Below are 105,236 nucleotides of genomic sequence, written 5' to 3' on the forward strand. Positions count from 1 at the left end.
AATTCACCTGTTTCTTGGGCTGCGATTTAAAGAGCGGGAGTATACCCGATTAGTTGCTGCGCACGCCCCCTGGAGCCTTATGCCACGCTGCTTTTGGTGTTCCGAAGATCCGCTGTACATGGCTTATCACGATCAGGAGTGGGGCACGCCGCTACGCGATGCGCAGGGATTGTTCGAGTTGCTTTTGCTCGAAGGGTTCCAGGCCGGCCTCTCATGGATCACCGTGTTGCGCAAACGTGAGCGTTATCGCGAGGTGTTGTTCGGCTTCGACGTACAGCGCGTGGCGCAAATGAGCGACGCCGAAATCGATGAATTGATGCTCGATCCCGGGATCATCCGCAATCGTCTCAAACTCAACGCGGCCCGGCGCAACGCCCAGGCCTGGCTGGCGCTGGAGGATCCGGTGAAATTTCTCTGGTCCTTCGTCGGCGATAAACCGCTGATCAATCATTTCAAGGATCGCAGCGAAGTGCCGGCGGTCACGCCGGTCGCCGTGGAGATGAGCAAAGGTTTGAAAAAAGCCGGTTTCACCTTCGTCGGTCCGACCATTTGTTATGCGCTGATGCAGGCCTCGGGCATGGTCATGGACCACACCCGGGATTGCGATCGCTACGCGACGCTGGCGAACGGCGGTTAGAATGGCCGCCTCGCACACAGCACAAGATCAGGAGTGACCTGTGGATAAGTTTAAAGGCGCCTTGCTGGTAGGCGCTCTGCGGCTGTTTGCCTTGCTTCCGTGGCGAGCAGTGCAAGCGGTGGGCTCGGCGATTGGCTGGGTCATGTGGAAAACCCCCAACCGTTCCCGCGACGTGGTGCGGATCAACCTCGCCAAGTGCTTCCCGGAGATGGATGCCGCCGAACGCGAGCGTCTGGTCGGCCAGAGCCTGAAAGATATTGGCAAGTCCCTGACCGAAAGCGCCTGCGCCTGGATCTGGCCGGCCCAGCGTTCCATCGACCTGGTGCGCGAAGTCGAAGGCCTCGACGTGTTGAAGGATGCGTTGGCGTCCGGCAAAGGCGTGGTCGGCATCACCAGCCACCTCGGCAACTGGGAAGTGTTGAACCACTTCTATTGCAGCCAGTGCAAACCGATCATTTTCTATCGTCCGCCGAAATTGAAGGCGGTGGATGATTTGCTGCGCAAACAACGGGTGCAATTGGGCAACCGCGTGGCGGCGTCCACCAAGGAAGGCATCCTCAGCGTGATCAAGGAAGTGCGCAAAGGTGGTGCAGTAGGCATTCCCGCCGACCCGGAACCGGCCGAATCCGCCGGGATCTTCGTGCCTTTCTTCGCCACCCAGGCGCTGACCAGCAAATTCGTACCGAACATGTTGGCGGGCGGCAAAGCGGTCGGCGTGTTCCTGCATGCCCTGCGGTTGCCGGACGGTTCGGGGTACAAAGTGATCCTCGAAGCCGCGCCGGAAGCTATGTACAGCACGGATACCGAGACATCCTGCGCGGCGATGAGCAAAGTCGTGGAACGCTATGTCGGGGCTTATCCGAGCCAGTACATGTGGAGCATGAAGCGCTTCAAGAAGCGTCCACCGGGTGAAGAACGCTGGTACTGAAGTAATTGGCACGCTCTGTGGATAACCTGCCTGTGTAGGAGCGAGGCTTGCCCGCGAAGCTTTTAGCGTTATTGAGGACGCCTTCGCGGGCAAGCCTCGCTCCTACAAGGTCAAGTTATCCACAACACGTTCATTCAAGGGCGCAGAAGATGTCCGAACTCCGCAAATCATTTCGCATCAAGATCAGCCACGAAAGCTTCGGCGAGTGTCTGGGGCAAACCCGTAACCTGTCGACGACGGGTGTCTACGTGAAACACCCGAGCCTGTCGACGTTGCCCAAGGGCGCGGTGGTCTACGGTCAGGTGCAAGACTTACCCACAGGCGCGCCGCAAGTGCGCATGGAAGTGGTGCTGGTGGATGCCGAAGGGATTGGCCTGCGCTATCTCTGATCAGTGGGCCTGACGCTCAAGCTTCTTCAGAAACACCGTCATTTCCTTCTCCGCCTGCTTGTCGCCATGGGCGCGAGCGGCTTCCAGGCCTTGTTCCCAAGCCTGACGTGCGGCAGCAACGTCCGCCTGCGCCAGATGCGCCTTGCCCAACAGCTTCCAGGCTGCCGAATACTTTGGATCGAACTCAACGCAGCGCTGGAAATGCTCGGCGGCCTTGGCGTTTTCCCCAAGATCCAGATAGCCCTTGCCCAGGCCGAAGCGCAGCAGTGAGTTATCCACACCCTTGGCGAGCATTTTTTCCAGGGATTCGATCATGGGTGGCACCTTTGGGTTATGTGGATAGTTTGAGATCGCCTTCGCGGGCAAGCCTCGCTCCTACAGGATCGCGTCGTTCACGTATTTTGCAAACGACCCAACCCTGTAGGAGCGAGGCTTGCCCGCGAAGAGGCCTTCGAATCAGAAGAAACTCAACCCCACATGAAACAGCTTCTCCACATCCCGAATATGCTTCTTATCCACAAGGAACAGAATCACATGATCCCCCGCCGCGATCACCGTGTCGTCGTGGGCGATGATCACTTGCTCATCACGAATGATCGCGCCAATCGTGGTGCCCGGCGGCAAACCAATGTTCTCGATCGCCTTGCCAATCACCTTGCTCGACTTCGCATCGCCATGCGCAATCGCTTCGATGGCTTCCGCCGCGCCGCGCCGCAGTGAGTGCACGCTGACGATATCGCCACGGCGCACGTGGGCCAGCAAGGTGCCGATGGTCGCCAGTTGCGGGCTGATGGCGATGTCGATGTCGCCGCCCTGGATCAAATCCACATAAGCCGGGTTGTTGATGATCGTCATCACCTTCTTCGCGCCCAGCCGTTTGGCCAGCAACGACGACATGATGTTGGCTTCGTCGTCGTTGGTCAGGGCCAGGAAGATATCCGCGTCGGCGATGTTCTCTTCCAGCAGCAAGTCGCGGTCCGACGCGCTGCCCTGCAACACCACGGTGCTGTCGAGGGTGTCCGAGAGATAACGGCAACGCGCCGGGTTCATCTCGATGATCTTCACCTGATAACGGCTTTCGATGGCCTCGGCCAGACGTTCACCGATCTGTCCGCCACCGGCAATGACGATGCGTTTGTAGGTTTCATCGAGGCGGCGCATTTCGCTCATCACCGCGCGAATATTCGCCTTGGCGGCGATGAAAAACACCTCGTCGTCGGCCTCGATCACCGTATCGCCCTGGGGCAGGATCGGGCGGTCACGGCGAAAAATCGCCGCTACGCGGGTTTCGACATTCGGCATGTGTTCGCGCAACTGCCGCAGTTGCTGACCCACCAACGGCCCGCCGTAGTAAGCCTTCACCGCCACCAGTTGGGCTTTGCCTTCGGCGAAGTCGATCACCTGCAACGCGCCGGGGTGTTCGATCAGGCGCTTGATGTAGTTGGTGACCACTTGTTCCGGGCTGATCAGCACGTCCACAGGGATCGCGTCGTTATTGAACAGCCCGCCACGGGTCAGGTACGCGGCTTCGCGGACCCGGGCGATTTTGGTCGGGGTGTGGAACAAGGTGTGGGCGACCTGGCAGGCGACCATGTTGGTTTCATCGCTGTTGGTCACCGCGACCAGCATATCGGCATCGTCGGCGCCGGCCTGGCGCAGCACGGTCGGGAACGACGCGCGGCCCTGTACGGTGCGGATGTCCAGCCGATCACCGAGGTCGCGCAGGCGTTCGCCATCGGTGTCGACCACGGTGATGTCGTTGGCTTCGCTGGCCAAGTGTTCCGCCAGCGAACCGCCCACCTGCCCCGCGCCGAGGATGATGATTTTCATCCAGTCACTCCCTTGAAATCCGGTTAACCGCGCGCGGCGGCAATCTTGATCAGTTTGGCGTAGTAGAACCCGTCGTGACCGCCCTGCTGGGCCAGCAGTTGGCGACCATGCGGCTGTTTGATCCCGGCCGTGGTGGCGAGGTCCAGCTCACGCGCGCCCGGCGTGCGGGCGAGGAAGGCTTCGATGACTTCGGTGTTCTCGGTCGGCAATGTCGAGCAAGTGGCGTAAAGCAGGATCCCGCCGACCTCCAGGGTTATCCACATGGCGTCGAGCAACTCGCCCTGCAGCACCGCGAGCGCGGCGATGTCGTCGGGTTGGCGCGTCAACTTGATGTCCGGGTGACGACGGATCACGCCAGTGGCCGAGCACGGAGCGTCCAGCAGAATGCGCTGGAACGGTTTGCCGTCCCACCAGGTCGCGGTGTCGCGGCCGTCGGCGGCGATCAGTTCGGCACTTAGGCCCAGGCGCGCGAGGTTTTCCCGCACCCGCACCAGACGCTTGGCTTCGAGGTCCACCGCCACCACGCCGGCCAATCCAGGCTCGACTTCAAGGATGTGGCAAGTCTTGCCGCCCGGTGCACAGCAGGCGTCCAACACGCGTTGGCCCGGCGCCAGATCCAGCAAGTCGGCGGCCAATTGCGCGGCTTCGTCCTGCACGCTGATCCAGCCTTCGGCAAAACCCGGCAGGCTGCGCACATCGGCGGCGGCGTCGAGGATGATGCCGTCGCGGCTGTAAACGCAGGGGCTGGCGGCGATGCCGGCTTCACTCAGCAAGCCGATATATGCGTCGCGGGTCTGATGGCGACGGTTGACCCGCAGAATCATCGGCGGATGCGCGTTGTTCGCCGCGCAAATGGCTTCCCACTGTTCAGGCCAGAACGCCTTCAGGGATTTTTGCAGCCAGCGCGGGTGGGCAGTGCGCACCACCGGGTCGTGCTCCAGCTCCGCCAGCAGCGCTTCGCTTTCCCGTTGGGCGCGGCGGAGCACGGCGTTGAGCAAGGCTTTGGCCCAAGGCTTCTTCAGCTTGTCGGCGCAACCAACGGTTTCGCCAATGGCGGCGTGGGCCGGCACGCGGGTGTAGAGCAGTTGATAGAGGCCGACCAGCAACAAGGCCTCGACATCTGCGTCGGCGGCTTTGAACGGCTTCTGCAACAACTTCGCCGCCAGCGCCGACAAACGTGGCTGCCAGCGCGCGGTGCCGAACGCCAGGTCCTGGGTGAAGCCGCGATCGCGGTCTTCAACCTTGTCCATTTGCGTGGGCAATGAACTGTTGAGCGAGGCTTTTCCGTTCAGGACAGCGGCAAGTGCCTTGGCGGCGGCCAGACGCGGGTTCATTGAGCGTCCGCCGCTTGACCGAGCACGCTGCCGACGGCGAATTTCTCACGACGGCTGTTGAACAAGTCGCTGAAGTTCAGCGCCTTGCCGCCGGGCAATTGCAGACGGGTCAGGCACAGGGCCTGTTCACCGCAGGCGACGATCAAGCCGTCCTTGCTGGCGCTGAGGATTTCTCCTGGTGCGCCCTGCCCTTCGGCGAGGTTCGCGGCCAATACTTTCAGCGCTTCGCCGTTCAGGGTGCTGTGGGTGATCGGCCATGGGTTGAAGGCGCGGACCAAGCGTTCCAGCTCTACCGCCGGACTACTCCAGTCGATGCGTGCTTCGTCTTTGTTCAATTTGTGTGCGTAGGTGGCGAGGCTGTCGTCCTGCACTTCGCCTTCCAGCGTGCCGGCAGCGAGGCCGGCAATCGCTTCAACCACGGCCGGTGGACCCATTTCCGCCAAACGGTCGTGGAGGCTGCCGCCGGTGTCTTCGCCGGTAATCGGCGTGGTGACTTTCAACAGCATCGGCCCGGTATCGAGGCCCAGTTCCATGCGCATTACGGTCACGCCGCTTTCGCTGTCGCCCGCTTCGACGGCACGCTGGATCGGCGCCGCACCGCGCCAGCGCGGCAGCAACGAGGCGTGGCTGTTGATGCAACCCAGGCGCGGAATATCCAGCACCACTTGCGGCAGGATCAGGCCGTAGGCGACCACCACCAGCAAGTCGGGTTTCAATGCGGCCAGTTCAGCCTGGGCGTCTTCGTTGCGCAGGGTCGGCGGTTGCATGACCGGGATGTTGTTTTCCAGAGCCAACTGCTTGACCGGGCTCGGCATCAGTTTTTGCCCGCGGCCCGCCGGACGGTCCGGTTGGGTGTAGACCGCGACGATCTCGTAAGGGCTGGCGAGCAGGGCCTTGAGGTGTTCGGCGGCGAATTCCGGGGTGCCGGCAAAAACGATGCGCAGTGGCTCAGTCATGGAAACTCTCTATTACAAAGCAGTCGCAAAAGAAAAAGGCTTGCCGCAGCAAGCCTTTGAAAGGAGGGCATCAAGCGTTCTGGCGATGGAGCTTTTCCAGTTTCTTCTTGATTCGGTCGCGTTTGAGATTGGACAGGTAATCGACGAACAACTTGCCGTTGAGGTGGTCGCATTCATGCTGGATGCACACGGCGAGCAGGCCTTCGGCGATCAGTTCATAAGGTTGGCCGTCGCGGTCCAGGGCCTTGATCTTGACCTTTTGCGGGCGATCGACGTTTTCGTAGAAGCCCGGCACCGAGAGGCAGCCTTCCTGGTATTGCTCCATCTCGTCGGTCAGGGTTTCGAACTCGGGGTTGATGAACACCCGCGGTTCGCTGCGGTCTTCGGAGAGGTCCATCACGACGATACGTTTGTGCACGTTGACCTGGGTCGCGGCGAGGCCGATGCCTGGCGCTTCATACATTGTTTCAAACATATCATCGACCAACTGACGCACTTCGTCGTCCACTACGGCCACAGGTTTGGCGATAGTGCGCAGGCGCGAGTCGGGGAATTCGAGGATGTCTAAAATGGCCATAAGCTTAATTGCTGCACATGTGAGGTAAAGTCGGGTCGATGGCCTGGCGGGTCCGAAGATGCAGGCTACCGTTGTAAAACGTAGCTCCTTTCTTCGAGAAGAGCGAGGAGCGAGCCACGGGGGCTCTGGCGTTTTACGCGAACGCACATAATAAAGGGATTCACCGCATGAGGAAATCACTACTCGCCTTGCTCCTTCTGGCCTCGGCCGGTTTGGCGCACGGGCAAGTGCAACTCAAGGAAGGTTTTCCGCAGCAATACACAGTGGTAAGGGGCGACACACTTTGGGACATCTCCGGCAAATTCCTGCGTGAGCCGTGGAAATGGCCCGAGCTGTGGCAGGTCAATCCGCAAATCCAGAACCCCAATCTCATCTATCCCGGCGACACGTTGACGCTGGTCTATGTCGACGGCCAGCCGCGCCTGACCCTCAATCGCGGCGAATCCCGGGGCACCATCAAGCTCTCGCCACGGATACGCAGCAGCCCGGTGGCCGATGCGATCCCGAGCATCCCGCTGCAATCGATCAACAGCTTTCTGTTGAGCAACCGCATCGTCGACAAGGTCGAGGACTTCGACAAGGCGCCCTACATCGTCGCCGGCGATGCCGAGCGGGTGCTCAGTGGCACCGGCGACCGGATTTTCGCGCGTGGGCATTTCGACCCGAACCAGCCGGTGTACGGCATCTTCCGTCAGGGCAAGGTCTACACCGATCCGCAGAGCAAGGAGTTCCTGGGGATCAACGCCGACGACATTGGTGGCGGCGAGATTGTCGCGACCGAAGGCGATGTCGCCACTCTGGCACTGCAACGCACCACCCAGGAAGTACGCCTCGGCGACCGGTTGTTCAGCGGCGAAGAGCGAGCGATCAATTCGACTTTCATGCCCAGCGCGCCGAAAACCGACATCAATGGCCTGATCATCGATGTGCCACGCGGGGTCACGCAGATTGGCGCGATGGACGTGGTCACGCTGAACAAGGGACAACGCGACGGATTAGCCGAAGGCAACGTGCTGGTGGTGATGAAAACCGGCGAAACCGTGCGTGATAGGGTCACCGGCCAGCCACTGAAAATCCCCGATGAACGCGCGGGTCTGCTGATGGTTTTCCGCACTTACGACAAACTTAGTTACGGGCTGGTTCTCAACGCATCGCGCTCACTGGCGGTCTTGGATAAGGTGCGAAATCCTTAGCCTGCTCCACAAGTTACCAACAGAGTTATCCACAGCTTATTCCCGTTTGAACGGGGCTCATAACGATCAAGGATGATCCATGTCGCTCTCTGCTTTTACCCCGGTTTCCCCTGCGGAACTGGAGGCGCGTTTACGTCTGCACCGCTTGCCCGAACTGGGACCGATGCGATTCAAGAAACTGCTCGAAGCGTTTGGCTCGGCGTCAAAAGCCATCAGCGCGCCGGCCAGTGCCTGGCGTTCGTTGGGTTTGCCGGCAGCCAGTGCCGAGGCTCGACGCTCCAGTGAAATCCGCGACGGCGCGAGCCACGCATTAGCCTGGCTAGAGCGTCCGGGTCAGCATTTGCTGATGTGGGACCAGCCGGAGTACCCGGCGTTGCTGGCGGAAATCAGCGACGCACCGCCACTGTTATTTGTCGCCGGCGATCCAGGCATCCTGGAAAAACCGCAATTGGCGATGGTCGGCAGTCGCCGGGCATCGAGGCCGGGCATGGACACCGCGGCTGCCTTTTCCCGCAGTTTGGCGGGCGCCGGATTCGTCATTACCAGTGGTCTGGCCCTGGGCATTGATGCCGCCGCGCATCAAGCGGCTTTGGACGTGGGCGGCCAAACGGTCGGTGTGCTTGGCACGGGTCTTGAAAAGTTTTATCCACAGCGCAACCGGCGGCTGGCGGACGCCATGATTGCCTCGGGCAGCGCGGTGCTTTCGGAGTTCCCGCTGGACGCCGGCCCGACCGCCAGCAACTTCCCCCGGCGCAACCGGATCATCAGCGGTTTATCCCTCGGCGTGCTGGTGGTCGAGGCCAGTGTCGCCAGTGGTTCGTTGATTACCGCCAGGCTCGCAGCGGAGCAAGGTCGCGAGGTTTATGCGATTCCTGGTTCGATTCATCATCCCGGCGCCAAGGGCTGTCATCAACTGATCCGCGACGGTGCGATGCTGGTGGAAACCATCGAGCACATCCTCGAAGCCTTGCGCGGCTGGCAGCAGTTGCCGTTGTCCATGAACGCGCCGCCAGCGACTCACCCCTTGCTGATGTTGCTGCACGCGGCGCCTCACACCAGTGAAGCGCTGGCAAACAGCAGTGGCTGGGCCTTGCCCAAAGTACTGGCGGCATTGACTGAACTGGAAGTGGACGGCCGGGCGGTGTGCGAAAGCGGACGCTGGTTTGCGCGGGTGAGCTAGGTTTTATAAGGAAGATCGGTAAACTGCGCAGAGCCTTATTCCGGAGAGTTTTTCATGGTCAACAGCTGGCGGGTGCAACAAGCCGCACAAGCAATTCGCGCAGGAGCGGTAATTGCCTACCCAACCGAAGCCGTCTGGGGCCTGGGTTGTGACCCGTGGGACGAAGAGGCAGTGGATCGGCTGCTGATGCTCAAGGGCCGCTCAGTGAGTAAGGGTCTGATTCTGGTGGCGGACAATATTCGCCAGTTCGACTTCCTCTTCGAAGACTTCCCTGAACTGTGGATGGATCGCATGGCCAGCACTTGGCCGGGTCCGAACACATGGTTGGTGCCGCACCAGAATCTGTTGCCGCAATGGATTACCGGCGTGCATGAAACCGTGGCGCTGCGGGTCAGCGATCATCCGTTGGTGCGGGACTTGTGTGCGTTGGTCGGGCCATTGGTGTCCACCTCCGCCAACCCACAGGGCCGGCCGGCGGCGCGGACGCGGCTGCGCATCGAGCAGTATTTCCGTGGGCAGCTTGATCTGGTGCTCGGCGGCAATCTGGGCGGGCGCAAGAACCCGAGTGTGATTCGGGATGTGGCGACCGGGCATGTGGTGCGCCAGGGCTGACACCGCGTCATCGTTCTTCGCGGGCAAACCTCGCTCTGTAGGAGCGAGGCTTGCCCGCGAAGGCGTCCTCAAGGCAACAAAACAATCGAACCGGTAGTCCGCCGCGCCGACAATTCAGTCTGCGCTTTGGCCGCGTCAGCCAATGCAAACGTCTGGCTGATGTCCACCGTCAACTTGCCACTGATGATCATCTCGAACAGCTCATTCGCCATGCGCTGCAAGTTTTCGGCATTGTTGGCGTAGGTGCCCAGGGTCGGACGGGTCACGTACAGCGAACCTTTCGCCGCCAGAATCCCCAGGTTCACCCCGTCCACCGCGCCCGACGCATTGCCGAAACTCACCACCAGGCCTCGAGGCGACACGCTATCGAGCGATGTCAGCCAGGTGTCCTTGCCTACGCCGTCGTACACCACCGGGACTTTTTTCCCGTCAGTCAATTCCAGCACCCGTTGCGCGACGTTTTCGTGGCTGTAATCAATTGTCGCCCAGGCGCCATTGGCCTTGGCCAGTGCGGCTTTCTCCGCTGAACTGACGGTGCCGATCAGCTTCACGCCCAACGCCTTGGCCCACTGGCACGCCAGGGAACCGACACCGCCGGCCGCCGCGTGGAACAGGATGGTTTCGCCACCCTTGAGTTCATACGTCTGACGCAACAAGTACTGCACGGTAAGGCCCTTGAGCATCACACCGGCAGCTTGTTCGAAACTGATGGCGTCCGGCAGCAGCACCAGATTGGCTTCCGGCAATACGTGAACCTGGCTGTAGGCGCCCAATGGGCCACTGCCGTAGGCCACGCGATCGCCGACCTTGAAGCGGGTAACGTCGCTGCCCACCGCGTCCACCACGCCCGCGCCTTCAGAGCCCAGGCCCGATGGCAAGGCCGGCGGCGGATAGAGGCCGCTGCGGAAATAGGTGTCGATGAAGTTCAGGCCGATGGCCTTGTTGGTGACGCGCACTTGATGCGGGCCGGGTTCGGCGGGTTGGTAATCGACATACTCGAGCACTTCGGGGCCGCCATGGGCGCGGATCTGAATACGCTTTGCCATCTGCCTTCTCCTAACGTCGTTTTACGAAGCTCCCTATCGAACTCCTAAGCTTGATCTTCGTCAACTGCGGCGGGCGTTGCTGCAATGTTATGCTACGCGCCCATTTGCGCCGGCCCCCGCTCCGATGGAGCGCCGCGTAGTTTTGCCCGATTCAAGGTGATGACATGACGACCCGCACCGAGGCCGTAAAAGCCTACCTGCTCGACCTGCAAGACCGCATTTGCGCCGCCCTGGAAACCGAGGACGGCGGCACGCGCTTCGTCGAAGACGCCTGGACTCGCCCTGCTGGCGGTGGCGGTCGCACCCGGGTAATCGAAAACGGCACAGTGATCGAAAAGGGCGGCGTCAACTTTTCCCACGTGTTTGGCAGCGGTCTCCCACCGTCCGCCAGCGCTCATCGGCCGGAACTGGCCGGGCGCGGCTTCGAAGCACTGGGCGTGTCGCTGGTGATTCACCCGCACAATCCGCATGTGCCGACGTCCCACGCCAACGTGCGCTTTTTCATCGCTGAAAAAGAAGGTGAAGAACCGGTCTGGTGGTTCGGCGGCGGCTTCGACCTGACCCCTTACTACGGCAATGAAGAAGATTGTGTGCACTGGCACCGCGTCGCTGAACAGGCTTGTGCGCCTTTCGGCGAGGACGTCTACCCGCGTTACAAGGCCTGGTGCGACAGCTATTTCCATATCAAGCATCGTCACGAGCCTCGGGGCATCGGCGGTCTGTTTTTCGATGACTTGAACGAGTGGGACTTCGACACCAGCTTCGCTTTCATGCGCGCCATTGGCGATGCGTTCATCAACGCCTACCTGCCGATTGTGCAACGCCGCAAGAACGACGCGTTCACCGCCAAACAGCGTGAATTCCAGGAATTCCGCCGTGGCCGTTACGTCGAGTTCAACCTGGTCTACGACCGTGGCACCTTGTTCGGCCTGCAATCGGGCGGTCGTACCGAATCGATCCTGATGTCCCTGCCGCCGCAAGTGCGCTGGGGTTATGACTGGAAAGCCGAGCCGGGCAGCGAAGAAGCGCGCCTGACCGAATACTTCCTGCAAGATCGAGACTGGTTGGCCAAGGGCTGAGAGGAATCCTGATGGATCGTTATGTCGTATTCGGTAACCCGATTGGCCACAGCAAGTCGCCACTGATTCATCGCCTGTTTGCCGAGCAGACCGGTGAACAATTGGACTACAGCACTTCGCTGGCGCCGCTCGATGACTTTTCCGAATTTGCCCGGGCATTTTTCGTTGAAGGGTGTGGGGCAAATGTCACGGTACCGTTCAAGGAAGAGGCCTATCGCCTGGCCGACAGCCTGACGCCGCGCGCGCAGCGGGCCGGTGCGGTCAACACCTTGAGCAAACTGGCCGACGGCACGTTGTTGGGCGACAACACTGACGGCGCCGGGCTGGTGCGCGACCTGACGGTCAACGCCGGTTTCGGCCTTAAGGACAAACGCATCCTGCTGCTGGGAGCCGGCGGCGCGGTGCGTGGAGCCTTGGAACCGTTGCTGGCGGAACAACCGGCGTCGCTGATCATCGCCAACCGCACGGTGGAAAAAGCCGAGTTGCTCGCGCAACTGTTTGCCGATCTGGGGCCAGTGTCCGCCAGTGGGTTCGACTGGTTGCAGGAGCCGGTGGACCTGATCATCAACGCGACCTCCGCCAGCCTGTCAGGCGATGTACCGCCGATTGCCGGAAGTTTGATCGAACCGGGCAGGACGCTGTGCTACGACATGATGTACGGCAAGGAACCGACTTCGTTCTGTCGCTGGGCCAGCGAACACGGCGCGGCGGTGGTGATGGACGGGTTGGGGATGCTGGCGGAGCAGGCGGCGGAAGCGTTTTTCCTGTGGCGCGGAGTGCGCCCGGATACGGCGCCGGTGCTGGCTGAACTGCGCCGCCAACTCGCCGCATAACCCCGCCCTTGTAGGAGCGAGGCTTGCCCGCGAAGCCTTTGGCGTACCTGAGGACGCCTTCGCGGGCAAGCCTCGCTCCTACAGAGGGTGGGGTTTCAATCTTCGAACCGGATCGGGCATTTCTCCGCACCTTCCAGCTTGCGCAACTCCTCCACCACTGGCGGCCGCGCGCCGCGCAAGGTCAGGCTGCGATCCTGACGCAGTAGCCGCCGCGCCTCCTGGTGCAGCATTTCCACGCCCGAATAGTCGATGAAGTTGATCTGCTGCGCCTCGATCACCACCCGCACGCCATGCATCCGTTGCAGGCGCACTTGCAGGTAGTGGCTGGCGCCAAAGAAGATCGAACCGCCGACCCGCAGAACGTCTTCATCTCCATCGCGCCAGTGCTGCACTCGCGGCTGCGAGGTGCGCTTGAGGTAGAAGAACAGCGAGGCCAAGACCCCGGCATAGATCGCCGTCTGCAATTCCAGCAGCAATGTGGCGACACAGGTCAGGGCCATGACCGCGAATTCGGCGCGGCTGACTCGCAGCAAGGCGCGAATGCCGCGATGGTCCACCAACCCCCAGGCGATCAACAGAATGCTGCCGGCCATGGCCGGGATGGGGATGTGCGCGATCAACCTGGCGCCGAAGATCGCGAACAGCGCTACCCACAACGCTGAAAACACCCCGGCCAGCGGCGAGCAGGCGCCCGCTTCGTAGCTCAGGCCCGAGCGGGTAAAGGAACCGGCCGACAGCGACCCGGAAAAGAACGCACCGACCATGTTTGATAAGCCTTGGGCGCGGACTTCCTGGTTCGCATCGAGCAACTGCTGTGAACGGGCCGACAAGGAACGGGCAATCGACAGGCTGGTAACGAGCCCAAGCATGCCGACCGCGACCGCACTAGGCAGCAAACGCAGGATCAACTCCAGATCCAGCGGCACCGCGCTGAAGGGTGGCAACCGTCCAAAAAACGCACTGACCAATTTCACATGGCCAAACATCGAGGGCCAAAGCCACACCAGCAACCCGCTCAGGACCAACGTGATCAACAGCGTCGGCCAGCGCGGCAGCAGCAGTTTCAGCACAATACCGACCACCACTGTGGCCAGGCCCAGTACCAGCGACGGTTTATCCACAGCTCCGAGGTGAGTGAGCAAGGTCATCAGGCTGTTGAGTGCCGTTGCCTGGTTGGGCAGGTCCAGGCCTAGCAGGTTCGGCATCTGCCCAATGGCGATCACCACCGCGGCACCGAGGGTGAAGCCCAGCACCACCGAGTGCGAGACGAAATTCACCAGCGCGCCGAACCGCAGCATTCCCAACAACCACTGGAAAATCCCGGCCAGCAGCGTAAGCAGCAGGATCAATGTGATGTAGTCCTGAGTCGCCGGCACGGCCAGAGGACTGACGCTGGCGTACAGGACAATGGAAATCGCCGCCGTAGGACCGCAGATCAAATGCCACGACGAACCCCAGAGGCAGGCGATCAGCACCGGGATGATTGCGGCGTACAAACCGTATTCTGGTGGGAGACCGGCAATCAATGCGTAGGCAATGGACTGCGGCAGCGCGAGAATTGCGCCGCTGAGGCCGACGATCAAATCGCGGCCGACACTGGCGCGGGTCTGGCGCGGCAGCCAGGTCAAAAAAGGAAAGAGTGAATGGCGGCTGGGGAAGGCCATGGGTCCTCTCGGGTGGGAATTTGCGCAAAGGGTAACAGCACCAGCCCTTGTAGGAGCGAGGCTTGCCCGCGAAGGCGTCCTCAAATGCGCCAAAAGCTTCGCGGGCGAGCCTCGCTCCTACAGGGTCAGGTTGATCATTCCCACGAGGAGCGTGGGAACGATCAGCAGTGGGGGGTTAAAGCTTGGCCTTCACCGCCCCCAACGCATCCTTGCCATCCACGGTCTTCACGCCATCCAGCCATTTATCCAGTACTGCCGGATTGGCCTTGATCCACGCCTTCACCGCCTCGGCATTGCTGACTTTCTTGTTCACCACCTCAGCCATGATGCTGTTCTCCATTTCCTGGGTGAAACTCAGGTTGGTGAGCAACTTGCCGACGTTCGGGCAGGCCTGTGCATAACCTTTACGGGTCAGTGTATAAACGCTGCCGGTGTCGCCGAAGTACTTCTCGCCGCCCTTCAGGTAATGCATTTTCAGCTGCACGTTCATCGGGTGCGGGGTCCAGCCGAGGAAGGTCACGAACTTCTGTTTCTTCACTGCGCGGGACACTTCAGCCAGCATCGCCTGCTCGCTGGACTCAACCAGTTTCCACTGACCCAGTTCGAAGTCGTTCTTCTTGATGATGTCCTGCAGCGAGATATTCGCCGGGGCGCCAGAACCGATGCCGTAGATCTTCTTCTCGAACTTGTCGGCGTACTTATTCAGGTCGGCAAAGCTATGCACACCCGCATCCCACACATAATCCGGGACCGCCAAGGTGAACTCGGTGCCGTCGAGGTTTTTCGCCAGTTGCGTGACATCGCCAGTGGCGACGAATTTATCGTAGAAACCCTGCTGCGCCGGCATCCAGTTACCCAAAAACACATCGACCTGGCCGTCTTTCAAACCGCCAAAGGTAATCGGCACCGCGAGGGTGTCGACTTTGGCTTTGTAGCCCATGCCGTCCAGCAGAAACCCGGTGATGGCGTTAGTCGCGGCGATGTCGCTCCATCCCGGATCGGCCATTTTCACCGTCTCGCAGCTTTGATCGGCGGCGTAAACCGATGCACTGCCAAGGGCCAGGAGCCCGACCGTCAGTACTGTGGATAACCTTTGCATGGACTTCCCCTTCACATTATTGGTTTTGGCAGGGTTGTGGATAACGTGCTTTGCGCTCCAGATCATCAAGGTCGATGTGGTTGCGCATGTACTGCTGACTGGCGTCTACCAGCGGCTGGTGATCCCAGCTCTTCAGCTTGCCGATCGTCAGGGCGTCGGCAACAAAACGCCGGCGTCGTTGGCTTTCGAGGACCTGTTGGTGGATCGCCGGAATATTCCATTTAGCCCGGGCTTCGGCCAGAAAGTCGTCGAACAGCTGCCGATGTTGCGGCGACTGGCTGAGTTCTTCCTGTTCACGCGGATCGTTGTGTACGTCGAAGAGTAGACACGGGTCGTCTTCGCTGTAGATGAATTTGTAGGCGCCGCGCCGAATCATCATCAACGGGCTGATGGTGCCTTCGGCCATGTATTCGCCGAACACCTCGTCGTGACCGCCCTGCCCTTGCAGGTGCGAAACCAGTGAGCGGCCGTCCAGCGGCAAGCCAGGCTCCAACGAGCCGCCGGCCAGTTCGACGAAGGTCGGCAGCAGATCCGCCGTGGACACCGCCGCGCTGACCCGTCCCGCCCCGAACTGCCCCGGTGCACTGATCAGCAGGGGAACGCGGGCGGCCATTTCGAACCAGTGCATTTTGTACCAGAGGCCACGCTCGCCGAGCATGTCGCCATGGTCGCCGGAGAACACAATAATCGTGTCATCGATCAGCCCGGTTTCCTCGAGTGTTTGCAGGAGTTTGCCGACGTTGCTGTCGATATAGCTGCATGCACCGAAATAGGCGCGGCGAGCATCGCGAATCTTATCCACAGGCAACGGCTTGTCCCACAGGTCGTAGACCTTGAGCAAACGCTGGGAGTGCGGGTCGAGTTCAGTCTGGGCCGGCGTTGTAGGCAACGGGATCTCGGCATCGTCGTACATATCCCAAAACGCCTTGGGAATGGTGTACGGGTCGTGTGGGTGAGTCATCGACACGGTCAGGCAAAACGGCTGATCGCCATCCTCACGGATGTGATCGAACAGATACTGCTGCGCCTTGAACACCACCTCTTCATCGAAATCCAGCTGATTGGTGCGCACGCAGGGCCCGGCTTGCAGCACCGATGACATGTTGTGGTACCAGGTCGGACGCACGTCCGGCTCATCCCAGTTCACCGACCAGCCGTAATCGGCCGGATAGATGTCGCTGGTCAGGCGTTCTTCATAGCCGTGGAGCTGGTCCGGGCCGCAGAAATGCATCTTGCCCGACAGCGCGGTGCGGTAGCCAAGGCGACGCAGGTAGTGGGCATAGGTCGGTACATCGGCGGGGAAATCGGCCGCGTTGTCGTAGGCGCCGATCTTGCTTGGCAACTGACCGCTGACCAGGGTAAACCGCGACGGCGCGCACAACGGGCTATTGCAATACGCGGCGTCGAACACCACGCCTTCGGCGGCGAGACGACTGAGATTCGGGAGTTTGATGGGCGAAGGACCGTAGAACGGCAACATTGGCGCGGCCATCTGATCGGCCATGATGAAAAGAATATTCTTGCGCTTCATGTGATCGCGGCATTCCATAGTGAATATTTATGCGAGAGTGCTGCGACCGAGCATGTAGGCCATGCTCTTTGTGGTAAAGCCCACGCAAGGCAATGACTAGGATAAGCACAGCTTATGTATGACGCCCTCGGTGATTTGTCCCTCGATCTGCTGCGTGCCTTTGAATCGGCGGCGCGTCAGCACAGCTTCACTGCCGCTGCAGTAGAGCTGGGGACTACGCAGCCAGCCATCAGCCAGCAGATCAAACGGTTGGAGGAACAACTCGGTACGCGGTTGTTTGATCGGATCTATCGCGGCATCGAACTGACCGAGACGGGAATGATACTTTTCGAGCAGGTTCAGCTCGGTTTGCAGAATATAGACGCAGGATTGACCGCGATCAGCGCACAGCAATCCCATGAAGTGCTGCAAGTCGCCACCGATTTTGCCTTCGCCGCTTATTGGTTGATGCCGCGCCTGCACCGCTTTCACGAAGCCAATCCGCAGGTCGACGTCAGCCTGGTTACCAGTGAACGCAATCACAACATGCTGCGCACGGATATCGATGTGGCGATCCTGTTTGGCGATGGGCGTTTTAAACAAGGCGAAAGCCACTGGCTGTTCAGCGAAGAAGTATTCCCGGTGTGCAGTCCACTGTTATTGAAGGATCGCGCCCTGCCCTTGCCGGTTCAGGCCCTGCTCGATTTGCCGCTGCTGCATTTGCGCGGTGAAAACAGCAGCAACTGGTTCGACTGGAGTGGCGTGTTTCGCGAATTGGGGATCACTTCGGCACCCGCGCCGGGGCAACTGCGGTTCGACAATTACACCTTGTTGATTCAGGCCGCGATTGGCGGACAAGGCGTGGCCATCGGTTGGCGGCACCTTGTAGATGACTTGCTGGCCCAGGGTTTGTTGTGTCGGCCGATTGCCGACACGGTGATTTCCCGGTTGGGTTATTACGTGGTCCTGCCCCAGCGCAAACGCCGGGGCGTGTTGATTCAACAGTTTGTGGACTGGTTGATGGAGGAGCAGGCCAGCAGTGCGCAATCGTTGACCGGTTTGCCCTTCCCTTCTATTGCGGTGTAGCCGCGACAAAATTCACATGCTCACCGAGATGCAGATTCAAACGCAGCTCATCGGCGATACCCACGGCGACCCGGTTCAACCGCTCAAGCGGCTCGGCCAATCCCGTCTCCAGGCTGCTGCTGACCTGACTGAAATGCTCGATGGTCAACCCGGCAACCCCACGTGGGGCGTCCACCAGCGTCCATTGCAGTCCGCTGCTTTGCAAGGCGTCGAGAATTTCTTCGGCGGCGTGGTGCTGAAGGTCATCCTCCACCTCCGGCTCGTCCAGCTCCTCAAAATGCCCCACCACAAACAAGCGGCTAATTCGCGCGGCTTGCATGCCGTCGATCAATGCATCCACCGCCAACACTTGCTCGACCGGGCCGGGCACGATGGTTTTTTCCACGTGTTCACTGTTGAGCGGCAGCCCTGGTGCGTCTAGTAAACAGATGACCGCCGAAGCACCGGCCACGCTTTGCTTGACCCGTTCGGCGTCGAACAGGTCGCCGTTCTTGGTGCGCAGGCCCGGTCGTGGGGCGAGCGCCGTCAGGTCATCGAGAATCGCGATCACTTCATGCTGGCGCCGCAGCATTTCAGCCATCAGCGCACTGCCCAGGCTACTCATGGCACCATAGAGCACCACCTTCACCACCGGGGTTTCGGCATTTTTCATGGCTGAGTTCCTTATTTCCTACGTATATGGCGTGTGACCTGTAGGGAACGGTGAGGGTTCGACCGGGATTTCGAGAGGTTCAAATGCAACAGATCACTGGCTACCACGCCCACGTCTATTTCGACGCCAGCACCATCGACCAGGCACGGGCCTTGTGTGAGCAGGCGGCCAAGGTATTCCCGCTGAAGATGGGCCGCGTGCACGAGCGCCCGGTCGGTCCGCACCCGGACTGGAGCTGCCAACTGGTATTCGGGCCGGAACTCATTGGCGAGGTGCTGCCGTGGCTGGTGCTCAATCGCAACGGCCTGGTGGTGTTCTTGCACCCGGACACCGGCGATGACCTGCTCGACCACACCGAGCACGCGGTGTGGATGGGCGCGATCCGACCGCTGAACCTGTCTATTTTCTGATCAGATGTTTTCCTCGGCTTCACCGGGCAAATGTTCGTCCAGGTGCAGCCAGGGCAAGCGGCTGTCGGTCCAGATGTGCCGGTCGGCCGGGGCGTCTTCAGGGTGATCGAGCGTGGCGATGGTCAGGTCGATGCTCTCGGGGCTGAGCTGGGTTATCAGTGCAACCTGCGCCCCACAGGTCGGGCAGAAATATCGCGCGCAGTGTTCAGAAGAGTCGTACCGCGCCGGTATCCCGCCCAGCCATTCGAAATGTGAGGCGGGCACGGTGATCCAGGTGGTCACGATCCCGCCACTGACCCGTCGGCAAATCGAGCAATGGCAGTGGGCGATGTCGTGCAACGGCCCGCTGAATTGATAGCGCAGATGGCCGCAATGACAGCCGCCTGTATGGATATCGCGCATGTGTTCACTCCTCATCAGTGTTGACCGCTTCGCGAGCAGGCTCGCTCCCACATTGGAGTGCGTACCCCTGTGGGAGCGAGCCTGCTCGCGAATGCTTCAACCCGGTTTACCTTCCAGCCCTCGTCCGACGACCGGTCGCGCACCCGGTCAATGCTTTCAGCAACGAAAGCTTGATGAAAGCTTTGCCCATTAGGATCGCCCCCACTACCGGCAACAGACCGGTTGGCCAATGCCTGTGTTTTATCGCTGGCACGGTCCACTTAACAACAACAATGGTGATTCTGATGTCCTCTGCTACCCGCCGCTTTGCCGCAACTCCGCCCGTACGCCTCGTGCTTCCCGTTCTGCGCTGACCCCAACCGGTTCGCCCATTCCCTAGCCGCGCTACGCCTGGAGTATTCCCATGCTGACTTTCCTTGGCTTCGCCATGGTCATCACGTTCATGTTCCTGATCATGACCAAGCGCCTGTCCGCGCTGATCGCTTTAATCATTATTCCAATCATCTTTGCCCTGTTCGGCGGTTTTGCACCGAAGATCGGCCCAATGATGCTCGAAGGCATCACCAAGCTTGCGCCGACCGGCGTGATGCTGATGTTTGCCATTCTGTACTTCGCCCTGATGATCGACTCCGGCCTGTTCGACCCGGCCGTGCGCAAAATCCTCAAACTGGTCAAGGGCGACCCGTTGAAAGTTTCGGTCGGCACCGCCGTTCTGGCGCTCGTTGTCTCCCTTGATGGTGACGGCGCGACCACTTATATGATCTGCGTGGCCGCCATGCTGCCGCTCTACAGCCGCATCGGCATGAGCCCGCGAATCATGGCTGGCCTGATCATCCTCGCCGGCGGCGTGATGAACATGACCCCGTGGGGCGGCCCGACGGCCCGTGCCGCGAGTGCGCTGCACGTCGACCCGTCCGACATTTTCGTGCCGATGATTCCGGCGATGCTGGCCGGCGTGGTGGCAATCCTGGCGATTGCCTACTTCTACGGTAAGCGCGAGCGTGCTCGCCTGGGTGAATTGCACCTGGCCGGCGACGAAGTCGACCACAGCGAAATCAGCGTTTCACAGTTCCCGGATGCCCGTCGTCCGAAGCTGATCTGGTTCAACGGCGCGTTGACCATTGCCCTGATGTGCACCCTGATCGCCGGCCTGTTGCCGCTGCCTGTGTTGTTCATGGTGGCGTTCAGTATCGCGATGATCGTCAACTATCCTTGCCTGCAACAGCAGAAGGATCGTGTGGCGGCCCACGCCGGTAGCGTGCTGGCAGTGGTCGGTTTGATCTTCGCGGCAGGTATCTTCACCGGTATCCTGTCGGGCACCGGCATGGTCGATGCGATGTCGAAAAGCCTGCTGGCGGTGATCCCGGATTTCCTCGGCCCGTACCTGGCCGTGATTACGGCGTTGGTGAGCATGCCGTTCACCTTCTTCATGTCGAACGATGCATTTTATTACGGCGTGTTACCGGTACTTGCCGAAGCCGCCAGTCACTACGGTATAACCGCCGTAGAGATGGCACGTGCCTCGATCGTCGGTCAGCCCGTCCACTTGCTGAGCCCGCTGGTTCCATCGACCTACCTGTTGGTGGCCCTGGCCGGTATCGAATTTGGTGATCACCAGCGCTTTACCCTCAAGTGGGCTGTGCTGGTGTGCATATGCATACTGGTTGCAGCGTTGCTGATGGGGATCTTCCCGGTATTCAGCACGCTGTAAGCCCAAGACTCACCATGGCGGGTCCAGGCTTTGCAGTTTGAAGCCCGGGCCCTTTGTGGTTTAACACTCGCTCAAAGGAAAAAAAATGGAATGGCTGACCAACCCTGAAATCTGGGTTGCCTTCTTCACCCTGACTGCCCTGGAGATCGTCCTGGGCATCGATAACATCATCATGATCTCGATCCTGGTCAGCCGTATGCCCAAGCATATGCAGGCGCGCACCCGGATTTTCGGCCTGGCGCTGGCCATGGTCACGCGGATCCTGTTGCTGCTGTCGATCACTTGGGTCATGCGCCTGACTGCCGACCTGTTCGAAGTGTTCGGCCAGGGGATTTCCGGGCGTGACCTGATTCTGTTCTTCGGTGGTCTGTTCCTGCTGTGGAAGAGCTCGCAAGAGATGTACCACGCGCTGGAAGGCGAAGACGAAACCGGCGAAGAGCCGGGTGGCAAGGGCGGCAACTTCCTCTACACGATCATCCAGATTGCGATCATCGACATCGTGTTCTCGCTGGACTCGGTGATCACCGCCGTCGGCATGGTGTCCCACGTACCGGTCATGGTCGCGGCGATCATCGTCGCCGTGCTGGTGATGATGTGGGCGTCGGGCACCATCAGCGAATTCATCGACAAGCACCCGTCGCTGAAGATACTGGCTCTGTCGTTCCTGTTGATCGTCGGTACGGTGCTGATTGCCGAATCCTTCGATGTGCACGTGCCAAAAGGCTACGTCTACTTCGCCATGGCGTTCTCGCTGGCGGTGGAAGCGATCAACATCAAGATGCGCACCGCGATCGCGAAAAAGAAAAAACAGCAGGACCCGGTGAAACTGCGCAAGGACATTCCTGGCCAGTAACCCCTGTGGGAGCGAGCCTCTGTGGCGAGGGGGCTTGCCCCCGTTGGGGCGCGCAGCGGCCCTAAAACCGGCGATGCGGCTTATCAAGAAAACCGCATTCACCGGTCTTACGACTGCTTCGCAGCCGAACGGGGGCAAGCCCCCTCGCCACAGTTACCCAGTGAATCCAAATATTGCACCTAGGGGCCTTCGGGCCCCTTTGTCATCTCTGCATCAAGCTGTTTTTATGACAGTTTTGTTTCAATCACTTCTTTAGCTATGCGATGCTGGCGCCCAGACCGTTAGCCAACTACAGCTTAAGTACAGAACGTAGAACGTCGCGCGGTACCGTCAACTTGTCCCTTTGGGACGCTACCACCACAGGGGGCCCAGCATGCTGACCCTGCTCAATTTGCTATCTGCCGTGACCTTGCTGATCTGGGGCACGCACATCGTCCGAACCGGCATCCTGCGGGTCTACGGTTCCAACCTGCGCCATGTGATTGGCCAGAACATGTCCAAGCGTGGCTTGGCGTTCATCGCCGGCATCGTCGTGACCGCCATGGTCCAGAGCAGCAACGCCACGGCCATGCTCGTTACTTCATTCGTCGGTCAGGGCCTGATGGCGCTGACCCCGGCGCTGGCAACCATGCTCGGCGCCGACGTCGGTACGGCGCTGATGGCGCGGGTGCTGACGTTTGACCTGTCGTGGCTGTCGCCGCTGTTGATCTTCCTCGGGGTGATTTTCTTCCTGTCGCGCAAACAGACGCGGGTCGGGCAGATGGGCCGGGTGGCGATCGGCCTGGGGCTGATCATCCTGGCGCTGCAACTGATTGTCGAAGCCGCCGCGCCGATCACCCACGCCCAAGGGGTGAAGGTGATCTTCGCCTCCCTGACCGGCGACATCCTGCTCGATGCGCTGATTGGCGCGCTGTTCGCGATGATTTCCTACTCCAGCCTGGCGGCCGTGCTGCTGACCGCGACCCTGGCCGGCGCCGGTGTGATCAGCCTGCCGGTGGCCATCGGCCTGGTGATCGGCGCCAACATCGGCAGCGGCGTGCTGGCGTTCATGAGCACCAGCATGCAAAACGCGGCCGGCCGCCAAGTGGCGCTGGGCAGCCTGTTGTACAAGTTGATCGGCTTGCTGCTGATCATCCCGGTGCTCGACCCGCTGGTGCACTGGATCGACAGCCTGGACTTCAGCTCGCAGGAAATGGTCATCGGCTTCCACCTGCTCTACAACACCGCGCGCTGCCTGATCCTGCTGCCCAGCGTCGGACCGATGGCCAAGCTTTGCGCGTGGCTGTTGCCGGAACGCCCGGAACTCAACGGCATGGCCAAACCCCGCCATCTGGACCCGACCGCGCTGGTCACCCCCAGCCTGGCGCTGGCCAACGCCGCCCGAGAAACCCTGCGCATCGGCGACCTGATCGACAACATGCTCGAAGCCATGCTCGACGTGCTGCGCGGCAAACAGACCGCCGTGACCCAGGAAATGCGCCGACTGACCGATGATGTCGAGGCGCTGTACAGCGCGATCAAGCTCTACCTGGCGCAGATGCCCCGCGAAGACCTCAGCGATCAGGACAGTCGCCGTTGGGCGGAAATCATCGAACTGGCGATCAACCTCAAACTCGCCAGCGACCTGATCGAACGCATGCTGCGCAAGGTCCAGCAGCAGAAGACCTCGCAACGCCGGTCGTTTTCCGATGTAGGCCTGGAGGAACTGGCGGGGCTGCACAGTCAGTTGATTTCCAACCTGCGCCTGGGGTTGTCGGTGTTCCTCAGCAGCGACCCGGAAAGCGCACGCCAGTTGCTGCGTGAGAAACGTCGCTTTCGCGCACAGGAACGCCGCTTGGCCCATGCTCATGTCAGCCGATTGCAACGTAAGATCGTGCAAAGTATCGAAACCAGTTCGCTGCACCTGGAGCTGATTGCCGACATGAAACGCCTGAATTCGCTTTTTTGCAGCAGCGCCTACGCAGTCCTGGAAACCGCCGACACCGGGGCACTGGCGGCTGACGATTTGGCGGACATCACACATTCGCCTTGAACGTCTGGGGTTGTGGTCAGTCAGTAACAGTGGTTCAGCCATTCAGGCCTCTTCGCGAGCAAGCCCGCTCCCACAGTGGAATGCGTACTCCTGTGGGAGCGGGCTTGCTCGCGAAGAGGCCCTGACTGACGACACGGATCTCCAATCAGCCGTATGGAAGCTCGTTATGCGTTGTCTGTTATTCGCCTGTCTGTTGCTCGGTTCATTTCCTTCGTTTGCCCTGGATCGTTTCCAGGTCGAAGGCTATGCGCTGCCCAACGGTCTGCAATTGATGCTCAAGCCCGGTACTGATCGCGGGCACGTGGCGATTCGCCTGGTGGTCGGCGTCGGTTTTGATGACTTCAAATGCGCTGACAAAGAGCTGCCGCACCTGCTCGAACACTTGCTGTTCAGCGGCATCGACGCCAGCGGCGAAGGTGGCCTGGAGGAGCGCATGCAGGCGCTGGGCGGTGAATGGAACGCCTACACCAGCAACGCCGACACCACGTTCGTCATCGAAGCCCCGGCGAAAAACCAGCGCAAGGTCCTCGACCTGCTGCTGGCGCTGCTGACCCAGACCCGCATCGACGACAACGCGATCAACGCCGCCAAACAAGTGGTTGAGCGCGAAGACGGCGGTCATTACTCACACTTGCAGCGCTGGATGGATCGTCAGGACCTGGGCCACACCGCCAGCAATCAACTCGCCGTGGAACTGGGCCTCAAATGCCCCGAGCGTGCGGAAGTCGGTCACCTGACGAGCGAGCAACTGGAGACGGTGCGCAAGGCCTGGTACGCGCCTAACAACATGACGCTGATCGTGGTCGGCGACCTCGACAAGCTGCTGCCGGCGTATCTGGAACGGGCTTATGGCGCGCTTGAAGCGGTCGATCCCACCGATCATTTGCCGCTGCCGGAAATCAACGCCAGCGCCGCCCATGAACGCAGCCTGATTCACGGGTTTGTCGGTGGCGGTGCGAAGTTGCACTGGCTGGTCCCGGAGCCGGTGCTGGAAGACATACCGGACCAGACTTTCGACCTGCTCAAGGATTATCTGGATTGGGCGCTGTATCGGCAGATGCGCCTGGCCCATGGTTTGTCCTATGGCCCTTGGGCTGAGCGCGAGTTATTCGGTAGCGTCGGTTTCATGAGCCTGAATGCCGACCTTGAGCGCGAAAACGTCGCCGAAGCCGAGCAAGTGCTGGAGGACATGAAAGCCGAGTTGCTCAAGAATGGCCTTGATGTCGAGACCTTTGACCGCCTCAAGCAAGCGGCTATCGCCCGTCAGTCGTGGGCCGTTCAAGGTAACAGCGCCTTGGCCGATTATTATTGGGGTGCCTTGGGCGATTACGAGGACGGCCGCTTCACCGACCCGGCCAAGGAACTGCAAGGCGTAACCCTGGAAGAAGCGAACAAGGCCATGCGCGAGTTGCTGCTGCAGCCGGGGTATTTGCGGATCGAGAAGCCGTTGATCAGTGATGACCAGTTGTTGTGGGCGATTGCCGGGGTATTTGGGTTGATGGTGCTTGGGGTGTTGGGCTGGCGTGTTTATCGCAAACGCTAGCAATCCCTGTGGCGAGGGGGCTTGCCCCCGTTGGGTCGCGAAGCGGCCCCAAAATCACGACTGCTGCGCAGCCGAACGGGGGCAAGCCCCCTCGCCACAGGTCATCATTCGCTCTGGCCTTGTGGTTGCCCAAATGTGATCGCCACAGAAGGCCCTCGGCGCTACCCTGTCGAGGATTTTTCCTACGACTAGTGTGAACCGCCGAATGCCTAACCTGCCCCTCATCGTCCAGCGCGTTCTCGAATTGATGAAGCGCTATCCCGGGGTCATTGCGCTCGGTGGTTTTGTCTCGGGTGTCGGCAGCTTCATGCTGGTGGATCGCCAACAGGGCCTGGCGACGTGGATCACTACCATCATGCTGATCAGTTGGGTCTGGCTGATGCTGGAAAACAGCCTGACGCAGCTGTTCACTCGGGTGTTCAAACGCGAAATACCCCAGCCGTTACTGCGTTACGCGACGCAGATGATTCACCAGGAAAGCCTGTTTTTCGTCCTGCCGTTTTTCTTCATCACCACCACCTGGAACAGCGGCCAACTGTTTTTCACCGGGTTGTTGAGCATCGCGGCGCTGATTTCCATCACCGACCCGCTCTACTACAAATGGCTGGCGCCACGGCGCTGGGCGTTCCTGGCGTTGCACACCCTGACCCTGTTCGCCGCCCTGCTCACCGCCCTGCCGGTCATCCTGCACCTGACCACGTCCCAGAGCTTCAAACTGGCCCTGGGCATCTCGGTGTTGTTGTCGTTCCCGAGCCTGGCGTCGATCTTCCCGATTCGCACCGTGCGCAACGCCTTGGCGATTCTCAGTATCACGCTGGGCATTGGCGCCCTCGGCTGGGTGCTGCGTTCGTGGGTGCCGCCGGCCACGCTGTGGATGACCGACGTGGCCATCAGCACTGAAATGCAGGACCGCACTCCCGGCGATAGTCTGGATGAAGTCAGCGCCGAACAGATTCGCGGCGGCGGGCTCTACGCCTACACCGCGATCAACGCGCCGCGCGGTCTGGATGAGCGGATTTATCACGTCTGGCAGTTCAACGGCCAGGAAGTCGACCGCATCCCGCTGGATATTCATGGCGGGCGCAAGGAAGGCTACCGGGCCTGGACTCACAAGCAGAACTTCCCCGGCAACCCGGCGGGTAAATGGCAGGTCCGCGTGTTGACCGAGGATGGCCAGGTGATCGGCGTGCTGCGCTTCGTGGTCAAGGACAGCACACCGACCAAAGAAAAGTAATGCGGTTCGTGCTATTACGTAGTCCTGCGTAACAGCCGAACAAGCACGGAGCTTATGACCAGCAGCACATTGGCCGGTAATGCCCAGTTAGACACCTCGCACACCCCTGCTCAATTGCGGGTCACGGGTGACTGGACGCTTGCCCATTACGCTGACCTCAAGCGCCTGGGCGACAAGCTTCGCGGCCAGTACGACGACAGCACCCACATCGACCTCAACGGCCTCGGTGCGCTCGACACCGCTGGCGCTTCGTTGCTCGTGGAGTTGCTCGGTTCCGAACGCCTCGGCCGCTCCGCCGAACACCCTGAATGCACCCTCTCCAACGCCGATCGCGCGTTGCTGCAAACCGTCTACTGCTCGCTGAGCGACTTCTGCGTCCCGCTTAAGGAGCCGGAAATCGGCACCGGCATTCAACTCCTGACCCGCATCGGTCGTGCCGTTGACACAGTCTGGCAAGACACTCTGCAACTGTTGGGCTTCGTCGGCCTAATCCTCGAAACCATCGCCCGTGGGCTGTTCCGGCCCAAGCGCTGGCGCATCACGCCGATGGTCGCGCACATCGAACAGACCGGCCTCGACGCCGCGCCCATCGTTGCCTTGCTGACCTTTCTGGTGGGCGCGGTGGTGGCGTTTCTCGGGGCGACGGTGCTGGCGAGCTTCGGTGCGAGTATTTTCACCGTCGACCTGGTGGCGTTCTCGTTCCTGCGCGAATTCGGCGTGTTGCTCACCGCGATCCTGATGGCCGGGCGCACCGCGAGTGCATTCACCGCGCAGATCGGTTCGATGAAGGCCAACGAAGAAATCGACGCGATCCGCACCTTGGGCCTCGATCCGATGGAGTTGCTGGTGGTGCCGCGAGTCCTGGCGCTGTTGGTGGCGCTGCCGATGCTGACCTTTCTGGCGATGATCTCCGGGATTGTCGGCGGCGGCGTGGTGTGCGCGGTGTCGCTGGGGATTTCGCCGGCGATGTTTCTCTCGCTGCTGCAAACCGACATTGGCGTTCAGCACTTTCTGGTGGGGATCGTCAAAGCGCCGATCTTCGCGTTTCTGATCGCTGCGATTGGCTGTCTCGAAGGCTTCAAAGTCAGCGGCAGCGCCGAATCCGTCGGCGCCCACACCACGTCCAGCGTGGTCCAGTCGATTTTCGTGGTGATCGTGCTGGATGCCGTGGCCGCGCTGTTTTTCATGGAGATAGGCTGGTGAGTCGTCTACCCCGAGCGCCTTCCGAGGCGGTGATCGAAGTCCGTGGCCTGTGCAACCGTTTTGGTAGCCAGAGCGTGCACGAGAACCTCGACCTGGATTTGTACAAGGGCGAAATCCTCGCGGTGGTCGGCGGCTCCGGCAGCGGCAAATCGGTGTTGCTGCGCAGCATCGTCGGTTTGCGCCAGCCCAGTGAAGGCGTGGTGAAAGTCTTCGGCAAGAACTTGCCGACGCTTTCCGAGCATGAGCGCTCGATGGTCGAACGACGCTTCGGCGTACTGTTCCAGAAAGGCGCGTTGTTCTCGTCGCTGACCGTGACCGAGAACGTCGCCCTGCCCCTGATCGAACACGCCGGCCTCAGCCGCGCCGACGCCGAGCACCTGGCGGCGGTGAAACTGGCGTTGGCCGGGCTGCCGTTGTCGGCGGCGGACAAATACCCCGCGTCCCTGTCCGGCGGCATGATCAAGCGTGCGGCGTTGGCCCGGGCGTTGGCACTGGACCCGGACATCCTGTTCCTCGACGAACCCACCGCCGGCCTCGACCCGATTGGCGCCGCGGCTTTCGATCAACTGATCCTGACCCTGCGCGATGCCCTGGGCCTGAGCGTTTTCCTGGTGACCCACGACCTCGACACGCTCTACACCATCACCGACCGGGTGGCGGTGCTGGCGCAGAAAAAAGTGTTGGTCGCAGACGCCATCGACAAGGTGTCGGAAACCGACGATCCGTGGATTCACGAATACTTCCATGGCCCTCGCGGCCGCGCGGCGCTGACGGCCGCTCAACAGTTAAACGAGGTCTGACATGGAAACCCGAGCCCATCATGTATTGATCGGCCTGTTCACCGTGATTGTGGTGGCGGGCGCCCTGCTCTTCGGCTTGTGGCTGGCCAAGTCCAGCGTGGATACCGAGTTCAAGGATTACGAGATCGTCTTCAACGAGGCGGTCAGTGGTTTGTCCAAGGGCAGCGCCGTGCAGTACAGCGGGATCAAGGTCGGTGACGTCGTCAGCCTGCGCCTGGACCCGAAAGACCCGCGCCGGGTACTGGCGCGGATTCGCCTCGGCGGCGATACGCCGATCAAGGAAGACACTGAAGCCAAACTGGCGCTGACCGGGATCACCGGCACTTCGATCATCCAGCTCAGTGGCGGTACGCCGCAAAGTCCCAAGCTGCGTGGCAAGGACGGCGAGTTGCCGACCATCATCGCCGCGCCCTCGCCTATCGCCCGACTACTCAACGACAGTAACGACCTGATGGCCGGCGTGAGCACGCTGATGCACAACGCCAATCAGATGTTTTCGGCGGACAACGTCGAGCGCATCAGCAAAACACTCGAACACTTGGAGCAAACCACCGGCACCATCGCCGAACAACGCGGTGACATCCGCCAGGCCATGCAGCAACTGGCCTCGATCGGCAAACAGGCCAGCGCGACCCTTGAGCAAACCACCGCGCTGATGCGCAACGCCAACGGTTTGCTCAACGATCAGGGCAAGCAGATGTTCGGCAGCGCCGGGCAGGCGATGAAGTCGCTGGAACAGACCACCGCGACCATCGACAAACTGCTGACCACCAATCAGGACTCCCTCAACAGCGGCATGCAGGGCCTCAATGGCCTGGCGCCGGCGGTGCGTGAACTGCGCGACACCCTGAGCTCGCTGCGGGCGATTTCCCAGCGACTGGAAGCCAACCCCAGCGGTTACCTGCTGGGCAGCGACAAGAACAAGGAATTCACACCATGAAGCTGACTCACCTCGCCCTCCTCGCCGGTTTTGCGCTGGTCAGCGCCTGCTCGATTTTGCCCAAGGCCGAGCCATCCGATGTCTATCGCTTGCCCTCGACCCAGAGCAGCGCAGCGGCCAGCCGTGGCGCGCCACAGCATTGGTCGCTGCGCCTGGCCAAGCCCCAGGCCAGCGAAGCGTTGAACAGCCCGAAAATCGCTGTGATTCCGCAGGGAGATCTGATCAGCAGCTACAAGGCGTCGCGCTGGAGTGATCCGGCCCCGGTGTTGCTGCGTAATCGTCTGCTGGATGGTTTTCAGCGTGATGGTCGGGTGTCGTTGTTGAGCACCGATGACAGCAACTTCCAGGCGGATCTGGAGCTGGGCGGCAACCTGCAAGCGTTCCAGACCGAGTATCAGGGCTCGAACGCGAGCGTCGTGGTTCGCCTGGATGCGTTGTTGGTGCGCGGTTATGACCAGCGAATCCTCGCCAGCCACCGCTTTGAAGTGCGCCAGCCGTTGAGCGATGTGAAAGTGCCGTCGGTGGTCGCCGGGTTTGGCCAGGCCAGCGATCAATTGACCGCGCAGGTGGTGGCCTGGACGGTGGAACAAGGGCAGAAAGTCGCCCCGCCTGTCAGGAATGCCGCCGATCCCTTGTAGCAGCTGGCGCAGCCTGCGTTCGGCTGCGAAGCAGTCGTCAATTCATTGCCCGGATCTATCAGGTAGCTGCAGTGCCTGGTTTAGCGACTGCTTCGCAGCCGAACGCAGGCTGCGCCAGCTGCTACAGGGATCTTTATTAACCGAAGAACCAGTAGCAAACCCCGATCGCACCTAGTACCCCGGCCAGTTCCGCCAGCAACGCACACCCCACCGCATGCCGCGCTCGCTGGATACCCACTGCGCCGAAGTACACCGCCAATACATAGAACGTGGTTTCGGTACTGCCCTGAATCGTCGCCGCCACCAGCGCCGGGAAGCTGTCGACCCCGGAAGTCTTCATGGTTTCGATCAGCATCGCCCGGGCGGCGCTGCCGGAGAACGGCTTGACCATCGCGGTCGGCAGCGCATCGACGAAGCGCGTGTCCCAACCGGCCCACTCCACCAAGTGCCGAATCCCGTCCAGGCCGAAGTCCAGCGCGCCGGACGCCCGCAGTACGCCCACCGCACAGAGCATCGCCACCAGGTATGGCAGCAGATTCTTCGCCACGTCGAAGCCTTCTTTGGCACCTTCGACGAACGCTTCGTAAACCTTCACTTTGCGCATCGCGCCAATGATCAGGAACACCATGATCAGCCCGAACAACGTCAGGTTGCCGAGGATCGAGGACAGCCCCGCCAATGCTGTGGCTGAGAGCGTCCCCAGCAGCGCCATGAAGGCACCCAGTGCCAACGCACCGGGAATCAGATACGCAAGCACCACCGGGTCCCACAGGCGCAGGCGTTGCATGAATGCCACCGACAACAGGCCGACGATGGTCGAGCAACTGGTGGCGAGCAGGATTGGCAAGAACACCAGGGTCGGGTCCGGCGCGCCTTGTTGGGCGCGGTACATGAAGATCGTCACCGGCAGCAGGGTCAGGGACGAAGCGTTTAGCACCAGGAACAGGATCTGCGCGTTGCTGGCGATGGTGGCGCTGGGGTTGAGTTCTTGCAGTGCCTTCATGGCCTTGAGGCCGATGGGCGTGGCGGCGTTGTCCAGGCCCAGGCCGTTGGCGGCAAAGTTGAGCGTGATCAGGCCGATGGCCGGGTGACCCGCCGGGACTTCCGGCATCAGGCGCAGGAACAGCGGGCCCAGCGCCTTGGCCAGCCACTCGACGATCCCGGCCTTCTCGGCGATCCGCAGGAAGCCCAGCCACAGGGTCAGGGTGCCGAACAGCAGGACCATGACCTCCACCGACAGCTTGGCCATGGCGAAGATGCTTTCCACCATCGCCGCGAAGATCCCGGCATTGCCGCCGATCAGCCACTGCGCCATTGCCGACACGGCTGCCACGATGAAGAAGCCAAGCCACAGGCCATTGAGCATCAGTTAAATCCCCCGAAGAATGCGGCGAATGATAGCGGGGTCGCCAGAAACGACAAACCCCGGATTTCTCCGGGGTTTGTTTTAACGCGCGCTGGTAGCACCTCAACCCTGTAGGAGCGAGGCTTGCCCGCGAAGAGGCCGGAACATTCAACATTTATGTTGATTGATACACCGCCTTCGCGGGCAAGCCTCGCTCCTACAAGGGCAAAGCATCAGCCCTTGGAAATTTCACCGGCCGGCAATTTTTCCTTGCTGCGCCAGTGCGGCAGGGAGTTCCAGTAGCGCTCGCCCTTGGCGTCGTCGTACATGCCTTCCCAGCGGGAGATGACCAGCACGGCCAAGGCATTACCAATCACGTTCAGTGCGGTACGGGCCATGTCCATGATGCGGTCGACACCGGCGATGAACGCCAGGCCTTCCAGCGGAATACCCACGCTGCCCAGGGTGGCCAGCAGCACCACGAAGGACACGCCCGGTACGCCGGCGATGCCTTTGGAGGTGACCATCAGGGTCAATACCAGCAGCAGTTGCTGGCTGATCGACAGGTCGATGCCGTAGAGCTGGGCAATGAAGATCGCCGCGATGCTCTGGTACAGGGTCGAACCGTCGAGGTTGAACGAGTAACCGGTCGGCACCACGAAGCTGCAAATGGCTTTCGGCGCGCCGTAGGCTTCCATCTTCTCGATCACACGCGGCAGCACGGTTTCGGAACTGGCGGTGGAGTAAGCCAGCACCAGCTCATCCTTGAAGATGCGCATCAGCTTGATCACCGAGAAGCCGAACAGCTTGGCGATCAGGCCCAGCACCACGAAGGCGAAGAAGGCGATGGCGAAGTAAACCAGCACCACCAGTTTGGCCAGTGGCAGCAAGGAGGCAAAACCGAAGTTGGCCACGGTCACTGCGATCAGTGCGAACACGCCGATTGGGGCGTAGTTCATGATCATGTGGGTGACTTTGAACATGCTCTCGGAGACGCCCTGGAACATCTTCACCAGCGGCTCGCGCAGGTCCGATTGCAGGCTCGACAGACCGAGGCCGAACAACACGGAGAAGAAGATGATCGGCAGCATCTCGCCGCGCGCCATGGCCGCGAAGATGTTCGACGGGATCAGGTTGAGGATGGTTTCGATGAAGGCGTGTTCATGCTGAACCTCGGCCGCCGTCGCCTGGTACTTGGAAATATCCACGGTACCCAGGGTGCTCATGTCGATGCCGGTGCCCGGATGGACCACGTTGGCCAGCACCAGACCGACCAGAATGGCGATGGTGGTGACGACTTCGAAGTAGAGAATGGTCTTCAGACCGATGCGCCCGAGCTTCTTCGCATCGCCGACGCCGGCAATACCGACCACCAGCGAGGAGATCACGATCGGGATCACGATCATCTTGATCAGACGGATAAAGATATCGCCCGCAGGTTGCAGGACGTTGCTGATCCACCAGGCTTTTTCGGCACTGAAATGGTTGAGCAGCGCACCGATTGCAATCCCCAATACCAGACCGATGAGGATCTGCCAGGCGAGGCTAAGCTTTGCCTTCTTCATATCATTACCCTTACTTCAGTTTGACTCGGGCAGATGCGCGAACTGGAACGCTCAGTGGCGGAAAAGTCTGTGCATCTGCCCCCGTATAAGGTGCCCCGCAAGCGCGTAATTACGGCTCTTCGGCAGGCGAAAAAAGGCGCAACTATTCCGATGCAAGGAAGCGACGTCTAATGCCGTAAACGCCTACCCTATGCCGAATCGGCATGAGCTTTTTCAAATGAAACTGGCGTCCCAACCGGTTCGAATACGACATTTCGGCAGGCATAAGTGCCGTGAACCGGCCATTTCAGAGCAGGTTGGTTGTTTTTTAAACAGTTGAATTCATGGCAAAACTTGGGAAAAAGCCCACGTTTGATAGCGAAAACTCCCGCGACGAAAGTCGGAGGTTTCTCGATATACGGTCGTGAAGAAACACCGCGAAACGGTTTTGCGGGGAATATGCAGCAGAAGGGAACGAGCGAAGTGCTCTAGATCAACGTTTTGCACGTTGAAGCTCTTCGCAAGTCCGTCGAGCCACTGAGGGCCGGCGAACTTGCGTCGCAGCTTTACTGACCTGACCCGGCCCTTGCGCAAGCACTCCATGTGCTCGTAGGTCACTCCGACCCTGAAGCAGTCAAAGCGTCCCGACCCCTTGGTCATGCGCCTGCCTTCCTCGGGTGGCGCACTGGAGAGAAGCAAGGCTGCTCCTCTCGTGTTTCAAACTCAGTACCAGTTCGGATCTTTCTTGAGTTGTTCCATCAACAAGTCCTGCATGCCCTGATTCGGCTTCCCGAGGAAGCGGTAGTCGGCATGTCGCGTGGGTGATTTGTCGGCGGGCAAGCCCGCAGGCACTTCGACCAGCATCGCGTAGGCGTCCTTTTTGTCGAAACTGAATGCCACGATCAAGCGTTGGTTCAGGCATGACTGTTGTGCTTCGCACAGCGGCCCTACCAGATACTTGTCGCCATCCTCCTGGACAGCATTCATTTGTTCGGCATCGCCCGTGAGGTTCATCACCCATTCCGGCAGTCGTTCTTCCTTCTTCACGACTTTGGTCCAGGTTTCACGGTACTGCGGGTCAGAGTTCAGCAACTCGTTGGCCCGCGTCTGGCCATCATTGGCCGCCATCGCCATGGCACTACCGCCCAGAAGCAGGGCGGCTGCCAGTGTCTTAAACAGAACGCTCATATTCAGCCTCGGCCGCGACGGCCGAAGAAGAACGAAGCAACAAACATCACCAGGAACACGACAAAGAGAATCTTGGCGATACCCGTGGCGGTGCCCGCGATACCACCGAAGCCCAGTACGGCGGCGATGATGGCAATGATCAAGAATGTAATTGCCCAGCTCAACATGGTGATTCTCCTTACGTTTCTATTTAAAGGTATGTCTGGTGGTGCTTTTCCCGGCGCATCAGTCGCGCCAAGTTCGGTTCTTTAGAACACCCAACGTTCCTGACGCGGCATCTGATCCACAGGCTGAGCCTGGTCGACGTCCATCATTCGCATTGGTGCGCTGTCGGCGAGTTTGCTGCTGACGGCGCTGAAGTGGGTCTGGGTGGCGTGTTGAATCGACAGGCGTGGCGCCTCTGGCTGCTGGCTCTGCTCCCAACGGGCGAACTGCTGGCCACCGATCAATGTGATCGTAAGGGCGAGCATCGCGAACAAACCCTGCTGGATATGCAGTGGCGAGATACGCAATTGGGCGGCACGTTGGCGATTCATCCTGTAGCTCCTCCACCTGAGTGGTCATCTTGTTGAGGGCGCTCATTCCGTGAATGCCCTGGCGTTAATCAGACTATTGCAGTCTGCATGCCAGCTTTTTGAATGAAAAAAACTCAATAAAATCAGATAGTTATGGTTGTAGTGAAAATCGTTCCACACGCATCCTGCACGATGGGGCCCTGACGGTCGTGCGTAATGCACGAAAGATTCAGAGGAACTTTCAAATTTTTTGAATTGCGAGGAGGGCGCAGATGTCAGACGTTCAAGCAGGCAAACGTCGAAATGTTGGATTTTTCGTAAAAAACCAACGAAATCAGCCAATTAACGAGAAGGGCAGCAGATAGCTACACTGCCGGGGCTGGAATGGATCAGAATCAACCATGCAACTTGCCCGATTTTCTCGGGACTAACCAAAATCATTCAGTAAGGAGCGTAGGAAAATGGAATCAGCCACTGAGCATCAAGGCCGCATTCTGCTGGTAGACGATGAGTCCGCCATCCTTCGTACCTTCCGTTATTGCCTCGAAGACGAAGGCTATACCGTCGCCACCGCCAACAGCGCCGCCCAGGCCGATGCACTGTTGCAGCGTCAGGTGTTCGACCTGTGCTTCCTGGATTTGCGCCTGGGTGAGGACAATGGCCTCGACGTATTGGCGCAGATGCGTATTCAGGCGCCGTGGATGCGGGTGGTTATCGTCACCGCGCATTCCGCCGTGGATACCGCCGTCGATGCGATTCAGGCCGGCGCCGCCGATTACCTGGTCAAACCCTGCAGCCCGGATCAATTGCGTCTGGCCACCGCCAAGCAACTGGAAGTGCGGCAGCTCTCGGCGCGTCTGGAAGCCCTCGAAGGCGAAGTGCGTAAAACCAAGGATGGCCTGGATTCCCACAGCCCGGCGATGAAAGTTGTGCTTGAGACGGCCCGCCAAGTGGCCGGCACCGACGCCAATATCCTGATCCTCGGTGAGTCCGGCACAGGTAAAGGTGAACTGGCTCGGGCGATTCACGGCTGGAGCAAGCGCGAGAAGAAATCCTGCGTCACCATCAACTGCCCGTCGCTGACCGCCGAATTGATGGAAAGCGAACTGTTCGGCCACAGCCGTGGCGCGTTTACCGGTGCCAGTGAAAGTACGCTGGGTCGGGTTAACCAGGCGGATGGCGGTACGCTGTTTCTTGACGAGATCGGCGACTTTCCGCTGACGTTGCAACCCAAGTTGCTGCGTTTTATTCAAGACAAGGAATACGAGCGGGTTGGCGATCCGGTCACTCGACGCGCCGATGTGCGGATCCTTGCGGCCACCAACCTCAATCTTGAAGACATGGTCCGCGACGGTCGTTTCCGCGAAGATTTGCTCTATCGCCTCAACGTCATCACCTTGCACCTGCCGCCGCTGCGCGAACGCAGCGAAGACATCCTGACCCTCGCTGATCGCTTCCTGGCCCGTTTCGTCAAGGAATATGCACGACCGGCGCGGGGTTTCAGCGATGAGGCCCGGGAAGCGCTGCTCAGCTACCGATGGCCGGGCAATATTCGAGAGCTGCGTAACGTGGTGGAGCGGGCGAGCATTATTTGTCCACAGGAGCGCGTCGAGATCGTTCACTTGGGCATGGCCGAACAACCGGCGAATAACTCGCCGCGAGTGGGCGCCGCGCTGAGCCTGGATGAGCTGGAAAAAGCTCACATCGGCGCCGTGCTGGCCACCGCTGGAACCCTTGACCAGGCAGCGAAAACTCTGGGCATCGATGCCTCGACCCTGTACCGCAAACGCAAGCAGTACAACCTGTGAGCAACATCCGATGAAACTGGCGATGAAGTTGCGGACCCGACTGTTCCTGAGTATCTCCGCACTCATCACCGTCGCGTTGCTTGGGCTGTTGCTCGGGCTGATCAGCGTTATGCAAATGGCCGGCAGTCAGGAAGCGCTGGTCCGCAATAACTTCGTCACCCTGGATCTGGGTCTGAAGCTGCGCCAGACCCTGGGTGATCAACTGATCATCATGCTCAGCGAAAAACCCGACCCTGCGCAGTTTGCCGCGTCGAAGCAGCATTACCTGGAACTGCTCGACGAAGGTATCGCCCATGAGCAGGGCGTTGTCGAGGGCCAGTATGGCTTCAAGCAGGCCAAGGCTGACTACCAGAGTTTTCTGCAGGCGCTGGACCAGTCTCACGATCCTGCCTTTGTGCTGTCGGGCAACGATGACGTCACGGCCAAATTCAATCAGCTGCGCAACGGCTTGATCGCCGAGCACAAGCGCGCTCTGGATAACATCAACGACACCCAGCGCAAGGCCCGTGATCGGGCGCTGCTGATCGCCGGCCTGCTCGGGTTGGTCGGGCTGGCGGTGCTGATCATCGGCTTCATCACGGCGCATGCGATTGCCCGGCGTTTCGGCGCGCCGATCGAGGCGCTGGCGCAGGCCGCGGACAACATCGGACAAGGCAATTTCGAAGTGACCCTGCCGATTTCCTCGGCCGAGGAAATGAACCAACTGACCAAACGCTTCGGGATCATGGCCGAGGCCTTGCGCGAGCATCAGGCGACCAATGTCGATGAACTGATGGCCGGCCAGCAACGCTTGCAAGCGGTACTCGATAGCATCGACGACGGTTTGCTGATGATCGACCGAGAAGGTCATCTGGAGCACCTCAACCCGGTGGCGCAGCGCCAATTGGGCTGGGACACTGACCGGCTCGGCCAGGGTTTGGGCTCGGCGCTCGAACGACCCGAACTGGATGCGCAACTGCAATTGGTTTTACGCGGCGGCACCTTGGAGCGGGCGCCGGAAGACCTGAGTGTGGAAGTCGATGGGGAGTCGCGGCTGTTGACCTACAGCTTGACCCCGGTCAGCCATACCCAGGGACACATTCTCGGTGCGGTGATGGTGTTGCATGACGTCACTGAACAGCGGGCGTTCGAACGGGTGCGCAGTGAATTCGTCCTGCGAGCCTCACATGAGTTGCGCACGCCGGTGACCGGGATGCACATGGCCTTCGGCCTGTTCCGCGAGCGCGCGAAATTTGCCCCGGACTCCCGCGAAGCCGACTTGCTCGATACCGTAAATGAAGAAATGCAGCGCTTGATGCAGCTGATCAACGACTTGCTGAACTTCTCGCGCTACCAGAACGGCTTGCAGAAACTCACGCTGGGGCCGTGCGTCATCGAAGACTTGCTCGAGCAGGCACAGGGCCGATTTGCCGGGGAGGCCGCGCAGAGAGGCATCGAGTTGCTGGTGGAAGTGCAGGGGCCGCTGCCGCGCTTGCAGGCGGATCAGGCGCAACTGGATCGGGTGCTCGACAACCTGATCGACAATGCCTTGCGTCATACCGCTGCGGACGGACAGATCCGTTTGCAGGCCCGGCGCCATGGCGAACGGGTGATTATCAGCGTCGAGGACAATGGCGAAGGCATTGCCTATGGCCAGCAAGGACGGATTTTCGAGCCGTTCGTGCAGGTCGGCCGCAAAAAGGGCGGGGCCGGGCTTGGCCTGGCGTTGTGCAAGGAAATCGTGCAATTGCACGGCGGGCGGATGGGGGTTTATTCGCGGCCAGGGCAGGGCACACAGTTCTATATGGCGCTGGCGGTATAACGCGTTTTCACGCCTCGTCATCCATACGACGGCCCGCCAGTCGTCGGCCACGGGTGATCAGTTCAATGAACTGCACCGCGCTCAGCGCATGGGCGAACAGCCAGCCCTGACCGAACTTCACGCCTTCACTGCTCAGGAATGCGACTTGGGCTTCATGTTCGATGCCCTCGGCGATCACTTTGAGCTGCAGGGCCTGGGCCATGTGAATGATGTGCGGGGCCACGCCACTGCTGGCGGCGTCATGGCCCAAGGCATCGATAAAGGCCTTGTCGATTTTCAGGCAATCCACCGGCAGGGTTTGCAGGTAGGCCAGGCTGCAATAGCCGGTACCGAAGTCATCGATCAGCACTTGATGCCCGACATCGCGCAAGGCTTGCAGGTTTTCCCGGGCCACCACCACGTCGATCATTCCGCGCTCAGTCACCTCGAAGGCAATCTGTTTGGCCGCGACCCGGTGCAGGGTCAGCAGTCGCGCCATCACTTGGCCGATACGCGGCACCATCACATCGCAAGCAGCCAGGTTGACCGAGATGTACAGCTGCGGATTCGCCCGTAGCAATTGCCCCAACTGTTCAAGCAAGCGCTGCAAGACAAAATCGGTCATCTGGCGGATCTGCCCGGTGTTTTCCGCCATCGGAATGAACAGGTCGGGGCTGGTCAGCGTGCCGTCCGGCCTGCGCCAGCGCAGTAGGGCTTCAGCGCCGACACAGTTACGACTGTCGAGGTCGAAGATCGGTTGATACAACACCTGCAACTCGCCACGACGTATCGCGCCTTGCAGTTCGGCATCCAGCGATTGACGCTGACGCACCAGCAGAAACACCAGAATGCCGACGATAATGCCCAGCGCCAGGCTCGCCGGCAGCAGCCACCACCAGACCGTCGGTACATGCATGGCGGTGCGCGGGGTAATCAGCACCAACTGATATTCCGGGTTGTTGGTGGGCATACGGTAAATCAGGCGGGTTTGGGTCACTTGCAGCGAATCGCTGCTGGTCGGTGGCCAGGGTTCCGTCGGTGGCCAGGCCTGCTCGACACCCAAAACCGGAATCGCCCGCTTCCCATGATCGAGTACCACCAGCAGGCTGCTGCCTGGCGAGAGATCGACCATGTCAGTCAAATGCCCGCGAGAAGTTGCAACGCGGAAATTGCCTCGACTGAGCATCAGTGCGGCGCGGTTTTCATCGGGTTCGGTGGTGGTATTGAGCCAGTAACTGTAGGTGGGACCCCGGAGGTCCGCCGGTCGGATCATCGCCAACCCCTCCTGACGAGGGCGATTGGAGCAAATCCGGTTGCCTTCCATAAAAGCGGCTTCGTAGACGAAGCGATAGCTGAAGCTGATCTGCTGCAAGGTGGCGATCATTTCTTCGTTGCACGTTCGCAACGGTTGGGCTTCCAGGTCATCGAGGCTTTCGCGCAATTGCCCGAACATTTGCTCAAGACGGGCGAGGAAACGCTCGCCTTGGGCGTTCATTTCCCGGCTTTCGTTCTGCTCGACCTGATTCATCGCGATGTACAGGCTGGCAGCCATCAACAGCGTCGCACTCAAGGCAGCAGCCAGCATCGCCAAAAACCATGGGCGATAGAACCAACTACGCAACCTCTCTCGAGTAGCAGCCATTTGGGAACATCCGAAGAATTACCAATGAGTTATAGCTGCTGATTGAGAAAAAGCGCGGACCGTCGGGCGGGCGTCATTATTTTGTCTGATTGAGTACCAGCAGCATTGCAGCGGTTTGTGCATCCGGGGTGCCATCGAAACGGGAAGGGCGGTAGTGCATCTGGAAGGCTGCCAGGACATGCCGCGTCGCCACATCCAGTTCGCCGGTTTGCGGCGTCGCATAGCCCAGTCGTGCCAGCTGTGCCTGGAACCATCCGATGCTCGGTAGTTCGGCGGCGAACTGTACTTGCCGGCTCGCAACGGCCTGTTCGTTCGGCCAGATACCCAAGCCCTCAGCGGCCAAGCGTTTCCAAGGGAACATCGGGCCGGGGTCGAGCTTGCGCAGCGGAGCGATGTCGCTATGACCGATGATGTGCCGCGGGCTGATGCCATTGCGTTTGCTGATGTCCTTGAGCAGGACGATCAAGGATTGCACCTGGGCTTCGCTGTACGGGTACCAGAGGCGGCCGGTCGGGGTGTCGCTGAAACCCGGATTGACGATTTCGATGCCGATGGAGCTCGAATTCAGCCAGGTCCGGCCTTGCCACTCGCTTTCCCCGGCGTGCCAGGCGCGCTGGTTTTCATCCACCAGTTTGTAGATGGTCGCGCCCTTGTCATCACCGATCAGGTAATGGGCGCTGACTTCGCCGTGGGTCAACAACTGCAGCGAACGCTCCAGGGATGCGTTGGTGTAATGCACCACCACGAACTGCACGCGGCTGTCGAAGTTGGCGGAAGGGTGACTGGTGTCGATACGTGGACCGCTGGCACAACCGGCCAGCAGCAGAAGCGACACAACGAGAGTAAGAAATTTCATGATAGAAGGCAGTACGCGCGAGACAATAATGCAACAGTGTAACGTAATGCCTCGCGCGTTGAGGGCAAAAGAGCCGCTTTAAACAAAATGGAACAATTGCCCTTCAGCCCAGTTCTACCCGATTACGTCCGGCGTTTTTGGCACGGTACAGCGCCTGATCGGCTCTTTTAAGCACCATATCGCTGTGTTCGCCAGGCTTGAACGCAGCCAGCCCCATGGAAATGGTGACGGTGACCCGCTCACCTTTGAAGTGAAACGGGCAAGCCTCGATTGAAGCGCGCAGGGTTTCCAGCAATTTTGCCCCGACGGCCGGCACGGTGGCGGGCATCAACAGCACAAACTCCTCGCCGCCGAAGCGGGCAATGAAGTCCGAGCCGCGCAGGCGCTTGCGCAGCACGCTGGCGATGATCTTCAGCACCTTGTCGCCTGCCAGGTGGCCGTAGTTATCGTTGATGCGTTTGAAATGATCGAGGTCGAGCATGGCCAGCATCAGTGTGTTGCCGTGCTGCTGCCACTCAGCGATTTCGTGTTCCAGCCGTTCGCTCCAGGCAGCGCGGTTGGGCAGGCCGGTCAGCGGGTCGATCAATGCTTTTTGACGTTGTTCTTCCAAGTGCTCGCGATAGCCCAGGGCTTCCTGCTCCATGTGCGCAACCCGTTCGGCCAGGCCTTGCAGGCGGGCGGCGACTTCCTGCTCACGCTCATCGCGCTGCTTCTGATGCTGATCCATGGTGCCCAGCAGGCCTTCGAGATGGTTCTCCAGGACGTGCTTGAGGTCTTGCAGGTTGGCCGCGTCCTGCATGCTGGTTTGCAGACCGTCGACTTGCTCGCGAATCTGCGTGTCCATCTCCCGTGCGGCGGAGCGGTTATCCGCATGTCCGGCGCTGGCGGCTTGCAGGTTGCTCTGGAACGACTCGAGGCGTTCGTTGAGTTGCTGCAAGTAAGCTTCGAATTCGTGTTGGCCGCTGTCCGTAATGGCCAACATCAAGGTGGCGAGATCGTCGAGGATCGGCAGCAACTCGTACCAGTTCAACCCGTTTTGCAGGCGTTCGCGCATCGCTTCGGCTTGCGGGCGATGGCGTTCCGGCAGCGTCAGGTCGTCGAGCAGGCCCAGCAGTGTTTCTTCAATGTGCGTGGCCACGGAGCTGTAGGACGGCTCCGGTGAGTCCGGCAGCGCGTAGAGAATGTCTTGCTCGGGGTGTTCCGGGTCGATGGCGGCCAGTGCCTGGGCCATGACGGGAGGCAGGGGCAGGCTGTCGAGGAATACCGGTGCCTCAGGACTTGCGGCCGGAATCAGTTCGTCTGGATTAATGTCTGGCTGAACTTGGACCACAGGCGCAATGGCGGGAGCCGTCGGTGTCTGGAGCAGTTCAGGGTCAGGCTGTGGCGATGGCGCTTGGGTGTGTACTGCTTGTGGCTCCACGACAGGAGGGACAAACGCCACAATCTCCGGCTCTGGTGCTGTCTGCGGCGCGAGCGGCTCCGCAATGGCGACGGCTGGCGCGACTGGGGTTATTGCCGGCGATGTTTGCGGCAGGGCGGGTTCGGCTTGCGCCTGTTGCACCTCGGCGATGGGTGCAGAAGCGGGCTGTTGGACTGGCGCTTGGACGACGGGGGCAGCGACCTGCGGCGCTGACTCGTCCGCTTCCCGGCTGCCGAACAACCGCTGCAACAAGCCTGGGCGACCCGGTTCGGCAGGGTTTTCCAGTTGGTTCAGGGCTTTGCCTTGCAAGCCGCTCAGTTCGCTGAGCAGCAATGGAATTTCGCGAGCCTGGCCGACGCGTCCGTCCAATTGCTTGGCGAAGGCCTTGAGTGGCCGGCTGACTTCCCGAGGCAGTGGCAATGCCTGGAGCTGCGAGACCAGCGCATTCAGTGCTGCGCTGACCTGATCGACCCGGGTTTCGCGGCGCTGCTCGGAGTCGAGCACGGCTTTTTCCAGGCGCGGTAGCAACGCGGCGAGGCCGGCATCCATGTCATCGGTGCGCACGACTTCGCGCATTTCCTTCATGCACAGGTCAACAGCGCGGTCAGTGCCCTCTGCCGCCAGGGTGCTGCGCACCAGCCCGCGACGCAACAGGTCGAGCCGGGCGTCCCAGCGCCGCTCGAGTTTTTCCTGTTGTTCGATGCTCTTAAGGTATTTCTCTTTCCAGCGCTGTGCTTCGTCGCTCATTCATGGGATCCGCGAGGGGCAGGACTCAACGCGGGGAATGCATCGGCCGTGAGCGAACCCGGCAAACGAATCTCTACCGCGACCGGCAGGTGATCGGAAATCGGATGTGCCAGCACTTCGACTCTTTCCAGGGTCAGGGTCGGGCTGAGCAGAATATGGTCCAGGCAGCGCTGCGGGCGCCAGCTGGGAAACGTCGCTTCCAGTTGCGGGGCCAGCAGGCCGAGGTCGCGCAACGGGGAATTTTGCAGCAAGTCAGTGGCGTGGGTATTCATGTCGCCCATCAGCACTTGGTGCTTGTAGCCGCCAATCAGCTCGCGGATGTAGGCCAGTTGCAGGCTGCGCACGCGAGCGCCAAGCGCCAAGTGCATCATCACGACGACCAGCGCCTCCGGACCCTCGCCGAAGCGCACCAGGATCGCCCCACGACCCTTGGGCCCCGGCAGCGGGTGATCTTCAATCGCCCACGGGCGCAGACGGCTGAGCACGCCATTGCTGTGCTGGCCGAGGCGACCGAGATTGCGATTGAGTTGTTGATACCAGTAGGGGAAGGCGCCCAGTTGGGCCAGGTGTTCGACCTGATTGACGTAGCCTGATCGCAGGCTGCCGCCATCGGCTTCCTGCAAGGCGACCAGATCGAAGTCGCCCAGCAGATTGCCGATCTTTTGCAGGTTGTCGGCACGCCCGGTGTGCGGCAACAAGTGTTGCCAGCCACGGGTCAGGTAGTGCCGATAGCGCTCGGTACTGATGCCGACCTGGATATTGAAGCTGAGCAAACGCAGACGGCTGTCTGCGGGCAGGCCCGTCGATTCCAGATGATGCGTGTTGACCTGCGGTTCATGCAGGCCAACGACGCGTTCAGTACCCCAGCGGCGCATGGCAGGAGCCGCGCTTAGTTGGCGGCAGCCTTGTTAGCCGCTCGCTCTTTGTCGACCAGTTTGTCGGCCAGTTGCAGGGCTTGCTCGGCACCGCCGGCGGAACCTACGTCAAAGCGATACTTGCCGTTGACGATCATGGTTGGAACGCCAGAGATTTCGTATTTCTTCGCCAGCTCTTTGGCCTGGACGATCTTGCCCTTGATGGCGAAGGAGTTGAAGGTGGCCAGGAACTTGTCCTTGTCGACGCCCTGAGTGGCCAGGAATTCTGCCATTTCTTGCGGATCGGTCAGGCGTTTGTGTTCTTTCTGAATCGCGTTGAAGACTGCCGCGTGAACCTTGTTCTCGACGCCCATGGCTTCCAGGGTCAGGAACATCTGGCCGTGAGCGTCCCATGGACCGCCGAACATGGCTGGAATACGCACGAAGTTGACGTCGGACGGCAGTTTTTCAACCCACGGATTGATCACTGGCTCAAAAGCGTAGCAGTGCGGGCAGCCGTACCAGAACAGCTCCACGACTTCGATCTTGCCAGGTACCGCGACTGGAACAGGGTTGGTCAGTTCGACGTAAGGCGCCGCGGGTGCTTCGGCGGCCTGGACGTTCATGCCGAACAGGCTGGCAGCGACGAGTGCGGCGCTGATGATCAGATTACGCATGCTTTACTCCTGGACAATTTTGGTCGCCTCGCGCGACCTGTGTTCAGACAGGTCCTGGCGGGCTTGAGTTCTGTAGTGTAACGGCAGCGGCCACAAAAAAGGGCGGCCTAAGCCACCCTTTTTATACTTGCTGCGACGGATTAATAGAGCGTTAACGTTGCAGGAGATGTACGCCCCGCATAACGCCCGATTTGCCGGTCTTAGTGCAGGCCCTGAATGTAGCTGGACACCGCTGCGATGTCTTCGTCGCTCAGGCGTTTGGCAATGGTCTGCATGGTTTTGGTGTCGCCGTCGTTGTTGCGACCGCCTTCTTCCTTGCGGAAGTCGGTCAGTTGCTTGGCAACGTATTGAGCGTGCTGGCCACCCAGGTGCGGGAAGCCGGCGGCTGCGTTACCCGCGCCATTCGGCGAGTGGCAGCCGGTGCAGGCTGGCAGGCCCTTGGCCAGGTCGCCGCCACGGAACAGTGCTTCACCGCGAGCCACGACTTTAGGGTCGGCGGCGCCAACGCTGCCTTTCTGGCTGGCGAAGTAGGCGGCGATATCGGCCAGGTCCTGATCGCTCAGGTTGGTCAGCAGGCCGGTCATTTCGAGTACCGTGCGTTTGCCGGACTTGATGTCGTGCAACTGCTTGTTCAGATAACGCTCGCCCTGACCTGCCAGTTTCGGAAAGTTAGGCGCCATGCTATTGCCATCCGGGCCATGACAGGCGCCACAGACTGCGGCTTTCGCCTGGCCAGCTGTTGCATCACCTGCAGCATGGGCAATGCCGGAGATCCCCACGGTCAACAGCAGACTCACGATCAATTTGTTCATCAGCTAATCCAACTACGGCTAAGGGTTAAAGAGTTATGGGCCGGGTTTACTCGCTCATCCAGTGGATGATGGCTTGGTAATCCTCGGCACTGCAGTCCATGCACAAACCACGCGGCGGCATCGCCTTGAAACCCTGGGTCACGTGTTGCACCAGCGTCTCCATACCTTTCGCCAACCTCGGCGTCCAAGCTTCCTGATCGCCCTTTTGAGGCGCCATGGGTAGTTGGCCGGAATGACAGGCACCACAAACACGGTTGTACACAGCTTCCGGATCCTGTGTAGCCTGAGCGCTGTAAAGCGGCATCAAGACACCGGCAGCTAGCAGCCATTTCGTCATAAAACGACCTTTTCAGGGTAGAGAGCGTTCTGCGTTCTAATGCGCAATCAAGGTCAATCGCTCTCGTGAACTTCATCCTACGCTGGGACAAAGCGCACACAAAATCTGCGGCATTATATACTGGCGCTACTGAAACGGAAACGACACCGCTTGCCGCGTCCATTCCCGGCGCCGCCCACATCGGAAATCCCATGCAACTCAAGAACCCCATCCTCGGCCTGTGCCAACAGTCCACCTTCATGCTCAGCGCTGCCAAAGTCGACCAATGTCCTGACGACGAAGGCTTTGAAGTAGCCTTCGCCGGGCGTTCCAACGCCGGTAAATCCAGCGCGCTGAACACCCTGACTCACGCCAGCCTGGCGCGGACCTCGAAAACTCCGGGTCGCACGCAGTTGTTGAACTTCTTCAAGCTAGACGATGATCGGCGTCTGGTCGACCTGCCGGGCTACGGTTATGCAAAAGTACCTATTCCGCTGAAGCTGCACTGGCAGCGTCACCTGGAAGCTTATCTGGGTGGTCGCGAGAGTTTGAAAGGTCTGATTCTGATGATGGACATCCGTCATCCAATGACCGACTTCGACTTGCTGATGCTCGATTGGGCTGTCGCCGCTGGCATGCCGATGCATATTTTGCTGACCAAAGCAGACAAGCTGACCTACGGCGCGGCGAAAAACGTCCTGCTCAAGGTACAGGCAGACATTCGTAAAGGCTGGGGTGATGCGATCAGTATCCAGTTGTTCTCTGCGCCAAAACGCATGGGCCTGGAAGACGCCTACACTGTACTGGCAGGCTGGATGGAATTGGCGGACAAAGGCGCCGAGATTGCCGAGTAAGGCTTTTCTGCAGGCAAAAAAAACCCCGGACTTCGTATGGGGAGGGGGAAGTTCCGGGGTTCAAGTTCCGGACCGTTAGGGCGGGGTCCAGATATCTGCCAACACTTAACACAACATAGGAGCATCGAAGGGCTTCACCAGCCATTCAGTAACTCTGAGTGGCGGTTCACGAGATTAGTTCAGAATTTTTTCAAATGCCTTTGGAATAACCCAGCGCATTTTTCGAACTAAGCGCCCTTCGCCCTTTTGCCGCGGCACTATGCCGCAGCAAAAGGCCTCTTTCAGACGGCTTAGTGAGCCTCGTCCCAGTTATTGCCTACCCCGACTTCGACCAGTAACGGCACGTCCAGCGTCACTGCGTTGCTCATGTGGGTGCGAATTTCTTCACGCACTTGATCAACCAGGTCTTCGCGCACCTCTAGCACCAATTCATCGTGTACTTGCAGGATGACTTTGGCGTCCAGACCCGACGATGTCAGCCAGTTATCCACCGCCACCATGGCTTTCTTGATGATGTCCGCCGCAGTGCCTTGCATCGGGGCGTTGATCGCGGTTCGCTCGGCACCTTTACGCAGGGCCGGGTTTTTCGCATTGATCTCTGGCAAGTACAGGCGACGACCGAAAATGGTTTCGACGAAGCCCTGCTCGGCCGCCTGGGTACGGGTGCGTTCCATGTAGGCCAGCACGCCGGGATAGCGGGCGAAGTAACGGTCGATGTACGCCTGGGACTGCTTGCGGTCGACACCGATCTGTTTGGCCAGGCCAAACGCGCTCATGCCGTAGATCAGACCGAAGTTGATCGCCTTGGCGCTGCGACGCTGATCGGTAGTCACCTCCGTCAGCTCAACCCCGAAGACTTCGGCGGCGGTCGCTTTGTGCACGTCCAGGTCGTTGCGGAAGGCATGCAGCAAGCCTTCATCCTTGGCCAGGTGCGCCATGATCCGCAGTTCGATCTGCGAGTAGTCCGCCGCCAGCAGTTTGTAGCCTTTTGGCGCCACGAACGCCTGGCGAATCCGTCGGCCCTCGGCGGTACGGATCGGAATGTTCTGCAGGTTTGGATCGCTGGAGGACAGACGTCCGGTCGCCGCTACCGCTTGGTGATAAGAAGTGTGAATCCGCCCGGTGCGTGGGTTGATCTGCTCCGGCAAGCGATCGGTATAAGTGCTTTTCAGCTTGCTCATCGAGCGGTACTGCATCAGTACCTTGGGCAGCGTGAAATCCTGGTCAGCCAGTTCCGCCAACACGGCTTCGGCGGTCGAAGCCTGACCCTTGGCGGTTTTGCTCAGCACAGGCAGGCCGAGTTTTTCGTACAGGATCGCGCCTAATTGCTTCGGCGAGCCGAGGTTGAATTCTTCGCCGGCGATGGCATACGCCTCACGTTCCAGCTCGACCATTTTCTTGCCCAGCTCAACGCTCTGAATGCCCAGAAGCTCTGCATCCACCAGCGCGCCTTGGCGCTCGATCCGCGCCAGCACCGGTACCAGCGGCATTTCGATTTCGCTCAAGACCTTGCTCAAGCTTGGAATCGCGTTGAGCTTTGCCTGCAAGGTTTGATGCAGGCGCAGGGTCACGTCGGCGTCTTCGGCAGCGTATGGCCCGGCCAGTTCCAGCGCGATCTGGTCGAAGGTCAGCTGTTTGGCGCCTTTGCCGGCGATGTCGGTAAAACCGGTGGTCGTGTGGTTCAGGTACTTGAGCGCCAGGCTGTCCATGTCGTGACGGGTCGCGGTGGAGTCCAGCACGTAGGATTCGAGCATGGTGTCGAAAGCGATGCCTTGCACCGTGATGCCGCAGCTCTGATCACCACCGATGGCGCAGTTGGCCAGGATGTTCATGTCGAACTTGGCGTGCTGGCCGACCTTGAGCTTGCTCGGGTCTTCCAGAATCGGTTTCAGCGCCCGCAACACGGTGTCGCGATCCAGCTGCTCCGGCACACCCATGTAGGAGTGGGTCAGCGGGATGTAGGCCGCTTCGTTGGCTTGCACCGCGAACGACAGGCCCACCAGTTGTGCTTGTTGCGCATCGATACCGGTGGTTTCGGTATCGAAGGCGAACAGCTTGGCGTCGTTCAGCTTCTTCAGCCAGAGGTCGAAGTCGGCCTGGGTAAGAATGGTCGTGTACTTGAGCTCAGCCGCGACGGCCGCTTCTTCAACAACAGGCGCGACGACTTCCTGGCCGGAACGCTTGGCATCGCGCTGGTTGTCTTCGAACCAGCTCTTGAATTCCAGCAGGGTGTAGAGCTCGGCGAGCTTGTCGTGATCCGGCTGGCCCATTTGCAGGTCATCGAGGCCGATATCCAGCGGCACGTCGATCTTGATGGTCGCAAGCTTATAGGAGAGGAATGCCATCTCCTTGTGCTCTTCAAGCTTGGCCGGCAGGGTCTTGGCGCCGCGAATCGGCAGGCTCGGCACGATGTCGAGCTGCGCGTAGAGTTCGGTCAGGCCGCCGTTCACGCCCACCAACAGGCCGGAAGCGGTCTTCGGGCCGATGCCCGGAACGCCCGGGATGTTGTCGGACGAATCGCCCATCAGCGCCAGATAATCGATGATCTGCTCGGGAGCGACGCCGAATTTCTCCTTCACGCCGTCCACGTCCAGCGCGCTACCGGTCATGGTATTGACCAAGGTAATGTGGCCATCGACCAGTTGCGCCATGTCTTTGTCGCCGGTGGAGATCACCACCGGGCGGTCGGCGGCCGCGCTGCTGCGGGCCAGTGTGCCGATCACGTCATCGGCCTCGACGCCTTCGACGCACAACAACGGGAAGCCGAGGGCGATCACGCTCTGGTGCAGCGGCTCGATCTGCACGCGCATATCGTCAGGCATGCTCGGACGGTTGGCCTTGTATTCGGCGTACATGTCATCGCGAAAGGTCCCACCCTTGGCGTCGAATACCACGGCGAACGGGCTGTCCGGGTACTGCTTGCGCAGACTCTTGAGCATGTTCAACACACCTTTGACCGCGCCGGTCGGCAGGCCTTTGGAAGTGGTCAGCGGTGGCAGGGCGTGAAAGGCCCGATACAGGTAAGAAGAACCGTCCACCAGGACGAGGGGGGCTTGGCTCATGAGCAGGATCAACCTTTTCGGCGGGTCCGGCGCTAGAATAGCGGGACCGTTGACGACAAAGGGACAAGGTTATCATGCGCACACTAAATCGCCTGTTGCTGGCTGGGTTGTTTGCAACCGTTCCATTGGCTGTCATGGCGGCGGATGACGCGCCGTCGGCGGAGCCGGAAGTTACCATTAGCACGCACACGGAAGGCGACAAGGTCATTCAGGAATACAAGAAAGGCGGGTTTACTTACGCAATCAAGGTCACGCCGAAGGTTGGGCCTCCGTATTTCCTGGTGCGCGCGGACGGGACTGATGCGAATTACATCCGCTCGGATCAGCCGGATATGCTGATTCCTGCGTGGGAAATCTTTACCTGGAAGTAGTTTCTTAACTTTAATCGGCGCCGCTTTAATAGCGGCGCCCGAACTGAGCAGTTTTTAACCATGTCTGTGTTTACCCCCCTGGCTCGGCCCGAGCTGGAAACCTTTCTCGCCCCATACGGGCTCGGCCGCCTGCTCGATTTCCAGGGGATTGCCGCCGGTAGCGAAAACACCAATTTCTTTATCAGCCTGGAGCAGGGCGAATTTGTCCTGACCCTGGTTGAGCGCGGTCCGGTCCAGGAGATGCCGTTCTTCATCGAACTGCTCGACGTATTGCATGAAGCCGACCTGCCGGTGCCCTACGCGCTGCGCACCACCGACGGCGTGGCCTTGCGCGAGCTGGCCGGCAAACCGGCGCTGTTGCAGCCACGCCTGGCGGGCAAGCACATCAAGGAAGCCAACGCCCAGCATTGCGCCCAGGTGGGCGAGTTGCTCGGCCATCTGCATTTGGCGACCCAGGCCAACATGATCAAGCGCAAGACTGATCGCGGGCTGGACTGGATGCTGGAGGAGGGCACGCAGTTACTCTCGCACCTGAATGCGGAGCAAAGCGATCTGTTGCAACGGGCACTGGACGAAATCACACAGCAGAAGACGAAAATTCTGGCGCTGCCGCGAGCCAACATCCACGCCGACCTGTTCCGCGATAATGCGATGTTTGAAGGCACGCACCTGACCGGGTTGATCGACTTCTACAACGCCTGTTCCGGACCGATGTTGTACGACGTGGCGATTGCCTTGAATGACTGGTGTTCTGATGAAGCAGGCTTGATCGATGGGCCACGAGCGCGGGCCTTGTTGGGCGCGTATGCGGCGCTGCGGCCGTTCACTGCTGCCGAGGCCGAGTTGTGGCCGACCATGCTGCGGGTGGCGTGTGTGCGGTTCTGGTTGTCGCGCTTGATTGCGGCGGAGTCTTTCGCCGGGCAGGACGTGTTGATTCACGATCCGATGGAGTTTCAGCAGCGCTTGGCGCAGCGGCAGAAAGTCAGTACGCCGTTGCCTTTCGCCCTTTAAAAGCTTCGCGGGCAAGCCTCGCTCCTACAGGGATGGTGCAATTTCCTGTAGGAGCGAGGCTTGCCCGCGAATGGGTCGACACCGATGTCCGGATTACAACGACTCCAGACACCCCGCCAAATCATTCCCCAACTTTTCCAACACTTGCTCATACCCCTGAGCAGTCGCTGGGGTGTATCCGCCCAGCGCATCCAGCTCCGCCAGTTTCACCGGCAGGCCGGCCACCAGGGTTTCCGCCAGGCGCGGACGTAGCGGTGGTTCGCTGAACACACAGGTCTTGCCGACTTCCTGCAAACGCGTACGCATCGCTGCAACATGCTGCGCGCCGGGCTGCACTTCGGCCGCGACGCTGAACACGCCCGTGTGCTTCAGGCCGTAGGCGTCTTCGAAGTAGTCGAACGCTTCGTGGAACACGAAATAAGGTTTACCCGCAACGCTCGCCAAGCGAGCCTTCAAGCGCAGGTCCAAGGCATCCAGACGTTCATCGAATGCCTTGAGGTTGCTCTGATAGCGCGCCGCATTATCGGGATCGGCAACACTCAGGTCGGCGGCCATTTTCGTGGCGATCACCCGGGCATTGATCGGCGACAGCCACAAATGCGCGTCCAGGGTGCCGGGACGATGATCATGGTCATGTTCGTCGGCATCTTCGGCGTGCGACTGACTATCTTCGGCGAAATGGCGCAGTTTCATGCCCGGCAGATCCTGTACGGCCACGGTCGGCAGCGTACGACCTTTCAGCACGCGGGGCAGGAAACCTTCCATGTCCGGGCCGATCCAGTACACCAGATCCACCGACTGCACCTTCCGTACGTCGGACGGGCGCAAGGCGTAGTTATGTGGCGAAGCACCCGGTGGCAGCAACACTTCCGGAATCGCCACGCCGTCCTGCACCGCAGCTGCAATCAGCTGTAGCGGCTTGATGCTGGTGAGCACTTTGACTTCGGCGTGGGCCGATCCGATCAGCAGGAAACTTGCGACAAATGCGACAAAGATAGAAAAAAGTCGGGACACGATGACCACTCGAAGAGGCGAGAACGGGTAACATAATAACGTCTCTCACAAAACTCGTCGCCGCTCATGCCTAAAACACCGATTGCCAGCCGTCCCCACGACCACTCCCATTGCGTACATAGCGCATTGTCAGAGGCCGATGCCCTGTGCGCACGTCAAGGTCTGCGCCTGACCGCCTTGCGCCGGCGGGTGCTGGAACTGGTGTGGCAAAGCCATAAACCGCTGGGTGCCTACGACATTCTGGCGGTGCTCAGCGAGCAGGATGGTCGCCGCGCCGCGCCGCCGACCGTGTACCGCGCGCTGGATTTCCTGTTGGAAAACGGCCTGGTGCATCGCATCTCCTCGCTGAACGCCTTCGTCGGCTGCAATCATCCGGAACATGCGCACCAGGGCCAGTTCCTGATCTGCCGCGAATGCCACGCCGCCATCGAACTGGAACAGAAATCCATCAGCGACGCGATCGTGATCAGCGCCAAGGATGTCGGATTTGTCGTGGAAGCCCAGACCGTTGAAGTGGTCGGGCTCTGCTCGGGTTGCCAGGGGGCTTGATGAGCAACGCGTTGATCCGTCTGGAACAGGTCGCCGTCACGTTTGCCGGGCAAAGCGTGCTGGAGAGCATCGACCTGAGCGTCGAGCCGGGGCAAATCGTCACCTTGATCGGCCCCAACGGCGCTGGCAAAACCACCTTGGTGCGTGCCGTGCTCGGTCTGTTGAAGCCGGACAGCGGCAGTGTCTGGCGCAAGCCGAAGCTGCGCGTCGGCTACATGCCGCAAAAACTCCACGTCGACCCGACCCTGCCGCTGTCAGTGCTGCGCTTCTTGCGTCTGGTGCCGGGCGTGGACCGGGCGCGAGCCTTGGCGGCACTCAAGGAAGTCGGTGCCGAACAGGTGATCGACAGCCCGGTGCAAAGTGTTTCCGGTGGCGAAATGCAACGTGTGCTGCTGGCTCGGGCACTGCTGCGCGAGCCGGAATTGCTGGTGCTCGACGAGCCGGTGCAAGGCGTCGATGTGGCCGGGCAAGCCGAGTTGTACAGCCTGATCACGCGCCTGCGGGACCGTCACGGTTGCGGCGTGTTGATGGTTTCCCACGATTTGCACCTGGTGATGAGCACCACCGACCAGGTGGTCTGCCTGAATCGCCACGTCTGCTGCTCCGGGCACCCGGAACACGTCAGCGGCGATCCGGCGTTCGTCGAGCTGTTCGGCAAGAACGCACAAAGCCTGGCGATTTATCACCACCATCATGACCACGCCCATGACCTGCATGGGTCGGTGGTCAGCGCGGCCCCGTCGGCCAAACCTCACGTTCACGGAGATAGCTGCAAGCATGGCTGATTTTCTGCTCTACGCCCTGCTTGCAGGTCTGGCCCTGGCGCTGGTCGCGGGCCCGTTGGGTTCATTCGTGGTCTGGCGCCGCATGGCCTATTTCGGTGACACCTTGTCCCACGCTGCGCTGCTGGGCGTAGCCCTGGGCTTCCTGCTGGATGTCAGCCCCACGGTCGCCGTCACGGTCGGCTGCCTGCTGCTGGCGGTGTTGCTGGTGACTTTGCAGCAGCGCCAACCGCTGGCGTCCGACACGCTTTTGGGAATTCTCGCACCGAGCACGCTCTCGCTGGGCCTGGTGGTACTAAGCTTCATGCATGAAGTGCGGATCGACCTGATGGCCTATCTGTTCGGCGACCTGCTGGCGATCAGCCCGACCGATCTGGCCTGGATCCTCGGCGGCAGCGCCGCGGTGCTGGCGTTGCTCGTGACGTTGTGGCGGCCATTGCTGGCGATCACCGTGCACGAAGAATTGGCCACGGTGGAAGGCTTGCCGGTAGCGGCGTTACGCCTGACCCTGATGCTGCTGATCGCCGTGGTGATCGCCGTGGCGATGAAAATCGTCGGTGTGTTGCTGATTACTTCGCTGTTGATCATTCCGGCGGCTGCGGCACAACGTCACGCCCGCTCGCCGGAGCAGATGGCACTGGGCGCGAGCCTGCTGGGTATGCTCGCGGTGTGTGGCGGGCTGGCGTTGTCATGGTTCAAGGACACCCCGGCGGGCCCATCGATTGTGGTGACGGCCGCCGCGCTGTTTCTGCTGAGTTTTGTCCTGCCCCGTCGAGGGGTGTAGACTTGCTCGTTTTTTGCGCAAATAGAGAGTCGCAGGAATGAAGCCGTTCGCCTCCCGTTATCTGCTCCTTGTCGCATTTTCTCTGCTGCTCGGCGCTTGCCAAAGTACGCCACCGGCGACCCCCGAGGTTCCCGATGCGCGGGCTGCGGCCATCGCACAACTGGAACAAAACCTGGCCAGCAGCGAGCTGGCCACTGCCGAAGATCAATTGGCAACCTTGCAGGCTGAGTCGCCCAACGACCCATCCCTTGTGCAATACCAGCGTCAACTGGCCGAAGCCTATCTGCAACGCAGCCAGATCGTGCTGCAAAAAGGCGATGTGAATGCCGCCGCCACTGCCTTGAGCCGTGCCCGGGCGTTGATGCCCAAGGCGCCGGCGCTGACCGGTGGGGTCAACAACGCCATCGTCAATGCACGTAAGGCTGAGTTGGATAAAGCTGAAGCGGCACTGATGGCGGCCGAAGCCAGGCCGAAGGCGAAGTTGATCGATCCAACGGCTGAAAGCACTACGATTGCGCTGAACATCAACGATATGGGCAAACTTCGCAAACAACTGGATGCCATCGCCACCGATGTGGTGAATTACCAGTGTGAAGTCAGCCTCCAGGTACCTCGTACCCAGGACTACCCATGGTTGGCCACGTTGCTGACCAAGCGGGTGAAGAAGCTGGATTCGGAATTCGACCTGACGCTGGAAAAACATATTCTGCGCAACATCCCGGCGCAGATGATCTTGAGTCCGCGTAAGCCCTGAAAAGCTTCGCGGGCAAGCCTCGCTCCTACAGGTTCGCGTCGTTCACGATATTGGCGAACGACACATATCCTGTAGGAGCAAGGCTTGCCCGCGAAGGCGTCCTCACTAGCGATACAAATCTTTAGGCCGGAATCGCCTTGGCCTTAGGCTCCCGATCCCAAACCCGATGCTGCCCAATCGCGGCAAAGAACGCCTTGAACAACTTGGCATCCGCGCCAACGATCAACCCCGCATCCGCCTCCAGTTTCAACACGTCCAGCAACTGCTTGGCCTCGCCATGCAACGCGATCGCCTTCAGGTGTTTGTACGCCTCCAGCACGTAATGCAGCGCCACGCCATCGGTGCTTAACGCCTTGATCGACGCTGCGCCACCCGGCACGAACACCGCATCGAACGCCACGGACGGCAAGCCTTCCATCGACGCATCCACTGGCAGGGACTTGCCATCAGCTGTCGTGACCGGTGCAGACGTCGGGCCGAGCAATTTCGCGTGTGCACCCTCGGCCGCCAATGCTTTCTTCAGCGCATCAATCGCCGCACCATCGACGCCGTTGGCAGCAAGAATCGCCACTTTGCGCGTCTTGATATTTTCTGGCAGCAAATTGGCCTGACTCAGCGCCGGGGAGTGATCCAGCGAGGTTTTGCGCACCTCGACCGTGCCGGCTTTCGGCGCTGGCAGGCCCAGGTTCTGTGCGACGCGCTTGGCCAGTTCCAGGTCGATATTGGCCAAGATTTCATTCACCTGCCGCTCGCGAATCCACAACCGCTCAACCTTGCCCAGCTCAAAGCTGTAGGCGGCGATGATGTGTTCCTGCTCGTGCTTGCTCATGCTCTTGAAGAACAACCGCGCCTGCGAGAAATGATCGCCGAACGACTCGCTGCGCTGACGGATCTTGTTCGCGTCGATGCGTTCCGGGTACGTCTCGAAACCACCGTCCTGGGCCGCTGGTGGTGTTTCTTTCGGCCAGCCGCCATCTATCGAGTTCGGCTCGTAGGACGCGCGACCCTTGTCGATGGTGGTGCGGTGCAAAGCATCCCGCTGACCGTTGTGGAACGGTGCGACCGGACGGTTGATCGGGATTTCGTGGAAGTTCGGCCCGCCAAGTCGGCTGATCTGCGTGTCGGTGTAGGAAAACAACCGGCCTTGCAGCAGCGGATCGTTGGAGAAGTCGATCCCCGGCACGATGTGCCCCGGGCAAAATGCGACTTGCTCGGTTTCAGCGAAGAAGTTGTCCGGGTTGCGGTTCAGCACCATTTTGCCCAGCGGCGTGATCGGGACGATTTCTTCCGGGATCAGCTTGGTCGGGTCGAGGATGTCGAAGTCAAAGCTGTGCTCGTTCTCTTCCTCGATGACTTGAACGCCCAGTTCCCATTCCGGGTAGTCACCGGTTTCGATGGCTTCCCAGAGGTCGCGACGGTGGTAGTCAGTGTCTTTACCGGCAAGCTTCTGCGCCTCATCCCACACCAGCGAACAAGTGCCGGCGGTAGGGCGCCAGTGGAATTTGACGAAGCGTGATTTGCCTTCGGCATTCACCAGGCGGAACGTGTGCACACCGAAGCCTTGCATGCTGCGCAGGCTTTTCGGGATCGCTCGGTCAGACATGGCCCAGATGACCATGTGCGCTGATTCGGGTTGCAGCGAGACGAAGTCCCAGAACGTGTCATGGGCCGAGCCGCCGGTAGGAATCTCGTTGTGCGGCTCGGGTTTCACAGCGTGGACGAAATCGGGAAACTTGATCGCGTCCTGAATGAAAAACACCGGCATGTTGTTGCCCACCAGGTCGAAGTTGCCTTCGTCGGTGAAAAACTTCACGGCGAAACCTCGTACGTCCCGCACGGTATCGCCTGACCCGCGTGGGCCTTGCACCGTGGAAAAGCGCACGAAGACCGGAGTCTTCTGTCCCGGGTCTTGTAGGAATCCGGCCTTGGTCAGGACCGAATGGTTCTCGTAGGTCTGGAAGAAACCATGGGCGCCGGTGCCACGGGCGTGGACGATGCGCTCTGGAATACGCTCATGGTCAAAATGCGTGATCTTTTCACGCATGATGAAGTCTTCCAGCAGCGACGGCCCGCGGGCGCCGACCTTCAGGCTGTTTTGGTTATCCGAGACCTTCACGCCCTGGTTGGTGCGCAGGGCTTGCCCGGTCGCGTCAGAGCGGAATGTTTCCAGGCTATCGAGCTTGGTATTGGTGTTGCCGCGGTCCAGGGTATCGGTCCCGGCCAGTGCGCTTTTTGGAGCGGCAGGTTTTTTAGTACTCATCAGTCGTAAACTCCTCGTTGCGATTCCCGCCGTAGCCAGGACTCTTGTGCATTCCCCAGGCACGGCACCGGGGGCGTTTTCGAGTTGCCTTATTAGTGACTGATGGCGTTTTTAGCCGTTCCTTTTTTCTGACCTTTGATCGCGTTATTGCCAAATCGAAGGTTGAATGCGGAATAAATGCTAATAACCTCTATACGGACAGGCTAAAATGCGCGCCCGGCTAACCGCTGATCCTTTTCCAACGCGCCCCACAAGGTTCGCTACGTGATCGAGTTTCAAAACGTCCATAAGACTTACCGCGTCGCCGGTAAGGATATTCCCGCCCTGCATCCGACCAGTCTGACGATTGAGAACGGTCAGGTCTTCGGTCTGATCGGCCATTCTGGCGCGGGAAAAAGTACCCTGCTGCGTCTGATCAATCGCCTGGAGAATTCCAGTGGCGGCAAGATCTTCGTCGATGGCGAAGAAGTCACCGCGCTGGATGCCAACAGCCTGCGGCGTTTCCGTCAGCAAGTCGGGATGATTTTCCAGCACTTCAATCTGCTGGCGTCCAAGACCGTGGCCGACAACGTCGCGCTGCCGCTGACCCTGGCCGGTGAACTGTCCCGCAGCGAGATCGACCAGCGTGTGGCCGAATTGCTGAAGCGCGTTGGTTTGTCCGACCACGCCAAGAAGTACCCGGCGCAATTGTCCGGCGGCCAGAAGCAGCGCGTCGGCATTGCCCGCGCCCTGGCGACCAAGCCGAAGATCCTGCTGTGCGACGAAGCCACCAGCGCTCTCGACCCACAGACCACGGCATCGGTCCTGCAATTGCTGGCCGAGATCAACCGTGAGCTGAAGCTGACTATCGTATTGATCACCCACGAGATGGACGTGATCCGTCGGGTCTGCGACCAAGTGGCGGTGATGGATGCCGGCGTGATCGTCGAGCAAGGTTCGGTGGCCGAGGTGTTCCTGCACCCCAAGCACCCGACCACCAAACGCTTCGTGCAAGAAGACGAGCAGATCGACGAAAGCGAACAGCGTGACGACTTCGCCCACGTGCCGGGCCGAATCGTGCGTCTGACGTTCCAGGGCCAGGCGACCTACGCGCCATTGCTGGGTACCGTCGCCCGGGAAACCGGTGTGGACTACAGCATCCTGGCCGGTCGTATCGATCGCATCAAAGACGTCCCTTACGGGCAACTGACCCTGGCCGTCACCGGCGGTGACATGGAAGCGGCGTTCGGCCTCTTCACCGCGGCTGACGTCCATATGGAGGTGCTGCGCTAATGGATGCCTTCATGAGTTTCTTCGCCAATATCGATTGGTTCGAAATCTGGCTGGCCACCGGCGACACGCTGTTGATGCTCGGCGGTTCGCTGTTGTTCACGATTTTGCTCGGCTTGCCGCTGGGCGTGCTGCTGTTCCTGTGCAGCCCACGGCAGTTGCTGGAATCCAGAGGTGTCTACGCCGTGCTGTCGCTGATGGTGAACATCCTGCGCTCGCTGCCGTTCATCATCCTGTTGATCGTGATGATCCCCTTCACCGTGCTGATCACCGGCACCTCGCTGGGCGTTGCGGGCGCGATTCCACCACTGGTGGTGGGCGCCACGCCGTTCTTCGGGCGACTGGTGGAAACCGCCCTGCGTGAAGTGGATCGCGGCATCATTGAAGCGACCCAGGCCATGGGCGCGACGACCAAGCAGATCATCATGAACGCCTTGCTGCCAGAAGCCCGTCCGGGCATTTACGCGGCGATTACGGTGACGGCTATTACACTGGTGTCCTACACGGCGATGGCCGGTGTGGTCGGCGCTGGTGGTCTGGGCGACCTGGCGATCCGTTTCGGCTACCAGCGTTTCCAGACCGATGTGATGATCGTCACCGTGGTGCTGTTGCTGGTGCTGGTGCAAGTGCTGCAAATGGTTGGCGACAAGCTGGTCGTGCATTTCTCCAGAAAATAAGCAGTTCTCGTAATTTAAGACATGAGCCGGCCATTCGCTGGCAGGCGCCAAACGGGCGCCCACAAGGAGTTAGCTGAATGAAAAAACTACTCGTCGCATTGGCTGCCGTAGCCGCATTTTCTGCCCACGCCGATGAAACCCTGACCGTTGCGGCCACTCCGGTTCCGCACGCGGAGATTCTGGAGTTCGTGAAGCCGGCCCTGGCCAAAGAAGGCGTGAACCTGCAGGTCAAGGTGTTCACCGACTACATCCAGCCGAACGTGCAGGTTGCCGAGAAACGCCTGGACGCCAACTTCTTCCAGCACCAGCCGTACCTGGATGAGTTCAACAAGGCCAAAGGCACCAACCTGGTGGCCGTTGCTGGTGTGCATCTGGAACCGCTGGGCGCTTACTCCAGCAAGTACAAAGCGCTGACCGAACTGCCTGGCGGCGCCAACGTGGTGATCCCGAACGACGCCACCAACGGCGGCCGTGCGCTGTTGCTGCTGGCGAAGGCTGGCCTGATCAAGTTGAAGGATTCGAACAACATCCTCTCGACCACCAAAGACATCACCGAGAATGCCAAGGACCTGAAATTCCGTGAACTGGAAGCCGCGACCATCCCGCGCGTGCTGACCCAGGTCGACCTGGCGCTGATCAACACCAACTACGCGCTGGAAGCCAAGCTTGATCCGTCCAAGGATGCGCTGGTCATCGAAGGCAACGACTCGCCTTACGTGAACATCCTCGTGGCCCGTCCGGACGACAAGGACAGCGACGCGATGAAGAAACTGGTGGCTGCTTTGCACAGCCCGGAAGTGAAAGCGTTCATCCTCGAGAAGTACAAAGGCGCGGTATTGCCGGCGTTCTGATTCGCGAATGCAACGAAAAAGGGGACGCCATGAGCGTCCCCTTTTTTTGTGCCCGAAACACCGTCCCCTGTAGGAGCCAGGCTTGCCGGCGAAGGCAATTTCACTGACGCCTTCGCCGGCAAGCCTGGCTCCTACAGAACTGCGTGATGCTTAGTTGCGCTTGAGCATCACCGGCAACTGCGCCACCAGTTTCACGTTGTTCAACGGTGCGCGAATGAACCCGCGCTGGGTGCCGTCCGGCCCGATCACCGCGAGGTTGCCGCTGTGATCAACCGTGTAGTTCGGCTTGCTGGTGTCCGCTGGAATGAACGGAATACTCACCGCATTCGCCAGTTTCTGGATGTCATCCACCGAGGCGGCGGTCAAACCCTGGAACTGTGGATCGAAGTAGCCCAGGTACTGCTTGAGCTGCTTGGGCGTGTCGCGGTTCGGGTCGACGCTGACCAGGATGACCTGCAACTTGGCCGCTGCTTCTGGCGGCAGTTCACTTTTGATCTGACGCAGCTGGGCGAGGGTGGTCGGGCAGATGTCCGGGCAGAAGGTGTAGCCGAAGAACAGCAGGCTCCACTTGTCTTTCAGCTGGTTGACCGTCACCGGCTTGCCGTCCTGGTCGGTCATCGTCACGTCCGGCAGGTTACGGCTTTGCGGCAGCAGGATGATGCCCGCGTCGATCAGTGCCGTCGGGTCACCCTGGCCTTTGCCGGACAGCACCTTGTTGACGGTCAGGCCCAAAACCAGCGCGATCAGGGCGACGAGGATGAAGACGGTTTTCTGAGTTCGAGTCATAGGTTCAACAGTAAGTAGTGGTCTACGAGCAGGGCGATAAACAGCAGGAACAAGTACCAGATAGAGTACTTGAAGGTGTTGATCGCCGCGTGCGGCCGAGTGCCACGGTACAGCACCACGGCCCATTGCAGAAACCTCGCGCCTAGACCGAGGGCGCAAACCAGGTAGAGCACGCCGCTCATGTGAATCACGTACGGCATCAGGCTGACCGCCAGCAGCGCGAAGGTATAAAGCAGGATATGCACTTTGGTGTAGTGCTCGCCATGGGTCACGGGCAACATCGGAATGTCAGCCTTGGCGTATTCCTCCTTGCGGTGAATGGCCAGGGCCCAGAAGTGTGGCGGGGTCCAGGCGAAGATAATCAGCACCAGCAGCAACGGTTCGGCGCCGATATGCCCGGTCGCCGCAGTCCAGCCGAGCAGCGGCGGGGCTGCACCGGCGAGGCCGCCGATGACGATGTTCTGCGGCGTCGCACGTTTGAGGAAACCGGTGTAGACCACCGCGTAGCCCAGCAGCGAGGCGAGGGTCAGCCATGCGGTCAGCGTATTAGTGAAGGCCAGCAGGAAAGCTTGCCCCAGCAGCGCCAGCACCAAGGCAAACGTCAGCGCCGCGGCTGGCGACACCCGGCCTTCAGCCAGTGGCCGCTTGTGGGTTCGGGCCATGACCGCATCGATGCGCCGGTCCACCACATGATTGACCGCCGCCGCGCCCCCGGCACACAGCGCGATCCCCAGATTGCCGAATATCAGCACCGTCCACGGCACCCCGGCGCGGGTCGCGAGGAACATGCCCACCAAGGAGGTGATGAGCATCAGCACCACCACTTTGGGCTTGGTCAGTTCCAGATAATCCCGCCAGATCGCCTGACTGTGACGTTCGCCGATCAGAATCGCCATGGCATCTCTCCTTTTATTGTTATGGGCCCGGCTGAATGTTTACGCGGGCTGAAACGCCAGCGTGCAGGAGCTTGTTGCTTGACCCGAACCAGACTGGTCCGCGCGTGATAATTGACCAGCACCATCGTCAGCAACAGCGCCGCACCGCCCGCGTTGTGGGCGACGGCGATGGGCAGCGGCAGGTGAAACAGTACGTTGCTGATGCCCAGGGTGATTTGTGCGCCAAGAGCGATCAGCACCAGGCCGGCCAGGCGCGTCATGCCGACCACTTTCAGTTGCCAAGCCAGACCGAGCAGCACCAGCGTCACCAGCAAGGCGCCGATGCGGTGAGTCAGGTGAATCGCGGTGCGGGCATCGCTGTCCAGTTGCCCGCCGAGGTAATTCGGGCCGATGTGTTGGGTCAGGTGAAAACCGTTGGCGAAATCAGCCGGAGGCAGCCACTGGCCGTGGCAGGTCGGGAAGTCGATACACGCCACCGCCGCGTAGTTGGAGCTGACCCAGCCACCGAGGGCGATTTGCAGAATCACCAACAACAAGCCTGCGGTCGCCCAGTACTGCAAACGCTTTGGTACGGTCAACGCCGGCAATACTCCAGACAGCCGCAGGGTGAGCAAAAACAACAAACTCAACGTCGCAAAGCCGCCAAGCAGATGGCCCGTCACCACCTGCGGCCAGAGCTTGAGCGTCACCGTCCACATGCCAAACGCCGCTTGGGCGAACACCACGCCGAGCAGAAACAGCGGCAACTTCACCGGTTGCCCCGGATGCCGACGGTGCACCCAGGCGCGACCGGCCAGCACCGAAATCAACAGCCCCAGGGTGCCGGCGAAGTAGCGGTGAATCATCTCGTTCCAGCCCTTGTGGGCCACCACTGGCGTATCGGGGAAATGCAGTTCGGCATGGGCCAGTTGGGCTTCGCTTTTCGGCACGCTGATAAAGCCATAGCAACCCGGCCAGTCCGGGCAGCCGAGGCCGGCGTGGGTCAGGCGGGTGTAGGCGCCGAGCAACACCACAATCAGTGCCAGCAAGGTGGCAAACAGCGCGAGGCGAAATCCAGGTTTGGCCATGACGATGCCCTTATCCGATGTTCGACAGTTTCAGCAGATGACGCAGATCGTTCAGCAGGTCCTTGCCCTTGACCGTCGGGTCGTAGCGCAGCACCAGATTGCCGTGTGGGTCGATGATCCACAGTTGCGGCGCAGTCTTGTCGCCCGTGGTCTTACTGAACGTGGTCAGGTCCATCGGGTAGCGTTGCAGTTGCGGATATTCGCGGGTCAGCTTGGCTTCGTAATCGCTGCTCAACGGCTGCGCGGCAGCCAGTGCATGACTGGCGCGGGAGGCATCGCGGCCGAGGCCGATCTGGATTTGCCGCGCCAGATAGACCAACTGTTGGCAATCCACCGAGCAATCCTTGGGCGCGGTCACCAGCATCTGCCAGCGGTCTTCCTGCGCCTGCACGCCGAGGTCGGCGCGGGTCTGGCCGTTGCCGATCAGTTCGCCGTGATAACTGCGGCCCTCTGGCACCCAGAAATTCAGCTTGTACATGCCGGTGGCGAGGATCATCGGACCCACCACGCCCAGCACAATCAGCAGCAGTTGCAGGCGACCCTTGCGCCGACTCGCCGGCGGTTTCGTCTCAGACATGCTGGGTGGATTCATGGCCGCTCCCATGGTGTTTCTCCTTTGCGTTGTGCCAGCCGAGATAGATAAAAAGGCCGAGCAGGGCGATCGCCATGGCGAACCACTGCACGGCATAAGCGATGTGTTTTTCCGGCCCCATGGCCACCACCGGCCAATCGGCCTGGTAGGACGCAGGTCCGTTTTCTTCACGTAATTCGTAGGCGAAGCCTTCGCGGTTCAGCGCGGTCCAGAGCTTGGCCGGTTCAATGGCGGTCACCAGTTGCGGCCAAGTGGTGGTGCTCGGGTCGGCGTGCAATTGGAAGGTTGTGCCGGGGGAAACATAGACCCACGCGTCGAGGCTCAAGGCTTCGGCGGGTGTCTTGAATTGCGGTGGAGTGCGCCGGTCTGGCCACGGCAGCCAGCCGCGATTGACCAGCAGCCAGAGCCCGGTCGCCTGATCGTGGAACGGTTGCAGCAACTCGACCCCGACCTTGCCGTCGCGCTGGCGGTTGTCCAGCAACAAACTGTGGTCGGCGTCGAACTGACCGTGCAAGCGCACCCGGCGAAAGGCTGGATCTTGTGTGTTCAGCAGCTCGGAGCTGGCCATCGGTTCGGCCGCCCGGCGCTCGGCGTAGCTTTGCAGCAGCGCGCTTTTCTCTGCGCCCCGGCTCAACTGCCAGAACCCGAGTGACACCAGCAGCGGCAACAGCAGCGCGACCACAATCGTCGGCACGATGCCCGGCCGGAAGCGCTTCATGACAGCGCCAGAAAGTCGGTGATCGCGATAGCTATACTCAAATGCATCGCCTTTCCCCCGGAGTCTCACCATGCTCAAAGCAGCCATCGTCCTGATGCTGATTGCCACGGTTGTCAGCCTGTTCAGCGGCCTGTTTTTTCTGGTCAAGGACGACAGCAGCTCGAACCGCCTCGTCATTGCCTTGAGCATTCGTGTTGCCTTGGCCGCCATCACCGTCGGCTTGATCGCCTGGGGCTTTTTCAGCGGCCAACTGGTTTCTCACGCGCCGTGGTAACGCCTCAAAGCACGTAGACGAAAACGAACAGTCCGATCCACACCACATCGACGAAGTGCCAATACCAACTCGCCGCTTCGAAGCCGAACTGGTGCTCGTTATCAAAGTGCCCGCGCATGACCCGCATCAGCATCACGAACAGGATGATGGTGCCGATGGTTACGTGGGCGCCGTGGAAACCGGTGAGCATGAAGAACGTTGCGCCGTAGATGCCCGAACCGAGGGTCAGCCCCAGTTCGTGGTAGGCGTGCATGTATTCCTCGGCCTGCAGGGCGAGGAAGCCGCAGCCCAGCAGCACGGTGATCGCCAGCCAGATTTTCAGCGCGCCGCGATGGCCCTTCTTCAGCGCATGGTGGGCGATGGTCACGGTGACGCTGGAGCTGACCAGCAAAATGGTGTTGATCAGCGGCAGGCCCCAAGGGCTGATGACTTCCTTGGGCGGCGGGAACAGTTTCGAATCGGGGTTGTTGAGCAATGGCCAGACGAATTCGAAGTTCGGCCACAGCATGTGGGCGATGCCTTTCGTGCCCTCGCCACCGAGCGCAGGGCCGGAGACATGGCGCACATAAAACAGCGCGCCGAAGAAGGCGATGAAGAACATCACTTCGGAGAAGATGAACCAGCTCATGCCCCAGCGAAACGAGCGGTCCATTTGTGCGCTGTACAAGCCGCCGCGACTTTCCTTGATCACCGTGCCGAACCAGCCGAACAGCATGTAGGCCAGCAGCAGTCCGCCGACGAAGAAGATCAGCGGACCGTGGGATTCCGGCCGCGCCGCCTTCAGGTCGTTGAACCAGGTCGCCAGACCGAACACGGTGACGAACATGCCGACCGTGGCGATGATCGGCCATTTGCTCTGGGCCGGTACGAAATAGTGTTCATGAGTTGCCATTTATTGTTCTCCTTATCGGGCACGCTTAACGCCTAGCCGCCGGTGCTTGCAGCAACAGCCACGGGCGGATGACGTGCAGTGATATCGAACAGTGTGTAAGACAGCGTCAGGTGCTTCACTTCCTTGGGCATGTCACGGTCAACGATGAAACGTACCGGCATCTCGATCCGTTGACCGGGCTGCAGCACTTGCTGGGTAAAGCAGAAACATTCGGTCTTGTGGAAATACGCCGCCGCCTCGCTGGGCGCGATACTCGGCACGGCCTGGGCGCTCATCGGGTGATCGGTGGGGTTGTACGCGACGAAAATCATCTCGTTCACCGCCCCCGGATGCGCCGTCAGCTCATTACCCTTGGGGTAGAACTCCCAGACCATGTCGGCGTTGTTCATCGACAGAAACTGCACCCGCACCTGGCGCGAGGTATCGACCACTTGCTCGCCTTCGTACTGCCCGGAGGTTTTGCCGTTGATGCCGAACGCCTTGCACATCACGTCGTAGATCGGCACCAAAGCGAATCCGAAGACAAACATGGCGACCACCACCAGCAGCAGGCGGGTGACGAGTTTTTTCAGCGAAATCGAGTCAGCCATGATTTCTACCCCCACCGCTTAACCCTGTGGCGAGGGGGTTTACCCCCGTCCGGCTGCGCAGCGGTCGAAAAACCAGCGATTGCGATCTGGCTGATACACCACCGTCACTGGTTTTGGGGCCGCTTCGCGACCCAACGGGGGTAAACCCCCTCGCCACAAAGGCTTGGCTCGCTCCCACAGGAGTTGTGGTGTTCATTTCACTTCCGGCGGCGTGGTAAAGGTGTGATACGGCGCCGGTGACGGCACGCTCCACTCCAGGCCTTCGGCCCCTTCCCACGGTTTGGCCGGTGCAGGCGGGCCGCCGCGGATGGTCTTGATCACGATGAACAGGAAGAACAGCTGCGTGGTGCCGAACATGAACGCACCCACCGACGACACCATGTTGAAGTCGGCGAATTGCAGGTTGTAGTCCGGAATCCGTCGCGGCATCCCCGCCAGCCCCACGAAGTGCATCGGGAAGAAGGTCAGGTTCATGCCCACGAACGACAGCCAGAAATGCAGCTTGCCGAGGGTTTCGTCGTACATGTGGCCGGTCCATTTCGGCAGCCAATAGTACGCCGAGGCGAAGATCCCGAAGATCGCCCCCGGCACCAGCACGTAGTGGAAATGCGCGACCACGAAGTAGGTGTCCTGGTACTGGAAGTCCGCCGGCGCGATGGCCAGCATCAGCCCGGAGAAACCGCCGATGGAGAACAGGATCACGAACGCCACGGCGAACAGCATCGGCGTCTCGAAGGTCAGCGAGCCTTGCCACATGGTGCTCGCCCAGTTGAACACTTTCACCCCGGTCGGCACTGCGATCAGCAACGTGGCGTACATGAAGAACAGCTCGCCCACCAGCGGAATGCCGACCACGAACATGTGGTGCGCCCAGACGATAAACGACAGGAACGCAATGCTCGCCGTGGCGTAGACCATCGAGGTGTAGCCGAACAGCGGCTTGCGCGAGAAGGTCGGGATGATCGAGCTGACAGCCCCGAAGGCCGGCAGGATCATGATGTACACCTCCGGATGCCCGAAGAACCAGAACACATGCTGGAACAGCACCGGGTCACCGCCACCGGCGGCACTGAAGAAACTGGTGCCGAAGTGAATGTCCATCAGCATCATCGTCACGCACCCGGCCAGCACCGGCATCACCGCTAGCAGCACCAACTCGGTGAACTGCCTGGTCCAGACCAAGAGCGGCATTTTCATCTGGGTCGTGAGGGGGGCGCGCAGGTTGAGGATGGTCGCGATCACGTTGATCGCACCCATGATCGAACTGATCCCCATCAAGTGAATGGCGAAGATGAAGAACGTCACGCTTTCCGGGGCGTAGGTGGTGGAGAGCGGGGCGTAGAAGGTCCAGCCGAAGTTCGGCCCGCCGCCGGCGGTGAACAGGGTCGAAACCAGCAGGATGAACGCCGCCGGCAACAGCCAGAAGCTGAAGTTGTTCATCCGTGGCAGGGCCATGTCCGGCGCGCCGATCATCAACGGGATCATCCAGTTGGCGAGGCCGACAAACGCCGGCATCACCGCACCGAACACCATCACCAGGCCGTGCATGGTGGTCATCTGGTTGAAGAACGCCGGTTCGACGATTTGCAGGCCGGGCTGGAACAGCTCGGCGCGAATCACCATGGCAAACGAGCCGCCCAGCAGGAACATGGAAAACGCAAACCACAGGTACAGCGTGCCGATGTCCTTGTGGTTGGTGGTCAGCACCCAGCGCATCAGGCCCTTGGCGGGGCCGTGGGCGTGGTCGGTGGCGTGACCATGATCATCGATGACAGCACTCATGGCCGTTCTCCTGAGAACGAATGGGCTGGGCAGGCCGGGGCGCGCTGCCCCGACCGGTTCCTTACGTACGCGATAGACCGGGTCATTTGCTTTCCGCCTGTTTCAGCTCCAGCACTTCTTTAGGCGTGACCATGTCGCCCTTGTTGTTGCCCCAGGCGTTACGTTCATAGGTCACGACCGCTGCGATATCGACTTCCGAGAGCTGCTTGCCGAACGCGGCCATGGCGGTGCCGGGCTTGCCGTGGAAGACAATGCTCAGGTGACCTTCTTTCGGTCCGGTAGCGATTTTCGAGCCTTTGAGCGCCGGGAACATCGGCGGCAGGCCCTGGCCTTCGGCCTGGTGACAGGCTACGCAGGTGGTGTGGTAGATCTTGTCGCCGCGCTCTTTGAGCTCGTCGAGGGTCCATTCCTTGCTGGTCAGCTCTTTGAGCTGCAGGGCTTCAGCCTTGCGCTCGGCCAGCCACTTGTCGTAGTCGGCCTTTTCCTTGACCTCGACCACGATCGGCATGAAGCCGTGATCCTTGCCGCACAACTCGGCGCACTGGCCACGGTAGATGCCGGGTTTGTCGACGCGGGTCCAGGCTTCGTTGACGAACCCCGGAATCGCATCGCGCTTGACCGCGAAGGCCGGCACCCACCACGAGTGGATAACGTCAGCCGAGGTCACCAGAAACCGGATCTTGGCGCCGATCGGCAGCACCAAGGGTTTGTCGACCTCGAGCAAGTAGTGCTCGCCCTTGGCTTCCTTGTTGTGGATCTGGTCGGCGGGGGTGGCCAGGTTGCTGAAGAACTCGACGTCCTGGCCCAGGTATTTGTAGTGCCACTTCCACTGGTAGCCGGTGATCTGGATATCGATATCCGGTTCACTGGCGTCGTACATCTTGATCAGGGTCGCAGTAGCGGGAACCGCCATGGCCACCAGGATGATGAAGGGCACGATGGTCCAGAGAATTTCGACGGTGGTGCTTTCATGAAATTTGGCGGCCACCTGCCCGGTCGAGCGACGGTGGACCATCATCGACCAGAACATGGCGCCGAAGACGATGATGCCGATGACTACACAGATCCAGAAAATGGTCATGTGCAGGTCGAATACTGCGTGACTGATTTCAGTCGCTCCTGGCGCCATATTCACAGTCCAGGCCGCTTGTGCCTGGCTGAAAATTGACCACAACAGGAGGCCCATCCAGACGTGTGGATGTCGCATCATTGCGGGTTCCCCTTATCGTTCTTGTTATCCCGCCGGCTAACACCAGCGGCAAGGGAGCGGCTTTTTCAGACTACGAACTTGAATCGCCGAGCCTTGCTGCACATGCAGTCGGGCGTCATCAGCTAACTCCATTCCCACCCGAGTATAGACAGCGACTGTCACCTCGCAATGTGATGGCGTAAATGATCTGAAACAGCCGGGACTTGCGCTCAAGGCCACGAATGGAGAACGATGCGCGACGAGTGGTGGCAAATCGATATAACTTTGATGTCTCAAGGATGAAACAATTATGACAAATGCGTCTTAGCAACTTTCATAAGCCAGCTAAGTTATGTCTTCCCTATTTCATTGCCTTTGTTTCCTGGAGTTTTCATGAACACCGCCGCATTGCGCGAGCAGATCCAAAAAGCCCAACAACACGAGGCCGAGACCGGCCTGTTAACTCGTCAACTGGAAACCCAACTGCCGCACCTGCACGCTGCCATCCAGCTGCCGGACGTTGACGCCAATGGCGTGATGACCCGGTTTGTGACCGCCTACATCGAGCAAGTGCCGGACCTGCTGGACGCCGCCAATGATGTCGCACGGGAAGCGGGCATCGAATCGCAGATCAAACCGGTGCTGAAAATCGCCGAGCAGTTCTTCCTCCAGCCGCCGGCGATCATGGCCGGGCATATCGGCCTGGACAGCCTGCTGGACGAAGCGTATCTGGCGCATCGGTTGGTCGAAGAGGTCAATGACCTGTACATCAAGCATTTTGGCCAGCCACTGATCCCATTGGACATGACTGTCGCCAACCTGATTGCCCACCAATTGATCGGCGAAGAATTCGCCAACCAACTGGATGAGGCGGTGCATCACGCTGTGGACGAGATGCTTAACGAAGACAGTTTCGCGCTGGAATCGGTGGAGGCCTACCGCGAGAAACTCAACAGCCCGGACACCGGCGCCGCGTGGAAACGCTGGCCGTGCCTGTCGCGCCAGTTGGGCGTGGGCCTGGAGCTGGATCAGCCGGCTGCGTAAAGCGACACATCCCCTGTAGGAGCGAGGCTTGCCCGCGAAGGCGTCCTCAAGTCCGCCAAAAGCTTCGCGGGCAAGCCTCGCTCCTACAGGTTATTTATCCGGCTGAACCAACGCCGGACGTGGTGCGCAATCTGCCTTCCAACCGACGCTTCAACCCCCGCGCTTCAATCAGCAGTTTCGAACCCTTCGCCGCATTCGCCCGACCCCACTCCTCAAGCAACTCCAGACACGAATGGTCGATGTAGCTCAGGTTATTGAGCGGCACATGCACCGTCGCGCCTGCTGGAATGCTGCCCAGCACCTGGGTCAGCGCCGGGACCTTGAGAAAGGTTGCCGCACCGATCAAGCGCAGTTCCATTTCGCCGTCCTTGGGCAAGTCGATCAGGCTGATTTTCAGTCGCGAAGCTTTCCACGCCAGTTTGGCCAGGGTCAGGCCGAAACCGATCAGCACGCCGGTCAGCAGGTCGGTGAAGATGATCGCCAAGGCAGTCGCCGCGTAGGTGAACATCGGCATCCGGCCATAACGGCCCAAACCGCGAAAGGCTTTGAGGTCGACCAGTTTGAAACCGGTGTAGACCAACACACCTGCGAGGCTCGCCACTGGAATGCTTTGCAGCACGCTGGACAGCAACAGCACGAACGCCAGCAGCCACAAGCCGTGGAAGATCGCCGAGTAGCGTGTGGTCGCACCGGCCTGGACGTTGGCCGAACTGCGCACAATCACGCCGGTCATCGGCAGGGCACCGAGCAAACCGCAGAGCATGTTGCCCACGCCTTGCGCGGACAATTCCCGGTCGAAGTCCGAACGCTCGCCGCTGTGCATGCGGTCCACGGCAGCGGCCGAGAGCAGGGTTTCGGCGCTGGCAATAAAGGCCACGGCAAATGCGGCGATCAGGATCGTCGGATCAGCCAGGTTGAGCAGGTCCGCCGGTTTAAGCCAATCGATGGCTTCCGCCAGGTTGGCCGGCACTTCTACGCGTTTGACCTGCAAGGCGAGCATCAGGCTGGCGACCGTCGCCAGACCGACGCCGAGCAAGGCGCCGGGAACGAATCGCAGGGAATGAGGCCGGAATTTTTCCCACAGCCACATCACCGCAATCGTCGACAGCCCGAGCAGACCAGCCTGCCAGCCAAAGGACGGCAAGGCTTGGAGCACCGCAGCCGGGAAGGCCGCGAGGTTATCCAGCCCTGATGGTTTGGGCACGGCGTCGAGCATCACATGCACCTGGGATAGCACAATCAACACGCCAATCCCGGCGAGCATGCCGTAGACCACCGCCGGCGCCGTCACCCGGAACCAGCAGCCCAGTTTGAAGCGCCCGGCCAACAGTTGCAGCAAACCCGCCAGCAGCAGGATCGGCCCGAGCATGGCAACACCATGCTGACGCACCAACTCGAATACCAACACCGCCAGACCTGCGGCCGGGCCACTGACTTGCAGCGGTGAGCCGGCAATCCAGCCCACCACCAGACCACCGATGATCCCGGTGATCAGGCCTTTGGCCGGCGGCAATCCCGAGGCGATGGCGATGCCCATGCACAAGGGCAGGGCCACGAGGAACACAACCACGGACGCCAGCAGCTCCCGTGGCAGAACAGCTTTCAGTTGCGCAGCACGCATAGGGATTCTCCCGAATTTTTTTCAGGCGTGGCAAAGCCAGGCTGCTGAATGAGCAGCCGTAGCTAACCACACAGGGATTTAGGAGGATTTAGAAGCGCGCTTTAGGCGTCGCCACCGGAATCGGATGACTGCCATCAAGAGGCAGGAAACACCCCTGATCCGCGTCATAAGCTCGGATTTCGCTGGTTTCGATGCTGTAGACCCAGCCATGGATAAACAGATGACCGTTGGCCATGCGCGAGGCCACCGATGGATGTGTACGCAGATGCTGCAACTGGGCGATCACATTCTCTTCGGTGAGGATGTGCATGCTTTCGCTTTCGTTAGCGCAATTGCAGTTTTCCTGGACCATGGTTTTCGCCACTTCGGCATGCCGCAGCCAGGCTTTGACCGTGGGCATTTTTTCCAGGCTTTGCGGGTTGAGCACTGCACGCATGGCGCCGCAATCGGAGTGCCCGCAAATGATGATGTGCTGCACACCGAGGGCCAGTACGGCGTACTCGATGGCGGTGGAAACGCCGCCGTTCATTTGCCCATAAGGTGGCACAACGTTGCCGACGTTGCGGGTCACGAACAGGTCGCCTGGGGAGCTTTGGGTAATCAGCTCCGGCACGATGCGCGAATCGGCGCAGGTGATGAACATTGCCCTGGGATTCTGGGCCGTGGCGAGTTTCTTGAAGAGTTCTTCCTGCTGCGGAAAGATCTCGTGATGAAAATGCAAAAAGCCGTCAACGATATGCTTCAGCGCTGCATCGGCGGATTCCGCCTCGGGGAGCGCTTGCGCCGACGCAGCCAACGGCTGTTTATCCTTGTCACTCATGATTCATCCTCTTTGACGGAGTTGGGAAAGTGTCCCGTTTTATCCGATATGAAGCCAGTGGCTGTTTAAAAAACGTCCAGGTCGTAAATCCAGACCCGTCAGTCACTCGATGAACAAGGTAACCGTCGAAACTTAACTCAAACTGAATCAACCGCTCTAGAACGTGTGTTCCAGGTCACAAAAAACGTGACTGGGTAATGGCATCTTGCTTTCCCTGCCACTAAACCTTAAGCCAATTGTCCTCAAATCAAAGACATTTGGCGACCCGGCGGACAGAAGGCGTCGCAGTCCAGATTAAACCCTTCACGCCGATTGAGACCCAGGCGCTTGATGGTTTTTGCAAAACGTTGCGCCAGCAGGTCGGCGAACGGTCCTTCACCGCGCATCCGCGCACCAAAGCGGCTGTCGTAGAGCTCACCACCACGACTCTGGCGGATCAGGCTCAGCACATGGGACGCGCGTTGCGGGTAATGGGCGGCCAGCCATTCTTCGAATAGCGGTGCGACTTCGAGCGGCAAGCGCAACATCATATACGCCGCACTCTGGGCACCGGCAGCGTGAGCCTCGGTGAGCAGGCTTTCGAGTTCGCTGTCGTTGATCATCGGAATCATCGGCGAACACAGGACTCCCACCGGGATCCCGGCCTCGCGCATTACCCGGATCGCCCGCAACCGCGCCTTGGGCGCTGCGGCCCGGGGTTCGAGGATGCGCTTGAGCTCATCGTCCAGGGTGGTGAGGCTGATCATCACCGCCACCAGCCGCTGTTCGGCGAGCTCGGCCAGCAGGTCCAGATCGCGCAGGATCAGCGAGCCCTTGGTGATGATGGTCACCGGATGACGGTAGCGCAGCAGCACTTCCAGGGTTTGGCGGGTGATTTTGTGTTCGCGCTCGATCGGCTGATAAGGATCGGTGTTGGAGCCCAGATTGATCGGCGCACATTGATAGCCGCGTTTGCTGAGTTGTTCCTCCAGCACGTCGGCGGCGTTGGTCTTGGCGATCAGCTTGGTTTCGAAATCCAGCCCCGGCGACATATCCCAATAAGCGTGGCTGGGCCGCGCGTAGCAATAGATGCAGCCGTGCTCGCAGCCGCGATAGGGATTGATCGAGCGGTCGAAGGGCAAGTCCGGCGAGTTGTTGCGGGTGATGATGGTTTTCGCCGTCTCGATGCGCACCTCGGTGCCTTGGGTCAGCGGCGCTTCCTGATACCAACCGTCATCCTCGGCCACCGAACGATTCGGCGCGAAGCGGTTGTGCGGATTGGTGGCGGTGCCGCGGCCGCGTGGCGGGAGAGGGGTGGCCATGGTTCGTTGCTCCGAGCTGTATGCACATACAGTATAGGAGCGCTGAGAATACAGCCAGTGCCGTTCGGCGATCTGTCGTATCAAAGCGATTTTGGCATTGGCCGAGTAATAACGAGATCTGTCGTCATCATGGGAAACATATAAACAGTAGGTTGTTGTGTAGTGGAGTAAGTAGTATCCGTCGCACACGAAAACCTTCGTGCATTACTTATTAAATGGAATTAATAAATGTCTATGTTTAATCAGCGCGGTATTTTTTTGCAATTGTTGGCCCCGAGTATCGTTAACCCAAACGAATCGCAAGTATCGATGCAACTTGCCCGAATGGAACTGGGCTGGGACGCTGTTAATGGCGTACAGACCGAAGCCCTGGTGGATTCCGTCTATGTCACGGCAGTTTCGGCGGATGGCGGCCGATCCTTCAACATTCGGACCGTACGCAGTGATGTGGACGGTGACGGTGATATCGACAGTGACGACAAGGAAAAGCTGTTGGTTCTGGCCAAGGCCTATTCCGCTATCGTCAATCCTTGATCCTCGACAATTGATTAAACCTGCATGATCACTCATGCAGGTTCAGTTCATCGCGACAGCTTAGTTATGCTGAGTGAGTTGGCCAAGATCGTCGCCGGAAGTTGTTTTCATATCATCCTTGCGCAGTTTGGCTACATCGCCGGACTTTACCGTCGTTCCTTTATTCCCCCAACTAGTGCTGATGAAGGTAACGACATCCGCCACTTCCTGATCCGACAACCGCCAGGCAAATCCCGGCATGGTGAAGGTCGATGGCGCCGTGTGCGTGGCTGGCAATGTGCCGCCCTTGAGCACGATGTGAATCAGCGACGTTGGGTCCTCCGACTGCAACACCGGGTTGCCCGCCAAGGCCGGGAACACCCGCGTATAACCGTGACCGTCAGTACGGTGGCAGGCCGCGCAGTTGTCGATGTACACCGAAGCGCCTGGTTTGCTGTCGTCACCTTTCCATAGCGCCTGGGCGACTTGTTTGTCGTACTGGTGCGGCTGGTCGTTGGGGTCATTGGCCGGCAGCGACTTGAGGTAACGGGCAATCGCGGTCAGGTCGGCGTCGGTCATGTACTGCATGCTGTGGGTGACCACATCGCTCATGCCACCGAATACCGCACTGCGGTCGCTGCGCCCGGTCTTGAGGAATTGCACCAGTTGCTCTTCGCTCCAGCTTCCGAGACCATCCTTATGATCACCGCGAAGGCTTTTCGCGATCCAGCCTTCCAGTGGCGCACTGCCTGATAGAAACGTACTGCCTTCGCCGGCATTCAAGGATTTTTCCTGCATGGTCAGGGCACGCGGCGTATGGCAAGCGCCGCAATGCCCCAGGCCTTCCACCAGATAAGCCCCACGACTGACCACGGCATCAGCGCCGGACGCTGCTTTGTAGTCCGCCACCGCTGGGGCAAACATCCAGCGCCAACCCATCAGCGGCCAACGCATGCTCAACGGCCAGGGAATGTCGCTGGCCTTGTTGTCCTGGGCCACTGGCGCAACGCCGTGCATGAAGTAGGCGTACAAGGCTTGCATGTCGGGTTCGGTGACGCTGGCGTAGGACGGATACGGCATCGCCGGGTACAACGTACTGCCGTTTTTGGCGACGCCATGCCGTACGGCTTTGTCGAAGTCTTCGAAGCTGTAGTCGCCCAGGCCGGTTTTGTCCGGGGTGATGTTAGTGGAGTAGATCGTGCCGATCGGCGTTTCCATCGGCAGGCCACCGGCGAACGGCTTGCCGTCCTTGGCGGTGTGACAGGCCACGCAGTCGCCGGCACGGGCGAGGTATTCGCCTTGTTTGATCAGATTTTGATCAACTTCTGCGGCGTTGATCGAGCCGCTGCCGAGCAGGGCCAAAGTCGCGATAACGAGTGCTTTCATGGTCATCGCTCCTTAAGCCTGAACCAGCGGGCCGGGGTTTTTCAGGTACTGCTCGCGGATCGCCCGGGCCGACCAGTAGGTCAATGCGGCAACCAGGCCTGTAGGGTTGTAACCCAAGCCTTGTGGGAAAGCAGACGCGCCTGGGACGAATACGTTGTGCACGTCCCAGCTCTGAAGGTATCGGTTCAGGGCGCTGGTTTTCGGATCGGTACCCATGATCGCGCCACCGTTGAGGTGGGTGGTCTGGTAAGACGCGGTGTTGAAGTGATCACCGACCTTCTTGCCGATCACGGCGATGGCTTTCGGGCCCATCGCTTCGGCAATCTTGCCCATTTTCTCGACCATGAAGCGGTTCATCTTGATGTCGTTTTCCTGCCAGTCGAAGGTCATCCGCAGCAGCGGCAAGCCGTAGGCATCGCGGTAAACCGGGTCGAGATCCAGGTAGTTGCCACGGTAGGACTGATGCGCACCGTGGGCATCCATCGACACCTGGTGGGTGTAGTAATCGGCGGTGGCGCGTTTCCAGGCACTGCCCCAGGCCGGCGTACCGGGCGGGTTGGAGGTCCCGGCAATCGGCCGGCTGCCGGCCTGGTTGACCCACATCGGCGAGCCGCCGACGAAGCCGTGCGGCCCGTGGTCGAAGTTGTCGGCGTTGAAATCATCAATTGCCACGCCATTGCCGCCGGCACCGATGAAGTTGTTGGTGTGGGTGTCCTTGTCGAAGAACGCCTTGATCGTGGCCATGTTCTGGTAGGCGAAGTTCTTGCCGACCACGCCTTCACCGCTGATTGGGTCGTAAGGCTTGCCGATGCCGGAAAGCAGCATCAATCGCACGTTGTGGAACTGGAACGCGCCGAGGATCACCAGGTCGGCGGGTTGCTCGATCTCCCGGCCCTGGCCATCGATGTAAGTCACGCCGGTGGCTTTGCTCTTGGTGCTGTCGAGATTGACCCGCAACACGTGGGAATTAGGCCGCAGTTCGAAATTCGGCAGCGGCTTGAGCGCCGGCAGAATGTTCACGTTGGGCGACGCCTTGGAGTACATGTAGCAAACGTAGCCGCTGCAAAAACCGCAGAAGTTGCACGGGCCCATCTGTGCGCCGTAGGGATTGGTGTATGGGCCGGACGTATTCGCCGACGGCAGGTTGTAGGGTTTGTAACCTACGGCTGTGGCGGCTTTCTGAAACAGCTGTGCGGAAACCGTGTTCTTCTGGGATTCCAACGGAAACGGGTTCGAGCGATCCGGCGCGTAAGGGTTGCCGCCCTTGCCTTCGCCGACCAGTTGACCGTTCACCGTCCAGGCCTGACCCGACGTACCGAACACCTTCTCGGCGTAATCGAAAAACGGTTCCAGCTCTTCATAGCTGACGCCGAAGTCCTGGATGGTCATGTCCTTGGGGATGAAGCTTTTGCCGTAGCGCTCTTCGTAGTGGCTGCGCATCCGCAACTCGATCGGATCGACCCGAAAGTGCACGCCGGACCAATGCAGGCCCGCGCCACCAACCCCGTTGCCGGGCAGGAAGGCGCCGAGCTGACGGTTCGGTAGCGCAATGTCATTCACGCTATGGCGAATGGTCACGGTCTCTTTGGAGATGTCCTGGAAAAGTTTCTTACGCACGCTGTAGGTGAGTTCGTCGATCACCTGCGGATAATTGCCGTCAGGGTAAGTGTCCTGCATCGGTCCGCGCTCCAGCGCCAACACGTTCAGGCCTGCTTCTGTCAGCTCTTTGGCCATGATCGCGCCGGTCCAGCCAAAACCGACGATCACTGCGTCGACCTTCTTCATTACCGTTGCCATGCTTATGCCCTCTCGCCGCGAATCGAAACTGCCGGGAAGGGGTATTGCTCGTTGCGTTCCACCCAATCCATGAAATCGGCGCGGGCGCCGGGGAAGCCGATCATGGTCCAGCCGACCATGCCTTTGTTGCCACCGTGGATTGGGTCGCAGAAGAACCCTTCCTTGGTGTTTTGCAGCAGCAAGTTGAAGAAAATCTTCGACGGCACGCTGTCGAACTCAGGCTTTCCGGCCTCGAGTTGCTTGAGCAAATCGTCTCGGGTAGCGCTGTCTTGCTCAGCAAATACTTTACCGTTGAAGGCTTTCGACCAAGCATCCGCAGCGGCAATGCCCAAGCGATAGATCTCTTTGGGTACAAGTTTGCTCTGCCAGCCCATCTCCGCCGGAGCGTCGGCGTTGAACGGTCCTTGCATGAACCACAGAGCGCCGGCGGCGTACGGGGTGTTCATCTGCCGGTCGATGTATTCCGGCACTCCGGCTTCCAGGGCGCCTGGCCCTTGCGCATCACTCGGGATCAGTTGCGCGACGGCAGCCTTGATGAACGTCCATTCTTCTGCGGTGAAGTAGGTCGGCTCATAGGTGCTGGTGCTGACGGGTGTTTTGCCGGGATTGGTCGGCGCTGATTCTGGCGCGGCGAGCAGGACGGAGCTGCCCAGCGCAGTGCTGGCGACGGTGACCACCGGGATCAAGGTCAGGGATTTGCGCAAAAACTCACGCCGCGGGTTGTCTCGATCTTGATCAGACATGGGAGGTGCACCTCATCAGGCATTGATGGTTTTTTTGCCATTTCGGCGAACGGCTTTTCGTTTTGGCAGGAGTGCGGACCTCGGCGATCGGTGAGAACGCCGTATCTCTGCAAACTTTGGTAACAAATGGTAGCAGGCTAAGTATCAGGTTGAACCGATTCAGCTGAAATAAACCGGGCTTTTGCGACGAAAGTCGATGGATTCACGATTCTTTGACAGGCGGCTCACAACGCGTTGACCGCTCAAGGCTGAAGCTGAGTGTCATTAATCCGCTTCTTCCTTTACGGTCGCCCAGTATGCCCAACACCCGTCTTGTCCCAGCGATGTGCCTGTCGTTGATTGCCTTTTTCAATCTGTCACTGGCCTTTGCCGACGACGCCACATCGCCGCGACCTGCTGAATGGGCGCAATCAGTGGACGCGAAATACAACCTCTACCAGATGTCACCGACTCTTTACCGCAGCGCATTGCCGGACAGCGGGGTCGTGCCGCTGCTGGAAAAACTCAAGGTAGGCACCGTCATCAGCTTCCTGCCGGAGTCAGACAAGAGTTGGATATCCACGCCTGACATCAATCTGGTCCAACTGCCTTATCGCACCAATCACGTGGATGACGCGCAGGTCATTACCGCGCTTCGCGCGATTCAGGCCGCCGAGGCCAAAGGTCCGGTGTTGATGCATTGCAAACACGGTTCCGATCGCACCGGCCTGATGGCGGCGATGTACCGGGTGGTGGTGCAGGGTTGGAGCAAGGAAGACGCCCTGAATGAAATGACCGAGGGCGGTTTTGGTGACAGTACCCACTTCAAGGACGGCGTTCGCTACATGATGCAGGCCGATGCCGACAAGTTGCGCACGGCGTTGGCCAATGGTGATTGCAGCACCAGCCCGTTCGCCATGTGCTCGATGCAGAGCTGGTTTAAATCGGCGAATGTCGAAAAGTAGGAAATTTCAAAGCCGCAACCCTTGTGGGAGCGAGCGAGCCCGCTCCCACATGGGACTACTCAATGTTGCTCGTCAGGCTTTTTCTTCAGTTTCGGGTTCGGGAAGAATTGCACTGCCTGAACCTTGGCGTCCGGCGCTTTCAGTGCCGAAACGTTGACCCGCGTGCCCAATTCCTTGGGCACGGACAAACCTTGTTCATTGAGCGTGTCGGAATAACCGCAGGCCACACACTCACGGTGTGGGACCTCGTCTTCGTTCCACATCATCAACTTGTCCGGCTCGCTGCACGCCGGGCAGACCGCCCCGGCGATAAAGCGTTTTTTCGTGATCACAGGTCCCTCGCTCATGCTGCCGCGTCCTCACTCAGGCCGCTGTGGCGCAAGAGTGCGTCAATCGTTGGCGCACGGCCACGGAAGTCGACGAACAGCACCATCGGTTCCTGAGAACCGCCGCGCGCCAGGATCGCTTCGCGGAACGCGCGACCGGTTTCGGCATTGAGCACGCCGTCTTCTTCGAACTTCGAGAAGGCATCGGCCGAGAGTACTTCAGCCCACTTGTAGCTGTAGTAACCCGCCGCGTAACCACCGGCGAAGATGTGCGCGAAGCTGTTCGGGAAGCGGTTGTAGGCCGGTGGACGCATGACCGACACCTCGTCGCGCACGCCTTCAAGCACTTGCAACACACTGCGGCCGTCGCCGTGGGTGGCGTGCAGTTCGAAGTCGAACAGCGAGAACTCCAGTTGACGCACCATCATCAGGCCGGACTGGAAGTTCTTCGCCGCGAGCATTTTGCCCAACAAGTCTTGCGGCAGCGGTTCGCCGGTTTCGTAGTGACCGGAAATCAGCGCCAGGCCTTCAGGCTCCCAGCACCAGTTTTCCATGAACTGGCTTGGCAACTCGACCGCATCCCACGCCACGCCGTTGATGCCGGACACGCCGGCATGCTCGACGCGGGTCAGCAGGTGATGCAGGCCATGGCCGAATTCGTGGAACAGAGTGGTGACTTCATCGTGGGTCAGCAGCGCAGGCTTGCCGCTGTCCGCCGGGGTGAAGTTGCACACCAGATTGGCTACCGGGCTTTGCAGCACACCTGCGACATTGCGACGACGGTCACGAGCGCCGTCCATCCACGCACCGCCGCGCTTGTTGGCGCGGGCGTACAGGTCAAAGAAGAAGCGGCCGACGTGCTGGCCGTTTTCCTTGATTTCGAACAGGCGAACATCCGGGTGCCAGGTGTCGAAGCCTTTTTGCTCGGCGATCTCGATGCCGTACAGGCGCTGAACGATGGCGAACAGGCCGCCCAGCACTTTGTCGATCGGGAAGTAGGCGCGCAGTGCTTCCTGGGCAACGCTGTAACGTTGCTCGCGGAGTTTTTCACCGTAGAAACCGCTGTCCCAGCTTTGCAGGTCCGGGCAGCCTTGTTCGGCGGCGTAGGCCTTGAGCTGTTCCAGATCCTGAGCGGCGAACGGCTTGCTGCGCTTGGCCAGGTCTCGTAGGAAACTTAGAACCTGATCGCTGGATTCGGCCATTTTGGTGGCCAGACTCAGTTCCGAAAAGCTGGCGAAACCCAGCAGCTTGGCCAGTTCCTGACGCAGGTCGAGGATTTCTTCCATCACCGGGCTGTTATCGTTCTGACCGGCATTCGGGCCTTGGTCCGACGCACGGGTGCAGTAGGCGGCGTAGACTTCTTCGCGCAGGGCGCGGTCCTGGGCGTAGGTCATCACCGCGTAGTAGCTCGGGAATTCCAGGGTAATCAGGAAACCTTCCAGACCTTTGGCCTGTGCTGCGGCAGCCATTTGCGCCTTGGCCGAATCGGTCAGGCCGGCGAGGGTGGCTTCGTCGGTGACGTGCTTGGTCCAGGCTTGAGTCGCGTCGAGCAACTGGTTGGAGAAGCGGCTGCCCAGTTCCGAGAGCTTGCTCTGCACTTCGGCGTAACGCTTCTGTTCGGCTTCCGGCAGGTCGATACCCGACAGGCGGAAGTCACGCAGGGCGTGTTCCAGGATAGTTTTTTGCGCCACATCGAAACCGGCCGCTTCCGGGCTGTTGGCCAGGGCTTCGAAGGCCTGGAACAGTTCGCGGTTCTGGCCCATCTCGGTGGAGTAGGCGCTCAAGGCTGGCAGGCAGGACTCGTAGGCTTCACGCAATTCAGCGCTGTTGCACACGGCGTTCAAGTGGCTGACCGGGCTCCAGGCAGCGCCCAGTCGATCATTGAGTTCGTCCATCGCCAGCACCAGGCCGGCCCAGGTCGGTTGTTTGCCCTGGGTTTTGAGGATCTCGATAATGGCGGCGCGGTTGTCAGCCAGGATCTGTTCAATCGCCGGTTGCACGTGTTCGGCACGGATCGCCGAGAACGGCGGCAGGTCGTAGGACTGCAAAAGAGGGTTGTTCACGCTCACGGTTGGCACCTTGGCTGGAAGAAACATTGCCCCATCTTAATTACAATCGACACTCACCGCAGCTATCAGCGACAGAGAGAGAACCTATCGTGTCCCTTCGCAAGTATCTGAACCACACGCCGCTACTGGGCAAAGGCGCTTTTGTCGACGGCTCGGCGGTGGTAATCGGCGACGTAGAAATCGGCGAAGACAGCTCCGTCTGGCCGCTGACAGTGATCCGCGGCGACATGCACCGCATCCGCATCGGTGCGCGCACCAGCGTCCAGGATGGCTGCGTGCTGCACATCACCCACGCCGGGCCGTTCAATCCCGATGGCTTTCCGTGCCTGATCGGTGATGACGTGACCATCGCGCACAAAGTCATGCTTCACGGTTGTTCGGTGGGCAGCCGGGTATTGATCGGCATGGGCAGCATCGTCATGGACGGTGCAGTGGTCGAGGATGACGTCATCATTGGCGCCGGCAGCCTGGTGCCGCCGGGCAAGCGTCTGGAAAGCGGTTTCCTGTATGTCGGCAGCCCGGTGAAACAGATCCGGCCACTGACTGACAAGGAAAACGCCTTCTTCACCTACAGCGCGGCGAACTACGTGAAGCTCAAGGACCTGCATCTGGCCGAAGGCTACGACAAGGTCTGAAGCGTCTCACTCTAGCCCAGGAATTTTCATGCATTACCAAACTGTTTTGTTCGACCTCGATGGCACCCTGACCGACCCACGCGAGGGCATTACCCGCTCGATTCAATTTGCCTTGGCCAAACTGGGCATCGATGAACCCGACCTGACCAAACTCGAACACTTCATCGGCCCACCGCTGTTGCAGGCGTTCATGCAGTTCTACGGGTTCGACGAACCCAAGGCCTGGGAAGCGGTGAATTTCTATCGCGAGCGCTTCAAGGTCACTGGTCTGTATGAAAACCGCGTGTTTGAAGGCGTGACACCGCTGCTGGAAACCCTCAGCGGGCAAGGACGACAGCTGTATATCGCCACCTCCAAACCCTGGGTATTCGCCCGCGAGATCGCCCGCCACTTCGACTTCGCCAAACACTTCAAAGTGATTTACGGCAGCGAACTGGACGGCACGCGGACCAACAAGGTCGAGCTGATCGCCCATTTGATAGCCGAAGAAGGCCTGGACCCGGCCAACACCCTGATGATCGGCGACCGCAAACACGACTTGATCGGCGCCCGGAGCAACGGCCTGGACGCAGCGGCCGTGGGGTACGGATTCGGCAGCCACGAAGAACTGAGCGCCGAAGCACCGGCGTATCACTTCGAAACGCTGGAAGAGATGCATCAGGCGTTTTTGCAGCGTTAGATAAATCGCTTTCGCGGGCAAGCCTCGCTCCTACAGATCACGTGAACAGTAGGAGCGAGGCTTGCCCGCGAAGGCGTCCTCCCAGACACATCCTGAGCAACTGTTTTCACTCCAATCCCTTCTGATCGTTCTAGCCTTCGAGGCTCAGGCCACGATCAAGGAGGATCAGCATTGCCAGAGCTCAAACATGCCCATCGATTACGCGCCGGACGATATTCGGAATCCGGGCAGATTTATCTACTGACGGCAGTAATTCTCAATCGAGAGCCGTTGTTTCATGACTTCAAGTGCGGGCGTTTGGTGATAGACGCCTTTAGAACTGCTGAGCGAGAAGGGTTCGCAACGTCATTAGCCTGGGTCGTCATGCCCGATCATTTCCATTGGCTGATCGAGTTGCAAAACACTCAACTGCCCACATTGATGGCTCGGACCAAATCGCGCATCGCGGTGACGCTTAATCGCTCGATAGGGCGCCAAGGTCCGGTTTGGCAGCATGGCTATCATGATCGAGCCATCCGCAAGGAAGAGGATTTGCAGGCAGTTGCTCGATATATCGTTCGCAACCCTATACGTGCGGGATTGGTCTCGAAGGCTGGGGATTACCCGTTGTGGGATGCGATTTGGTTGTGACATTAGCGACGCCTTCGCGGGCAAGCCTCGCTCCTACAGGTTTCATTCATTTGTAGGAGCGAGGCTTGCCCGCGAAGAGGCCGGATCAGCCACCGCTAATCTACGACTCTGCCAACTCTTTCAACGCCGCCTTGCGCTCAACAACCGGCAACCCACCCAGCTTCTCCACCTCGGCATAAAACCTCACCCAATCCCCACCAACCTGCTTGAACAACGCCGCAAACGCCGGTACCCATTGGTCGTACAAACCAAACGGAAGCAACTTGGCATTGTTCATCGGTGCGTTGATCCACGCGTCATAGCGTTTGTCCCCGTTCCATTGGCTGTCACGCATCGCCCGATAGTCGCTGCGCAGCCGTTCGAACTCCTCGGCCTTGCGCTGGCGCATCTGCTCGATGGGCAGGGGTTGGGCGTACAGGCGTTCAAGGCGTGTGCGGGTGTCCAGAACCAGTTGAGTGAGCTGATCGCGTTGTTGCAGCGTTGCGCCGTTTTCCGGGGCAAGCCCACGGCTGGCGCGCCATTGCCGGGTGCCTTCCTGCTCGACAAACGTGGCAAAGGATTCGTTGAACTCGGTGTCGTCCTTCACATAAAAACGTTGATGCGCCAATTCATGAAAGATCAGCGTCGCCAGTCGTTCATCGCCCCAATTCATCATCGAGCTGATGATCGGGTCGTTGAACCAGCCCAGCGTCGAGTAGGCCTCGACCCCGCCGATCGACACGTCCATGCCTTGCAGTCGCTGCAACGCCGCTTCGCCACGGGCCGCGCTCTGGCTGTAGTAACCGCGATAGGCGACGCAACCGGCGATGGGGAAGCAATGGTTTTGCGGCTTCAGGGAAAATTCCGGCGTGACGAAGACATTCCAGACCACATAGGGCCGACCAATGTCGGCGTACAGGCGATAGCTCTGGTTATCCGGCAGGTGCAACTGCTGGCTGGCAAACACCCGGGCCTTTTGCGACTGGGCCAGGTGCGCACGCAGTTTCGGATCGCGTTGAGGATCGGCAATCACCTTGGCCACCGGCTCTCGGGCCCGCAGCAATTGCAGCTGACCATTGGCCAACTGGCTGTAGTAGCTGACGCTGGCGCAACCGTTGAGCAACAAAAACAACACACCCGGAAACAAAACGCGCAAAACGCGATCAAGTAACCCAAGGCTTGAAAACGGCCTGATCACAATAAAAAACATCCCTGGAAAGTCTGTCCTCAAGACTATCCCGCCACACTGGAGCTCCGCTATGCGCAAGTTGATGCTGACAGGAGGCCTGTTGACGCTGGCCGGTTGTGCCGGATTCGGAATGCCCGATCCTGACCCGTCCCAGGCGTGGATCGACCTGGCTTCAAAGCAGGAAGATTCGGCGTTGCAAGCGTTAAAGGTCGATGACAAGGCCGCCACTGACAAGCGCTTCTTTGAAGTGCAACCCGGTAGCCATGAATTGAAGGTTCGTTACCAGTTCGCCGTCGAACCCACCAACATCGGCCCCGATTCCGAACCGTTGTGGCGTGATTGCCAGTTAAGTGTGAAATTCAAGGATTTCAACGCCGGTCAGCGTTATCAGCTGCAAGCGGGGAATATCGGTTTCCGGCCGTGGGCAAAGCTCTACGACCAGCAGCGAAAAGTCATCGGGCAGGCCACACCCGCAGGCTGCCAACGCACGTGATCGGCGTTATGCTGAATGACCAATCATCGGGACATTCATCATGCGCAGGTTATTGCTGTTGCTCGGGGCGAGCGCTCTTTCCGGTTGCCTGAGTCCGCTGCCGGCCGTCGACCCGCAGATGGCCTGGGTCGACATGTCGACACCGACCCCCGGTGGCAAGTTGATGATGGCTGAACGCCTGGATAACCAGCGATTAACGGACGGGCGCTTCTTTCAGGTCACCCCAGGAAGCCATGAGCTGAAGGTGCGCTTCGACTTTGAAGTGTTCACAGGCGGTTCGGGGTTCTTGAACGACTCTTCGGAACGGCTGTGCTACCTGACCATTCGCTACGACAAGTTTGAGGCCGGCCAGCGTTACACGCTGGAAGGTCGCTCCCTGGCCTTTACTCCCAGCGCCCGGCTGTACAACGCCAAGCGGGAGATCGTGGCCGAAGACCGGGAAGTCTTCTGCATCATCTGAACCGGATCAACGATCGTTCTTTTGATAGATGATGGCTTTGGTGTCGTTTTCGCAGGTACCAACGATCATCGCTACGTCGTGCTTGGCAGCTTCTTCCTTGGTAACGATTTCCAGGGTGTAGGAAGGCACCGCGTTGGCCTGAATCTTGACCTCGATCTCATTCTTGAGTTCTTCACAGGATTTCGGTGCCGCCAAGGCCGAAGTGGCCAGCGCGCAACAGATAATCGCCAAGGCAAAACGTTTCATGGTGAAGCTCCCTTGAGGCAGCGCGCATGTCTATGCGCTGAAGCTGCTGTCATTTATTCGACCACAGTTTTGCGAGGGGAGTTCTGATATCAGTCACAACCCACCGTTTCAGTTGTGGAGTTGTGTCGGTAATAAGATTGCCTTCGCGAGCAGGCTCGCTCCCACATTTGAATGCATTTCAAAATGTGGGAGCGAGCCTGCTCGCGAAGGCGTCAGTGCATACAACGCCTGATTAACCTGGGTCGAAACTCAGCTAACCAACGTCGCATCCAGGCTGATCTTGGCATTCAGCACCTTGGACACCGGGCAGCCTTCTTTGGCTTTGTTGCTCAGCTCTTCAAACTGCGCCTGGGTCGCCCCGGGGATTTTTGCCTTGAGGATCAGTTTCACCGCGGTGATCGCAAATCCACCGTCGACCTGATCCAGCGTAACTTCGGCATTGGTATCGATGCTGTCAGCCTTGAGGCCTGCGTCGCCGAGGATCATCGAAAACGCCATGGAGAAACAACCCGCGTGGGCTGCGCCGATCAGCTCTTCCGGATTGGTGCCCTTGCCGCCTTCGAAACGGGCCTTGAAGCCATAGGGTGCTTCTCTGAGAACACCGGTTTCCGTGGAAATCGAACCGATGCCGGTTTTCAGGTCACCTTCCCAATGAGCCGATGCTTTCTTCGTGATAGCCATGTCTGCCTCCTCAAGATCCGGCGCGGAATGTCGCGCCTTCGTGGTTTTCGGTTGCTAAGGGTTCTGAGGATAGAAGACTTGGCAAAGTTCACCTTGTCGGATCAAACCGCTTATCTGGTAAGCAAATTCGTGTCTGCTATTGAAACTCGGGTATATGCCCTCATTGCATAGAGAACGCTTTTAGACTCGGCAGGTTTTCACTCGTGAAAAAAACCTGCGGCCCATTGGAGAAGCAGGTTTATGAAACGATTGTCCGAAATCAAGTACTCCACCCTCGACCTGGTGCCCGTGCGGGAGAACGGCAGTGCGGCCCAGTCGCTACGCAATTCCCTGGACCTGGCGCAGCACGTCGAAAAATTCGGCTACACCCGCTTTTGGGTGGCTGAACACCACAACATGGACGGCATCGCCAGTTCCGCGACCTCGGTGTTGCTCGGTTATCTGGCCGGCGGCACTTCGACGATTCGCGTTGGCTCCGGTGGTGTGATGCTGCCCAACCACGCGCCGTTGGTGATCGCCGAACAGTTCGGCACTCTGGAAAGCCTGTATCCCGGTCGTATCGACCTTGGCCTGGGCCGTGCGCCGGGTTCCGATCAGATGACTGCACGTGCGCTGCGCCGTGAACGCTCCGGCAGTGCTGATGACTTCCCCGAAGACGTTGCAGAGCTGGTGCGCTACCTCGGCCCGCGCACGCCGGATCAACGGATCATCGCGATGCCGGGCACCGGCACCAATGTTCCGGTGTGGTTGCTGGGTTCGAGTCTGTTCAGTGCACAACTGGCAGGTGAGCGTGGTTTGCCCTACGCCTTCGCCTCGCATTTCGCACCGCGTTTCATGCATGAGGCGATTCGCGTCTACCGCAATCACTTCAAGCCGTCGGCGGTTTTGGACAAGCCTTACGTGATGCTCGGCGTGCCATTGGTGGCGGCCGACACCGACGAACAGGCCGACTATCTGGCGACCTCGGTCTACCAGCGAATCCTCGCGTTGATGCGCGGCCAGAGCCTGGTGCAACGTCCACCAGTGAAAACCATGGATGGCCTGTGGTTGCCGCACGAGAAAGAAGCGGTGGGCGATTTCCTTGGTCTGGCGATGGTCGGCAGCCCGCAGAAAATCCGCGCCAAACTGGAAGTGCTGATCGAGCAGACCCAGGCTGACGAGTTGATCTTTACCAGCGACCTGTACGAACACGCCGATCGCATACATTCCTACGAGTTGCTGGCGCAGGTCATGAAAGGCTGACGCGTAATTCGCGGGCACAAAAAAGCCGACGCCAATGCGTCGGCTTTTTCATTTGAGCAGGAATCAGCCTACTTGGTGTAGACGATGACTTTGGTGCCTTTCTCACAGGTACCGACGATTTTGCCGCCAGCTTCCGCGCCTTTATCGGCGATTTCCAGCGAATAACCGGCAACGCCCTTGGCGTCCAGTTTCGCCGCGATTTCAGCTTTCAGCTCTTCACACGACTTGCCGTCAGCAAAGGCCGTTCCTGCAAGGCTCAACAAACCTACTGCCAAAATAAACTTCTTCATCGGTTGCATTCCCTGGTCGGATCAATAGGGGCACCCGGCAAGCAGCCGGATGCACACATGTAGCGCTTTGCCATTCCCTATGGCACTCGGCCAGCGCGCAAGTTCAGAAGACTAGCTCAAACTCAGCTGCTGGCAATCCGGAACCCGACTTTCAAGGTCACCTGGAAATGGGCTGCCTTGCCATCCTTGATGTGGCCGCGGGTCTCGGTCACTTCGAACCATTCCAGATGCTTGAGGCTTTTGCTGGCTTCGGCCAGCGCGTTGTTGATCGCATCTTCGATGCTGGTAGGGGACGAGCCGACCAGCTCGACTTTCTTGTAGGTGTGGTGATCAGTCATAGCGTTCTCCTTGGGGTATGAAATACAGCCTAGCAGTGATTTTTCGTATTACTTCTGTCGGCTATTCCCACAGCAAAGTTCAGATTTACTGCACTTTCTCAAACGCCTGAAGTCCCAACCAACACACGCTACTCATCACCAATGAAGGAGAGCCACCATGGCCAACACCTCTTTACGTAAAGCCTCATTGCAAAGCATGGAAGCCGAGATCGAGAGTCTTCTCAAGTCGCTGGAAAACCTGAAGGACGACGCCTCGGACGAGTCGCGTAAAACCCTCAAGGCCCTGAAAAGCAACGCCGAGAACGCGCTGAAACATTCTCGCCACCTGCTGAGCGATGCCTACGAAGAAGTCAAAGTGAAAACCCGCGAAACCGGGATCGCAACCCGGGACTACGCCCAGGAACACCCTTGGACTACAGCCGGTGTCGCCGTTGGTGCACTGGGTCTGCTCGCGGCTTACCTGTTGTGCAAACGCGGCGACTAATCCGCTTGGCGCAGCTCATTCTTGAGCCACTGCGCCAACTGCCGAGCGCGCCCGTCCGCGGCGCGCTTGGGTAGCCACAACGCCAGTTGCGCCGGGGTTTCACTGAAGCCCCACGGCGCGACCAGGCGGCCGGCCTTCAAATCCTCGGCCACCAGTGGCTCAGGGGCAATCGCCACACCCAGCCCTGCCACCGCCGCTTCCAGCAAATAATACAAATGCTCGAAACCCTGCCCGTACTTCAACGCCTTGGCGTCGAGGCCGATTTGCTGCGCCCAGCTCGGCCAGGCTTGCGGGCGCGAGGTGGTGTGCAGCAACGGTTCGGTCAATAGCGCGCTGGCCGGCGCCTGTTGCAGTCTTTCGAAACCGGCGAAGCGTGGGCTCATGACCGGGCCGATACGTTCGCTGGCCAGTTCATAGACTTGCATGTCCGCTGGCCACGGCGGCTCGGCAAACACTAGCAAGGCGTCCAGTCCCGGGCGGCGTGGATCGAGATCACCTTCCCCGGCCGACAGGTGCAAACGCAGATCTGGCAGGTCTGCATTCAGCCGCCCGAGGCGCGGAATAAACCAGCGCGCCAGCAAACTCCCCGAGCAGCCAAGCACGAAAGGCGCATCGGCGGTGCTTTGGGTCAGTTCGGCGCAAACAGTGCGCAATCGCTCGAAGGCCTCGGCACTGGCATCGCGTAAACGAATTCCGGCATCTGTGAGTTTAAGGCCACGTCCGTCCTTGATGAACAGGGCAACGCCAAGGTGTTCTTCAAGCACCTTGAGTTGCCGGCTGACCGCGCCGTGGGTGACGTGTAGCTGTTCGGCAGCCTGACTGACGCTGTTCAGGCGGGCAGTAGCTTCGAAGGCGCGAAGGGCGTTCAGCGGGGGGAGGTCGTGGCTCATGGGATCTGTGAGTTTTCCTGACAGGTTGTGGCGATCTTATCGGTTTTCAGGGTGCAACGTCAGGGGTAGAGTGAGCGTCATTGTCATCACACGAATCCAACTGGAGCGACCCATGACCCAGACTAATCTGCGCAACGGCCCCGATGCCAACGGCCTGTTTGGCTCGTTCGGCGGCCGTTACGTCGCCGAAACCCTGATGCCGTTGATCCTCGACCTGGCCCGTGAATACGAATTGGCCAAGGAAGATCCGGCATTCAAAGAAGAATTGGCCTACTTCCAGCGCGACTATGTCGGTCGTCCAAGTCCGCTTTATTACGCCGAACGCCTGACTGAGTTCTGCGGCGGCGCGAAGATTTACCTCAAGCGCGAAGAGCTGAACCACACCGGTGCGCACAAGATCAACAACTGCATCGGCCAGATCCTGCTGGCGCGGCGCATGGGCAAGAAACGCATCATCGCCGAGACCGGCGCTGGTATGCACGGCGTGGCGACCGCCACCGTGGCCGCACGTTTCGGCCTGGATTGCGTGATCTACATGGGCACCACTGACATCGAACGTCAGCAGGCCAACGTCTTCCGCATGAAGCTGCTGGGCGCTGAAGTGATCCCGGTAGTGGCCGGCACCGGCACTCTGAAAGATGCAATGAACGAAGCGCTGCGTGACTGGGTGACCAACGTCGACAGCACTTTCTACCTGATCGGCACCGTCGCCGGGCCGCATCCATACCCTGCAATGGTTCGCGACTTCCAGGCTGTGATCGGCAAGGAAACCCGTACCCAATTGCAAGACCAGGAAGGCCGCCTGCCGGACTCTCTGGTGGCGTGCATCGGCGGTGGTTCTAACGCGATGGGCCTGTTCCACCCGTTCCTCGACGACAAGAGCGTCGAGATCATCGGTGTCGAAGCGGCCGGTTACGGTATCGAAACCGGCAAACACGCGGCCAGCCTGAACGGCGGCGTACCGGGTGTGTTGCACGGCAACCGCACGTTCCTGTTGCAGGACGACGACGGCCAGATCATCGACGCGCATTCGATCTCCGCCGGCCTCGATTACCCGGGCATCGGCCCTGAACACGCCTGGTTGCACGACATCGGCCGCGTCCAGTACACCTCGGTGACCGACGACGAAGCCCTCGATGCGTTCCACAAATGCTGCCGCCTGGAAGGGATTATTCCTGCACTGGAAAGTGCCCACGCCCTGGCTGAAGTGTTCAAACGCGCACCGAACCTGCCGAAGGATCACTTGATGGTGGTCAACCTGTCCGGTCGTGGCGACAAAGACATGCAAACCGTGATGCACCACATGGAAAACTCTCAACACGAGCAGTCCAAGCAGGAGAAACACTGATGAGCCGCCTGCAAACGCGCTTTGCCGAACTCAAGGAACAAAACCGCGCCGCCCTGGTGACCTTCGTCACCGCCGGCGACCCGAGCTATGACACCTCGCTTGCCATCCTCAAAGGCTTGCCCGGCGCTGGCGCCGACGTGATCGAGTTGGGCATGCCCTTCACCGACCCGATGGCCGACGGCCCGGCGATCCAGTTGGCTAACATCCGTGCTCTGGGTGCCAAGCAGAACCTGGCGAAAACCCTGCAAATGGTTCGCGAGTTCCGTGAAGGCAACACCGAGACGCCACTGGTGCTGATGGGTTATTTCAACCCGATCCACATGTACGGCGTGCCGCGTTTCATCGCTGATGCCAAAGAGGCCGGTGTTGACGGTCTGATCGTGGTCGATCTGCCGCCGGAACATAACGGCGAACTGTGCGATCCGGCTCAGGCTGCAGGCCTGGACTTCATCCGCCTGACCACGCCGACCACCGATGACGTGCGTCTGCCGACCGTTTTGAATGGCAGCTCCGGTTTCGTCTACTACGTGTCTGTGGCCGGTGTGACCGGTGCGGGTGCGGCAACGCTGGAGCACGTAGAGGAAGCGGTTGCGCGTTTGCGTCGCCACACCGACCTGCCGATCAGCATTGGTTTCGGGATCCGTACACCGGAGCAAGCGGCGTCCATCGCGCGTCTGGCAGACGGTGTGGTGGTGGGTTCGGCACTGATCGATCACATCGCCAACGCCTCGACACCGGACCAGGCCATCGACGGCGTGTTGAGCCTTTGCGCTGCGCTTTCCGAGGGCGTGCGTAAGGCCCGGGTCAGCTGAAGGTAAAGTTCTTGATACAGAGGAATTAGCGCCTCGCCCCACACACTAAACAGCAAGACCGAGGGATTCAGGACACCGTTCTGAATCCCTTTTTGCTGTTTGTGCAGTGAGGAAACCCCCGATGAAAATGCCGAAACGTCTGATTGCCAGCCTGGGCGTACTGATGCTCAGTGCGACTCCGTTGCTGCACGCCAGCGCCGACCAGCGCGACGATCACGACCACGGCGGCCCGCAGCAGGGCCAACACGATAACCGCGGTGACAATCGCGGCGACGATCACCGTGGTCCGCAGGACAACCATCGCGGTGGCCCACCGCCTCGGGACTTTGGTCCGGTGCGCCAGACCATTCATGACAATCACGGTTATTTTGTACGCGGTGCGCCGCCGCCTCCGGGCATTCGTCTGGAGCGTGGTCGCCCATTGCCTCACGGTTATTACGGCGAACGCCTGGATGGCCGAGCCTTGGGCCGGTTGCCGCAATATCAGGGTTACGAGTGGCGTCGGGCCGGTGGCGATATCGTGCTGATCGCCGTGGGGACCGGGATTGTTTATGAAATTCTGGATAACGTGTTGAACTAATCGATTCCACTTGCGCAGGCCGAGCACAGCTTATGTAGCAGCTGGCGAAGCCTGCGTTCGGCTGCGAAGGCGAAGCAGTCGCAATCCATCCATCTCGGTCTGCTTGATGTACCGCAGCGTCTGATTTTACGACTGCTTCGCAGCCGAACGCAGGCTTCGCCAGCTGCTACAAAGTCTGCGGTGATCCTGTCAGGGCAACTCCAACCCGCCCGCCGCTTTATGCAGCGCCCGCAAATGCTCGCCAACCTGCTTCAAATTGGCTTCGTTAGCTGCAATCTCCGCCGCCCGACTCGGCTCCAGCAACGCCCGCACTTCCTTATCCAGATCCCCGGTCAGCGATTGCAGCTGTTTCTGGCGCAGGCTGGTTTCCGACTCCAGTCGCGCCGATTCGCTAGGCTGTGGCAAACCATAACCACCTGAGCCGAGCAATTCGGCGGGGCGACTGAGGAAGCCGCTGTTGGCGAGAATCTGCTGCAAGGTCGCGTTGGCCTTGTCCATGCCGCCGTTCTTCAGTTCACGAGCGCCCAAGTAGCGCTGCTTCACTTCATCCTGGGCCAACTGTAGCTGTCGACGGAAACTGGCCTGCTCCAGCAACAGCAATGCCGCGCTGGTGCGCAAATCAGCCTGATCGATCCATTTGCGCCGGTCTTCCGCGCTCAATGAAAGCCAGTCTTCGACCGTGGCCTGCTTGATCGGCAAGTGTTTCTTCAACACTTCGAACATCGCTTGATAGCGATCGCGGAAGGAGTCAAAGCGATAACCCAGCCGCAGAGCCTCGCGTGGATCGTCCAGCACGCTGGTGTCCGCCAATCCGCGACCCTTGAGCACTTCGAGCAAACCGTTGGGCATGATGCTGTCCAGTCCGGTCAGTTGCGCGTTGTTGCTGCCGCTGCGCAGCAGTTTCAGGCTTTCCACCGCACAATTGTTGGACAGGAAGAAGTAGTTGCCGTCGTAGCTCCAGTGCATCTCCGCCGCGTGTTCCACCACTTCCTCAATTTCGGTGCGCGACAGGTTCAGCGGTACCGAGGCGAGGCTGCGCAGTTCGGTCTTGGTGTATTCGTCGATGACTTGGGCCAACGGCAAGACAAACAGGCGCGACGGGTATTTGCCGACCAATCCGTCCCAACTCGACAGTTGTACGTCACCGACGAAGGCGCGGTAGGACAGCACCAGGTGTTGGTCCAAATCCAGACGACAATCCGGCCCGCGTGGCCGGCCCGGCGCACAGATCACCAGGCGCAACATGCTGTGGCCCCAGCGGCTGACCCAGTTCTGGTTGGCTTCGGCCAACAGATAGTCCACGGCGTAGACCCGCTCCGGATCGACCTGGCCCAGCGGTGTCTTGGCGAAGTCGTTGCCGGCATTCAGGAACGCGAAGGTTTTGGCGCAGGTGTCTTTGGCGGCGGGCGCCCAGCCGAAATGGTCCTTGTAGTAGCGGTACAGCGCAGGACGTCGGCAGGCGTAGCTCGGGTCGAGGAGGAAATACTCCATGTTGACCGCGACGAATTCCTTGGGATTGGTGGTCTCGTAGATGTCCGGGCTGCGAGCGACTTGCCGGTTGTGTTGTTCGCGCTCGCCACGGCGGCCGACGTATTGCGGCCAGCCGGCCAGATCCAGCAGGCGTGGGTCATCGCTGAGGGTAAAGCGTCGTGTGGTTTGGCCGCGGCACTGGTCGGGGATGCCGATCAGCCCGGAGCTGCTGTTGCGCTGGGTGCAGCGCTGGATCAGCGTGCGCTCGGCGTCTGGCCACAGGCGCGAGCGATCGTAAATATGGGTGAGTTCGTGCAGGACCGTGGCCAGCATTTCCCGGCGCACAGTGCCGTGGGGGCGGTAGGTCTTTTTGGTCGCAGCGCTGCCATCGGTGAGGCTGGCGAGCAAGTTGCGATTCAGATCGAGTTCGGACACCAGCGACGCCTGGCCGTAGGCGTTGCTGGGCATTTCGTCGGTCCAGCCGACATCGATGCGCCGATCCAGTTGCTCGACGAAGCGCGGCGGCAATGCCTGCATGGCTTCATCGAGTAGCGCCTGGCTGGCCTGCACTTGCGCGGGGCTCAGACCGTCGGTCTTGAGGCGTAATTGCAGGCCGGCCTGGGCGGTGTTGCCAAGCAGCAACACCACCCCGGCCAGTAGCCAGGCACTAAGCCGCCTCACAGTGCGAGGATGGCTTCGGCGAGAACCTGATCACTGGCGTCGCGGGCTTCCGGTACGCGGGTGCGCAAGGTGTTGATGGCCGCTTCCAGGTGCGCACCACGAATCTCGCCATCGCTGGCGACAAAACTGGCGGCGTCGTCATGGGCTTCGCGGACGATTTTCGAATCGCGAATGGAGGTGGTGGTATCGGATGTGAAATCAAGCGTGCGCTGGGTGGCACGGATGATCATGTTACTGGTGGCAACCAGGGTGTGCGCCTGGGCCACGTCGGCCAACAACAGTAGGCCAAGGGTGGCAGCAATCAGCGGGCTACGCATGGAACGACTCCGGAGGAACGATGGTAACTATTGGACGAGAATTGCCTGTGCCAGTTCAAGGTCGCGGGCATGAAGTTTTGGCTGGGTCCGACGCAGATAATCCAGGGCGGATTCCAGTTGCGCTCCTCGCAGTTGGCCGTCACTGGCAATGAACGCCGCGGCGTCATCCTGAGCGGCGATCAGCAGTTTATGGTCGAAGGGCGCGGAGGTCACCATGCTTGTGGCGTAACCGCTGACCACAGTCCCTTGTGTCGAGAGATTGAAAGCGTCGAAGGCATGGGCCGATCCCGACCAGCAGGCCACGAAGATCGCTTGCGTGAGCAACAGATTCGAAAGAAAACGCATGAGACTCGATAGCTGAAAACGAGTCCCAAGGCTAGCGCAATGCCCGGACTAGAGCCAGCGCCGAAACATTGGGACACGATGGGCGTGTCCCGCCGTCGAGCTGATGCTTAGATCGCCAGAATGGCTTGGGCCAACTGTGCGTCAGTCGCGTTCAACTGAGGTGCCTGGTGGCGGATCTCGTCGAATGCGCTTTCCAGTTTCACTCCGCGAATATCGCCGTTGCTGGCAACGAAGCTGGCGGCGTCATCACGAGCGGCACGCACGATTTTATTGTCGCGCAGCGAAGAGGAGACATCGGAAGTTGCGTCGGAACTGGATTTGAGCGCGCCAACGACGGCGTCGGTGGTCACGATAAAGCTGGTGGCGTTGGCGTTGGCAGCCACGGCGAGCAGGGCTGCAGCGCTCAGCAGACGAAGACGGGACATGGGGTAGCTCCTTTGGATAAACCGATTGAGAGGTGGCGCAGTGTCTGAAAGGTCAGACGCCTGTCATACGGCGTTCGCCACGTTCTGATTGGATATTAGGCTGGTGCGCAGGGAATGGAACAGCGCAGATGGATGAAATGACAGTGTACTGGTCTATTTCATTTTTAATAAAACTGTACTGGTATGGCTTTTCAGGACGCTGAAACGACAAAACCCGTCGTGGTTTCCCACGACGGGTCTTGTTTGTTCAATTCGGGTTGCTGGCGGTGGACCCTACAGGTCAGAGCCAGCGACGCTACTTAGCGCCAGAACGGCTTGCTCAGCTCTTCGTAGCGTTGTGCTTCGCTAATCCCGGCATCAGCCAGCAGACGCGAATCCAGACGAGCCAGTTGATGGCGGCTGGTAATGCGGCGCTGCCACAACATCAGGTTGGCGATAACGCGAAGAGGCATGGAAGCCTGGGTTTTTGCAGCGGTATCTTCGAAGAACAGTTCGGAACTGAGTGTACGTTCCATGGTTGACATCCTTCCGCTTGTGGCGGGATTAGGTAGTGGTTTAACTGATGCCAATGATCCTCTCGTTTGGCCAGTCTCTCTAGATACAGTTCACTTGTATTGTGAGGGATCAATTAACTGTTTATAGGGGGTGTACTGGTCGAAATTGAGGCAACTGTACCTGTCTGCACTAACTCAGTGCATTTTAGGCGTATCGACTCGGAAATGTAGGAGATTGCGGTAGGAAAAGACCAGTACAGCAGTACAGTTTTCGACAGGAAAGGGTGTTGCAAGCAGCAGCTGACGCAACTGTGTTTGCGTCAGCTGTTATTTTGGTCAATCAGACCGCCAGCATCCGCCCGGTTTCTTCCAGGTTGATGTGCCAGCTCAGGGCATCACGCAGGATGTGTGGGGTGTGTCCGCCAATGGCACAGGCGGCTGTGAAGTAGTTATTCAGGGCTTCGCGATAGTCCGGGTGCACACAGTTGTCGATGACCACCCGGGCCCGCTCCCGCGGCGCCAGGCCTCGCAGGTCGGCCAGGCCGATCTCGGTCACCAGGATGTCAACGTCATGCTCGGTGTGGTCGACGTGGCTGACCATCGGCACCACGCTGGAAATCGCGCCGCCCTTGGCGATCGACTTGGTGACGAAGATCGACAGGTGCGCATTGCGCGCGAAGTCACCCGAACCGCCAATGCCGTTCATCATCCGCGTGCCGCAGACATGGGTGGAGTTGACGTTGCCGTACAGGTCGAACTCCAGCGCCGTATTAATGCCGATGATGCCCAGGCGCCGCACCACTTCCGGATGGTTGGAGATTTCCTGAGGGCGCAACACAAGCTTGTCCTTGTAATGCTCCAGATTGCCGAACACATCAGCATTGCGCCGCGCCGACAGAGTGATCGAGCTGCCCGAGGCAAAACTCAGCTTGCCGGCATCGATCAGGTCGAACGTCGAATCCTGCAACACTTCCGAATACATGGTCAGGTCTTCGAACGGCGAGTCGATCAAGCCACACATCACCGAGTTGGCGATGGTGCCGATCCCGGCCTGCAGCGGACCTAGCTTGTTGGTCATGCGCCCGGCCGCCACTTCCTGCTTGAAGAAGTCGATCAGGTGATCGGCAATGGCCTGGGTGTCGGTGTCCGGCGGCAGCACGGTAGACGGCGAGTCGGATTGGTTGGTGATCACGATCGCAACAATCTTCTCCGGCGGGATCGGGATGGCAGTGCTGCCAATACGATCGTCGACCTTCACCAGTGGAATCGGCGTGCGGGTCGGGCGGTAGGTCGGGATATAGATGTCGTGCAACCCTTCGAGATTCGGGTTGTGCGCCATGTTGATCTCGACGATGACGTGCTTGGCGAAGATCGCGAAGCTGGCCGAGTTGCCCACCGACGTGGTCGGCACGATATGGCCCTGCTCGGTAATCGCAACGGCTTCAATCACCGCGATGTCCGGTCGCGTGAGTTGCTGGTTGCGCAGCATCTCGACGGTTTCCGACAAATGCTGGTCGATGAACATGACTTCGCCGGCGTTGATCGCCTTGCGCAGGGTGCTGTCGACCTGGAACGGCATGCGCCGCGACAGGACGCCGGCTTCGGTCAGCTGTTTATCGAGGTCGTTGCCCAGGCTCGCGCCGGTCATCAAGGTGATTTTCAGCGGAGTGATTTTGGCGCGCTCGGCCAATGCGTGCGGCACGGCCTTGGCTTCGCCGGCGCGAGTGAAACCGCTCATGCCGACGGTCATGCCGTCCTCAATCAGAGCGGCAGCGTCAGCGGCGCTCATCACCTTATCCAACAACGAAGGCAAGCGAATACGATCACGGTACATGGATTGTTATCTCGGGCAACGGAAGCAAGGTGTGCAGTCTAGTGACTTGAAAAAAATCCGTCCCGCTACCATGGTCGAATGCCGAGCCCTGATTTAGAGCCTTTGGTCGGGTTTCACGGGGAATAAAAAAACCCCAGCCTACTAAAGGCTGAGGTTTTGGGTATTGCGTTGGAGCAGGTTTTACTCGACAGCTTTGACCATGTCTTCAATGACCTTTTTGGCGTCACCGAAGACCATCATGGTTTTGTCGAGGTAGAACAGTTCGTTGTCCAGGCCGGCATAACCGCTGGCCATCGAGCGCTTGTTGACGATGATGGTCTTGGCCTTGAACGCCTCGAGAATCGGCATGCCGGCAATCGGCGATTTCGGATCGTTCTTGGCGGCCGGGTTGACCACGTCGTTGGCGCCCAGCACCAGCACCACGTCGGCCTGACCGAATTCGGAGTTGATGTCTTCCATCTCGAACACCTGGTCGTAAGGCACTTCGGCCTCGGCCAGCAATACGTTCATGTGGCCAGGCATCCGACCGGCAACCGGGTGGATCGCGTACTTCACGGTCACGCCGCGATGAGTCAGCTTCTCGGTCAGTTCTTTGAGCGCGTGTTGCGCCCGAGCCACCGCCAGGCCGTAGCCCGGAACGATGATCACGGTGTCGGCGTTGGTCAGCAGGAAGGTCGCGTCGTCAGCCGAACCGGATTTCACCGGACGGGCTTCTTTCGAACCTGCAGGACCGGCCGCATCCGCCGTATTGCCGAAACCGCCGAGCAACACATTAAAGAAGGAGCGGTTCATCGCCTTGCACATGATGTACGAGAGGATCGCACCAGACGAACCCACCAGCGAACCGGCAATGATCAGCATCGAGTTGTTCAGCGAGAAGCCGATCCCCGCTGCGGCCCAACCGGAGTAGCTGTTGAGCATCGACACGACGACGGGCATGTCCGCGCCGCCAATCGGGATAATGATCAGCACGCCCAGCACGAAGGCCAGGGCTAGCATCAGCGCGAAGGCGCTGAGATTGCCGGTCAACATGAAGGTGATGCCCAGCGCCAGTGTCGCCAAGCCTAGCAGCAGGTTCAGCTTGTGCTGACCGCCGAACTGTACCGGTGCGCCCTGGAACAGGCGGAACTTGTACTTGCCCGAGAGCTTGCCGAAGGCGATCACCGAACCGGAGAAGGTGATTGCACCGATGGCCGCGCCGAGGAACAGTTCCAGGCGGTTACCGGCAGGAATCGCATCACCCAATTGCTTGACGATACCCAGCGATTGCGGCTCAACCACCGCAGCGATCGCAATGAACACCGCCGCCATACCGATCATGCTGTGCATGAAGGCGACCAGTTCCGGCATCTTGGTCATTTCAACGCGCTTGGCCATGATCGAGCCGGCGGTGCCGCCGACCAGCAAACCGACGATGACGTAGCCAATACCAGCGGTAGCCAGCTCAGCGCCCAACTTATAGATGAGGCCGACGGTGGTGAGGATCGCCAGCGCCATGCCGAGCATGCCGTACACGTTGCCGCGCCGCGACGTGGTCGGGTGCGACAGGCCTTTGAGGGCCTGGATAAAGCAGATCGACGCGATCAAGTAGAGCGTCGTGACAAGATTCATGCTCATTACTTAGGCGCCTCTTCTTTTACGACTTTCGGGGCTTTTTTCTTGAACATCTCAAGCATCCTGCGGGTAACCAGGAAGCCACCAAACACGTTGACTGCCGCCAGAGCCACCGCCAGGGTGCCCATGGTTTTGCCCAGTGGCGTCACGGTCAAAGCCGCTGCCAGCATGGCGCCGACGATCACGATCGCCGAGATTGCGTTGGTCACCGCCATCAATGGCGTGTGCAGTGCAGGTGTAACGTTCCAGACCACGTGATAACCGACATAAATCGCCAGCACGAAGATGATCAGGTTGTAGATACCGGGGGAGATAAGCTCTTCCATCGTCTGAATCCCTGCTTAGGCGTTTTTGCGGATGACTTGGCCGTTGCGGCACATCAGGCACGCGGCGACGATGTCGTCTTCTAGGTTCACTTCGAACTGGCCTTCTTTGTTGAAGACCAGCTTCAGGAAGTCCAGCAAGTTGCGGGCGTACAGCGCCGAAGCATCTGCAGCAACTTCACCGGCCAGGTTGGTCGGGCCGCAAATGGTCACGCCATTCTCGACGACGACCTGGTCGGCCACGGTCAGCGGGCAGTTGCCGCCCTGGGCTGCGGCGAGGTCGATGACCACCGAGCCTGGCTTCATCTGCGCCACGGTTTCCGCGCTCAACAGCGTCGGCGCCTTGCGGCCCGGGATCAGCGCGGTGGTGATGACGATGTCGGCCTGCTTGGCGCGTTCGTGCACGGCCAGTGCCTGGCGCTGCATCCAGCTGGCGGGCATTGGACGCGCGTAACCGCCGACACCGACGGCGCATTCACGCTCCTCATCGGTTTCGTAGGGTACGTCGACGAACTTGGCGCCGAGGGATTCGATCTGCTCTTTTACTGCCGGACGCACGTCGGACGCTTCGATCACCGCACCCAGACGTTTCGCCGTGGCGATCGCCTGCAAACCGGCAACCCCGGCGCCGAGAATCAGCACGCGCGCCGCTTTCACGGTGCCCGCCGCCGTCATCAGCATCGGCATGAAGCGCGGATAGTGGTGAGCGGCCAACAACACGGCTTTGTAGCCAGCAATGTTCGCTTGGGAGGACAGCACATCCAGGCTCTGGGCGCGGGAGGTGCGCGGCGCGGCTTCCAGCGCGAACGCGGTAATGCCGCACTCGGCCAGCTTGGCGATGGTTTCATTGCTGAACGGGTTGAGCATGCCGACGACAACGGTGCCGCTCTTGATCAGAGCCAGCTCGCTGTCGCTGGGGGCGACCACCTTGAGAATCAGCTCGGCACCAAATGCATCGTTGGCGCTGCCAATGGTTGCGCCTGCCGCTTCATAAGCACTGTCGACAACGCTGGCTTTAACGCCGGCGCCGCTTTGTACAGTGACCTTATGACCCTGGCCGATCAGCTTTTTGATGGTTTCCGGGGTTGCAGCAACCCGTGTTTCACCCGTTTGGGTTTCGAGAGGAACACCAATGTGCACGTCAAATCTCCTGCGTGATCTTATTGAGTAAACCCAGGCACTTCGGATGGTGCGGCTGGGGCGGCCGATCAGCACGATCCCGCCAAATCAGGGCGGGGCGCGGCATTTTGCAGGCGAACTTTGTGCCCTTCAAGGGATTATGACGGGTGACGGAAAATTAACTACAAGTCACCCCGTGACCGAATGTCGCAACTAGCCGGTTCAATCCCTTGCAGGCCGTGCCTTGTAAGGATTCTGGTCGAATTTCAATAATTTACACATCGGCGCCGTGAATGAGGGGTCATTGCCTCGAAATAGAGGCTCAAGGCCACGACTTCAGGCGCTTGTGGGACGTTTGTACTGCATGTCGGTACAGTCTATGAATATGCGACAAATACTTATATCTGTAGTGTTTTGAATTTACTGACTACGAGGTCAGTTAAGCGCCGATAGCCTCTATCCTTCTAGGCTGTAGCCATGCGCCTGATTCACTAGCCAGTCGCGAAAAGCCCTTAAAGAGGCCGATTCGACCTTTCGCTCAGGAATCATCAGGTAATAAGCCTTGATGCTCGACAGGGCTTGGGGGTTGGCAATCACCAGGCGCTTCTCCGCCAATTCGCGCTGAATCAGAAACGGCGGAATCAGCGCGATCCCCATGTCGTGCATGGCCGCCTGGGCGAGCATGGAGAATAGCTCGTAACGCGGGCCTGTCATGTCGCGAGGGATATTCAGGTTCTGGGAATTGAACCACTGGCGCCACGCGTAGGGGCGGGTGGTCTGTTGCAGCAGGGGCAATTCCGCGATGTGAGCGGGTGTCAGATTTGCCTTCTTGCCCAGTAGGGTGGGACTGCACACCGGCATCGGGTTTTCTCCCATCAGCCTGTGGGATTCGGTACCCGACCAATCCGCATCGCCGAAGTAGATCGCAGCATCAAATTCGGTATCGGCAAACAGGAAGGGCCGTGTGCGGTTAGTGAGGTTGACCGTTACTTCCGGGTGTTTGTGCTGGAAGTCCTTAAGTCGCGGCAGCAACCATTGGGTGCCGAAAGTTGGCACCACCGCCAGCTCGATCACATTGGCGCCCTGCTGACCCATCACCGACAGCGTGTCCCGTTCAACGGCGTCGAGTTGCGTGGCCACGCGACGGCTGTAGGAAAGCCCGGCTTCCGTCAGCTTCACACCACGCCGGGAACGTCGGAACAGTTCGACGCTGAGGAACTCCTCAAGGCTGGCGATCTGTCGGCAAATCGCGCCCTGGGTGAGGGAAAGTTCCTGTGCAGCCTTGGTAAAGCTCTCATGGCGCGCTGCCGCTTCGAAGCTGATCAGGGCTGTTGTGCTGGGGATTTTCCTGCGCATGTACGTGAACCTCACTAATACATCGCATTAATGACCTTTCGCGATGTTTCGGAGTGAGAAATTAGCACAACAGTATGCGAAATCCTCGTTTGCCGAGACAGCGAACCGGGCCTAGGATCAGTCCACGTTATTTGACCCGATTCGAGAGGACACACTCATGGGCGGTAAAGCTAGCTTCAACTGGATCGATCCCCTGCTGCTGGATCAACAGCTCACCGAAGAAGAACGCATGATCCGCGACACCGCCGAGCAGTTTGCTCAGCAGAAGCTCGCGCCGCGTGTTCTGGAAGCTTTCCGTCATGAGAAGACTGACATCGCGATCTTCCGTGAGATGGGTGATGTGGGCCTGTTGGGTGCAACCATTCCTGAGCAATACGGTGGCAGCGGTCTTAACTACGTCAGCTACGGCCTGATCGCCCGTGAAGTCGAGCGCGTCGACTCCGGCTATCGCTCGATGATGAGTGTGCAGTCCTCGCTGGTCATGGTGCCGATCAATGAATTCGGCACCGAAGCGCAAAAGCAGAAGTACCTGCCAAAACTGGCCACTGGCGAATGGATCGGCTGCTTCGGTCTGACAGAGCCAAACCACGGTTCCGACCCGGGCGCGATGATTACTCGTGCACGCAAAGTGGAAGGCGGCTACAGCCTGACCGGCAGCAAAATGTGGATCACCAACAGCCCGATCGCCGATGTCTTCGTGGTCTGGGGTAAGGATGATGCCGGCGACATCCGCGGTTTCGTATTGGAGAAGGGTTGGAAAGGCCTGAGTGCACCGGCGATTCACGGCAAGGTTGGCCTGCGTGCGTCCATCACCGGCGAAATCGTCATGGACAACGTGTTTGTTCCTGAAGAGAACATCTTCCCGGATGTCCGTGGCCTGAAAGGTCCGTTTACCTGCCTCAACTCTGCGCGTTACGGCATCTCGTGGGGCGCACTGGGCGCTGCCGAGTTCTGCTGGCACACCGCTCGCCAATACACCCTGGATCGTCAGCAGTTCGGTCGCCCATTGGCGGCTACTCAGTTGATCCAGAAGAAACTGGCCGACATGCAGACCGAAATCACAATGGCGTTGCAAGGTTGCCTGCGTTTGGGCCGTATGAAGGATGAAGGTACTGCTGCAGTCGAGATCACTTCGATGATGAAGCGTAACTCCTGCGGCAAATCCCTGGATATCGCGCGCATGGCCCGCGACATGCTGGGTGGTAACGGTATCTCCGATGAGTTCGGCGTTGCGCGTCACCTGGTCAACCTGGAAGTGGTGAACACCTACGAAGGTACGCACGACGTGCACGCGCTGATCCTCGGTCGCGCGCAGACCGGCATCCAGGCGTTCTATTAATAGGAGAACGGCCATGGGCGCGCTTTCGCATCTACGGGTACTGGATTTATCGCGGGTGCTGGCCGGGCCTTGGTCCGGGCAGATCCTGGCGGACCTTGGCGCTGAAGTGATCAAGGTCGAGCGCCCGGGTAACGGTGACGACACGCGCGCCTGGGGGCCTCCGTTCCTTAAAGACGCCTATGGCGAGAACACCAGCGAGGCTGCCTATTACTTGTCGGCCAATCGCAACAAACAATCGGTAACCATCGACTTCACCCGGCCTGAAGGCCAGAAGTTGGTGCGTGATCTGGCGGCGAAGTCGGACATCCTGATCGAGAACTTCAAGGTGGGTGGCCTGGCGGCTTATGGTTTGGACTATGAGTCGCTCAAGGCAATCAATCCGGACCTGATCTATTGCTCGATCACCGGGTTTGGCCAGACAGGGCCTTACGCCAAACGCGCAGGTTATGACTTCATGATCCAAGGGTTGGGCGGCTTGATGAGCCTGACGGGGCGACCTGAAGGTGATGAGGGCGCCGGGCCGGTGAAAGTTGGCGTAGCGCTGACGGATATTTTGACCGGGCTGTATTCGACGGTAGCGATTCTGGCGGCCCTGGCGCATCGGGATCATGACGGTGGCGGCCAGCATATCGATATGGCGTTGCTGGATGTGCAGGTGGCTTGTCTGGCTAACCAGGCGATGAACTACCTGACTACCGGTAACGCACCGAAACGCCTTGGGAATGCGCACCCGAACATCGTGCCTTATCAGGACTTTCCTACGGCGGATGGCGACTTCATTCTCACCGTGGGTAATGACGGGCAGTTCCGCAAGTTTGCCGAGGTGGCGGGTCAGCCGCAGTGGGCAGATGATCCGCGCTTTGCTACCAACAAGCTGCGGGTAGCCAATCGGGCGGTGCTGATTCCGCTGATTCGCCAGGCGACGGTGTTCAAGACTACAGCTGAGTGGGTGGTGCAGTTGGAGCAGGCGGGCGTGCCGTGTGGGCCGATCAATGATCTGGCGCAGGTGTTTGCTGACCCGCAGGTTCAGGCGCGTGGATTGGCTATAGAGCTGCCCCATGCATTGGCTGGAATGGTGCCTCAGGTGGCGAGTCCGATCCGGTTGTCTGAGACGCCTGTGGAATACCGCAACGCGCCTCCTCTATTAGGGGAGCATACGCTGGAGGTATTGCAGCGGGTGTTGGGTCTGGATGCTGGCGCGGTGGCTGCTTTCAGGGACGCTGGGGTGCTTTAAGGATTCCTTCTATATAGAAGCGTTTGTTTTATAGAGGAAATCGGGCTGTTTTCCGGCCTTTTGCAAGTTATTGATAGAAAAGCAAAATCAGTGCTTGACGGCAGATTCTGGAAGTCTATAATTCGCCCCACTTCCGGCGCAGTCGAAACGAAAAACTCCTTGGTAAACAAAGAGTTACGCAGGTTTCGGCAGTGAGTTGCTTCAGTTCATCGAAGCGCGAAAGGAGTTGAAAAAGAGGTGTTGACA

106 protein-coding genes are annotated in these 105,236 nt (G+C 59.8%); 47 read left to right on the plus strand and 59 right to left on the minus strand.

Annotated elements, in window-relative coordinates; genetic code table 11:
• Positions 1-79 precede the first annotated feature (79 nt).
• The 3 genes from tag to ACIOYV_RS25910 all read left to right on the plus strand — a co-directional run bounded on the left by tag (position 80) and on the right by ACIOYV_RS25910 (position 1,954).
• Positions 80-637, plus strand: coding sequence for a DNA-3-methyladenine glycosylase I (tag, locus tag ACIOYV_RS25900; RefSeq protein ID WP_054048095.1), 558 nt, complete (start codon positions 80-82; stop codon positions 635-637).
• A gap of 40 nt (positions 638-677) precedes the next feature.
• A complete protein-coding gene (locus ACIOYV_RS25905) occupies positions 678-1,565 on the plus strand; it encodes a lysophospholipid acyltransferase (protein ID WP_054048093.1) in 888 nt (295 codons plus the stop codon).
• Positions 1,566-1,714: 149 nt separating this feature from the next.
• Entirely contained in the window at positions 1,715-1,954 is a 240-nt protein-coding gene (locus ACIOYV_RS25910) for a PilZ domain-containing protein (protein ID WP_401328252.1), read from the plus strand.
• On the opposite strand, the gene ACIOYV_RS25915 is transcribed toward ACIOYV_RS25910, so the two are convergent.
• The 5 genes from ACIOYV_RS25915 to def all read right to left on the minus strand — a co-directional run bounded on the left by ACIOYV_RS25915 (position 1,955) and on the right by def (position 6,651).
• Complete coding sequence (locus tag ACIOYV_RS25915) at positions 1,955-2,269, minus strand: tetratricopeptide repeat protein (protein ID WP_054617160.1); 315 nt, start codon at positions 2,267-2,269, stop codon at positions 1,955-1,957. It abuts the gene before it with no gap.
• 141 nt (positions 2,270-2,410) lie between these two features.
• On the minus strand, positions 2,411-3,784 hold the full coding sequence (gene trkA, locus ACIOYV_RS25920; protein ID WP_054617161.1) for a Trk system potassium transporter TrkA: 1,374 nt from the start codon (positions 3,782-3,784) through the stop codon (positions 2,411-2,413).
• Between the two features lie 23 nt (positions 3,785-3,807).
• On the minus strand, positions 3,808-5,118 hold the full coding sequence (rsmB, locus tag ACIOYV_RS25925; protein WP_401328256.1) for a 16S rRNA (cytosine(967)-C(5))-methyltransferase RsmB: 1,311 nt from the start codon (positions 5,116-5,118) through the stop codon (positions 3,808-3,810).
• Positions 5,115-6,074, minus strand: coding sequence for a methionyl-tRNA formyltransferase (gene fmt / locus ACIOYV_RS25930; RefSeq protein WP_401328259.1), 960 nt, complete (start codon positions 6,072-6,074; stop codon positions 5,115-5,117). Before fmt ends, rsmB begins: the two co-directional genes overlap by 4 nt.
• A gap of 70 nt (positions 6,075-6,144) precedes the next feature.
• Positions 6,145-6,651: a peptide deformylase gene (gene def / locus ACIOYV_RS25935; RefSeq protein ID WP_046056612.1), complete on the minus strand. Its 507-nt coding sequence runs from the start codon at positions 6,649-6,651 to the stop codon at positions 6,145-6,147.
• 167 nt (positions 6,652-6,818) lie between these two features.
• Between def and ACIOYV_RS25940 the strand changes: the two genes are divergently transcribed.
• The 3 genes from ACIOYV_RS25940 to ACIOYV_RS25950 all read left to right on the plus strand — a co-directional run bounded on the left by ACIOYV_RS25940 (position 6,819) and on the right by ACIOYV_RS25950 (position 9,636).
• Positions 6,819-7,844, plus strand: coding sequence for a LysM peptidoglycan-binding domain-containing protein (locus ACIOYV_RS25940; protein ID WP_054048081.1), 1,026 nt, complete (start codon positions 6,819-6,821; stop codon positions 7,842-7,844).
• 79 nt (positions 7,845-7,923) lie between these two features.
• On the plus strand, positions 7,924-9,024 hold the full coding sequence (dprA, locus tag ACIOYV_RS25945; protein ID WP_401328263.1) for a DNA-processing protein DprA: 1,101 nt from the start codon (positions 7,924-7,926) through the stop codon (positions 9,022-9,024).
• Positions 9,025-9,078: 54 nt separating this feature from the next.
• Positions 9,079-9,636 carry an L-threonylcarbamoyladenylate synthase gene (locus tag ACIOYV_RS25950; RefSeq protein WP_054048078.1) on the plus strand — a complete coding sequence of 186 codons (558 nt, stop codon included), beginning with the start codon at positions 9,079-9,081 and terminating at the stop codon, positions 9,634-9,636.
• Between the two features lie 68 nt (positions 9,637-9,704).
• On the opposite strand, the gene ACIOYV_RS25955 is transcribed toward ACIOYV_RS25950, so the two are convergent.
• Positions 9,705-10,682 (minus strand): NADPH:quinone reductase, encoded by a 978-nt coding sequence (locus ACIOYV_RS25955; protein ID WP_054617164.1) that lies wholly within the window; start codon positions 10,680-10,682, stop codon positions 9,705-9,707.
• Positions 10,683-10,846: 164 nt separating this feature from the next.
• Between ACIOYV_RS25955 and hemF the strand changes: the two genes are divergently transcribed.
• Positions 10,847-11,761, plus strand: coding sequence for an oxygen-dependent coproporphyrinogen oxidase (hemF, locus tag ACIOYV_RS25960; protein ID WP_054617165.1), 915 nt, complete (start codon positions 10,847-10,849; stop codon positions 11,759-11,761).
• Between the two features lie 11 nt (positions 11,762-11,772).
• Positions 11,773-12,594 carry a shikimate dehydrogenase gene (aroE, locus tag ACIOYV_RS25965; RefSeq protein ID WP_401328268.1) on the plus strand — a complete coding sequence of 274 codons (822 nt, stop codon included), beginning with the start codon at positions 11,773-11,775 and terminating at the stop codon, positions 12,592-12,594.
• Between the two features lie 95 nt (positions 12,595-12,689).
• On the opposite strand, the gene ACIOYV_RS25970 is transcribed toward aroE, so the two are convergent.
• The 3 genes from ACIOYV_RS25970 to betC form a co-directional block, all read right to left on the minus strand.
• Positions 12,690-14,258 (minus strand): SulP family inorganic anion transporter, encoded by a 1,569-nt coding sequence (locus tag ACIOYV_RS25970; RefSeq protein ID WP_401328271.1) that lies wholly within the window; start codon positions 14,256-14,258, stop codon positions 12,690-12,692.
• A 175-nt stretch (positions 14,259-14,433) separates the two neighbouring features.
• On the minus strand, positions 14,434-15,357 hold the full coding sequence (gene choX / locus ACIOYV_RS25975; RefSeq protein WP_401328274.1) for a choline ABC transporter substrate-binding protein: 924 nt from the start codon (positions 15,355-15,357) through the stop codon (positions 14,434-14,436).
• 16 nt (positions 15,358-15,373) lie between these two features.
• A complete protein-coding gene (betC, locus tag ACIOYV_RS25980) occupies positions 15,374-16,888 on the minus strand; it encodes a choline-sulfatase (RefSeq protein ID WP_401328276.1) in 1,515 nt (504 codons plus the stop codon).
• A gap of 114 nt (positions 16,889-17,002) precedes the next feature.
• On the opposite strand from betC, the gene ACIOYV_RS25985 reads away from it, so the two are divergent.
• Positions 17,003-17,953, plus strand: a complete 951-nt coding sequence (locus ACIOYV_RS25985) for a choline sulfate utilization transcriptional regulator (RefSeq protein WP_054617170.1) — start codon at positions 17,003-17,005, stop codon at positions 17,951-17,953.
• Here the strand turns inward: ACIOYV_RS25985 and ACIOYV_RS25990 are convergent.
• A complete protein-coding gene (locus ACIOYV_RS25990; protein WP_290027146.1) occupies positions 17,940-18,605 on the minus strand; it encodes an NAD(P)-dependent oxidoreductase in 666 nt (221 codons plus the stop codon). The genes ACIOYV_RS25985 and ACIOYV_RS25990 overlap by 14 nt on opposite strands.
• An 83-nt stretch (positions 18,606-18,688) precedes the next feature.
• Here ACIOYV_RS25990 and ACIOYV_RS25995 point away from each other — a divergent pair, with 83 nt between their 5' ends.
• Complete coding sequence (locus ACIOYV_RS25995; RefSeq protein ID WP_401328281.1) at positions 18,689-19,015, plus strand: DOPA 4,5-dioxygenase family protein; 327 nt, start codon at positions 18,689-18,691, stop codon at positions 19,013-19,015.
• On the opposite strand, the gene ACIOYV_RS26000 is transcribed toward ACIOYV_RS25995, so the two are convergent.
• Positions 19,016-19,417: a GFA family protein gene (locus tag ACIOYV_RS26000; RefSeq protein ID WP_401328284.1), complete on the minus strand. Its 402-nt coding sequence runs from the start codon at positions 19,415-19,417 to the stop codon at positions 19,016-19,018.
• A 403-nt stretch (positions 19,418-19,820) separates the two neighbouring features.
• On the opposite strand from ACIOYV_RS26000, the gene ACIOYV_RS26005 reads away from it, so the two are divergent.
• The 9 genes from ACIOYV_RS26005 to ACIOYV_RS26045 all read left to right on the plus strand — a co-directional run bounded on the left by ACIOYV_RS26005 (position 19,821) and on the right by ACIOYV_RS26045 (position 30,371).
• Positions 19,821-21,128 (plus strand): CitMHS family transporter, encoded by a 1,308-nt coding sequence (locus ACIOYV_RS26005; protein WP_163910507.1) that lies wholly within the window; start codon positions 19,821-19,823, stop codon positions 21,126-21,128.
• 85 nt (positions 21,129-21,213) lie between these two features.
• Positions 21,214-21,981: a TerC family protein gene (locus ACIOYV_RS26010; protein ID WP_401328287.1), complete on the plus strand. Its 768-nt coding sequence runs from the start codon at positions 21,214-21,216 to the stop codon at positions 21,979-21,981.
• A gap of 373 nt (positions 21,982-22,354) precedes the next feature.
• On the plus strand, positions 22,355-24,013 hold the full coding sequence (locus tag ACIOYV_RS26015; protein WP_401328290.1) for a Na/Pi cotransporter family protein: 1,659 nt from the start codon (positions 22,355-22,357) through the stop codon (positions 24,011-24,013).
• A 166-nt stretch (positions 24,014-24,179) separates the two neighbouring features.
• Positions 24,180-25,556 carry a M16 family metallopeptidase gene (locus tag ACIOYV_RS26020; protein WP_401328293.1) on the plus strand — a complete coding sequence of 459 codons (1,377 nt, stop codon included), beginning with the start codon at positions 24,180-24,182 and terminating at the stop codon, positions 25,554-25,556.
• Between the two features lie 205 nt (positions 25,557-25,761).
• Positions 25,762-26,790 (plus strand): DUF5924 family protein, encoded by a 1,029-nt coding sequence (locus tag ACIOYV_RS26025; protein WP_054048048.1) that lies wholly within the window; start codon positions 25,762-25,764, stop codon positions 26,788-26,790.
• 54 nt (positions 26,791-26,844) lie between these two features.
• Positions 26,845-27,993, plus strand: coding sequence for an ABC transporter permease (locus ACIOYV_RS26030; protein ID WP_054048046.1), 1,149 nt, complete (start codon positions 26,845-26,847; stop codon positions 27,991-27,993).
• Complete coding sequence (locus ACIOYV_RS26035; RefSeq protein ID WP_054048044.1) at positions 27,990-28,793, plus strand: ABC transporter ATP-binding protein; 804 nt, start codon at positions 27,990-27,992, stop codon at positions 28,791-28,793. Before ACIOYV_RS26030 ends, ACIOYV_RS26035 begins: the two co-directional genes overlap by 4 nt.
• Before the next feature lies 1 nt (position 28,794).
• Entirely contained in the window at positions 28,795-29,733 is a 939-nt protein-coding gene (locus ACIOYV_RS26040) for an MlaD family protein (RefSeq protein ID WP_163910501.1), read from the plus strand.
• Positions 29,730-30,371 carry an ABC-type transport auxiliary lipoprotein family protein gene (locus ACIOYV_RS26045; protein WP_401328298.1) on the plus strand — a complete coding sequence of 214 codons (642 nt, stop codon included), beginning with the start codon at positions 29,730-29,732 and terminating at the stop codon, positions 30,369-30,371. The genes ACIOYV_RS26040 and ACIOYV_RS26045 overlap by 4 nt, the downstream gene beginning before the upstream one ends.
• Positions 30,372-30,507: 136 nt before the next feature.
• On the opposite strand, the gene ACIOYV_RS26050 is transcribed toward ACIOYV_RS26045, so the two are convergent.
• The 5 genes from ACIOYV_RS26050 to ACIOYV_RS26070 all read right to left on the minus strand — a co-directional run bounded on the left by ACIOYV_RS26050 (position 30,508) and on the right by ACIOYV_RS26070 (position 34,984).
• Entirely contained in the window at positions 30,508-31,737 is a 1,230-nt protein-coding gene (locus ACIOYV_RS26050; protein WP_054048038.1) for a nucleoside recognition domain-containing protein, read from the minus strand.
• A 212-nt stretch (positions 31,738-31,949) separates the two neighbouring features.
• On the minus strand, positions 31,950-33,281 hold the full coding sequence (gltP, locus tag ACIOYV_RS26055) for a glutamate/aspartate:proton symporter GltP (protein WP_054048036.1): 1,332 nt from the start codon (positions 33,279-33,281) through the stop codon (positions 31,950-31,952).
• A 702-nt stretch (positions 33,282-33,983) separates the two neighbouring features.
• Positions 33,984-34,448 (minus strand): inhibitor of vertebrate lysozyme family protein, encoded by a 465-nt coding sequence (locus ACIOYV_RS26060; protein WP_401328302.1) that lies wholly within the window; start codon positions 34,446-34,448, stop codon positions 33,984-33,986.
• A 2-nt stretch (positions 34,449-34,450) separates the two neighbouring features.
• Positions 34,451-34,615, minus strand: coding sequence for a DUF1328 domain-containing protein (locus ACIOYV_RS26065; protein WP_008002172.1), 165 nt, complete (start codon positions 34,613-34,615; stop codon positions 34,451-34,453).
• An 81-nt stretch (positions 34,616-34,696) separates the two neighbouring features.
• Complete coding sequence (locus ACIOYV_RS26070) at positions 34,697-34,984, minus strand: hypothetical protein (RefSeq protein WP_163910498.1); 288 nt, start codon at positions 34,982-34,984, stop codon at positions 34,697-34,699.
• Positions 34,985-35,424: 440 nt separating this feature from the next.
• Between ACIOYV_RS26070 and algB the strand changes: the two genes are divergently transcribed.
• Together algB and ACIOYV_RS26080 are read left to right on the plus strand one after the other, a co-directional pair.
• Positions 35,425-36,771, plus strand: coding sequence for a sigma-54-dependent response regulator transcription factor AlgB (algB, locus tag ACIOYV_RS26075; RefSeq protein ID WP_054048028.1), 1,347 nt, complete (start codon positions 35,425-35,427; stop codon positions 36,769-36,771).
• Between the two features lie 10 nt (positions 36,772-36,781).
• Positions 36,782-38,572, plus strand: coding sequence for a KinB sensor domain-containing domain (locus tag ACIOYV_RS26080; RefSeq protein ID WP_401328307.1), 1,791 nt, complete (start codon positions 36,782-36,784; stop codon positions 38,570-38,572).
• A 7-nt stretch (positions 38,573-38,579) separates the two neighbouring features.
• On the opposite strand, the gene ACIOYV_RS26085 is transcribed toward ACIOYV_RS26080, so the two are convergent.
• From ACIOYV_RS26085 to ACIOYV_RS26115, 7 genes are all read right to left on the minus strand, one after another.
• Positions 38,580-40,193, minus strand: a complete 1,614-nt coding sequence (locus ACIOYV_RS26085; RefSeq protein WP_163910496.1) for an EAL domain-containing protein — start codon at positions 40,191-40,193, stop codon at positions 38,580-38,582.
• A gap of 76 nt (positions 40,194-40,269) precedes the next feature.
• Positions 40,270-41,049, minus strand: coding sequence for an N-acetylmuramoyl-L-alanine amidase (locus ACIOYV_RS26090; RefSeq protein WP_401328310.1), 780 nt, complete (start codon positions 41,047-41,049; stop codon positions 40,270-40,272).
• 103 nt (positions 41,050-41,152) lie between these two features.
• A complete protein-coding gene (locus ACIOYV_RS26095) occupies positions 41,153-43,216 on the minus strand; it encodes a diguanylate cyclase (protein ID WP_401328313.1) in 2,064 nt (687 codons plus the stop codon).
• A complete protein-coding gene (locus tag ACIOYV_RS26100; protein WP_163910493.1) occupies positions 43,213-44,091 on the minus strand; it encodes an endonuclease/exonuclease/phosphatase family protein in 879 nt (292 codons plus the stop codon). Before ACIOYV_RS26100 ends, ACIOYV_RS26095 begins: the two co-directional genes overlap by 4 nt.
• A 14-nt stretch (positions 44,092-44,105) precedes the next feature.
• On the minus strand, positions 44,106-44,747 hold the full coding sequence (locus tag ACIOYV_RS26105; protein WP_054048016.1) for a thiol:disulfide interchange protein DsbA/DsbL: 642 nt from the start codon (positions 44,745-44,747) through the stop codon (positions 44,106-44,108).
• 200 nt (positions 44,748-44,947) lie between these two features.
• The gene (locus ACIOYV_RS26110; protein WP_054617181.1) at positions 44,948-45,559 is read right to left on the minus strand and encodes a cytochrome c4; all 612 of its coding nucleotides are present in this window, start codon (positions 45,557-45,559) and stop codon (positions 44,948-44,950) included.
• Positions 45,560-45,605: 46 nt separating this feature from the next.
• Positions 45,606-45,896, minus strand: coding sequence for a cytochrome c5 family protein (locus ACIOYV_RS26115; protein ID WP_054048012.1), 291 nt, complete (start codon positions 45,894-45,896; stop codon positions 45,606-45,608).
• 191 nt (positions 45,897-46,087) lie between these two features.
• Between ACIOYV_RS26115 and yihA the strand changes: the two genes are divergently transcribed.
• A complete protein-coding gene (yihA, locus tag ACIOYV_RS26120) occupies positions 46,088-46,729 on the plus strand; it encodes a ribosome biogenesis GTP-binding protein YihA/YsxC (protein WP_401328319.1) in 642 nt (213 codons plus the stop codon).
• 290 nt (positions 46,730-47,019) lie between these two features.
• Here the strand turns inward: yihA and polA are convergent, their stop codons facing one another.
• Positions 47,020-49,791, minus strand: coding sequence for a DNA polymerase I (polA, locus tag ACIOYV_RS26125; protein WP_401328321.1), 2,772 nt, complete (start codon positions 49,789-49,791; stop codon positions 47,020-47,022).
• Between the two features lie 74 nt (positions 49,792-49,865).
• Here polA and ACIOYV_RS26130 point away from each other — a divergent pair, with 74 nt between their 5' ends.
• Together ACIOYV_RS26130 and ACIOYV_RS26135 are read left to right on the plus strand one after the other, a co-directional pair.
• Positions 49,866-50,162, plus strand: a complete 297-nt coding sequence (locus ACIOYV_RS26130) for a DUF2782 domain-containing protein (protein WP_163910491.1) — start codon at positions 49,866-49,868, stop codon at positions 50,160-50,162.
• A gap of 60 nt (positions 50,163-50,222) precedes the next feature.
• Complete coding sequence (locus tag ACIOYV_RS26135; RefSeq protein WP_401328324.1) at positions 50,223-51,173, plus strand: homoserine kinase; 951 nt, start codon at positions 50,223-50,225, stop codon at positions 51,171-51,173.
• Positions 51,174-51,266: 93 nt separating this feature from the next.
• On the opposite strand, the gene znuA is transcribed toward ACIOYV_RS26135, so the two are convergent.
• Positions 51,267-52,187, minus strand: coding sequence for a zinc ABC transporter substrate-binding protein ZnuA (znuA, locus tag ACIOYV_RS26140; RefSeq protein WP_401328327.1), 921 nt, complete (start codon positions 52,185-52,187; stop codon positions 51,267-51,269).
• Between the two features lie 66 nt (positions 52,188-52,253).
• Here znuA and zur point away from each other — a divergent pair, with 66 nt between their 5' ends.
• Genes zur through ACIOYV_RS26160 form a run of 4 tightly spaced genes read left to right on the plus strand, consistent with a single transcriptional unit; the run spans position 52,254 to position 55,056 of the window.
• On the plus strand, positions 52,254-52,736 hold the full coding sequence (gene zur / locus ACIOYV_RS26145) for a zinc uptake transcriptional repressor Zur (protein ID WP_123408492.1): 483 nt from the start codon (positions 52,254-52,256) through the stop codon (positions 52,734-52,736).
• The gene (gene znuC, locus ACIOYV_RS26150) at positions 52,736-53,521 is read left to right on the plus strand and encodes a zinc ABC transporter ATP-binding protein ZnuC (protein WP_163910488.1); all 786 of its coding nucleotides are present in this window, start codon (positions 52,736-52,738) and stop codon (positions 53,519-53,521) included. Before zur ends, znuC begins: the two co-directional genes overlap by 1 nt.
• Positions 53,514-54,302, plus strand: a complete 789-nt coding sequence (znuB, locus tag ACIOYV_RS26155; RefSeq protein ID WP_054047998.1) for a zinc ABC transporter permease subunit ZnuB — start codon at positions 53,514-53,516, stop codon at positions 54,300-54,302. Before znuC ends, znuB begins: the two co-directional genes overlap by 8 nt.
• Positions 54,303-54,339: 37 nt before the next feature.
• Positions 54,340-55,056, plus strand: coding sequence for a PA5502 family lipoprotein (locus tag ACIOYV_RS26160; protein ID WP_054047996.1), 717 nt, complete (start codon positions 54,340-54,342; stop codon positions 55,054-55,056).
• A gap of 121 nt (positions 55,057-55,177) precedes the next feature.
• Here ACIOYV_RS26160 and katE read toward each other — a convergent pair whose 3' ends face one another.
• The gene (gene katE / locus ACIOYV_RS26165; protein WP_290027180.1) at positions 55,178-57,316 is read right to left on the minus strand and encodes a catalase HPII; all 2,139 of its coding nucleotides are present in this window, start codon (positions 57,314-57,316) and stop codon (positions 55,178-55,180) included.
• Between the two features lie 264 nt (positions 57,317-57,580).
• On the opposite strand from katE, the gene ACIOYV_RS26170 reads away from it, so the two are divergent.
• From ACIOYV_RS26170 to ACIOYV_RS26180, 3 genes are all read left to right on the plus strand, one after another.
• Positions 57,581-58,588: a methionine ABC transporter ATP-binding protein gene (locus ACIOYV_RS26170; RefSeq protein ID WP_054047992.1), complete on the plus strand. Its 1,008-nt coding sequence runs from the start codon at positions 57,581-57,583 to the stop codon at positions 58,586-58,588.
• Positions 58,588-59,262, plus strand: a complete 675-nt coding sequence (locus ACIOYV_RS26175) for a methionine ABC transporter permease (RefSeq protein ID WP_401328334.1) — start codon at positions 58,588-58,590, stop codon at positions 59,260-59,262. The genes ACIOYV_RS26170 and ACIOYV_RS26175 overlap by 1 nt, the downstream gene beginning before the upstream one ends.
• A 77-nt stretch (positions 59,263-59,339) precedes the next feature.
• Positions 59,340-60,113 (plus strand): MetQ/NlpA family ABC transporter substrate-binding protein, encoded by a 774-nt coding sequence (locus ACIOYV_RS26180; RefSeq protein WP_290027181.1) that lies wholly within the window; start codon positions 59,340-59,342, stop codon positions 60,111-60,113.
• A 150-nt stretch (positions 60,114-60,263) separates the two neighbouring features.
• Here the strand turns inward: ACIOYV_RS26180 and ACIOYV_RS26185 are convergent, their stop codons facing one another.
• From ACIOYV_RS26185 to ACIOYV_RS26205, 5 genes are read right to left on the minus strand one after another with little or no spacing between them, the layout of a single operon-like run.
• Positions 60,264-60,899: an SCO family protein gene (locus ACIOYV_RS26185; protein WP_163910484.1), complete on the minus strand. Its 636-nt coding sequence runs from the start codon at positions 60,897-60,899 to the stop codon at positions 60,264-60,266.
• A complete protein-coding gene (cyoE, locus tag ACIOYV_RS26190) occupies positions 60,896-61,795 on the minus strand; it encodes a heme o synthase (protein WP_401328339.1) in 900 nt (299 codons plus the stop codon). Before cyoE ends, ACIOYV_RS26185 begins: the two co-directional genes overlap by 4 nt.
• The gene (locus ACIOYV_RS26195; protein ID WP_054047982.1) at positions 61,783-62,862 is read right to left on the minus strand and encodes a heme A synthase; all 1,080 of its coding nucleotides are present in this window, start codon (positions 62,860-62,862) and stop codon (positions 61,783-61,785) included. Before ACIOYV_RS26195 ends, cyoE begins: the two co-directional genes overlap by 13 nt.
• Before the next feature lie 10 nt (positions 62,863-62,872).
• Positions 62,873-63,466, minus strand: coding sequence for a hypothetical protein (locus ACIOYV_RS26200; protein WP_054617192.1), 594 nt, complete (start codon positions 63,464-63,466; stop codon positions 62,873-62,875).
• Entirely contained in the window at positions 63,432-64,172 is a 741-nt protein-coding gene (locus ACIOYV_RS26205; protein WP_401328343.1) for an SURF1 family protein, read from the minus strand. The genes ACIOYV_RS26200 and ACIOYV_RS26205 overlap by 35 nt, the downstream gene beginning before the upstream one ends.
• 70 nt (positions 64,173-64,242) lie before the next feature.
• On the opposite strand from ACIOYV_RS26205, the gene ACIOYV_RS26210 reads away from it, so the two are divergent.
• A complete protein-coding gene (locus ACIOYV_RS26210; protein WP_054617194.1) occupies positions 64,243-64,446 on the plus strand; it encodes a twin transmembrane helix small protein in 204 nt (67 codons plus the stop codon).
• Between the two features lie 4 nt (positions 64,447-64,450).
• On the opposite strand, the gene ACIOYV_RS26215 is transcribed toward ACIOYV_RS26210, so the two are convergent.
• The 4 genes from ACIOYV_RS26215 to coxB form a co-directional block, all read right to left on the minus strand.
• Positions 64,451-65,338 carry a cytochrome c oxidase subunit 3 gene (locus tag ACIOYV_RS26215; protein WP_163910482.1) on the minus strand — a complete coding sequence of 296 codons (888 nt, stop codon included), beginning with the start codon at positions 65,336-65,338 and terminating at the stop codon, positions 64,451-64,453.
• Between the two features lie 32 nt (positions 65,339-65,370).
• On the minus strand, positions 65,371-65,928 hold the full coding sequence (locus ACIOYV_RS26220) for a cytochrome c oxidase assembly protein (RefSeq protein ID WP_054617196.1): 558 nt from the start codon (positions 65,926-65,928) through the stop codon (positions 65,371-65,373).
• Positions 65,929-66,120: 192 nt separating this feature from the next.
• Positions 66,121-67,710: a cytochrome c oxidase subunit I gene (ctaD, locus tag ACIOYV_RS26225; RefSeq protein ID WP_401328348.1), complete on the minus strand. Its 1,590-nt coding sequence runs from the start codon at positions 67,708-67,710 to the stop codon at positions 66,121-66,123.
• Positions 67,711-67,792: 82 nt separating this feature from the next.
• Entirely contained in the window at positions 67,793-68,920 is a 1,128-nt protein-coding gene (gene coxB, locus ACIOYV_RS26230; RefSeq protein WP_163910480.1) for a cytochrome c oxidase subunit II, read from the minus strand.
• A 372-nt stretch (positions 68,921-69,292) separates the two neighbouring features.
• Here coxB and ACIOYV_RS26235 point away from each other — a divergent pair, with 372 nt between their 5' ends.
• A complete protein-coding gene (locus ACIOYV_RS26235) occupies positions 69,293-69,943 on the plus strand; it encodes a hypothetical protein (RefSeq protein ID WP_054047968.1) in 651 nt (216 codons plus the stop codon).
• A gap of 94 nt (positions 69,944-70,037) precedes the next feature.
• Here ACIOYV_RS26235 and ACIOYV_RS26240 read toward each other — a convergent pair whose 3' ends face one another.
• The 3 genes from ACIOYV_RS26240 to ACIOYV_RS26250 form a co-directional block, all read right to left on the minus strand.
• Positions 70,038-71,564 carry a SulP family inorganic anion transporter gene (locus ACIOYV_RS26240; RefSeq protein WP_163910479.1) on the minus strand — a complete coding sequence of 509 codons (1,527 nt, stop codon included), beginning with the start codon at positions 71,562-71,564 and terminating at the stop codon, positions 70,038-70,040.
• A gap of 88 nt (positions 71,565-71,652) precedes the next feature.
• Positions 71,653-72,384 (minus strand): carbonic anhydrase, encoded by a 732-nt coding sequence (locus ACIOYV_RS26245; RefSeq protein WP_401328353.1) that lies wholly within the window; start codon positions 72,382-72,384, stop codon positions 71,653-71,655.
• A 242-nt stretch (positions 72,385-72,626) separates the two neighbouring features.
• A complete protein-coding gene (locus tag ACIOYV_RS26250) occupies positions 72,627-73,685 on the minus strand; it encodes a PA0069 family radical SAM protein (protein ID WP_401328356.1) in 1,059 nt (352 codons plus the stop codon).
• A gap of 228 nt (positions 73,686-73,913) precedes the next feature.
• On the opposite strand from ACIOYV_RS26250, the gene ACIOYV_RS26255 reads away from it, so the two are divergent.
• The gene (locus ACIOYV_RS26255; RefSeq protein WP_401328358.1) at positions 73,914-74,219 is read left to right on the plus strand and encodes a hypothetical protein; all 306 of its coding nucleotides are present in this window, start codon (positions 73,914-73,916) and stop codon (positions 74,217-74,219) included.
• A 60-nt stretch (positions 74,220-74,279) separates the two neighbouring features.
• On the opposite strand, the gene ACIOYV_RS26260 is transcribed toward ACIOYV_RS26255, so the two are convergent.
• From ACIOYV_RS26260 to ACIOYV_RS26270, 3 genes are read right to left on the minus strand one after another with little or no spacing between them, the layout of a single operon-like run.
• On the minus strand, positions 74,280-75,584 hold the full coding sequence (locus ACIOYV_RS26260) for a c-type cytochrome (RefSeq protein WP_401328360.1): 1,305 nt from the start codon (positions 75,582-75,584) through the stop codon (positions 74,280-74,282).
• Between the two features lie 12 nt (positions 75,585-75,596).
• Complete coding sequence (locus ACIOYV_RS26265; RefSeq protein WP_054047955.1) at positions 75,597-77,381, minus strand: GMC family oxidoreductase; 1,785 nt, start codon at positions 77,379-77,381, stop codon at positions 75,597-75,599.
• 2 nt (positions 77,382-77,383) lie between these two features.
• Positions 77,384-78,124: a gluconate 2-dehydrogenase subunit 3 family protein gene (locus ACIOYV_RS26270; RefSeq protein WP_401328364.1), complete on the minus strand. Its 741-nt coding sequence runs from the start codon at positions 78,122-78,124 to the stop codon at positions 77,384-77,386.
• A 296-nt stretch (positions 78,125-78,420) separates the two neighbouring features.
• On the opposite strand from ACIOYV_RS26270, the gene ACIOYV_RS26275 reads away from it, so the two are divergent.
• Positions 78,421-79,068 carry a fused DSP-PTPase phosphatase/NAD kinase-like protein gene (locus tag ACIOYV_RS26275; protein ID WP_163910473.1) on the plus strand — a complete coding sequence of 216 codons (648 nt, stop codon included), beginning with the start codon at positions 78,421-78,423 and terminating at the stop codon, positions 79,066-79,068.
• A 59-nt stretch (positions 79,069-79,127) separates the two neighbouring features.
• On the opposite strand, the gene ACIOYV_RS26280 is transcribed toward ACIOYV_RS26275, so the two are convergent.
• Both ACIOYV_RS26280 and prlC read right to left on the minus strand, forming a co-directional pair.
• Positions 79,128-79,415, minus strand: coding sequence for a YheV family putative zinc ribbon protein (locus tag ACIOYV_RS26280; RefSeq protein WP_054047949.1), 288 nt, complete (start codon positions 79,413-79,415; stop codon positions 79,128-79,130).
• Positions 79,412-81,490 (minus strand): oligopeptidase A, encoded by a 2,079-nt coding sequence (gene prlC / locus ACIOYV_RS26285; protein ID WP_401328367.1) that lies wholly within the window; start codon positions 81,488-81,490, stop codon positions 79,412-79,414. Before prlC ends, ACIOYV_RS26280 begins: the two co-directional genes overlap by 4 nt.
• Before the next feature lie 62 nt (positions 81,491-81,552).
• Here prlC and ACIOYV_RS26290 point away from each other — a divergent pair, with 62 nt between their 5' ends.
• The 3 genes from ACIOYV_RS26290 (at position 81,553) to ACIOYV_RS26300 (ending at position 83,407) form a co-directional block, all read left to right on the plus strand.
• Entirely contained in the window at positions 81,553-82,098 is a 546-nt protein-coding gene (locus ACIOYV_RS26290) for a gamma carbonic anhydrase family protein (RefSeq protein ID WP_054047947.1), read from the plus strand.
• A gap of 28 nt (positions 82,099-82,126) precedes the next feature.
• The gene (locus ACIOYV_RS26295; RefSeq protein WP_401328371.1) at positions 82,127-82,777 is read left to right on the plus strand and encodes an HAD family hydrolase; all 651 of its coding nucleotides are present in this window, start codon (positions 82,127-82,129) and stop codon (positions 82,775-82,777) included.
• A 171-nt stretch (positions 82,778-82,948) separates the two neighbouring features.
• Positions 82,949-83,407, plus strand: a complete 459-nt coding sequence (locus ACIOYV_RS26300) for an REP-associated tyrosine transposase (RefSeq protein WP_401328374.1) — start codon at positions 82,949-82,951, stop codon at positions 83,405-83,407.
• Positions 83,408-83,507: 100 nt separating this feature from the next.
• On the opposite strand, the gene ACIOYV_RS26305 is transcribed toward ACIOYV_RS26300, so the two are convergent.
• A complete protein-coding gene (locus ACIOYV_RS26305; RefSeq protein WP_401328377.1) occupies positions 83,508-84,584 on the minus strand; it encodes an aminopeptidase in 1,077 nt (358 codons plus the stop codon).
• Between the two features lie 61 nt (positions 84,585-84,645).
• On the opposite strand from ACIOYV_RS26305, the gene ACIOYV_RS26310 reads away from it, so the two are divergent.
• Positions 84,646-85,068, plus strand: coding sequence for a hypothetical protein (locus ACIOYV_RS26310; RefSeq protein WP_054047941.1), 423 nt, complete (start codon positions 84,646-84,648; stop codon positions 85,066-85,068).
• A gap of 40 nt (positions 85,069-85,108) precedes the next feature.
• Positions 85,109-85,528, plus strand: coding sequence for a hypothetical protein (locus ACIOYV_RS26315; protein WP_401328380.1), 420 nt, complete (start codon positions 85,109-85,111; stop codon positions 85,526-85,528).
• 6 nt (positions 85,529-85,534) lie between these two features.
• On the opposite strand, the gene ACIOYV_RS26320 is transcribed toward ACIOYV_RS26315, so the two are convergent.
• Positions 85,535-85,774 (minus strand): DUF1161 domain-containing protein, encoded by a 240-nt coding sequence (locus ACIOYV_RS26320; protein ID WP_401328383.1) that lies wholly within the window; start codon positions 85,772-85,774, stop codon positions 85,535-85,537.
• A 249-nt stretch (positions 85,775-86,023) separates the two neighbouring features.
• Positions 86,024-86,455, minus strand: a complete 432-nt coding sequence (locus tag ACIOYV_RS26325) for an OsmC family protein (protein WP_008152515.1) — start codon at positions 86,453-86,455, stop codon at positions 86,024-86,026.
• A 240-nt stretch (positions 86,456-86,695) separates the two neighbouring features.
• On the opposite strand from ACIOYV_RS26325, the gene ACIOYV_RS26330 reads away from it, so the two are divergent.
• Positions 86,696-87,697, plus strand: a complete 1,002-nt coding sequence (locus tag ACIOYV_RS26330) for an LLM class flavin-dependent oxidoreductase (protein ID WP_163910468.1) — start codon at positions 86,696-86,698, stop codon at positions 87,695-87,697.
• Positions 87,698-87,765: 68 nt separating this feature from the next.
• Here ACIOYV_RS26330 and ACIOYV_RS26335 read toward each other — a convergent pair whose 3' ends face one another.
• Both ACIOYV_RS26335 and ACIOYV_RS26340 read right to left on the minus strand, forming a co-directional pair.
• The gene (locus ACIOYV_RS26335) at positions 87,766-87,987 is read right to left on the minus strand and encodes a DUF1161 domain-containing protein (RefSeq protein ID WP_401328386.1); all 222 of its coding nucleotides are present in this window, start codon (positions 87,985-87,987) and stop codon (positions 87,766-87,768) included.
• Between the two features lie 122 nt (positions 87,988-88,109).
• Positions 88,110-88,325, minus strand: a complete 216-nt coding sequence (locus tag ACIOYV_RS26340) for a dodecin (RefSeq protein WP_054047931.1) — start codon at positions 88,323-88,325, stop codon at positions 88,110-88,112.
• A gap of 157 nt (positions 88,326-88,482) precedes the next feature.
• Between ACIOYV_RS26340 and ACIOYV_RS26345 the strand changes: the two genes are divergently transcribed.
• A complete protein-coding gene (locus ACIOYV_RS26345; RefSeq protein WP_054047930.1) occupies positions 88,483-88,809 on the plus strand; it encodes a YqjD family protein in 327 nt (108 codons plus the stop codon).
• Here the strand turns inward: ACIOYV_RS26345 and ACIOYV_RS26350 are convergent.
• Positions 88,806-89,699: a LysR family transcriptional regulator gene (locus tag ACIOYV_RS26350; RefSeq protein WP_401328390.1), complete on the minus strand. Its 894-nt coding sequence runs from the start codon at positions 89,697-89,699 to the stop codon at positions 88,806-88,808. The two genes, ACIOYV_RS26345 and ACIOYV_RS26350, sit on opposite strands and share 4 nt — an antisense overlap.
• Before the next feature lie 112 nt (positions 89,700-89,811).
• On the opposite strand from ACIOYV_RS26350, the gene trpB reads away from it, so the two are divergent.
• From trpB to ACIOYV_RS26365, 3 genes are all read left to right on the plus strand, one after another.
• On the plus strand, positions 89,812-91,047 hold the full coding sequence (trpB, locus tag ACIOYV_RS26355) for a tryptophan synthase subunit beta (protein ID WP_054047926.1): 1,236 nt from the start codon (positions 89,812-89,814) through the stop codon (positions 91,045-91,047).
• A complete protein-coding gene (gene trpA, locus ACIOYV_RS26360) occupies positions 91,047-91,859 on the plus strand; it encodes a tryptophan synthase subunit alpha (RefSeq protein WP_133835136.1) in 813 nt (270 codons plus the stop codon). Before trpB ends, trpA begins: the two co-directional genes overlap by 1 nt.
• A 121-nt stretch (positions 91,860-91,980) precedes the next feature.
• Complete coding sequence (locus ACIOYV_RS26365; RefSeq protein WP_054617212.1) at positions 91,981-92,439, plus strand: anti-virulence regulator CigR family protein; 459 nt, start codon at positions 91,981-91,983, stop codon at positions 92,437-92,439.
• Between the two features lie 189 nt (positions 92,440-92,628).
• Here the strand turns inward: ACIOYV_RS26365 and ACIOYV_RS26370 are convergent, their stop codons facing one another.
• The 10 genes from ACIOYV_RS26370 to ACIOYV_RS26415 all read right to left on the minus strand — a co-directional run bounded on the left by ACIOYV_RS26370 (position 92,629) and on the right by ACIOYV_RS26415 (position 102,417).
• On the minus strand, positions 92,629-94,590 hold the full coding sequence (locus ACIOYV_RS26370; RefSeq protein ID WP_401328394.1) for a DUF4105 domain-containing protein: 1,962 nt from the start codon (positions 94,588-94,590) through the stop codon (positions 92,629-92,631).
• The gene (locus tag ACIOYV_RS26375) at positions 94,587-94,907 is read right to left on the minus strand and encodes a DUF2388 domain-containing protein (protein WP_054047920.1); all 321 of its coding nucleotides are present in this window, start codon (positions 94,905-94,907) and stop codon (positions 94,587-94,589) included. The genes ACIOYV_RS26370 and ACIOYV_RS26375 overlap by 4 nt, the downstream gene beginning before the upstream one ends.
• 27 nt (positions 94,908-94,934) lie before the next feature.
• Entirely contained in the window at positions 94,935-95,252 is a 318-nt protein-coding gene (locus ACIOYV_RS26380; protein WP_401328397.1) for a DUF2388 domain-containing protein, read from the minus strand.
• Between the two features lie 107 nt (positions 95,253-95,359).
• Entirely contained in the window at positions 95,360-95,677 is a 318-nt protein-coding gene (locus ACIOYV_RS26385; RefSeq protein WP_054047916.1) for a DUF2388 domain-containing protein, read from the minus strand.
• A 299-nt stretch (positions 95,678-95,976) separates the two neighbouring features.
• The gene (locus tag ACIOYV_RS26390) at positions 95,977-96,192 is read right to left on the minus strand and encodes a DUF1127 domain-containing protein (protein WP_030129620.1); all 216 of its coding nucleotides are present in this window, start codon (positions 96,190-96,192) and stop codon (positions 95,977-95,979) included.
• Between the two features lie 319 nt (positions 96,193-96,511).
• Positions 96,512-98,005 (minus strand): acetyl-CoA hydrolase/transferase family protein, encoded by a 1,494-nt coding sequence (locus tag ACIOYV_RS26395; protein ID WP_054047914.1) that lies wholly within the window; start codon positions 98,003-98,005, stop codon positions 96,512-96,514.
• A gap of 180 nt (positions 98,006-98,185) precedes the next feature.
• Positions 98,186-99,622 (minus strand): NAD(P)(+) transhydrogenase (Re/Si-specific) subunit beta, encoded by a 1,437-nt coding sequence (locus tag ACIOYV_RS26400; RefSeq protein WP_290027199.1) that lies wholly within the window; start codon positions 99,620-99,622, stop codon positions 98,186-98,188.
• Positions 99,622-99,945 carry an NAD(P) transhydrogenase subunit alpha gene (locus ACIOYV_RS26405; RefSeq protein ID WP_007947884.1) on the minus strand — a complete coding sequence of 108 codons (324 nt, stop codon included), beginning with the start codon at positions 99,943-99,945 and terminating at the stop codon, positions 99,622-99,624. Before ACIOYV_RS26405 ends, ACIOYV_RS26400 begins: the two co-directional genes overlap by 1 nt.
• A 15-nt stretch (positions 99,946-99,960) precedes the next feature.
• Positions 99,961-101,082 carry a Re/Si-specific NAD(P)(+) transhydrogenase subunit alpha gene (locus ACIOYV_RS26410; protein ID WP_401328403.1) on the minus strand — a complete coding sequence of 374 codons (1,122 nt, stop codon included), beginning with the start codon at positions 101,080-101,082 and terminating at the stop codon, positions 99,961-99,963.
• Positions 101,083-101,517: 435 nt separating this feature from the next.
• Positions 101,518-102,417, minus strand: coding sequence for a LysR family transcriptional regulator (locus ACIOYV_RS26415; protein WP_401328406.1), 900 nt, complete (start codon positions 102,415-102,417; stop codon positions 101,518-101,520).
• Positions 102,418-102,574: 157 nt separating this feature from the next.
• Here ACIOYV_RS26415 and ACIOYV_RS26420 point away from each other — a divergent pair, with 157 nt between their 5' ends.
• Complete coding sequence (locus ACIOYV_RS26420; RefSeq protein ID WP_290027201.1) at positions 102,575-103,756, plus strand: acyl-CoA dehydrogenase; 1,182 nt, start codon at positions 102,575-102,577, stop codon at positions 103,754-103,756.
• A gap of 13 nt (positions 103,757-103,769) precedes the next feature.
• Positions 103,770-104,990, plus strand: coding sequence for a CaiB/BaiF CoA-transferase family protein (locus ACIOYV_RS26425; protein WP_163910461.1), 1,221 nt, complete (start codon positions 103,770-103,772; stop codon positions 104,988-104,990).
• Positions 104,991-105,236: the final 246 nt, after the last annotated feature.

The sequence above is a fragment of the Pseudomonas sp. NPDC087342 genome, assembly GCF_044744265.1.
Taxonomy (GTDB): Bacteria; Pseudomonadota; Gammaproteobacteria; order Pseudomonadales; family Pseudomonadaceae; genus Aquipseudomonas; species Aquipseudomonas nunensis.

Coding starts and splice junctions, on each gene's coding strand:
- ACIOYV_RS26090 (WP_401328310.1), bottom strand. CDS start 41,049: ATGAAATTTCTTACTCTCGTTGTGTCGCTTCTGCTGCTGGCCGGTTGT.
- ACIOYV_RS26245 (WP_401328353.1), bottom strand. CDS start 72,384: ATGAGTGACAAGGATAAACAGCCGTTGGCTGCGTCGGCGCAAGCGCTC.
- ACIOYV_RS26400 (WP_290027199.1), bottom strand. CDS start 99,622: ATGAGCATGAATCTTGTCACGACGCTCTACTTGATCGCGTCGATCTGC.
- ACIOYV_RS26255 (WP_401328358.1), top strand. CDS start 73,914: ATGTCTATGTTTAATCAGCGCGGTATTTTTTTGCAATTGTTGGCCCCG.
- coxB (WP_163910480.1), bottom strand. CDS start 68,920: ATGATGCGACATCCACACGTCTGGATGGGCCTCCTGTTGTGGTCAATT.
- ACIOYV_RS26310 (WP_054047941.1), top strand. CDS start 84,646: ATGCGCAAGTTGATGCTGACAGGAGGCCTGTTGACGCTGGCCGGTTGT.
- dprA (WP_401328263.1), top strand. CDS start 7,924: ATGTCGCTCTCTGCTTTTACCCCGGTTTCCCCTGCGGAACTGGAGGCG.
- ACIOYV_RS26395 (WP_054047914.1), bottom strand. CDS start 98,005: ATGTACCGTGATCGTATTCGCTTGCCTTCGTTGTTGGATAAGGTGATG.
- ACIOYV_RS26365 (WP_054617212.1), top strand. CDS start 91,981: ATGAAAATGCCGAAACGTCTGATTGCCAGCCTGGGCGTACTGATGCTC.
- def (WP_046056612.1), bottom strand. CDS start 6,651: ATGGCCATTTTAGACATCCTCGAATTCCCCGACTCGCGCCTGCGCACT.
- ACIOYV_RS26025 (WP_054048048.1), top strand. CDS start 25,762: ATGCCTAACCTGCCCCTCATCGTCCAGCGCGTTCTCGAATTGATGAAG.
- ACIOYV_RS26270 (WP_401328364.1), bottom strand. CDS start 78,124: ATGTCTGATCAAGATCGAGACAACCCGCGGCGTGAGTTTTTGCGCAAA.
- ACIOYV_RS26210 (WP_054617194.1), top strand. CDS start 64,243: ATGCTCAAAGCAGCCATCGTCCTGATGCTGATTGCCACGGTTGTCAGC.
- ACIOYV_RS26040 (WP_163910501.1), top strand. CDS start 28,795: ATGGAAACCCGAGCCCATCATGTATTGATCGGCCTGTTCACCGTGATT.
- ACIOYV_RS26335 (WP_401328386.1), bottom strand. CDS start 87,987: ATGAAGAAGTTTATTTTGGCAGTAGGTTTGTTGAGCCTTGCAGGAACG.
- znuC (WP_163910488.1), top strand. CDS start 52,736: ATGAGCAACGCGTTGATCCGTCTGGAACAGGTCGCCGTCACGTTTGCC.
- trkA (WP_054617161.1), bottom strand. CDS start 3,784: ATGAAAATCATCATCCTCGGCGCGGGGCAGGTGGGCGGTTCGCTGGCG.
- ACIOYV_RS26295 (WP_401328371.1), top strand. CDS start 82,127: ATGCATTACCAAACTGTTTTGTTCGACCTCGATGGCACCCTGACCGAC.
- ACIOYV_RS26175 (WP_401328334.1), top strand. CDS start 58,588: ATGGATGCCTTCATGAGTTTCTTCGCCAATATCGATTGGTTCGAAATC.
- ACIOYV_RS26085 (WP_163910496.1), bottom strand. CDS start 40,193: ATGGCTGCTACTCGAGAGAGGTTGCGTAGTTGGTTCTATCGCCCATGG.
- rsmB (WP_401328256.1), bottom strand. CDS start 5,118: ATGAACCCGCGTCTGGCCGCCGCCAAGGCACTTGCCGCTGTCCTGAAC.
- ACIOYV_RS26065 (WP_008002172.1), bottom strand. CDS start 34,615: ATGTTGAGCTGGGCAATTACATTCTTGATCATTGCCATCATCGCCGCC.
- fmt (WP_401328259.1), bottom strand. CDS start 6,074: ATGACTGAGCCACTGCGCATCGTTTTTGCCGGCACCCCGGAATTCGCC.
- ACIOYV_RS26415 (WP_401328406.1), bottom strand. CDS start 102,417: ATGCGCAGGAAAATCCCCAGCACAACAGCCCTGATCAGCTTCGAAGCG.
- betC (WP_401328276.1), bottom strand. CDS start 16,888: ATGAAGCGCAAGAATATTCTTTTCATCATGGCCGATCAGATGGCCGCG.
- ACIOYV_RS26350 (WP_401328390.1), bottom strand. CDS start 89,699: ATGAGCCACGACCTCCCCCCGCTGAACGCCCTTCGCGCCTTCGAAGCT.
- gltP (WP_054048036.1), bottom strand. CDS start 33,281: ATGAAGAAGGCAAAGCTTAGCCTCGCCTGGCAGATCCTCATCGGTCTG.
- ACIOYV_RS26045 (WP_401328298.1), top strand. CDS start 29,730: ATGAAGCTGACTCACCTCGCCCTCCTCGCCGGTTTTGCGCTGGTCAGC.
- ACIOYV_RS26345 (WP_054047930.1), top strand. CDS start 88,483: ATGGCCAACACCTCTTTACGTAAAGCCTCATTGCAAAGCATGGAAGCC.
- ACIOYV_RS25915 (WP_054617160.1), bottom strand. CDS start 2,269: ATGATCGAATCCCTGGAAAAAATGCTCGCCAAGGGTGTGGATAACTCA.
- ctaD (WP_401328348.1), bottom strand. CDS start 67,710: ATGAGTGCTGTCATCGATGATCATGGTCACGCCACCGACCACGCCCAC.
- ACIOYV_RS26010 (WP_401328287.1), top strand. CDS start 21,214: ATGGAATGGCTGACCAACCCTGAAATCTGGGTTGCCTTCTTCACCCTG.
- ACIOYV_RS25990 (WP_290027146.1), bottom strand. CDS start 18,605: ATGAAAAATGCCGAAACCCCGGTGGTGAAGGTGGTGCTCTATGGTGCC.
- trpB (WP_054047926.1), top strand. CDS start 89,812: ATGACCCAGACTAATCTGCGCAACGGCCCCGATGCCAACGGCCTGTTT.
- ACIOYV_RS26200 (WP_054617192.1), bottom strand. CDS start 63,466: ATGGGAGCGGCCATGAATCCACCCAGCATGTCTGAGACGAAACCGCCG.
- katE (WP_290027180.1), bottom strand. CDS start 57,316: ATGAGTACTAAAAAACCTGCCGCTCCAAAAAGCGCACTGGCCGGGACC.
- ACIOYV_RS26095 (WP_401328313.1), bottom strand. CDS start 43,216: ATGAGCGACGAAGCACAGCGCTGGAAAGAGAAATACCTTAAGAGCATC.
- ACIOYV_RS26195 (WP_054047982.1), bottom strand. CDS start 62,862: ATGGCCAAACCTGGATTTCGCCTCGCGCTGTTTGCCACCTTGCTGGCA.
- prlC (WP_401328367.1), bottom strand. CDS start 81,490: ATGTTTCTTCCAGCCAAGGTGCCAACCGTGAGCGTGAACAACCCTCTT.
- ACIOYV_RS26115 (WP_054048012.1), bottom strand. CDS start 45,896: ATGACGAAATGGCTGCTAGCTGCCGGTGTCTTGATGCCGCTTTACAGC.
- ACIOYV_RS26320 (WP_401328383.1), bottom strand. CDS start 85,774: ATGAAACGTTTTGCCTTGGCGATTATCTGTTGCGCGCTGGCCACTTCG.
- ACIOYV_RS26220 (WP_054617196.1), bottom strand. CDS start 65,928: ATGGCTGACTCGATTTCGCTGAAAAAACTCGTCACCCGCCTGCTGCTG.
- algB (WP_054048028.1), top strand. CDS start 35,425: ATGGAATCAGCCACTGAGCATCAAGGCCGCATTCTGCTGGTAGACGAT.
- ACIOYV_RS26420 (WP_290027201.1), top strand. CDS start 102,575: ATGGGCGGTAAAGCTAGCTTCAACTGGATCGATCCCCTGCTGCTGGAT.
- tag (WP_054048095.1), top strand. CDS start 80: ATGCCACGCTGCTTTTGGTGTTCCGAAGATCCGCTGTACATGGCTTAT.
- ACIOYV_RS26390 (WP_030129620.1), bottom strand. CDS start 96,192: ATGGAACGTACACTCAGTTCCGAACTGTTCTTCGAAGATACCGCTGCA.
- ACIOYV_RS26380 (WP_401328397.1), bottom strand. CDS start 95,252: ATGCGTTTTCTTTCGAATCTGTTGCTCACGCAAGCGATCTTCGTGGCC.
- ACIOYV_RS26280 (WP_054047949.1), bottom strand. CDS start 79,415: ATGAGCGAGGGACCTGTGATCACGAAAAAACGCTTTATCGCCGGGGCG.
- znuB (WP_054047998.1), top strand. CDS start 53,514: ATGGCTGATTTTCTGCTCTACGCCCTGCTTGCAGGTCTGGCCCTGGCG.
- cyoE (WP_401328339.1), bottom strand. CDS start 61,795: ATGGCGATTCTGATCGGCGAACGTCACAGTCAGGCGATCTGGCGGGAT.
- ACIOYV_RS26235 (WP_054047968.1), top strand. CDS start 69,293: ATGAACACCGCCGCATTGCGCGAGCAGATCCAAAAAGCCCAACAACAC.
- ACIOYV_RS25970 (WP_401328271.1), bottom strand. CDS start 14,258: ATGGCCTTCCCCAGCCGCCATTCACTCTTTCCTTTTTTGACCTGGCTG.
- ACIOYV_RS26030 (WP_054048046.1), top strand. CDS start 26,845: ATGACCAGCAGCACATTGGCCGGTAATGCCCAGTTAGACACCTCGCAC.
- ACIOYV_RS26315 (WP_401328380.1), top strand. CDS start 85,109: ATGCGCAGGTTATTGCTGTTGCTCGGGGCGAGCGCTCTTTCCGGTTGC.
- ACIOYV_RS26205 (WP_401328343.1), bottom strand. CDS start 64,172: ATGAAGCGCTTCCGGCCGGGCATCGTGCCGACGATTGTGGTCGCGCTG.
- ACIOYV_RS26275 (WP_163910473.1), top strand. CDS start 78,421: ATGCCCAACACCCGTCTTGTCCCAGCGATGTGCCTGTCGTTGATTGCC.
- ACIOYV_RS25995 (WP_401328281.1), top strand. CDS start 18,689: ATGCAACAGATCACTGGCTACCACGCCCACGTCTATTTCGACGCCAGC.
- ACIOYV_RS26160 (WP_054047996.1), top strand. CDS start 54,340: ATGAAGCCGTTCGCCTCCCGTTATCTGCTCCTTGTCGCATTTTCTCTG.
- ACIOYV_RS26135 (WP_401328324.1), top strand. CDS start 50,223: ATGTCTGTGTTTACCCCCCTGGCTCGGCCCGAGCTGGAAACCTTTCTC.
- ACIOYV_RS26215 (WP_163910482.1), bottom strand. CDS start 65,338: ATGGCAACTCATGAACACTATTTCGTACCGGCCCAGAGCAAATGGCCG.
- hemF (WP_054617165.1), top strand. CDS start 10,847: ATGACGACCCGCACCGAGGCCGTAAAAGCCTACCTGCTCGACCTGCAA.
- ACIOYV_RS26020 (WP_401328293.1), top strand. CDS start 24,180: ATGCGTTGTCTGTTATTCGCCTGTCTGTTGCTCGGTTCATTTCCTTCG.
- ACIOYV_RS25985 (WP_054617170.1), top strand. CDS start 17,003: ATGTATGACGCCCTCGGTGATTTGTCCCTCGATCTGCTGCGTGCCTTT.
- ACIOYV_RS26330 (WP_163910468.1), top strand. CDS start 86,696: ATGAAACGATTGTCCGAAATCAAGTACTCCACCCTCGACCTGGTGCCC.
- ACIOYV_RS26000 (WP_401328284.1), bottom strand. CDS start 19,417: ATGCGCGATATCCATACAGGCGGCTGTCATTGCGGCCATCTGCGCTAT.
- ACIOYV_RS26250 (WP_401328356.1), bottom strand. CDS start 73,685: ATGGCCACCCCTCTCCCGCCACGCGGCCGCGGCACCGCCACCAATCCG.
- ACIOYV_RS26050 (WP_054048038.1), bottom strand. CDS start 31,737: ATGCTCAATGGCCTGTGGCTTGGCTTCTTCATCGTGGCAGCCGTGTCG.
- ACIOYV_RS25950 (WP_054048078.1), top strand. CDS start 9,079: ATGGTCAACAGCTGGCGGGTGCAACAAGCCGCACAAGCAATTCGCGCA.
- ACIOYV_RS26385 (WP_054047916.1), bottom strand. CDS start 95,677: ATGTCCCGTCTTCGTCTGCTGAGCGCTGCAGCCCTGCTCGCCGTGGCT.
- ACIOYV_RS25955 (WP_054617164.1), bottom strand. CDS start 10,682: ATGGCAAAGCGTATTCAGATCCGCGCCCATGGCGGCCCCGAAGTGCTC.
- ACIOYV_RS26080 (WP_401328307.1), top strand. CDS start 36,782: ATGAAACTGGCGATGAAGTTGCGGACCCGACTGTTCCTGAGTATCTCC.
- ACIOYV_RS26405 (WP_007947884.1), bottom strand. CDS start 99,945: ATGGAAGAGCTTATCTCCCCCGGTATCTACAACCTGATCATCTTCGTG.
- ACIOYV_RS26060 (WP_401328302.1), bottom strand. CDS start 34,448: ATGAGCGTTCTGTTTAAGACACTGGCAGCCGCCCTGCTTCTGGGCGGT.
- ACIOYV_RS26185 (WP_163910484.1), bottom strand. CDS start 60,899: ATGACTCGAACTCAGAAAACCGTCTTCATCCTCGTCGCCCTGATCGCG.
- ACIOYV_RS26110 (WP_054617181.1), bottom strand. CDS start 45,559: ATGAACAAATTGATCGTGAGTCTGCTGTTGACCGTGGGGATCTCCGGC.
- choX (WP_401328274.1), bottom strand. CDS start 15,357: ATGCAAAGGTTATCCACAGTACTGACGGTCGGGCTCCTGGCCCTTGGC.
- ACIOYV_RS26265 (WP_054047955.1), bottom strand. CDS start 77,381: ATGGCAACGGTAATGAAGAAGGTCGACGCAGTGATCGTCGGTTTTGGC.
- ACIOYV_RS26340 (WP_054047931.1), bottom strand. CDS start 88,325: ATGACTGATCACCACACCTACAAGAAAGTCGAGCTGGTCGGCTCGTCC.
- ACIOYV_RS26130 (WP_163910491.1), top strand. CDS start 49,866: ATGCGCACACTAAATCGCCTGTTGCTGGCTGGGTTGTTTGCAACCGTT.
- ACIOYV_RS26260 (WP_401328360.1), bottom strand. CDS start 75,584: ATGAAAGCACTCGTTATCGCGACTTTGGCCCTGCTCGGCAGCGGCTCG.
- ACIOYV_RS26100 (WP_163910493.1), bottom strand. CDS start 44,091: ATGCGCCGCTGGGGTACTGAACGCGTCGTTGGCCTGCATGAACCGCAG.
- ACIOYV_RS26105 (WP_054048016.1), bottom strand. CDS start 44,747: ATGCGTAATCTGATCATCAGCGCCGCACTCGTCGCTGCCAGCCTGTTC.
- ACIOYV_RS26070 (WP_163910498.1), bottom strand. CDS start 34,984: ATGAATCGCCAACGTGCCGCCCAATTGCGTATCTCGCCACTGCATATC.
- aroE (WP_401328268.1), top strand. CDS start 11,773: ATGGATCGTTATGTCGTATTCGGTAACCCGATTGGCCACAGCAAGTCG.
- ACIOYV_RS25940 (WP_054048081.1), top strand. CDS start 6,819: ATGAGGAAATCACTACTCGCCTTGCTCCTTCTGGCCTCGGCCGGTTTG.
- ACIOYV_RS25910 (WP_401328252.1), top strand. CDS start 1,715: ATGTCCGAACTCCGCAAATCATTTCGCATCAAGATCAGCCACGAAAGC.
- ACIOYV_RS26240 (WP_163910479.1), bottom strand. CDS start 71,564: ATGCGTGCTGCGCAACTGAAAGCTGTTCTGCCACGGGAGCTGCTGGCG.
- yihA (WP_401328319.1), top strand. CDS start 46,088: ATGCAACTCAAGAACCCCATCCTCGGCCTGTGCCAACAGTCCACCTTC.
- ACIOYV_RS26005 (WP_163910507.1), top strand. CDS start 19,821: ATGCTGACTTTCCTTGGCTTCGCCATGGTCATCACGTTCATGTTCCTG.
- ACIOYV_RS26375 (WP_054047920.1), bottom strand. CDS start 94,907: ATGCGTAGCCCGCTGATTGCTGCCACCCTTGGCCTACTGTTGTTGGCC.
- ACIOYV_RS26325 (WP_008152515.1), bottom strand. CDS start 86,455: ATGGCTATCACGAAGAAAGCATCGGCTCATTGGGAAGGTGACCTGAAA.
- zur (WP_123408492.1), top strand. CDS start 52,254: ATGCCTAAAACACCGATTGCCAGCCGTCCCCACGACCACTCCCATTGC.
- polA (WP_401328321.1), bottom strand. CDS start 49,791: ATGAGCCAAGCCCCCCTCGTCCTGGTGGACGGTTCTTCTTACCTGTAT.
- ACIOYV_RS26015 (WP_401328290.1), top strand. CDS start 22,355: ATGCTGACCCTGCTCAATTTGCTATCTGCCGTGACCTTGCTGATCTGG.
- ACIOYV_RS26180 (WP_290027181.1), top strand. CDS start 59,340: ATGAAAAAACTACTCGTCGCATTGGCTGCCGTAGCCGCATTTTCTGCC.
- ACIOYV_RS26425 (WP_163910461.1), top strand. CDS start 103,770: ATGGGCGCGCTTTCGCATCTACGGGTACTGGATTTATCGCGGGTGCTG.
- trpA (WP_133835136.1), top strand. CDS start 91,047: ATGAGCCGCCTGCAAACGCGCTTTGCCGAACTCAAGGAACAAAACCGC.